72 protein-coding genes and 1 riboswitch (1 of these 73 cut by a window edge) are annotated in these 82,337 nt (G+C 71.9%); of the genes, 38 read left to right on the top strand and 34 right to left on the bottom strand.

Annotated features, from left to right (window positions below):
• Window positions 1-619 precede the first annotated feature (619 nt).
• The 4 genes from ACIBEF_RS18065 to ACIBEF_RS18050 all read left to right on the top strand — a co-directional run bounded on the left by ACIBEF_RS18065 (window position 620) and on the right by ACIBEF_RS18050 (window position 8,645).
• Window positions 620-3,646, top strand: coding sequence for a S8 family serine peptidase (locus ACIBEF_RS18065; protein ID WP_396794394.1), 3,027 nt, complete (start codon window positions 620-622; stop codon window positions 3,644-3,646).
• Window positions 3,647-3,742: 96 nt separating this feature from the next.
• Entirely contained in the window at window positions 3,743-6,283 is a 2,541-nt protein-coding gene (locus ACIBEF_RS18060) for an ATP-binding protein (protein WP_396794393.1), read from the top strand.
• Window positions 6,284-6,503: 220 nt separating this feature from the next.
• Window positions 6,504-7,385 (top strand): SMP-30/gluconolactonase/LRE family protein, encoded by an 882-nt coding sequence (locus tag ACIBEF_RS18055; RefSeq protein ID WP_396794392.1) that lies wholly within the window; start codon window positions 6,504-6,506, stop codon window positions 7,383-7,385.
• Between the two features lie 156 nt (window positions 7,386-7,541).
• The gene (locus ACIBEF_RS18050) at window positions 7,542-8,645 is read left to right on the top strand and encodes an L-dopachrome tautomerase-related protein (RefSeq protein WP_396794391.1); all 1,104 of its coding nucleotides are present in this window, start codon (window positions 7,542-7,544) and stop codon (window positions 8,643-8,645) included.
• A gap of 17 nt (window positions 8,646-8,662) precedes the next feature.
• On the opposite strand, the gene ACIBEF_RS18045 is transcribed toward ACIBEF_RS18050, so the two are convergent.
• Window positions 8,663-9,418 carry a dienelactone hydrolase family protein gene (locus tag ACIBEF_RS18045; RefSeq protein WP_396794390.1) on the bottom strand — a complete coding sequence of 252 codons (756 nt, stop codon included), beginning with the start codon at window positions 9,416-9,418 and terminating at the stop codon, window positions 8,663-8,665.
• Window positions 9,419-9,577: 159 nt separating this feature from the next.
• Here ACIBEF_RS18045 and ACIBEF_RS18040 point away from each other — a divergent pair, with 159 nt between their 5' ends.
• Genes ACIBEF_RS18040 through ACIBEF_RS18030 form a run of 3 tightly spaced genes read left to right on the top strand, consistent with a single transcriptional unit; the run spans window position 9,578 to window position 10,958 of the window.
• Entirely contained in the window at window positions 9,578-9,988 is a 411-nt protein-coding gene (locus ACIBEF_RS18040; RefSeq protein ID WP_396794388.1) for a hypothetical protein, read from the top strand.
• Window positions 9,985-10,488 carry a universal stress protein gene (locus ACIBEF_RS18035; RefSeq protein ID WP_396794387.1) on the top strand — a complete coding sequence of 168 codons (504 nt, stop codon included), beginning with the start codon at window positions 9,985-9,987 and terminating at the stop codon, window positions 10,486-10,488. The genes ACIBEF_RS18040 and ACIBEF_RS18035 overlap by 4 nt, the downstream gene beginning before the upstream one ends.
• Window positions 10,485-10,958 (top strand): SAV_915 family protein, encoded by a 474-nt coding sequence (locus ACIBEF_RS18030; protein WP_396794386.1) that lies wholly within the window; start codon window positions 10,485-10,487, stop codon window positions 10,956-10,958. The genes ACIBEF_RS18035 and ACIBEF_RS18030 overlap by 4 nt, the downstream gene beginning before the upstream one ends.
• Here ACIBEF_RS18030 and ACIBEF_RS18025 read toward each other — a convergent pair.
• The 8 genes from ACIBEF_RS18025 to ACIBEF_RS17990 form a co-directional block, all read right to left on the bottom strand.
• Window positions 10,859-12,874 (bottom strand): FAD-dependent oxidoreductase, encoded by a 2,016-nt coding sequence (locus tag ACIBEF_RS18025; protein WP_396794385.1) that lies wholly within the window; start codon window positions 12,872-12,874, stop codon window positions 10,859-10,861. The genes ACIBEF_RS18030 and ACIBEF_RS18025 overlap by 100 nt on opposite strands.
• Window positions 12,875-12,976: 102 nt before the next feature.
• Window positions 12,977-13,657 carry a response regulator gene (locus tag ACIBEF_RS18020; protein WP_210859434.1) on the bottom strand — a complete coding sequence of 227 codons (681 nt, stop codon included), beginning with the start codon at window positions 13,655-13,657 and terminating at the stop codon, window positions 12,977-12,979.
• Entirely contained in the window at window positions 13,654-16,203 is a 2,550-nt protein-coding gene (locus tag ACIBEF_RS18015; protein WP_396794384.1) for a DUF4118 domain-containing protein, read from the bottom strand. Before ACIBEF_RS18015 ends, ACIBEF_RS18020 begins: the two co-directional genes overlap by 4 nt.
• A gap of 72 nt (window positions 16,204-16,275) precedes the next feature.
• On the bottom strand, window positions 16,276-17,157 hold the full coding sequence (locus ACIBEF_RS18010) for a potassium-transporting ATPase subunit C (RefSeq protein WP_396794383.1): 882 nt from the start codon (window positions 17,155-17,157) through the stop codon (window positions 16,276-16,278).
• The gene (gene kdpB, locus ACIBEF_RS18005; RefSeq protein ID WP_396794382.1) at window positions 17,157-19,352 is read right to left on the bottom strand and encodes a potassium-transporting ATPase subunit KdpB; all 2,196 of its coding nucleotides are present in this window, start codon (window positions 19,350-19,352) and stop codon (window positions 17,157-17,159) included. The genes ACIBEF_RS18010 and kdpB overlap by 1 nt, the downstream gene beginning before the upstream one ends.
• 20 nt (window positions 19,353-19,372) lie before the next feature.
• Window positions 19,373-21,028, bottom strand: coding sequence for a potassium-transporting ATPase subunit KdpA (gene kdpA / locus ACIBEF_RS18000; protein ID WP_396794381.1), 1,656 nt, complete (start codon window positions 21,026-21,028; stop codon window positions 19,373-19,375).
• A complete protein-coding gene (kdpF, locus tag ACIBEF_RS17995) occupies window positions 21,028-21,117 on the bottom strand; it encodes a K(+)-transporting ATPase subunit F (protein ID WP_036410889.1) in 90 nt (29 codons plus the stop codon). Before kdpF ends, kdpA begins: the two co-directional genes overlap by 1 nt.
• 451 nt (window positions 21,118-21,568) lie before the next feature.
• Entirely contained in the window at window positions 21,569-22,609 is a 1,041-nt protein-coding gene (locus tag ACIBEF_RS17990) for a TRM11 family SAM-dependent methyltransferase (protein WP_396794380.1), read from the bottom strand.
• Between the two features lie 72 nt (window positions 22,610-22,681).
• Between ACIBEF_RS17990 and ACIBEF_RS17985 the strand changes: the two genes are divergently transcribed.
• Complete coding sequence (locus ACIBEF_RS17985) at window positions 22,682-23,566, top strand: zf-HC2 domain-containing protein (protein ID WP_396794379.1); 885 nt, start codon at window positions 22,682-22,684, stop codon at window positions 23,564-23,566.
• A gap of 16 nt (window positions 23,567-23,582) precedes the next feature.
• On the opposite strand, the gene ACIBEF_RS17980 is transcribed toward ACIBEF_RS17985, so the two are convergent.
• Window positions 23,583-24,227, bottom strand: coding sequence for a TetR/AcrR family transcriptional regulator (locus ACIBEF_RS17980; RefSeq protein WP_396794378.1), 645 nt, complete (start codon window positions 24,225-24,227; stop codon window positions 23,583-23,585).
• A gap of 159 nt (window positions 24,228-24,386) precedes the next feature.
• Between ACIBEF_RS17980 and ACIBEF_RS17975 the strand changes: the two genes are divergently transcribed.
• The 12 genes from ACIBEF_RS17975 (at window position 24,387) to ACIBEF_RS17920 (ending at window position 36,297) form a co-directional block, all read left to right on the top strand.
• Window positions 24,387-25,547 carry an acyl-CoA dehydrogenase family protein gene (locus tag ACIBEF_RS17975; protein WP_396794377.1) on the top strand — a complete coding sequence of 387 codons (1,161 nt, stop codon included), beginning with the start codon at window positions 24,387-24,389 and terminating at the stop codon, window positions 25,545-25,547.
• Window positions 25,537-26,751 carry an acetyl-CoA C-acetyltransferase gene (locus ACIBEF_RS17970; protein ID WP_396794376.1) on the top strand — a complete coding sequence of 405 codons (1,215 nt, stop codon included), beginning with the start codon at window positions 25,537-25,539 and terminating at the stop codon, window positions 26,749-26,751. The genes ACIBEF_RS17975 and ACIBEF_RS17970 overlap by 11 nt, the downstream gene beginning before the upstream one ends.
• A 14-nt stretch (window positions 26,752-26,765) precedes the next feature.
• Window positions 26,766-28,922: a 3-hydroxyacyl-CoA dehydrogenase NAD-binding domain-containing protein gene (locus ACIBEF_RS17965; protein WP_396794375.1), complete on the top strand. Its 2,157-nt coding sequence runs from the start codon at window positions 26,766-26,768 to the stop codon at window positions 28,920-28,922.
• Window positions 28,922-30,040, top strand: a complete 1,119-nt coding sequence (locus ACIBEF_RS17960) for a CaiB/BaiF CoA transferase family protein (protein WP_396794374.1) — start codon at window positions 28,922-28,924, stop codon at window positions 30,038-30,040. The genes ACIBEF_RS17965 and ACIBEF_RS17960 overlap by 1 nt, the downstream gene beginning before the upstream one ends.
• 113 nt (window positions 30,041-30,153) lie before the next feature.
• Window positions 30,154-30,612 (top strand): hypothetical protein, encoded by a 459-nt coding sequence (locus tag ACIBEF_RS17955; protein ID WP_396794373.1) that lies wholly within the window; start codon window positions 30,154-30,156, stop codon window positions 30,610-30,612.
• 3 nt (window positions 30,613-30,615) lie between these two features.
• Window positions 30,616-30,957, top strand: a complete 342-nt coding sequence (locus ACIBEF_RS17950; protein ID WP_396794372.1) for a WXG100 family type VII secretion target — start codon at window positions 30,616-30,618, stop codon at window positions 30,955-30,957.
• Entirely contained in the window at window positions 30,935-32,017 is a 1,083-nt protein-coding gene (locus ACIBEF_RS17945) for a hypothetical protein (RefSeq protein WP_396794371.1), read from the top strand. The genes ACIBEF_RS17950 and ACIBEF_RS17945 overlap by 23 nt, the downstream gene beginning before the upstream one ends.
• A gap of 14 nt (window positions 32,018-32,031) precedes the next feature.
• A complete protein-coding gene (locus tag ACIBEF_RS17940; RefSeq protein WP_396794370.1) occupies window positions 32,032-32,307 on the top strand; it encodes a hypothetical protein in 276 nt (91 codons plus the stop codon).
• 224 nt (window positions 32,308-32,531) lie between these two features.
• Window positions 32,532-33,794 (top strand): DUF2786 domain-containing protein, encoded by a 1,263-nt coding sequence (locus ACIBEF_RS17935; protein ID WP_396794369.1) that lies wholly within the window; start codon window positions 32,532-32,534, stop codon window positions 33,792-33,794.
• Window positions 33,795-33,942: 148 nt separating this feature from the next.
• Complete coding sequence (locus ACIBEF_RS17930) at window positions 33,943-34,299, top strand: YciI family protein (RefSeq protein WP_357264301.1); 357 nt, start codon at window positions 33,943-33,945, stop codon at window positions 34,297-34,299.
• Complete coding sequence (locus ACIBEF_RS17925; protein ID WP_396794368.1) at window positions 34,296-35,549, top strand: RNA polymerase sigma factor; 1,254 nt, start codon at window positions 34,296-34,298, stop codon at window positions 35,547-35,549. The genes ACIBEF_RS17930 and ACIBEF_RS17925 overlap by 4 nt, the downstream gene beginning before the upstream one ends.
• A 91-nt stretch (window positions 35,550-35,640) precedes the next feature.
• Complete coding sequence (locus ACIBEF_RS17920) at window positions 35,641-36,297, top strand: class I SAM-dependent methyltransferase (protein ID WP_396794367.1); 657 nt, start codon at window positions 35,641-35,643, stop codon at window positions 36,295-36,297.
• Between the two features lie 90 nt (window positions 36,298-36,387).
• Here ACIBEF_RS17920 and ACIBEF_RS17915 read toward each other — a convergent pair whose 3' ends face one another.
• The 4 genes from ACIBEF_RS17915 to ACIBEF_RS17900 form a co-directional block, all read right to left on the bottom strand.
• Entirely contained in the window at window positions 36,388-36,561 is a 174-nt protein-coding gene (locus tag ACIBEF_RS17915; protein WP_036410891.1) for a CsbD family protein, read from the bottom strand.
• Between the two features lie 74 nt (window positions 36,562-36,635).
• Window positions 36,636-38,882: a heavy metal translocating P-type ATPase gene (locus ACIBEF_RS17910; protein ID WP_396794366.1), complete on the bottom strand. Its 2,247-nt coding sequence runs from the start codon at window positions 38,880-38,882 to the stop codon at window positions 36,636-36,638.
• 10 nt (window positions 38,883-38,892) lie between these two features.
• Window positions 38,893-39,843 carry a hypothetical protein gene (locus ACIBEF_RS17905; protein WP_396794365.1) on the bottom strand — a complete coding sequence of 317 codons (951 nt, stop codon included), beginning with the start codon at window positions 39,841-39,843 and terminating at the stop codon, window positions 38,893-38,895.
• Window positions 39,844-39,856: 13 nt separating this feature from the next.
• Window positions 39,857-40,066 (bottom strand): heavy-metal-associated domain-containing protein, encoded by a 210-nt coding sequence (locus tag ACIBEF_RS17900; RefSeq protein WP_396794364.1) that lies wholly within the window; start codon window positions 40,064-40,066, stop codon window positions 39,857-39,859.
• 94 nt (window positions 40,067-40,160) lie between these two features.
• Here ACIBEF_RS17900 and ACIBEF_RS17895 point away from each other — a divergent pair, with 94 nt between their 5' ends.
• The gene (locus tag ACIBEF_RS17895; RefSeq protein ID WP_030329541.1) at window positions 40,161-40,457 is read left to right on the top strand and encodes a metal-sensitive transcriptional regulator; all 297 of its coding nucleotides are present in this window, start codon (window positions 40,161-40,163) and stop codon (window positions 40,455-40,457) included.
• A 6-nt stretch (window positions 40,458-40,463) separates the two neighbouring features.
• Here the strand turns inward: ACIBEF_RS17895 and ACIBEF_RS17890 are convergent, their stop codons facing one another.
• Window positions 40,464-42,428, bottom strand: coding sequence for a heavy metal translocating P-type ATPase (locus ACIBEF_RS17890; protein WP_396794363.1), 1,965 nt, complete (start codon window positions 42,426-42,428; stop codon window positions 40,464-40,466).
• Between the two features lie 415 nt (window positions 42,429-42,843).
• Between ACIBEF_RS17890 and ACIBEF_RS17885 the strand changes: the two genes are divergently transcribed.
• On the top strand, window positions 42,844-44,214 hold the full coding sequence (locus ACIBEF_RS17885) for a YibE/F family protein (RefSeq protein ID WP_396794362.1): 1,371 nt from the start codon (window positions 42,844-42,846) through the stop codon (window positions 44,212-44,214).
• 166 nt (window positions 44,215-44,380) lie between these two features.
• Window positions 44,381-44,511: riboswitch (cyclic di-AMP (ydaO/yuaA leader) on the top strand.
• 4 nt (window positions 44,512-44,515) lie between these two features.
• A complete protein-coding gene (locus ACIBEF_RS17880; protein ID WP_396794361.1) occupies window positions 44,516-45,535 on the top strand; it encodes a coiled-coil domain-containing protein in 1,020 nt (339 codons plus the stop codon).
• A 56-nt stretch (window positions 45,536-45,591) separates the two neighbouring features.
• Here the strand turns inward: ACIBEF_RS17880 and ACIBEF_RS17875 are convergent, their stop codons facing one another.
• Entirely contained in the window at window positions 45,592-46,311 is a 720-nt protein-coding gene (locus ACIBEF_RS17875) for a carbonic anhydrase (RefSeq protein WP_396794360.1), read from the bottom strand.
• A gap of 226 nt (window positions 46,312-46,537) precedes the next feature.
• Between ACIBEF_RS17875 and ACIBEF_RS17870 the strand changes: the two genes are divergently transcribed.
• Window positions 46,538-46,873 (top strand): helix-turn-helix transcriptional regulator, encoded by a 336-nt coding sequence (locus ACIBEF_RS17870; RefSeq protein WP_396794359.1) that lies wholly within the window; start codon window positions 46,538-46,540, stop codon window positions 46,871-46,873.
• Window positions 46,874-46,924: 51 nt separating this feature from the next.
• The gene (gene mycP / locus ACIBEF_RS17865) at window positions 46,925-48,154 is read left to right on the top strand and encodes a type VII secretion-associated serine protease mycosin (RefSeq protein ID WP_396794358.1); all 1,230 of its coding nucleotides are present in this window, start codon (window positions 46,925-46,927) and stop codon (window positions 48,152-48,154) included.
• A gap of 97 nt (window positions 48,155-48,251) precedes the next feature.
• Here the strand turns inward: mycP and ACIBEF_RS17860 are convergent, their stop codons facing one another.
• The 3 genes from ACIBEF_RS17860 to eccCa all read right to left on the bottom strand — a co-directional run bounded on the left by ACIBEF_RS17860 (window position 48,252) and on the right by eccCa (window position 53,035).
• Entirely contained in the window at window positions 48,252-48,530 is a 279-nt protein-coding gene (locus ACIBEF_RS17860; protein ID WP_030329555.1) for a WXG100 family type VII secretion target, read from the bottom strand.
• Between the two features lie 25 nt (window positions 48,531-48,555).
• Window positions 48,556-48,864: a WXG100 family type VII secretion target gene (locus ACIBEF_RS17855; protein ID WP_030329557.1), complete on the bottom strand. Its 309-nt coding sequence runs from the start codon at window positions 48,862-48,864 to the stop codon at window positions 48,556-48,558.
• A gap of 205 nt (window positions 48,865-49,069) precedes the next feature.
• On the bottom strand, window positions 49,070-53,035 hold the full coding sequence (eccCa, locus tag ACIBEF_RS17850; RefSeq protein WP_396794357.1) for a type VII secretion protein EccCa: 3,966 nt from the start codon (window positions 53,033-53,035) through the stop codon (window positions 49,070-49,072).
• 166 nt (window positions 53,036-53,201) lie between these two features.
• Here eccCa and eccD point away from each other — a divergent pair, with 166 nt between their 5' ends.
• Window positions 53,202-54,599: a type VII secretion integral membrane protein EccD gene (gene eccD, locus ACIBEF_RS17845; protein ID WP_396794356.1), complete on the top strand. Its 1,398-nt coding sequence runs from the start codon at window positions 53,202-53,204 to the stop codon at window positions 54,597-54,599.
• A 19-nt stretch (window positions 54,600-54,618) separates the two neighbouring features.
• Here the strand turns inward: eccD and ACIBEF_RS17840 are convergent, their stop codons facing one another.
• Window positions 54,619-55,806, bottom strand: a complete 1,188-nt coding sequence (locus ACIBEF_RS17840; RefSeq protein ID WP_396794355.1) for a type VII secretion protein EccE — start codon at window positions 55,804-55,806, stop codon at window positions 54,619-54,621.
• 163 nt (window positions 55,807-55,969) lie between these two features.
• On the opposite strand from ACIBEF_RS17840, the gene eccB reads away from it, so the two are divergent.
• The 8 genes from eccB (at window position 55,970) to ACIBEF_RS17800 (ending at window position 62,544) form a co-directional block, all read left to right on the top strand.
• Window positions 55,970-57,577: a type VII secretion protein EccB gene (eccB, locus tag ACIBEF_RS17835; protein WP_396794354.1), complete on the top strand. Its 1,608-nt coding sequence runs from the start codon at window positions 55,970-55,972 to the stop codon at window positions 57,575-57,577.
• Between the two features lie 46 nt (window positions 57,578-57,623).
• Window positions 57,624-58,034, top strand: coding sequence for a hypothetical protein (locus tag ACIBEF_RS17830; protein ID WP_355004994.1), 411 nt, complete (start codon window positions 57,624-57,626; stop codon window positions 58,032-58,034).
• A complete protein-coding gene (locus ACIBEF_RS17825) occupies window positions 58,027-59,322 on the top strand; it encodes a WXG100 family type VII secretion target (RefSeq protein ID WP_396794353.1) in 1,296 nt (431 codons plus the stop codon). Before ACIBEF_RS17830 ends, ACIBEF_RS17825 begins: the two co-directional genes overlap by 8 nt.
• Before the next feature lie 205 nt (window positions 59,323-59,527).
• Entirely contained in the window at window positions 59,528-59,887 is a 360-nt protein-coding gene (locus ACIBEF_RS17820) for a hypothetical protein (RefSeq protein WP_396794352.1), read from the top strand.
• A 157-nt stretch (window positions 59,888-60,044) separates the two neighbouring features.
• Entirely contained in the window at window positions 60,045-60,863 is an 819-nt protein-coding gene (locus ACIBEF_RS17815) for a hypothetical protein (RefSeq protein WP_396794351.1), read from the top strand.
• Window positions 60,864-60,896: 33 nt separating this feature from the next.
• Complete coding sequence (locus ACIBEF_RS17810; protein WP_357200030.1) at window positions 60,897-61,238, top strand: YkvA family protein; 342 nt, start codon at window positions 60,897-60,899, stop codon at window positions 61,236-61,238.
• A gap of 31 nt (window positions 61,239-61,269) precedes the next feature.
• The gene (locus ACIBEF_RS17805; protein ID WP_357200033.1) at window positions 61,270-61,677 is read left to right on the top strand and encodes a TIGR03618 family F420-dependent PPOX class oxidoreductase; all 408 of its coding nucleotides are present in this window, start codon (window positions 61,270-61,272) and stop codon (window positions 61,675-61,677) included.
• Window positions 61,678-61,899: 222 nt separating this feature from the next.
• Window positions 61,900-62,544, top strand: coding sequence for a C39 family peptidase (locus ACIBEF_RS17800; protein ID WP_357227586.1), 645 nt, complete (start codon window positions 61,900-61,902; stop codon window positions 62,542-62,544).
• A gap of 10 nt (window positions 62,545-62,554) precedes the next feature.
• Here ACIBEF_RS17800 and ACIBEF_RS17795 read toward each other — a convergent pair whose 3' ends face one another.
• Complete coding sequence (locus ACIBEF_RS17795; RefSeq protein ID WP_396794350.1) at window positions 62,555-63,976, bottom strand: aromatic acid exporter family protein; 1,422 nt, start codon at window positions 63,974-63,976, stop codon at window positions 62,555-62,557.
• A 97-nt stretch (window positions 63,977-64,073) separates the two neighbouring features.
• Here ACIBEF_RS17795 and ACIBEF_RS17790 point away from each other — a divergent pair, with 97 nt between their 5' ends.
• On the top strand, window positions 64,074-64,673 hold the full coding sequence (locus tag ACIBEF_RS17790) for a hemerythrin domain-containing protein (protein WP_396794349.1): 600 nt from the start codon (window positions 64,074-64,076) through the stop codon (window positions 64,671-64,673).
• A gap of 67 nt (window positions 64,674-64,740) precedes the next feature.
• Here ACIBEF_RS17790 and ACIBEF_RS17785 read toward each other — a convergent pair whose 3' ends face one another.
• On the bottom strand, window positions 64,741-64,923 hold the full coding sequence (locus tag ACIBEF_RS17785; protein ID WP_396794348.1) for an antitoxin: 183 nt from the start codon (window positions 64,921-64,923) through the stop codon (window positions 64,741-64,743).
• Window positions 64,924-65,123: 200 nt separating this feature from the next.
• Between ACIBEF_RS17785 and ACIBEF_RS17780 the strand changes: the two genes are divergently transcribed.
• Entirely contained in the window at window positions 65,124-66,224 is a 1,101-nt protein-coding gene (locus ACIBEF_RS17780; protein ID WP_396794347.1) for an AI-2E family transporter, read from the top strand.
• A gap of 3 nt (window positions 66,225-66,227) precedes the next feature.
• Here the strand turns inward: ACIBEF_RS17780 and ACIBEF_RS17775 are convergent, their stop codons facing one another.
• Window positions 66,228-66,878, bottom strand: a complete 651-nt coding sequence (locus tag ACIBEF_RS17775; protein ID WP_396794346.1) for a dienelactone hydrolase family protein — start codon at window positions 66,876-66,878, stop codon at window positions 66,228-66,230.
• Between the two features lie 191 nt (window positions 66,879-67,069).
• On the opposite strand from ACIBEF_RS17775, the gene ACIBEF_RS17770 reads away from it, so the two are divergent.
• A complete protein-coding gene (locus ACIBEF_RS17770) occupies window positions 67,070-67,264 on the top strand; it encodes a hypothetical protein (RefSeq protein WP_396794345.1) in 195 nt (64 codons plus the stop codon).
• A 72-nt stretch (window positions 67,265-67,336) separates the two neighbouring features.
• Here ACIBEF_RS17770 and ACIBEF_RS17765 read toward each other — a convergent pair whose 3' ends face one another.
• The 9 genes from ACIBEF_RS17765 to ACIBEF_RS17725 form a co-directional block, all read right to left on the bottom strand.
• Window positions 67,337-69,709 (bottom strand): glycoside hydrolase family 65 protein, encoded by a 2,373-nt coding sequence (locus ACIBEF_RS17765; RefSeq protein ID WP_396794344.1) that lies wholly within the window; start codon window positions 69,707-69,709, stop codon window positions 67,337-67,339.
• A complete protein-coding gene (locus ACIBEF_RS17760; RefSeq protein WP_396794343.1) occupies window positions 69,706-70,509 on the bottom strand; it encodes an HAD family hydrolase in 804 nt (267 codons plus the stop codon). The genes ACIBEF_RS17765 and ACIBEF_RS17760 overlap by 4 nt, the downstream gene beginning before the upstream one ends.
• Before the next feature lie 59 nt (window positions 70,510-70,568).
• On the bottom strand, window positions 70,569-71,033 hold the full coding sequence (locus tag ACIBEF_RS17755) for a DUF4442 domain-containing protein (protein WP_357232408.1): 465 nt from the start codon (window positions 71,031-71,033) through the stop codon (window positions 70,569-70,571).
• A 71-nt stretch (window positions 71,034-71,104) separates the two neighbouring features.
• Window positions 71,105-72,403, bottom strand: coding sequence for an ABC transporter ATP-binding protein (locus ACIBEF_RS17750; protein ID WP_396794342.1), 1,299 nt, complete (start codon window positions 72,401-72,403; stop codon window positions 71,105-71,107).
• A gap of 124 nt (window positions 72,404-72,527) precedes the next feature.
• A complete protein-coding gene (locus ACIBEF_RS17745; RefSeq protein WP_396794341.1) occupies window positions 72,528-74,738 on the bottom strand; it encodes a CDP-glycerol glycerophosphotransferase family protein in 2,211 nt (736 codons plus the stop codon).
• A 14-nt stretch (window positions 74,739-74,752) separates the two neighbouring features.
• The gene (locus ACIBEF_RS17740; protein WP_396794340.1) at window positions 74,753-76,813 is read right to left on the bottom strand and encodes a DUF5941 domain-containing protein; all 2,061 of its coding nucleotides are present in this window, start codon (window positions 76,811-76,813) and stop codon (window positions 74,753-74,755) included.
• Window positions 76,810-77,556, bottom strand: coding sequence for an ABC transporter ATP-binding protein (locus ACIBEF_RS17735; RefSeq protein WP_396794339.1), 747 nt, complete (start codon window positions 77,554-77,556; stop codon window positions 76,810-76,812). The genes ACIBEF_RS17740 and ACIBEF_RS17735 overlap by 4 nt, the downstream gene beginning before the upstream one ends.
• A gap of 1 nt (window position 77,557) precedes the next feature.
• Complete coding sequence (locus ACIBEF_RS17730) at window positions 77,558-78,385, bottom strand: ABC transporter permease (protein ID WP_366340310.1); 828 nt, start codon at window positions 78,383-78,385, stop codon at window positions 77,558-77,560.
• A gap of 71 nt (window positions 78,386-78,456) precedes the next feature.
• Window positions 78,457-79,827 carry an L-serine ammonia-lyase gene (locus ACIBEF_RS17725; RefSeq protein WP_396794338.1) on the bottom strand — a complete coding sequence of 457 codons (1,371 nt, stop codon included), beginning with the start codon at window positions 79,825-79,827 and terminating at the stop codon, window positions 78,457-78,459.
• A gap of 378 nt (window positions 79,828-80,205) precedes the next feature.
• On the opposite strand from ACIBEF_RS17725, the gene ACIBEF_RS17720 reads away from it, so the two are divergent.
• The gene (locus tag ACIBEF_RS17720; RefSeq protein WP_030486383.1) at window positions 80,206-80,415 is read left to right on the top strand and encodes a PspC domain-containing protein; all 210 of its coding nucleotides are present in this window, start codon (window positions 80,206-80,208) and stop codon (window positions 80,413-80,415) included.
• A gap of 207 nt (window positions 80,416-80,622) precedes the next feature.
• Here ACIBEF_RS17720 and ACIBEF_RS17715 read toward each other — a convergent pair whose 3' ends face one another.
• Together ACIBEF_RS17715 and ACIBEF_RS17710 are read right to left on the bottom strand one after the other, a co-directional pair.
• Window positions 80,623-81,450 (bottom strand): DUF4230 domain-containing protein, encoded by an 828-nt coding sequence (locus ACIBEF_RS17715; protein WP_396794337.1) that lies wholly within the window; start codon window positions 81,448-81,450, stop codon window positions 80,623-80,625.
• A 99-nt stretch (window positions 81,451-81,549) separates the two neighbouring features.
• A protein-coding gene (locus tag ACIBEF_RS17710) for an acyl-CoA dehydrogenase family protein (protein ID WP_396794336.1) crosses the window boundary here: on the bottom strand, window positions 81,550-82,337 show its 3' portion. Its footprint extends 376 nt past the window's final position; 788 of the gene's 1,164 nt are visible here — the last part of the coding sequence; its start codon lies beyond the right edge, outside the window; the stop codon is at window positions 81,550-81,552.

Raw genomic sequence — 82,337 nt, 5'->3', positions numbered from 1 at the left:
CTCGCCACCCATTTCCAGGCCACCCTCGACCTGGTCGAAACCCTTGACTGGCTACGCGCCGTCCCCGACCACCAAGATCTACGAGACAGAACCTAACCCCACACACCCCGTCACCCCACGTCGCCCCACCCCGCCCAGCCCAGCCCTGCCCCGCCCTGCCCCGCCCTGCCCCGCCCTCGTCGATCATGGAGTTGGGGTGGGAGACGAAAGACCCTTAAACCCCTAAACCAGGCACCACATCTCCATGATCGACGCGGTCCACCGCGATCTTGCACATACTGCCCCGACATCACGGGGTAATTCGCCTATCTCGGCGACAGCATGTGCAAGATCGGCGGGGTGATCGAGCTGGGGGCAGCGCCTCAGCCCGCTCCTGATGACGCGCGCCCGGCGGGCGGCACCGCCCAGCCGACGCGGTCCAAATGACGCGCAAAGTACCCGTTGTGTTACGAGCTTGTTTCCAAGATGACAGGCAGGTTACGGGTGCTTCTCGATGATCGGTGCCGATCCTAGGTTTCGGCCACCGTCATCAGTCGTGGCGGCCGGCACCGAACGTGGAGGCAACGACGTGCCACAACCGAACGCACATCGGACCGGACGGGCCAGGTACGGGGTCAGCATGCTGGCCGCCGTTGCGCTGACCGCGGCCGGCCTGACCGGCCTGCCCGCCAGCGCCAGCGCCGCGCCGGCCGGCAGTGGGCCGACCGCCCGCTACCTCGTCCAGCTCGCCGAGGAGCCGCTGGCCACTTACACCGGCGGGGTTCCCGGGATCGCGGCCACCAAGCCGGCCGACGGGGCCAAGCTGAACCGCACGTCCGGGAACGCCAACGCGTACCGGGATCACCTGCGCCAGCAGCGTAAGTCGGTGCTGGACCACGTCGGCGTGCCAGCCGACCGCACCCGCGTCACCATGGAGACCGCGTTCAACGGCTTCGCCGCCGACCTCACCGGGCCGCAGGCCGCCCGGCTGCGCGCCACAACCGGTGTCCGAGCGGTGTACAAGAGCCAGAAGGTGCACGCCGCCACCTCACACACCCCCGACTACCTGGGCCTGACCGGCAAGGGCGGGGTGTGGAAGAAGGAGTTCGGTGGAGACTCCCGCGCTGGTGAGGGCGTCATCATCGGGGTCATCGACAGCGGTTACTGGCCGGAGAGCGCGAGCTTCGCGCCGCTGCCCAGCCCGCGCCCCGACCAGGCCATCATCGACGCCAAGTGGAAGGGCACCTGCGACGTCGGCGTCGAAGCGCCGGTCACCTGCAACAACAAGGTGATCGGGGCGCGTTGGTACAACGACAGCGGCATCGCCGAGGCCTTCCCGGACGACTACTCCTCGCCGCGCGACCGCAACGGCCACGGCACCCACACCGCCAGCACCGCGGCCGGCATCCACGGCGTGCGGGCCACGTCGGGCACCCAGGACCTGGGCATGATCTCCGGCATGGCACCGGCTGCGCGGCTGGCGATCTACAAGGCTCTGTACGACAACGGTGCGGGCGGCGCGACCGGCACCGACATCGACATCGTTCACGCCATCGACGACGCGGTCGCGGACGGCGTCGACGTGATCAACTACTCGATCGGTGACGACACCGAGCGGTTCGGGGCGGTCGACGCGACGTTCTTCAACGCGGCAGCCGCCGGGGTTTTCGTCGCCGCCGCCGCCGGCAACTCCGGCCCGTTCGCCAACACTGTCGACAACTCGACGCCGTGGCTGACCACGGTGGCCGCGAGCACGACCGACCGGCAGAACACCCGGAAGCTCACCCTCGGCAACGGCACCACGATCGCCGGCGTGGGCATGGGCGAGACCGGCGTCGGGCCGGCCCGACTCGTCTTCGCGAAGGACAGTGCGATCGATCCGGACGGCGCCTACGGTGCCGGTCTCTGCGCCGACGACACGTTGGATCCGGCCAAGGTCAAGGGTGCGATCGTGCTCTGCCTGCGCGGTGAGATCCCGCGTACCGACAAGAGCATCGAGGTGGCGCGGGCCGGCGGCGTCGGCATGGTGCTGTACAACGACGAGCTGAACTCCCTCAACGCCGACGTGCAGACCGTGCCGACGGTGCACATCAACGAGGTCGACCTGGCCACCGTCACGGCGTACGTCGCCAAGGGCAACGCCACGGCGACCATCTCGCCGAGCAGGCTGGAGACGGTCGAGGCCCCATCGGTCGCCGCGTTCTCCTCGGCGGGCCCGTCGAACCTTAACGCCGGTGAGCTGCTCAAGCCGGACATCAGCGCTCCCGGTCAGGACATCGTCGCCGCGTTCTCCCCGTCCATCGGCGGCAACGACTTCGCCCTGGAGTCGGGCACCTCGATGGCGGCGCCGCACATCGCCGGTATCGCCGCCCTGCTGCTGGCCAAGCACCCCGGCTGGTCGCCGGCCGCGGTCCGCTCGGCGCTGATGACCAGCGCCGTGGACAAGACCGACATGGGCAACCCGATCAAGATCGGCACGTACGACGCGACTCCGTTGAACTACGGCGCCGGCCAGGTGGAGCCGGGCAGCGCCTTCGACCCGGGCCTGGTCTACGACTCCAACCAGCAGGACTGGATCCAGTACCTGTGCGGGGTTTCCGCCGACCGTGGCGGTGACTACGGGCTCGGCGACCTGGACGGCTGCGACACCGTCGGCGCGATCGACACGGCACAGCTCAACTACCCGTCCATCTCGCTGGGCCGGATGGTGGGCAAGCAGACCGTGACCCGCACTGTCACCAACGTCAGCGACAAGACCAGCACCTACACCTCCTCGGTGCAGGCCCCGCCGGGATACAAGGTCAAGGTCACCCCGAAGAAGCTGCAGATCCGCCCGGGCCACAGCGCCCGCTTCACAGTCGAGGTCACCAACAGCGGTGGTGCGTTCGACACCTGGGCCGACGGCTCGCTGACCTGGCGCGACCAGTTCAAGCACGCGGTACGCAGCCCGCTCGTCGTACACAATTCCGGTTTGGTCGCCCCCGACGCCATCACCGGCAAGGGCACCTTCGGCAGCGTCCGGATCGCCGCCGAGGTCGGCTTCAAGGGTCAGCTGGTCTCCCAGCTCTCCGGCCTCACCTCGGGCACCAGCAACGTGGTCACCCTGCAGGGCGACGGGCCGAGCTGGGACTGGAGCACGTCGAACAACCTGCCGGTGCCGCTGCCCGCGTCGATCAGCAGGACCACCCTGCACGTCCCGGCCGGCACCCGCAGTCCGGAGATCCACGTGACGTCGGCGCGGCCCACCTGCTCCCACATCGACTGGGACGACGAGGAGGGCGTGATGGAGTGCACCGAGTTCAGCCTCAACGTCTACGACAAGTCGGGGAAGTTCGTCACCGCCACGGCCAGCACCCGGATCGGCGCCAAGGTCACCCTGCCGGACGGTGCCGGTGACTACATCGTGGTCGTCGAGCAGGAGTTCACCGAGAACATCAAGGACGGCGCGAACGCGTACACAGTCACCAGCTACCTGCCGGGCGCGCCGGGCACCTCCACCGGCCGGTTCACCATCGACCCGAAGCAGCGCAGCGTGCAGCCGGGCGCGACGGCGAACCTGACCCTGCGCTGGTTCGGTCTCGCTCCGGGTCAGCGCTACGTCGGTGTGGTGGAGTTCCGCAATGGGGACGGGTCGCTGAAGACAGTGCCCGTCACCATCCAGTCCTGACTGCACCCCCACCCGGCGGATCGGCGTGTGACCCAGGTCACCGCCGGTCCGCCGGCCCACCGTCGCGCCGGGCAGAGGTGATCTGCTCGGCCCACGGTGATCGACAGTGGCGAGGACAAGAAACGGGGCGGCGGGAGCCCAACTCCCGTCCGCCCCGAACGTCTGCGCGGGCCCGTCGAGTTCGTCGGCCGAGCGGCGGAACTGGCGCAGCTACGCCGGCTCGTCGCCACCCCGCCCTGCCTGATCCTGCTGGAGGGTGAGCCCGGGATCGGCAAGAGTCGACTCGTCGCCGAACTGCTCGCCGAACTCCCCGGACGACACCTCGTCGGCGAGTGCGACGACGTGCCCGAGCCCTTCCCGCTCGGCGTGCTGCTGGACGCGATCCGGGGCGGCGCCGACCGACTCGGTCCGCTCAACCCGGTGGCCGGTGCCCTCGCGCCACTGCTACCCGAACTGACCGGCGTACTGCCGAACGCCCCGCCCCCGTTGACCGACCCAGCGGCCGAACGACATCGCCTGCTCCGCGCCGTCGCGGCGGTGCTCACCGCGCTGAGTCCGGCCACGCTGTTGCTGGAGGATCTGCACTGGGCGGACCCGGCGACCTGTGAACTCCTCGCCTACCTGAGCACCCACCCGGTGGAGGGGCTGGCAGTGGTGCTGACCGCGCGTACGGCGACGCCGGGTAGCAGTACGCCGATCCACGACGCCCTGGCGCGGACTCCCCCGTGGAGCGTCACGCGCGTTGCGCTCGGCCCGCTGGACGCCGCCGACGTACGCCGGTTGGCGGCCCGCACCCTGCGCCTCGATGATCCGCCTCAGCAGCTGACCGCCACCCTGCTCGACCGCACGGCAGGCATCCCGTTCGTGGTCGAGGAGGTGCTGCGGACGCTCGCCGAGCGGGGCGGCGACCCGCTGGCCGACGACAGTGTCCCTTTCGTCCTGCGTGACGTGCTGCTCTGGCGGCTGCGTCCGCTCGACGAGGCCACCCGGGAGGCGCTCGGCGCAGCAGCCGTACTGGGGATGGCGCCTGATCAGCGCATCCTCGCCTCGGTGCTCAGCCTGGACCGGGTGGCGATCGGCGCGGCGTTGACCGCGGCGCACCGGGCGGGCCTGCTGCACGACGCCGGGGACGGCCTGCGGTTCCGGCACGACCTGGCCCGACAGGTGGTGTACGACCTGGTGCCCCGGGAGAACCGGGAGTGGCTGCACCTGCGGGTGGCGCGGGTGCTGGAACAGGAGCTGCCGAGGCCGGTGGCCCAACTGGCGCACCACTACCGTCGCGCCGGCAGCGGGGCCGACTTCGTGCGCAACGCCGAGGCTGCCGCCGACCTCGCCACCGAGCGCGGCGACGACGCGACAGCGGCCGGCTTCCTGCTCCAGACGATGGACATCGCCGAACTGCCCCGACCGGTACGGGTTCGGCTCGCCGCCAAGTTGGGCCGTTCGGCCATCGACGGACTCAGCCAGGCCGAGGCGATCCCGGTGCTGGAACGGCTGCTCGCCGACCGGCGGCTGCCGCCGGGTGCCCGCGGTGAGCTGGGTCTGGTGCTCGGGCGGATGCTGCGACAGCAGGGCGAGGCGCTGCGCGGGTACACCGAGATCGAGCGTGCCGTGCCGTACCTGCGCGCGCCGCGCCGCAAGGCCCCGGCGCTCGCGGTGCTGGCGGCCCCTGACACCGTCGTCGGCCGGCACGTCGACGACCACCTGGCCCGCTGCGCGGAGGCGGAGACCGCCGCTGCCGCCAGCGGGGATCCGGCTGCGCACCTCGCGGTCCGCATCGCCCGAGCCTCGTTGCTGCTGGAGCTGGGCGACCCGGCGGCGTGGGCGATCATCTCCGAGCTGCGCGCGTCCGCCGACTTGGCCGAACGGCCCCGCGAGCACGCGCGAGCCTGCCTGAACTGGGCGCAGGGTGCGCTGCACGCCGGTCACCCGGAGCAGGCCGAAGCGTTGCTGGCGGCCGGTAGGGCGCTTGTCGACGAGACCGGGTACGAGCGGCTGGCGTCCCTGGTGGAGGCGACCGAACTGTCACTGGACCGGGCCGCCGGCCGACTGGACGGGCTCGCCGAACGGCTCGGTCGGTTGGTGGCCAACGCCGAGCGGATGCCGGTCACCCTGCTGGACGCGCGGGCCGAACTGGCCACGGTGCTGGCGCTCGTTGCCGGCACCGGACGCGGCAGCACCGCCCAGGAACCCACCGGACACGGCGGCACCGCCAAGAGACGCAACGAACACGGCGGCACCGCCGAGGGACGCAACGGCCTCCGCAGCACCGCCGGGCGCCGCGACGACGTGGAGGCCGCCGAACGGGCGCTGCGGGATGTGGTGGCCGACGCTCGGCGGGTCGGCGCGATCTGGCCACTGGTGCAGGCACTCTCGGCGCTTGCCCGGCTGCTGCTGGTCGACAGGCCGGACGAGGCGGTCCGGCACGCCTCCGAGGCGCTGTCGCTGGTACGCGGCAAGGGCGTCCTGGCATGGGCCGCCGAGGCCGTGCTGGTGTTGGCCGAAGCGGCAGCCGCGACTGGTGAACCGGCGCGGGCGGCGAGTGCGGTGGCCGAGTTGGAAGCCGGGATCGCCGGCCGCGAGGCTCCACTCGCCCTCGCCGCGCTACGTCGATGCCGGGAGTTCGTCCCGGCCTGAACCGGCGCGGAGCCGAGCCGAGCCGTGGCCGACTGGACCGGGCCGTCACCACCGGCGCGTTCGCGGTCGCCACCGGGGCGACTGGGAGGGCCTGCCCGACCGGGCGGAGCTGGCGCTGCTGGACCACGAGCCGGGCGGTACGGTCCGCTGACCGGGTGGTGGGCGGTCACCGCTGATCGGCAGGACCGCCCGCCGCCGCCCCGCAGTTTGGAGGAGCGAGATGGAGCTGACCGAGCCGACCGTCTGGAGCACCGACCGGTTGGAGTTGGGCGAAGGGCTGCGCTGGGTCGACGAGCGCCTGATCCTCGTCGATCTGCTGGCCGGACGACTGCTGGAAACCGACGGCGACGCCCCCGCAGCGCTACGGGAGGTGCGCCGTCTCGACGTTCCGCTCGGCGCGGTAGCCCCGGTGGCCGGCCGGCCCGGTGATTGGCTGGCCGCCGCCGGAACCGGTCTCACAGTGCTGCCCGCCACCGGCGACCCCCGACCGGTCGCCGACCTGGTCGCTGACGCACCCGTTCCCACCCGGATGAACGACGCGGTCGCCGACCCGCACGGCCACTTCTGGGCCGGCAGCATGACGTACGCGATGACGCCCGGCGGGGGCACGCTGTTCCGGCTCACCCCCGGCGCGGCACCGGTGCCCGCGGTCACCGGACTGACCATCCCGAACGGACCGGCGTTCGACGCCACCGGCACCACCATGTACCTCGCCGACACGCCGCGCGGCGAGATCGACCGGTTCACGGTCGACCCCGCGACCGGGGCCCTGAACGGGCGGGAGTCGTTCCTCCGGTTGCCCTCCGCGGACGGCGGCCCGGACGGCATGACCGTCGATGCCGCCGGTCACCTCTGGATCGCGCTGTGGGGCGGGTCGGCGGTCCGCCGCTACCGGCCGGACGGGACCCTGGAGCAGGAGATCCGGTTGCCGGCGAAACAGCCGGCCGGGATCTGCCTGGGCGGCCCCGACCTGCGGCGACTCTTCATCGGCACCGCCCGGGTGGGGCTGGACACGCCCGGCCCGGAAGACGGAGCGCTACTCGCGGTGGACGTCCCCGTCCCCGGCCTGCCCGCAGCCAGGGCCGCCGCGCCGGTGGCCTGACCGAAACCCGGACCGGCCCGCCCTCCGGCTCCGCCGTCCCTTCCGGCTCCGCTGACCGGCGACGCATACCGGACGTCCGGGCGGGAATAGCAGCGGTGGAGCGGGACATCCGGCAGGTCGGAAGGGGCGGGCGATGAGCACCGTGGGGCGGACGTCATGAACGGGCCGGTCGGCGACGAGCCGATGGGCGAGTTGGATCTGGTGCACACCTTCACCGGCCCGATGCCGACCGGGGTGAGCGTCTCGCACTCCGGCCGGATCTTCGTCAACTTCCCGAAATGGGGCGACGAGGTGCCGGCCACGGTCGTCGAGCTGCGCGACGGTCAGGAGGTGCCCTACCCCGACCAGGCCTGGAACGACCCGTCCGGCGACGACGACGCGGGCGCGTTCGTTTCGGTGCAGAGCATCGTGGTGGACCCGGCCGACCGGCTCTGGGTGCTGGACACCGGCAGCCCGATGTTCCAGCCCACCAAGCCGGGCGGCCCCAAGCTGGTCCGGATCGACCTGGACACGGACACCGTCGCCCAAGTGATCACCTTCCCGGCGGACGTGGCGCTGCCGACGACCTACCTCAACGACGTCCGCTTCGACCTGCGGCGGGGCGAGGCGGGGGTCGCGTACATCACCGACTCGGCGGACTCCGGGCCGAACGGGATCATCGTGGTGGACCTGGCCAGCGGGGCCTCCTGGCGGCGGCTGCACGACCACCCGTCCACAAAGGCGGAACCGCTCACGTCGTTCCGGCCGTTGGTGGAGGGCCGACCGTTCCTCGAACGGCCGGCCGACGGCCCGCCGAAGCCGGTGAGCATGGGCTCCGACGGCATCGCCATCTCCGCCGACGGCGAACGGCTCTACTACTGCCCGCTGGCGTCCCGACGCCTGCACAGCGTGTCCACCGAGGCGCTGGCCGACCCGGGCGTCACCCAGGAGGCGGCCGCCGCCACAGTGGTCGACGAGGGCGACCGGGGCACCGCCTCGGACGGGTTGGAGAGCGACGACGCGGGGCGGCTCTACCTCACCTCGTACGAGCACAACGCGGTGCTCCGTCGCCTGCCCGACGGCGAGTACGAGACCCTGGTGCACGACCCACGGCTGCTCTGGCCGGACACCATGTCGGTGGCCACCGACGGCTACCTCTACGTCACCGCCAACCAACTGCACCGGCAGCCGCAGTACCAGCGGGGCAAGGACCTGCGGCGCAAGCCGTACGCGCTGTTCCGCACCCGCATCGACGCCGGCCCGGTGCTGCTGCGCCGCTGATCGGGCCGCCGCGCCCGTCAGCTGACGGGCAGGGTGCGGTCCAGGAGGTCGAACAACGCGGCCCAGTGACGCTCGGTGGCCTGCTCGTCGTACATCGGGGTGTCGGCCATGGTGAAGCCGTGGTGCGCGCCCGCGTACACCTCGGAGCGGTAGCGCACCCCGGCGGCGTCGAGCGCCTTCTCCAGCGTGGCGATCTGCTCGGGTGTCGCCGACTGGTCGGCGTCGGCGTGCCCGAAGTACACCTCGCCGATGATCGAGGCAACGCCCAGGTGGGGGCTGTCCGGCGCGTCGGTGACGAGGTGCCCGCCGTGGAAGCTGGCGATGGCCGCGATGCGGTCCGGGTGCGCCTCGATGGCCCGTAGCGCGTTCGTGCCGCCCAGGCAGTAGCCGGTGATGGCGACCGGGCCCGGCCGGACGTCGTCGCGGGCGGCCAGGAAGTCGGTGTACGCGGCAGTGTCCCGGCTGATCGCCTCGGGAGTCAGCGCCTGGGCCAGCGGCGCGATCTTCGCGAAGAGCGCGCCGCGTTGGTCGGCCTCACCGAGGCGGGACAGGTCGAAGAGCGGTGCCCGGCCGCCCCGGTAGAACAGGTGGGGCGTCAGCACCAGGTAGCCCCGGGCGGCGATCCGCTCGGCCATCTCGACCAGGCGGGGGCGCGGCCCGAAGGCGTCCATGAAGAGCAGCACCGCCGGGAACGGGCCCTCGCCGTCCGGTCGGGTCAGACTCGCGTCCGCCACTCCGTCGCTGGTCGGGATGTCCACCGTCGTCGTCTGCACTGTGCCTCCTCGTACGCCGATCTTGGTTCGCCGGGAACGCTACTCCCCGTGTCGGCCCGGCCGGCAGCCGCGTGAACGCGGCGTCAAGATTTGGCGGTGGCCCGTCGAAACGGCGTATCGACTGGCGCACCGCCGTCGCCTCGTGGTGACGATGGGTCCATGAGTCCTTGGCGGATGACACGCTGGGAACGCGGCGAGCCGCCACCCGGCACCGACACGGCCAGCGACCCGGGCGTGCCCGCGAACAGAGCGGACGAGCCGGAGCGGCGGCACGAGGCGCTGGTCAGCGTCCGGCTCGGGCCATCCGCGCCCGGCAGTCACCTGGTGGAGTACCTGCGGCACGAGCCGTGCGCGGTCGCGGCGTGGTGGATCGCCGCCGACGTCGACGCCGTGATCCGACTCTCCGCCGAGAGCATGACGGTGCTGCACCGCGCCGTGGCCGACCTGCGCCTGCGCGCCGGGGTGGAGGTGGTCGAGGCCAACTACATCCTGCGCGCGCTCGACCTGATCACGCCGACCGACCCGCGTACCGCGACCGACGCCCCGGCCTGGGTGGTGTCCGCCGCATGAGCCGCCCAACCCATCCCCACCGGATCGTGGTCGGCGTCGACAGGTCGTTCGCCGGAATGCAGGCGTTGCGGCGCGCGACGCAGTTGGCCCGCCGCGACGGAGCGCAACTGGACGCCGTCCGCGCCTGGGTCTTCGCCCCGACGTGGCGGCCCGGCACGCTGACCTGGCGTTGGCAGGACGAGTGCGACCGGGCGGCGGTCGTCTACCTGCGCGGCGTCTTCGACGCGGCGCTCGGTGGTCTGCCCCGGGACGTGACAGTGCGGCTGGTGGCGACCCAGGGGTACGCCGGGCAGGTGCTCGTCGACCACGCGGATCGGGAGTCCGACCTGCTCGTCGTCGGCAGCCCGGATCGCGGCCGGTTCGGTAGGTCGCGCGGGAACGTCACCCGGTACTGCGTGACGCGCGCGTCCGTGCCGGTCGTCGCGGTTCCCGCGCCGACCTGGGCACGGGCCGCGACGATCCGCCGCTTCGCCCACGACCTCGAACGATTCAGCCGATGACCGCCGTAACCGCGGCACAGGCAACAACCGCCGCAACCGCGGCACGAACGGGAAGGACCAACCCGACAATGGACGAGGCCCCGATAATCTTCGCCGTTCCGGTGCGCGACCTGCCGGGACGGCTGGTGCGGACGGTACGGACCGGCCGCTCCCCCCAGGGGCAACGGGTCGGCATCGCCTTCACCCGCCCCGAGCTGCTGGTCGCCGCCATGGGCGCGGAGCAGCCCTGGGAGGAGCTGTGCGAGTCGGCACTGCGGGGCATGCTGCGCCCCCTCGGGATCGAGGTGATCCAGGTCGACCCGCTGCTGGTGGCACCGCCGCTCGATCCGAGGACCGCCGCCCGCCCGGAGACCGCCGCCGTTTCGAGCGGTCAGGCCCGGACGAAGCGCACCGCGTCGGCGATCACGTGGCCGTCGGTGTCCTCGGTGCGGATCAACACGCTCCCCTCGGTGCCCGCCGTGAACGGGTAGGTGCCCAGCGGTACCCACTGACCCCCGGACTGCCGCTGGTCGACGGTCCGGGTGACCAACCCCCCGGAGTACGCGATGTCGACCGGCACGTTGCTCGCCCGGTTGGGGTCAGCGGTCCAGCGCACCTGCACCGTCCACGACCCGGAGACCGGTAGCGTCGGGCGGAACCGCAGCCGGTTGACGCCCTTGGCGGTGTTGCCGTCGTGCTCGTAGTCCCCGCCGTAGTAACCACCGATGCTGGTGCTGCGCAGCCACGTTCCGGCCCGGGTGATCCCGCTGGTCGACGCGTTGTCCAGGATCACCTCGCTGGTGGAGCCCCACTCCAGCACCGCGCCGTCCTGGCGCAGCCGGGTCTGGAGGGCCGGCACGGAGACGGCCTGCACGGCGAGGTTCCCGGCGAGGGCCAGGGACGCCGCGGTGGCCGCGGCCTGCCCGAGGATCATGAACACGGGTTCCATCCGGATCGAGCCGTAGGCGATGTGACTCGCCGAGAGGCAGACCGGCACCAGCAGGTTGGCGCACTGTGCCTGGTGCGGCACGATCGCGCGGTAGCTCACCGGGTACGGCGCCGGCACACTGATCTGCACATCGCCCTCGTTGCGCACCTTGCCGTCGACCACCACCCGCTGACAGTTGTGCGAGTCCATCGTGTAGCTGGCCAGGCCCACCGAGTCGGTGGCGCGGACCCGGCCCCGACAGTCGGCCTCGGTCATCACGTACGCGGAGATCATCCGGCGGGCTTCGCGGATGTAGAGCAGCGGCGGCCAGCCGCCCGTGGCGGTGAACTCGTCCACCGGCAGCCCCCACCGGGCCGTCGAGTCGCGAACCGACGCCGGCAGCCGGCTGTCGTTGGCCAGGAACCACATCAACCCCTGCTGGTACGTGCGGTGCTCGGCGATGATGCTCTCGCGCGTCGCCCAGCTCGCCGTCGGGTACGCGTAGTTGAAGCCGATGTTGTCGGTCGACACGGCACCGTTGTTGTTGGAGTCGGTCTTCCCGCCACCGACCGAGTGGGTGGTGAAGTACGGTCCCGCGTAGCCGGCCTGGATGTGCCGCAGCAGCAGCTCGTACCGGATCGGGTCGTAGCCGGACGGCTTGCCGAACGGGATCCGGTTGGCGGCCTGGGTCAGGCACATCCGGAAGCAGTACGCCTGGATCCTGTCGTCGCCGCTGCCCTGCGGGGCGAGCGGGGTGGCGGAGATGCCCGGCAGCAGTCCACTGGCGGGCGAGCCGGCCGTCACGTACGGGTCGACGGGGTAGGCGAACTGGTGGGTGTTGCGCGACTGCACCCCGTTGATCGTCTCGCCGTAGGTGTCGTTGGACTCGCGCCCGACGGTGAACCCGACGCCGGCCATGGCCAGCAGATCACCCTCGTAGGTGGCGTCGACGAACACCCCGCCCCGGTAGATCGATCCGTCCTCGGTGCGCAGCTCGGTGATCCGGTTACCGGTTCGGCCCAGGCCGGCCAGCCGGGCGTCGACGACCACCGGCACGCCCGCTTCGGCCAGCATCTCGGCGAAGACGGCGGTGGCGACGTGCGGTTCGAAGGTCATCCGCAGCGGCGACGTCGGCGTGAGGGTTCCGCCGTGGTACTTCACGTACACCCGGCGGTAGAACTCGGCGGCGAGCCCGCCGATGGACGCCTGGACGCCGGTGTCGGTGGCGCCCAGCCCGGCGGTGCTCAACCCGCCGACGTGACCGGTGGGCTCCACCACCACTGCGGTGCGGCCGAGCCGACGCATGGTTATCGCGGCGGCCAGCCCGCCGGAGGTGGCGCCGTAGACGACAAGGTCGGCGGTGGTGACGGCGGCTCGGGCGGGGGCGGCCCGGAACGGGTCGGTGAGACCGGCCAGGACGAGGCCGGCACCGCCGGCGACCAGCAGCCGACGACGGGACAGGGGCAGAGGCACGGACACGGCGGGCTCCCGAGGGGTAACCGGTGGAGGGGACGGTTACAGAAGCACGCCGCTGCCGCTGCGAGCGAAATTCTTCAATCTCTTCGGGCGGGTGTCAACGGTTCACGGCCGGTAGCGGTAACCCATTCCCGGCTCGGTGATGAGGTGGCGGGGGCGGGCCGGGTCGTCCTCCAGCTTGCGTCGCAGCTGGGCCAGGTACTGCCGCAGGTAGTTGGTCTCGTTCTGGTATTCCGGCCCCCACACGTCCTGGAGGAGCTGACGCTGGCTGACCAGCTTGCCGGGGTGGCGCAGCAGCTTCTCCAGCACGCTCCACTGGGTGGGGGTCAGCTTGACCTCGGTGCCGTCGTCGCGCCGCACGCTGTGGTCGGCCAGGTCGACGGTGTGCTGGCCGATCCGCAGGGCCGGCACCGCCTCGCTGGGCGCGCCGAGACGGCGGGTCACCGCGCGGATGCGGGCCAGCAGTTCCTCCACCCCGAACGGCTTGGTGACGTAGTCGTCCGCGCCCGCGTCCAGCGCGGCAACCTTGTCCTCGCTGCCGGCCCGGCCGGAGAGCACGATGATCGGCACTGTGGTCCACCCGCGCAGGCCCCGGATCACCTCCACGCCGTCGATGTCGGGCAGGCCGAGGTCCAGCACCACCAGGTCGGGCGGGTGGCTGGCGGCGGCCTTCAACGCGGCGGCCCCGGTGCCGGCCACATCCACGTCGTACCGGCGGGCGCGCAGGTTGATCCGCAGGGCACGCAGGATCTGCGGTTCGTCGTCGACGACCAGGATGCGCGTCATTCCTGCGGCCCCTCCGAGCTGGTCGGCGCGGCGGGCAGCCGCAGCACCATGGTGAGCCCACCGCCGGGCGTGGTCTCCGGGGTGATGGTGCCACCCATCGCCTCGGCCAACCCCCGGGACAGGGCAAGACCGAGACCGACACCCGTCTGGTTGTCCCGGTCGCCGAGACGTTGGAACGGCAGGAAGACGTGCTCCCACTGGTCCTCCGGGATGCCCGGCCCCCGGTCGATCACCCGCAGCTCGACCTGGCCGGCGTGGGCGCTCGCGGTGATCGTGGGCGGCTGACCGGGCGGGCTGTACCGCAGCGCGTTGGCGACGATGTTGACAAGCACCCGTTCCAGCAGGCCCGGGTCGGCGGTGGCGGCCGGCAGGTCGGCCGGAATGTCCGTGCCGACCGTCGCGGCCACCGGGCCAAGTTCGTCAAGCGCCAGGGGTACGGCGTCCTCCAGGCCGATCGTGGTCGCCGAGATGCCCAGCACGCCCGCCTGGAGCCGGCTCATGTCCAGCAGGTTGCCGACCAGCCGGGCGAGCCGGTCCAGCGACTCCTCGGCGGTCTCCAGCAACTCCTCGCGGTCGGACTCGTCGAACTCGATGTCGTGGCTACGCAGGCTGGTCACGGCCGCCTTCGCGGACGCCAGCGGGGTACGCAGATCGTGGCTGACCGCCGCGAGCAGCGCGGTGCGCATCCGGTCGGCGGCGGCGAGGGGCCGGGCGGTGGCGGCCTCCTCGGCGAGCCGTTCCTGGCGCAGCGCGACGGCGGCCTGGGCGGCGAACGCCTCGACGATGCGCCGGTCGGCCGCCTCCAACCGCCGGCCGCAGAGCACGACGGTGATTCGGTCGTCGACCGGGACGGTCGTCTCACCGCCCTCCGGGGTGCAGGGCGCGTTCTCGCCGACGCTGGCCGCCACGTTCCAGGCGTGCTCCTCGCGGGCCCGCTCGGGGCGGCCTTCGGCCTCCTCGGCCAACTCCAGCACGCTCACGGCGCGCAGGCCGAAGGTCTCCCGGAGCTGTTCGAGCAGGGCGGGCAGCGGGCGGTCGCCGCGCAACACGCCACCGGCGATGGCAGCAAGGGTCTGCGCGTCGGCAGCGGCGCGGGCGGCCTCGCGGGTACGCCGGGCGGCCACGTCGACGACCCAGCTCACCGCCAGCGCCACGGCGACGAAGACGGCCAGGGCGAGCAGGTTGTCCGCCTCGGCGATGGTGAGCGTGCGGAAGGGCGGGGTGAAGAACCAGTTGAGCAGCAGCGAGCCGCCGAGCGCGGCGACCAGGGCCGGCCACACCCCGCCGACCAGCGCGACCCCGACCACCCCGGCGAGGAACAGCAGGATGTCGTTCGTCAACGTCAGGTCGGGCAGGGTCTTCAGCAGCACTGTGAGCAGCGGCATGCCCAGCACCGCCAGGCCGAAGCCGAGCAGCCGGCGGCGTCGGGACAGCGCCGCCGGTACGGCCGCCGCCCTCCGGCCCTTGCCGGCCTGCTTGTGGGTGACCAGGTGCACGTCGATCGAGCCGGAGAGCGCTGTGGTGGTCACCCCGACCCCCCTTGCGAAGATCTGCGCGAGGCGACCCCGCCGGCTGGCCCCCAGCACCAACTGGGTGGCGTTCACGCCCTGGGCGAAGTCCAGCAGCGCGGCCGGCACGTCGGTGCCGAGCACCTGGTGGTACGTGCCGCCCAGGCTCTCCACCAGCACCCGTTGCCGGGCCAACTGGGCCGGGTCTGCCCCGGCCAGGCCGTCGCTGCGGGCCACGTGCACGGCGAGCAGGTCGGCGCCCTTGCTGCGGGCCGCGACCCGGGCGGCGCGGCGGATCAGCGTCTCGCCCTCCGGGCCGCCGGTCAGCGCGACCACCACCCGCTCCCGGGCCTCCCAGGTCGCCGCGATGCCCTGCTGGCTGCGGTAGCGGTCGAGCTGCTCGTCGACCTTGTCGGCCAGCCAGAGCAGCGCCAGCTCGCGCAGCGCGGTGAGGTTGCCGACCCGGAAGTAGTTGCCCAACGCGGCGTCGATCTTGTCGGGTCGGTAGATGTTGCCGTGCGCCATCCGCCGGCGCAGCGCCTCCGGGGTCATGTCGACAAGCTCGACCTGTTCGGCGGCGCGGACGATCTCGTCCGGCACGGTCTCCCGCTGGGTGGTGCCGGTGATCTGCGCGACGACGTCGTTCACCGACTCCAGGTGCTGCACGTTGACAGTGGACAGCACGTCGATCCCCGCGTCGAGCAGCTCCTGGACGTCCTGCCAGCGCTTGTCGTGCTTGGAACCGGGCACGTTGCTGTGCGCCAGCTCGTCGACCACGGCGATCTGTGGTCGGCGGGCCAGCACCGCGTCCAGGTCCATCTCGGTGAACTCCGCGCCGCGGTAGTCGATGGTCCGGCGGGGCACCTGCTCCAGGTCACCGAGCATCGCCGCGGTGTGTTGACGGCCGTGGGTCTCCACGAAACCGATCACCACGTCGGTGCCGCGCGTGGCCCGCCGCTGGGCCTCCTCCAACATGGCGTACGTCTTACCGACGCCGGGGGCGGCCCCCAGATAGATGCGCAGTTCTCCGCGTGGCACGGGACCATCCTCCCTGGTCAGATCGGCGGGCGGGGCCGCGCCCGGTGGGCACGACCCCGCCCGCGAGGGTGCTCAGCGTGCGGCGAACTGCTTGTCGAGCGCGAGGTTGAGCTCCAGCACGTTCACGCCGGGCTCACCCATGAAGCCGAGCGCCCGCCCGTCGGTGTGCTCCTTGACCAGCTTGCGGACCACCGCCGGGTCCGCGCCGCGCTCCCGCGCGACCCGGTTCACCTGCAGCTCGGCGTACGCCGGGCTGATCTGCGGGTCGAGACCGCTGGCGCTGGCGGTGACCGCGTCGGCCGGCACCGCCGGGTCGGCGGGCGCGTCGCCCCGGATCGGGGTGACCACCCCGCCGGCGGCCACGTAGTCCTCGCCAGGCTGGGCCGGCTCCACCGTCACGCCCTGGTACTCGCTGACGAACGGCGTGGCCGGGGCGGCCTGGTTGACGCTGACCACCCGGGTGACCGGGCCGGTCAGACCGTCGGCGCGGAACACCGCGAGCACGGCGCCCACCCCGTCGTCGGTGCAGTACGGGCGCCGGCCGTCGACGCCGTTGAGCTCGCCGACCGACTTGCTGCGCCCACACACCTGGGTGAGCAGGCTCTCGCTGGATTCCTCCGGGTCGGTGGCGATGGTGTCGACAACGCTCTCCGGGCCCAGGTTGCTGGCCGAGGTGGAGGTCGGGTCGTAGCCGTCGCCGGCGGCGGAGGGGCGGGACTGGAAGTACCGGGCGATCGGGTTGCCGTCCGCGTCGGTGAAGGACTGGCCGATCAGGGCGCTGCCGACAATCGTCCCGCCCGAGGAGATCAGCGAACCGTCGGACTTGTGGTTGAGGCCGGGTAGCTGACCGAGCGCTACCAGGGCCAGCGGGTAGACCAGGCCGAGCAGCACCGTGAAGACGAGCACGGCGCGCAGCGCGGCGAGGTGTTGGGCGATCCAGGTGGGTAGGCGCATCACGAAATCCCCGGGAAGAACTGGACGAGCAGGTCGATGATCTTGATCCCGATGAACGGCACGATGATGCCGCCCAGCCCGTAGACCAGCAGGTTGCGGCTGAGCAGCTTCGACGCGGCGGCCGGCCGGTACCGCACGCCCCGCAGGGCGAGCGGGATCAGCGCGATGATCACCAGGGCGTTGAAGATGACAGCGGACAGGATCGCCGACTCCGGGCTGGCCAGCCGCATGATGTTCAGCGCGTCCAGGCTCGGGTAGAGGCCGGCGAACATGGCCGGGATGATCGCGAAGTACTTCGCGATGTCGTTCGAGATGCTGAACGTGGTCAGCGCGCCACGGGTGATCAGCAACTGCTTGCCGATCTCCACGATCTCGATCAGCTTGGTCGGGTCGGAGTCGAGGTCGACCATGTTGCCGGCCTCCTTGGCGGCCGACGTGCCGGTGTTCATGGCCACCCCGACGTCGGCCTGGGCGAGCGCCGGCGCGTCGTTGGTGCCGTCACCGGTCATCGCGACCAGCCGACCGCCCTCCTGCTCCCGCTTGATCAGCGCGAGCTTGTCCTCCGGCGTCGCCTCGGCCAGGAAGTCGTCCACCCCGGCCTCGTCGGCGATCGCCTTCGCGGTACGCGGGTTGTCACCGGTGATCATCACGGTCCGGATGCCCATCCGGCGCATCTCGTCGAACCGCTCACGCATGCCGGACTTGACGACGTCCTTGAGGTGGATGACGCCAAGGGCGCGGGCGGGCTGACCGTCGACGTGCTCGGCGACCACGAGCGGGGTGCCGCCGGTGCCACTGATCGCGTCCACGATCTCGCCGACCTGCTCGGTCGGGTGACCGCCGTTCTCGCGTACCCACTTCATGACCGCTGCGGCGGCGCCCTTGCGGACCCGGCGGGCCGTGCCCACCGCGCCGGCGTCCACGCTGGCGTCCGGGGTGAGGTCGACGCCGCTCATCCGGGTCTGCGCGGTGAACGGTACGAAGGTGGCGTGCGGCATCACGCCGGGCTCGCGCTCGCGCAGCCCGAACTCGTTCTTCGCCAGGACGACCACCGAGCGCCCCTCCGGGGTCTCGTCGGCCAGGCTGGACATCTGCGCGGCGTCGGCCAACGTCGCGGCGTCGACCCCCTCGACCGGGACGAACTCGGCGGCCTGCCGGTTGCCCAGCGTGATGGTGCCGGTCTTGTCCAGCAGCAGGGTGTTGACGTCGCCGGCCGCCTCGACGGCCCGGCCGCTCATGGCCAGGACGTTGCGCTGGACGAGGCGGTCCATGCCCGCGATGCCGATGGCGGAGAGCAGCGCCCCGATGGTGGTGGGGATCAGGCAGACCAGCAGCGAGACCAGCACGACCCCGGTGACACCGGAACCGGTGATCGCCCCGCTGTCCGGCGCGGCCGCCTGGTACGCCTTGGAGAAGATGGCCAGCGGCTGGAGGGTGACGACGGCCAGCAGGAAGATGACAGTGAGCGCGGCGAGCAGGATGTTCAGCGCGATCTCGTTCGGCGTCTTCTGCCGGTTGGCCCCCTCGACCAGGGCGATCATCCGGTCGATGAAGCTCTCCCCCGGCTTCTGGGTGATCTTCACGATGATCTGGTCGGAGAGCACCTTGGTGCCACCGGTGACCGCGCTGCGGTCGCCGCCGGACTCCCGGATGACCGGGGCCGACTCGCCGGTGATGGCCGACTCGTCGACGCTGGCGATGCCCTCGACGATGTCACCGTCACCGGGGATGATGCCGCCCGCCTCGACGAGCACCACGTCGCCCTGACGCAGGTCCGGCGCCGGCACCGCCTCGTCGCGGTAGGTGTTGGCCCGCGCGCCCGGCTTCCAGTCGATCAGCCGGGTGGCGATGGTGTCCTTCTTGGCCTGCCGCAGGGTCGCGGCCTGGGCCTTGCCCCGGCCCTCGGCGACCGCCTCGGCCAGGTTGGCGAAGACCACCGTCAGCCAGAGCCAGATGGTGATCGCCCAGGCGAACACCGACGGGTCGGCCACCGCCAGGACGGTGGTGAAGGCCGCACCGACCTCCACGATCAACATCACCGGGTTCCGCCACAGCGTGGCGGGGTTCAGCTTGCGTACCGCGTCCGGCAGGGACCGGATCAACTGCTTGGGGTCGAGCAGCCCTCCACCGATCCGGTTGCCCTGGGTGGCGGGCGTACCGGGGAGTTGCTCTGTTGGGGCGGACGTGACGGACATGTCCTCGTTCCTCATGATGGTCAGAGCCCCTCTGCCAGCGGACCGAGCGCGAGCGCGGGCAGGAAGGTCAGCGCGACGAGGACCACGGTGACGCCGACGACCATGCCGATGAACAGCGGTCGGTGGGTCGGCAGGGTGCCCTCGGACGCGGGGGTGGGTGCCTGGCGGGCCAGCGAGCCGGCCAGCGCGAGCACGAAGATCAGCGGCAGGAACCTGCCCAGCAGCATGCACAACCCGAGCGCGGTGTCCCACCAGGTGGTGTTGACCGTGATGCCGCCGAACGCCGAGCCGTTGTTGTTACTGGCCGAGGTGAACGCGTACAGCACCTCGGAGAGGCCGTGCGGGCCGACGTTGAGCGCCGTCGAGTTGTTGCCGGTGCCGAACGCCGCCGCCGTACCCACGAGCACCAGAACCGGCGTGATCAGGAAGTAGAGCGAGGCGAACTTGATCTCGCGCGACCCGATCTTCTTGCCCAGGTACTCGGGAGTGCGGCCCACCATCAGCCCGGCCACGAAGACCGTGATCACCGCGAGGATGAGCAGGCCGTAGAGCCCCGAACCGGTGCCGCCCGGCGCGACCTCGCCGAGCATCATGTTGACCATGGTCATCATGCCGCCGAGCGAGGTGAACGAGTCGTGGAACGAGTTCACCGCACCGGTCGAGGTGAGCGTGGTGGCGGCGGCGAAGGTGGCCGAGTTCGACACGTCGAACCGCACCTCCTTGCCCTCCATCGCCGCGCCGACCGCCTGCGGCACCGTGCCGTGGCCGGCCAGCTCGAAGATGTTGGTGATGGCCACGCTGAGGAACGCGAGGATGCCCATCACCGCGGCGATGGCGTAGCCCTGCCGGTTCTGTCCGACCATGCGGCCGAACACCCGGGGCAGGCTGAACGGGATCAGGAAGATCAGGAAGATCTGGAGCCAGTTCGTCCAGGTGGTGGGGTTCTCGAACGGGTGCGCGCTGTTGACGTTGTAGAAGCCGCCGCCGTTGGTGCCCAGTTCCTTGATCGCTTCCTGGCTGGCGACCGGACCGCCGGTGATGGTCTGGGTGCCGCCGGTCAGCGTGCTCACGTCGGTGCCGGCGGACAGGTTCTGCACCGCCCCGCCGATCATCAACGCGATGGCGCCGAGCACCGCGATCGGCAGCAGGATCCGCAGCGTGATCCGGGTCAGGTCGACCCAGAAGTTGCCGAGCTGCCCGGTACGACTGCGGGCGAAGCCGCGTACCAACGCGACAGCCACCGCGATGCCGACCGCCGCCGACACGAAGTTCTGCACGGCCAGACCGGCCATCTGCACCAGGTGGCCCATGGTCGACTCACCCGAGTACGACTGCCAGTTCGTGTTCGTCACGAACGACACGGCCGTGTTCCACGCGCCGTGCGGCACCACCGGGTCGAACCCGAGCGACAGCCACAGGTGGTTCTGCACCCGCTGGAACAGGTACAGGAACAGGATCGACACCGCGGAGAACGCCAGCACGCTGCGGGCGTACACGCCCCAGGTCTGCTCGGCTGCCGGGTTGACCCCGACCAGTCGGAAGATGCCCCGCTCGACCCGGGACTGCTTGGTGCCGGAGACCGCCCGGAACATGTAGTCGCCGAACGGCTTGTATACGGCGACCAGGGCCGCCACCAGCGTCAACACGAAGATGACGCCCGCTGTTGTCATGGTCATCAGAAGCGCTCCGGAAACAGCAGGGCGAACACCAGGAACGCCCCCAGGACGACCGCGAGCACCAGACCGACGGCGTTGACCGCGTTCACAGCTTCTCCACCGCCCGGACAACCAGGGCGAGCACTGCGAACAGCACCACCGTCAGGACCACGAACACCACGTCAGACACGCTGACTCCTCAGCCGGAAAGGTTCGTCGCGACCGCCTTCCGGTCGCGCCGGGCAATCAAAGCCCCACCACCCGCCGAACGGCAGGGGTCATAACGCGACCATGACGGGGGCGAACCTTTTCTTGACGTGGTTTTCACATCTGCCCACTGAACAGGTGAAATGCGGCACAGGCTCTCGGCGGTCCGAGGGGTCGAGACCAGCTGCCGACGCCTTTGCTCTGCACCCGCGGAGGCACCAGCTACGGACCGTGAGTGTCGCCTCCGCGGGTGCAGAGCAAAGGACGCACGAGACCGTGCGCGACCCCGATGGGGTGACGCACGGCGCGGCGCAGGGGCGGAGGGGCGCAGGGGCGGAGGGGCGAGGCCGGGGGTCAGGCCGGGCGGCGTGCCACCAGCACGTCGCGCATGATCGACTGGTCCACCCGGTGCCGCAGCGCGCGGTAGGGCTCGTCGTCGACCACTGTCAGACCGGCGTCGGCCAACGCCGCCGCCGCGTCGTCCCGACTGGCGACGTGGGTGTTCCAGGAGATTCCGAGCGCACCGCCGGGACGCAACAACCGGGCCCAGACCGGCGCGGCGTCCGCGAGCAACGCCAGCGGGTCGCGGGTCAACCCCTGCCCGGCGGTACGGCTACCGTGCTGCACGCCGTACGGCGCGTCGGCGACGACCAGGTCCACGGTCTCCGGGCGAAAGAACTCCGCCGAGCGGGCGGTGTCGGCGTTGACCACGTCCAGCAGCTGCGTCTGGCCGGCCTTGTGCTCCTCACGGGTCGGCGCCAACTCGATCCGCACCCGTCGGCCGACCACTTTGCGCTCCCGCCGCACCGGCCCCGACTCCAGCACCCGGTGCTTGACGCGCTTCTGCTTCAGCCAGGTGGTGACGAATGCCCGGTACGCCTCGACGTCCTTCTGGTCGCGCTCGATCCCGGCGGCGTCGAAGCCGTACATCAGCGCCTGGTTGAGGGTGGTGCCCCGACCACAGAGCGGATCGAGCACCCGGAACCGGCGGCTGGTCATCTCGGCGGCCCAGTCCGAGGCGAGCAGTGTGACGTTGAGCAGCAGCTTGGTGAACTGCTCGTTGGTCCTGCCCGGGTACTTCTGAATGGTGAGCAGATCGTCGTCGTAGCGGTCCAGACGGCTCCACTCGATCGGCCGCAACAGCTCACCGACGATCTCGAACAACGTGTACCCGGCGGAGAGGTTGCCCAGGACGGCCAGGTCACGCTCGGTCAGCCCGTCGCCGGTGAACGTGATGTAGGACGCCCCTCCGACGACCTCGGTGTCCAGCTCGCCGATCCGGCCGTCCAGCGCCGAGCGGCCGAAGATCTCCAGCTCGGCCCGGGTGAGGTCGACTGCGGCGCGGGCGTACACCCGGTTGGTGGCGGGCAGGATCAGCAGGCCGTAACGCGTCATGATCCGGCGAGTATTCCACAACGGGTCACGGTCGCCGGGAACCGGAGCGGCTGCCGGAGCGACTACCGGTACATGGGGTGTGAGCAGTGGCGGGAGGTCCTGTCCGCGCAGTTGGACGGGGAGGAGACCGCCGCCGAACTGGCGGCGGTGCAGGGGCACCTCGACGGGTGTGCCGATTGCCGGGCCTGGTTCACGGCGGCGGCCGCGGTGACCCGTCGGGTTCGTACCCGATTGGTGGTCGAGGTGCCCGACCGGACGGCGGCGATCCTTGCCGCCGCCAGCGCGGCCCCGGCCCGCCGGTCACGGTGGCGGCGTGGCCCGCTGGTCGCCGGCCTGCGAGAGGTGCCCGGACGGGGTCAGCTCGCCGCCGGGTTGCGCGCGGCGTTCGGACGTGGCCCGCTCGTCGCCGGCCTGCGGTCGGCGCTCGGGCTGCTCGGCGCGGTGCAGCTGGTGCTCGGCCTGGCCCAGGTGGGCCGGGGCGCGACCGCGGACCACCTGCACCCCACCGGCCAGCACCTGTGGCACGAGTCGGCGGCGTGGAACGTGGCAGTGGGCGCGGGCTTCCTCTTCGTGGCGTTGCGCCGCAGCCCGCCCGCCGGGCTGCTGCCGATGCTCAGCGCGTTCGTCGGCACGTTGCTGCTGCTGTCCGTGAACGACCTGGCCACCGGTTCGGTGGGCGGGGAACGGCTGATCAGCCACGGCTTCCTGGTGGTCGGCTACCTGATCACCGTGCTGCTGTCCCGGCCCGGGCTGCGCCCCGGTGGCCCGGCACCACAGCGGCAGCCGACGCCGTCCCGCTGGCGCTTCGGGGCCGACGAGGTGGACCGGCCGCTGCGGGTGGTGCGCCCCGAGTCCTATCCGGCGCAGGCGGCCGACCGGTTCGCCGCCCCGGCATCGCGGGCGGGGCACGCCGCTGGGGCATCACGGACGACCCGGGTCGGCCGTCGCGCGGCCTGAGCGTGTCCTGCTGCTCTCAGCCCGGTGGGCGGGCCGGTCCCCCGTCGGCGATGACCTGCGGGATGACCTGCTCGACGATGGTCAGCAGGGTGGTGGTGAGCAGCAGGTGCACCTGGGCGCGGGTCAGCGCGCCGCGCTGAAGCCACTCGCGGGCGGTCGACGTCGCCAGCCCGCCGTACGCGCGGACCATCCCACGCAGTTCCTCGCGGTGCTCCGCCTCGCCGGCCAGCCCGACGGCGACCAGCATCCGGTCGGCGGCGACCTCCTCGGCCTCGGCGAGCACCCGCTCCACGTCGGCGTCGCCGCCCATCCCCCGGGCGGTGACCGCAGCCAGCCACGAGGTGCTGTGCCGGGACACCACGTCGAGGAACCAGGTGACGCTGGCGTCGACCCGGGTCCGGAGATCACCCTTCGGCAGCCGCTCCAGGGCAACCTCGGGGATGGTCACCATGACCCGGACGACCTCCAGGTAGAGGTCCTTCTTCGCGCCGAAGTAATGGTTGACCAGGCCGCGAGCCACACCTGCCTCGCGGGCCACGTCGGTGGTCGACACGTCCGCGTACGGGCGATCGCCGAACAGCCGGACCGCGCAGGCCAGGATCTGCCCACGCCGGGCGTCCGGCTCCAAACGGCGGCGGCGCGGAGCCGTCTCGACACTCATCTGCCCGACCCTATCGACAGCTCACCGGTCAGCAGCCGCTCCTCACCTTGATCACCGCACGCCCCGACGCCGGCCGGGCTTGGGGACCTTGGCGACCGTGGTTCGGCAGATGATCTCGACTTATTGACACGGCGCCAACAGGACGCGAGGGTGGTGCACATGTCGACGCCCGACCATCCCCCCTCGCCCTGGCGCGAACCGGAGCACGACGACCTGGCCGAACTGGCCCGCACCTTCTTCACCAAGGAGGTGCTGCCGCACGCCGAACGCCTCCTCGCGCAGGGCCACCCGGACCGCGAGCACTACCGGCGCGCCGGTGAGCTGGGGCTGCTCGGCCTGTCGGTCCCGGAGGAGTACGGCGGTGGAGGCGGCGGGTTCACCCACGAGGCGGTGCTGCTGCACGAGCAGGCGTACGCCGGGGAGAGCAGTCTGGGTCTGGCCGTCCACAGTGGCATCGTCACCGGTTACCTGGTGGCGTACGGCAGCGAGGAGCAGAAGCGGCGCTGGCTGCCCGGCCTGTGCAGCGGCGAGTTGGTCGGTGCCATCGCGATGACCGAGCCGGACGGTGGCTCCGATCTTCAGGCGATGCGCACCCGGGCGGTGCGCGACGGCGACGACTACCTGGTGACCGGCGCGAAGACGTTCATCACCAACGGCGGCCTGGCCGACCTGGTCATCGTGGCCGTGAAGACCGACCCCGAGCAGCGGGCGGCCGGCGTCTCGCTGCTGGTCTGCGAGGTGGGCGGTGACCCGGAGGGCTTCCGGCGAGGCCGGCTGCTGTCCAAGATCGGCCTGCACGCCAACGACACGGCGGAGTTGTTCTTCGACGAGTTCCGGGTGCCGGCGGCCAACCTGCTCGGCGGCGCCGAAGGGCTGGGCTTCGTCCAGCTCATGCAACAGCTTCCGCAGGAACGGCTGGTCATCGGCGTGGGCGCGGTCGCCGCCATGGAACGGGCGGTCGCGCTGACCATCGCGTACGCCAAGGAGCGCACCGCCTTCGGCAAGACGCTGATGGGTCACCAGAACACCCGGATGGTGCTCGCCGAGTGCGCCACCCGCGCCCGGGTCAGCCGCGTCTTCCTGGACGACTGCATCGTCCGACACACCCGTGGCGACCTGGACGTCTCCACAGCGGCGATGGCGAAGTCATGGCTCACCGACGGTCAGTGTGAGGTCGTCGACAGGTGCCTTCAGCTCTTCGGCGGCTACGGCTACACGACGGAGTACCCGATCGCCCGGATGTACGCCGACGCCCGCGTCCAGAAGATCTACGGCGGCACCAACGAGATCATGAAGGAGTTGATCGCCCGTGCCCTCTGAGGCGTACGTCTATGACGCGGTCCGCACCCCGCGCGGACGCGGCCGGGACACCGGCGCGCTGCACGGGGTCAAGCCCATCTCCCTGGTGGTCGGCCTGATCGACGCGTTGCGGGAGCGCAACCCCGGCCTGGACGTGGGCCGGCTGGAGGACCTGCTGCTCGGCATCGTGACCCCGGTCGGCGAGCAGGGCGGCGACCTGGCCCGGGCGGCCGCGCTGCTGGCCGGGCTGCCGGACCAGGTCGGCGGGGTGCAGCTCAACAGGTTCTGCGCCTCCGGGTTGGAGGCGGTCAACTCCGCCGCCGCGCGAATCCGCTCCGGTTGGGAGCACCTGCTGCTCGCCGGCGGGGTCGAGTCGATGTCTCGGGTGCCGATGGGCTCCGACGGGGCGGCCTGGGCCACCGATCCGCAGACCGCGCTGGCCACGTCGTTCGTGCCGCAGGGCGTCAGCGCGGACCTGATCGCCACCCTGGAGGGCTTCACCCGCGACGACGTGGACGGCTACGCGCTGCGGTCGCAGGAGCGGGCCGCCAAGGCGTGGGCCGGCGGGTACTTCGCCCGCTCGGTGGTGCCGGTCCGCGACGGCAACGGGCTGGACATCCTCACCGTCGACGAGCACCCGCGCCCGGAGACGACCCGGGAGGCGCTGGCCAAGCTCACCCCGTCGTTCGCCACGATGGGTGAGGCGGCCGGCTTCGACGCGGTCGCGTTGCAGAAGTTCCACTGGCTGGAGGCCATCGAGCACGTCCACCACGCAGGCAACTCGTCCGGCATCGTGGACGGCGCGGCGCTGGCGCTGATCGGTTCGGAGCAGGTTGGTCGGGATCTCGGCCTCACCCCGCGCGCCCGGATCGTCGGCGCGGCGGTCACCGGAGCGGACCCGACGCTCATGTTGACCGGCCCGATCCCCGCCACCCACAAGGCGCTGGCCGTAGCCGGGCTGACAGTCGACGACATCGACCTGTTCGAGATCAACGAGGCGTTCGCCGCGGTGGTGCTCAAGTACGTCCGCGACCTGGGCCTCGACCCGGACCGGGTGAACGTCAACGGCGGCGCGATCGCGCTCGGCCACCCGCTCGGCGCGACCGGAGCGATGCTGCTCGGTACGGCGTTGGACGAGTTGGAGCGCCGCGACCTGCGCCGGGCCGTGGTGACCCTGTGCATCGGCGGCGGCATGGGCGTCGCCACAGTTCTCGAGCGCTGCTGACCCGGAGGACGACAATGACAGACACCATCCGGTACGACCGCGGCGCCGACGGCATCGTCACTCTCACCCTGGACGACCCCGACCAGTCCGCCAACACCATGAACCGGGCGTACGCCGCCTCGATGAGCGCGGTGCTGGACCGGCTGGAGGCCGAGCCCGATCTCGTCGGCGTCATCGTGACCAGCGCGAAGTCGACCTTCTTCGCCGGCGGTGACCTGCCCGAGATGATCCGGGCGACCCGTGCCGACGCGCCCGACCTGGCCGACCTGCTCGGCGTCATCAAACGGGACCTGCGCCGGCTGGAGACGCTGGGCCGACCGGTGGTCGCCGCTGTCAACGGCTCCGCGCTCGGCGGTGGCCTGGAGATCGCGCTCGCCTGCCACCACCGGATCGCGCTGGACACCCCCGGCAGCCGGCTCGGGCTGCCCGAGGTGACGCTGGGCCTGCTGCCCGGGGCGGGTGGCGTCACCCGGACCGTGCGGATGCTCGGCCTGGCCGGCGCGCTGACCACGGTGCTACTCACCGGCCGGCGGATGCGCCCGACCGAGGCGCTGTCGGTCGGGCTGGTCGACGAGGTGGTCGCCACGCCCACCGAACTGCTGGACCGGGCACGGGCCTGGATCGCGGCGAACCCGCACCCGGCGCAGCCGTGGGACCGGCCGGACTATCGGATGCCCGGCGGCACTCCGGCCAGCCGCTCGCTGGCCGCACAACTGCCCGCCTTCCCGGCGACGCTGCGCAAGCAGCTCAAGGGTGCCCGGCTGCCAGCGCCCGAGGCGATCCTCGCCGCCGCCGTCGAGGGCGCACAGGTCGACCTGGAGACCGCCCTGACCGTGGAGACCCGGCACCTGATCGGGCTGCTCACCGGGCAGGTCGCCAAGAACATGATCGGTGCGTTCTTCTTCGACCTGAAGGCCGTCAACGGTGGCGCGGCCCGACCTACCGGTGTGGACGCCGCACCGGTTCGCCGGGTGGCGGTGCTCGGGGCCGGCATGATGGGCGCGGGCATCGCGTACGCCTGCGCCACAGCCGGGCTGGACGTCGTGGTCAGGGACGTCACGCCGGAGGCCGCCGGCCGGGCCCGCGAACACGCCGAGCGCCTACTGGCCCGAGCGGTACGCAAGGGCCGCACGACCGAGGCGGAGGCCCGCGCCGTGCTGGACCGGATCAGCACGACCGACCAGGTGGACACCCTCGCCGGCTGCGACGCGGTCATCGAGGCGGTCTTCGAGGACCCGGCGCTGAAGCAGCAGGTCTTCGCCGAGGTGCTACCCGTCCTGGCACCCGACGCGCTGCTCGCCTCCAACACCTCGACCCTGCCGATCACCGGCCTGGCCGCCGGCGTGGACCGTCCTGCGGACTTCATCGGCATGCACTTCTTCTCGCCGGTGGACCGGATGCCGCTGCTGGAGATCGTGGTGGGCGAGCGGACCGGGGACGTGGCGCTGGCCCGGGCATTCGACCTCGGCCGGAGGATCGGCAAGACCCCGATCGTGGTCAACGACGGCCGGGGTTTCTTCACCAGCCGGGTGATCGGCAGGTTCATCGACGAGGCGGTCGGCATGGTCGCCGACGGTGTCCCCGCCGCATCGGTGGAGCAGGCCGCCCTCCAGGCCGGCTACCCGACCGGACCGCTGGCGCTGGCCGACGAGGTCAGTCTCACGCTGATCCAACGGATCCGCCGCCAGTTCGAGGCGGCCAGCGAGGAGTTCCGCCCACTGCCGGCGCACCGCCTGGTGGACGAGCTGGTCGACGCGTACGACCGGCCGGGGCGCGCCGCCGGACGCGGCTTCTACTCCTACGACGAAGGTGCCCGGGGCCGGCTGTGGTCCGGGCTCGCCGACCTGATCACCGACGCGGGTCGGGCGGTGCCGTTCACCGACCTCCAGGAGCGGATGCTCTTCGCCGAGGCGCTGGACGCGCTGCGCTGCCTCGACGAGGGGGTGCTGCGCACCGAGACCGACGCCAACATCGGCTCGATCTTCGGCATCGGCTTCCCGGCATGGACGGGCGGGGTGATCCGCTACGTCCGGCAGTACGCGGGCGGCCCGGCCGGCTTCGCGGCCCGTGCCACCGAGCTGGCCGCCAGCTACGGCGACCGGTTCACGCCCCCCGCCGACCTGGCCGACCGGCTCGCCGCCCTTCGGGCCGAACCGGCTGACGTCGCGTGATGGCGTCCCGCGGCGGGCCGCTGGCCGGGGTGCGCGTGGTCGAGCTGGCCAGCCTCGCCCCGGCACCGTTCGGCTGCATGGTGCTCGCCGACCTCGGCGCGGACGTGGTGCGGGTGGACCGGCCGGGCGCACCGGGAGCGGGCCGGCTGGCCGCGCCGACCAGCGGGCCGTTGCAACGCGGCCGGCAGGTCACCGCGCTGGACCTCAAGTCCCCGGCCGGGGTGGCGGACCTGCTGCGCCTCGCCGACCGCGCGGACGTGCTGGTCGAGGCGTACCGGCCGGGGGTGGCCGAGCGGCTGGGCATCGGGCCGGAGGTGTGCCAGGCCCGCAACCCCCGACTGGTGTACGCGCGGATGACCGGCTGGGGTCAGGACGGCCCGCTGGCAGCCCGAGCCGGGCACGACATCGACTACATCGCGGTGGCCGGGGCGTTGGAGCCGCTCGGACGGGCCGGAAAACGGCCCTACGCGCCGATGAACCTGCTCGGCGACTTCGGCGGCGGCGGAATGCTGCTCGCCGTCGGGGTGCTGGCCGCGCTGTTGGAGCGGGAGCGCTCCGGCCTCGGCCAGGTGGTCGACGCGGCGATGGTGGACGGCTCGGCGCTGCTCACCTCGTTCCTGCACGGGCTGCTCGGCGCCGGCCTGTGGGCCGCCCCACGCGGGGGCAACATGTTCGACGGCGGGGCCCCCTTCTACGACACGTACGCCACCGCCGACGGCGGATTCATGGCGGTCGGCGCGATGGAACCGGCCTTCTACGCCGTACTGCTCACCGGCCTCGGTCTCGCCGACGACCCGGACCTGCCCGCCCAGTACGACCCGAGCGGCTGGGACGAGCTGCGCCGCCGGTTCACCGAACGGTTCGCCGAGCGCACCCGGGACGAGTGGACGGCGGTCTTCGCCGACCTGGACGCCTGCGTCGCCCCGGTGCTCGCCCCTGTCGAGGCGCACGCGCACCCGCACAACGCGGCCCGGGGCACGTTCGTCGAGGTGGGCGGCGAGATCCAGCCGGCCCCCGCACCCCGCTTCGACCGCACGCCGACGGCGCGGCCGACCCCGGCACCCGATCCGGAGCAGGACGTCCTACCGGTCGAGGAGATCCTCGGCGCCTGGCGGTGAGCCCGGCGGTCGGCGGCACCGTCAATCCACAGAGGACTCTTCGGGGTACTTCCACGGGTGCCACGTTGATACCGTCGTCCTGATCCTGAACTGGCAGACCAAAGGGGACGAGCATGGTGAGCGGAATCGATCCGGCCGGCCTCAGCCGCTCACTCGAAGAGGCCATGCGCCTGCTGAGCCAGGTTCCGGGTTCAGCCACGGCGCAGCCGGACGACGCCGATGAGCAGGATGACGGTGCCGCACCCGCCGTGGATCAGCTGATGGGGCGGGGCACCGGCGGGGATGGTCTCGTCGAGGCGGAAGTCACCGCCTTCGGCGCCCTGAGGACCCTGGTGATCGACCCGAGCCTGTCCCGGAGCGGTACCGGTGCCATCGCCGGGTACGTCCTGGAGGCGGTCCAGGCAGCGCAGGCCGACGAGCGGGCCCGCAGAGCTGAGCTGACCACGGCCGCTCATGTCGACACCGTGGCCCTCGGCAAGCAGCTCGAACGTGTCTCGGAAGACGCGTTCCGGGGTTTCCAGCAGATGATCGACGAACTGGACGTAGTCACCCGCCGAACAGGCCAGCGCTGAGTCATGTCCGACGGGATCCAGGTCGACCTCGACGCTCTCCACGGCGCGGCGGCGTCGCTCGCGACAACCGGCCAGCAGCTCGGCGCGGAGATCGCCAGCCTCGAGTCGACTGTCAACGGGGCGGGTAACCCGTGGGGCGACGACGAGGCGGGTTCGCTCTTCGGCGCCGCGTACGTGGAAGTCCTGACCCATGCGCTCGACGTCTACCGGTCGATGGCCGACCAGTTGTTGGAGGCCGCCGGGAACCTCGACGCCAGTGCCGACGCCCACGAGGCGACCGACACCGCAAATGCTGAACTCTTCACGAGGATGGAGCTGCCCAATGGGTATGCAGCTCCCTCCTGAACTCGCCGAAGCCCTGGGCTGGGTCGGGTTCACCTGGCCGGCCGCCGACGAGGAACTGCTCTTCCAAGCATCCCAACTGTGGTTCGCGTTCGCCGGCCGGCTCCGCACAGCGGTCGGGGAGGCGGAGGCGGGCGCAGCGAAGGTCGGGATGACGAACAGCGGGGACGACGTCCGCGCGTTCGAGCAGGCATGGCAGGACGAGGAGGGCGCGCCGCGCCGGATGGAGGACGGCGCTCAGGCAGCCGAACTGATCGGCATGGCGTTGCTGGTGATGGCCATCATCACCCTGACCCAGAAGGTCCTCGTCATCGTCCAACTGACGATTCTGGTGGTTCAGGTAGCGATGGCTTTGGCGGCGGCGGCACCCAGCCTCGGCTCCTCGCTGGCCTCGATCCCCGTCTCGATCGGCCTGGCCCGGATGGCCATCCAGCGCATCATCAAGGAGATCATCGAGCGGGTCGTCAAGGAGATCATTCCGCGGTTGTTGAAGCGCGCGAAGACGCTGCTGCGCCGTTTCACCCGCAAGGGCACGAAGGGCGGCCCCGGACGACCCACAGTCCCCGGCCCGCACACCGTTCCGCGCTACCCCCATACGAAGCCGATGCTCGACAAGTACCGCAACGAGCACCTGCCCGGAGGACACTTCCCGACGGCCGTGCGTCGGCTCAGTCCGGCGGAACTCGAACAGCACCGGGTCTTCTTTGACAGCAACGGCATGTTGCGCAGCGCCAGGAGTGGCGAACCGTTCGACACGTCGAGCGCTCAGACCGTGTTCAGCGGGAACGGTCAGGCGATCTTCGTGATGGACCGGAACGGCAACCTCTACGCGTCCAACTACCAGAAGGTCGGCGATTTCCACCACTCCACACTGGGCAACGGGCAGCCGGTCGCCGCAGCGGGCGAGCTGGTCGTCAAGGACGGTAGGGTCCAGTACGCCACGGCGCGCAGCGGTCATTACCAGCCCGACGTGAGCCACATGGCCAATCTCGACGCCGAGTTCAAGCGCAACGGCGTGGGCGGGGTTCCGATCCTCGCCTGGGACGGCAGCCAGATCTTCTAGGGGAGTCGACGAGCATGGGTACGGACAGTTGGAAGGGCCACGTGAACGGGATCCTCTACGGGATCCAGTTCGACCGGGTGCTCGACGACTCGGTGGTGACCCGGGTCGTCGACGGGGTGACCGCCGGGCTCTACCCGGGAGACCGGGCTGAGACGCGGGACGCGCTGGACCAGGCTCTGCGCTATTCGGGCCCGCTGAACGACCAGGCGGAGACGCACCACGGTGAGGACGAGATCCGCTCGTTCTTCCGCCGACTCTCCGCCGCCCTGTCCACCCCGCCTTCGAGCTGATCAAGAGGTTTGCGTCAACACGAGGTCCGGAAAACCGGGGTGTCCGGCCCGGTGGGATGCCCCGATTTCAAGGAACTCGTGTTGATCGGGCCCGGCGGGCGGCCGAGGCGGACGGAGCCGGCAACATTCCCGTTTCGCGCCGCCGGCACCTGTCGCGGCATGATCATGGAGCTGGGGCGGGCCACAATTCCCCGCCGGCAGCGGAACCCGAGAAGGAGGTGCCCGTGCCGGACGCGGACGAACTCGTCGCCAACGCGCTCGCGGCGGTGCGCGGCACTGACGTACGGCAGGCCGAACGGCAGCTGGACCAACTGATGGTCGGCACCGGCGCCGCGGACGGCAGCACGGCGGTGGACGCCGCTCTGCTGCGTCGCCTGGTCCGCGGACTGGGTCGGCTCTGGCCGCGCGGTTGGCAGCCGGTCGACGTGGACCGGATCACCAGTCGACGGCTCGACGGCCGCGCGGCGCGGCTGGTCCGTGCCGCGATGGCCGCCCAGCGACGCGACCAGGCCGAGCCGGTCCCGGCCTGGTGGGACGACCAGTTACGCGAACTGGTGGCCGCCGAGGGCGGTGCCGACGGCAGCGTGGTGGCCGGTTGGGCCAGCCGGGAAGGGCTGGACCGGGCCGACGCGCTCCGCTCGGCAGTGGACGCTCTCGCGCTGGTGGAGAGCCTGCCGCCGATCGCGGTGCTGCGCCCGCCGCCGGGCACGAGCGGCGCGGCACTGCCCCGCACGGCGGGCACGGCTCGCAGCGGGTCGCCGATGCTGGATCGGGTGCGGGCGCTGCTGGCGAAGGCCGAGTCGACGACCTTCCCGGCGGAGGCGGAGGCACTGACGGGAAAGGCCCAGGAGCTGATCGCCCGGCACAGCATCGACGAGGCGTTGCTGGCGGCCGGGTCCGAGCGCGGAGACCAGCCCGGCGGGGTACGTCTGAGCACCGACACCCCGTACGCGGGCGCGAAGGCGCTGCTGGTGCAGGAGGTGGCGGCGGCGAACCGGTGCGAGGCGGTCTGGTCCGACGATCTGGGCTTCGCCACAGTGCTGGGCTGGCCGGCCGATCTGGTGGCGGTCGAGTTGCTCTACACGTCGTTGCTGGTCCAGGCCACGGCGGCGATGCTGCGCGGCCGCGCCGAGCGCAGGCCGGGGTCGGGGCGGCGGACGAAGGTCTGGGACGAGTCCTTCCTCAACGCGTTCGCGCTGCGGATCGGTGAGCGGCTGCGCACGGCCACCGAGGCGGCGACCACCGCGGCGGACGAGGCGGCGGCCGAGACGGCCGGGGCGGAACGGCTGTTGCCGGTGCTCGCGGCGCGGGGCGAGGCGGTCCGGGAGCGGTTGGACACCCTCTTCCCCGGCGTCACCCGGCACCGGCTGAGCGTGCGCGACGCCGAGGGCTGGTCGTCCGGCACCTCGGCCGCCGACCGGGCCTCGCTGGACGTCGGCGGCGCCCGGAAGCCCCGACAGGTGCCCGGCCGACCCGATCCGCGCTGAACCGTCCGGCGTGGGAACGCCCCCGGCGGATGTTTCTGCGATCTTCTTCGGTACGCGGTAGGGATCGGGGGATCGGCTCCGACCCTCCGGTGAGCCGCGCCCCGGTCGGGGTGCGACCAGAGCCTGAGGAGCAATCGCCGTGAAGTACATGCTGCTGATCTGGAACCGGCCCGGTTTCACCGAGAGTCTGAGCGAGCAGGAGCGCACCGCCCTCTTCGGTGAGGTCGACGAGATCATGAAGGAGCTGACCGAGACCGGCGAGCTGATCGGCGGCCAGGCGTTGGCGAATCCGTCGCAGACGTTGACGGTCCGGCTCGTGGACGGCAGCCCCGAGGTCCTCGACGGCCCGTTCATGGAGAGCAAGGAGCAGTTCGCCGGCTACCTGGCCGTCGACTGCGAAACCCCGCAACGGGCTGCCGAGATCGCGGCCCGCTGGCCGGACGTCCGGTACGGCGGCGCGATGGAGGTCCGCCCGATCATGGACGAGGCCGGGACGGAGATGTGACCGAGGACCGGACGGTCGAGGATCTGCTGCGCACGTTCGCGCCGCAGGTCCTCGGCCTGCTGGTCCGTCGGCACGGACAGTTCGACAGGTGCGAGGACGCGGTCCAGGAGGCGCTGCTCGCCGCCGCGACGCAGTGGCCGGGGCAGGGCGTACCGGACAACCCTCGCGCCTGGCTGCTCACCGTTGCCACCCGCCGGCTCGCCGACGAGTGGCGCAGCGAGAGCGCGCGCCGGGACCGCGAGGTGGCGGTGGCGCGGCGCGAGCCGGCGTACGCCGGGGTGGTGCCCGCGGCGGACGCGGAGCCCACCGTTGCGGCCGACGACGACACCCTCACGCTGCTGTTCCTCTGCTGCCACCCGGCGCTGCCCGGCTCGGCTCAGGTGGCGCTCACCCTGCGGGCGGTCGGCGGTCTCAGCACCGCCCAGATCGCCCGGGCGCACCTGGTGCCCGAGGCGACGATGAGTCAACGGATCCGACGGGCCAAGCAGCGGATCGAGGCTGCCGGGGCACGGTTCACGATGCCCGGGCCGGCCGAGCGGGGCGAGCGGCTGGGAACGGTGCTGCGGGTGCTCTACCTGATCTTCAACGAGGGCTACACCGCGTCCAGTGGCCCGGGCCTGCGCCGGGCCGAGCTGACCGGCGAGGCGATCCGGCTGGCTCGCATCCTGCGCGGGCTGCTACCCGACGACGGCGAGGTGACCGGGCTGCTGGCGCTGATGTTGCTGACCGATGCGCACCGGGCGGCCCGGGTGGGGCCGGACGGGGAGCTGGTGCCGCTGGCGGAGCAGGACCGTTCCCGGTGGGACGCCGCCGCCATCGCGGAGGGGGTAGCGCTGATCACCGAGGCGCTGACCTGGTCGCCTCCCGGCCCGTACCAGCTCCAGGCGGCCATCGCCGCTGTGCACGCCGAGGCGTCGACGGCGGCGGAGACGGACTGGCGGCAGATCGTCGCGCTCTACCGACTGCTGGCCCGGATCGCGCCGAACCCGATGGTCACCCTCAACCAGGCGGTGGCGGTGGCCATGGTCGACGGGCCCCGGGCGGGGCTCGCCCTGCTCACGCCGTTGGACTCCGACGAACGCACGGCCGGGCACCACCGGCTGGCCGCCGTCCGGGCTCACCTGCTGGAGCTGGCCGGGGAGGTCGGTGCGGCGCGGGAGGCGTACCTGGTGGCGGCGCGGGGCACCACGAGCCGGCCCGAGCAGCGCTACCTGGAGGTGCGGGCGGCCCGGCTGGCCGGGCAGGGCTGAGCGAGGTCGACTTGCCGTTTTGGCAACAATCTTTGCGCATCGGCCGGTCGCCGGTAACAGTCGTGGGCGACGCGCGAAGGAGCAGGCACAGATGACCGAGCAGCACGAGTTCGACAAGGACTACTGGGAACGGCACTGGCACCAGGCGCACCACGACCGTCCCGGCGCGATGAGCACGAGTCCCGCGCACCCGTACCTGGCCAGGGAGATCGGCGCTCTGGTGCCGGGCTCGGCGCTGGACGCCGGGTGCGGCGCGGGCGCCGAGGCGATCTCGCTCGCCGCCCACGGCTGGCAGGTCACCGCTGTCGACATCGCACCCGTCGCGCTCGCCCGAGCCGCCGAACGCGCAACGGAGAGCGGGGTGTCCGAGCGCGTGCGGTGGGTGGAGGCGGACCTGACGGCCTGGGCTCCGGAGGCACGGTTCGACCTGGTCACGACGCACTACGCGCATCCCGCGATGCCGCAGTTGGCCTTCTACGACCGCATCGCCGGATGGGTGGCACCCGGTGGGACCCTTCTGATCGTCGGGCACCTGCACACCTCGGAAGCCTCCGCGCACGGGCACGGGCACGGACACGGGCCGGGGCACCACCCGCCGGACGAGGCATCGGTCACCCTCGCGGACATCACCGCTGGCCTGGACGGCAGCACCTGGGAGATCGTCACCGCCGAGGAGCACCGCCGCACGGCGCCGGGCCGGGAGGCCCCGCTGTACGACGTGGTCGTCCGCGCCACCCGACGCCAGTGAGCAGCGTCGGCCCGCTGATCGAGGAGGCCGGACACACAGCACGCCGGGCCGGTGATGATCACCGGCCCGGCGTGCGGGTTACGTCGTACGTCAGCTCTTGAAGGCGTCCTTGATCTTCTCGCCCGCCTGCTTGAGCTTGGCGGTGGACTGGTCAGCGCGACCCTCCGCCTCCAGCTGCTCGTTGTCGGTGGCCCGACCGGCGCCTTCCTTCAGCTTGCCGGTCGCGTCCTCGGTGGCGTTGTTGATCTTATCGTCGAATCCCATTGCCAACCTCCATTGCAAGCGTCGCTACGACAACAGAGGTACCCCCGCCGTCGCCGGTCCAACCATTACCGTCGTCACAGATCGGCAGCGGCCGACCGGAAGCGACGCAGGCGCAGGCTGTTGGCCACCACGAAGACCGAGGACAGCGCCATCGTGGCACCGGCGATCATCGGGTTGAGCAGCCCGGCGGCGGCCAACGGCAGGGCCGCCACGTTGTAGCCGAACGCCCAGAACAGGTTGCCCCGGATGATGCCCAGCGTGCGGCGGGACAACCGGATGGCGTCCACCGCGGCGTCCAGGTCGCCCCGCACGAGGGTGAGGTCGGCCGCCTCGATCGCCACGTCGGCACCGGTGCCCATGGCCAGCCCCAGGTCGGCCTGGGCCAGCGCCGGGGCGTCGTTGACCCCGTCACCGACCATCGCCACCGACCGCCCCTCGGCCTGGAGCCGCTTGATCACGTCGACCTTCCCGGCCGGCAGCACCTCGGCGATCACCTCGTCGACGCCCACTTCGGTGGCGACCGCGCGAGCCACAGTGGCGTTGTCCCCGGTCAGCAGGACCGGAGTCAGCCCCAGCCCGCGCAGCCGGGCCACCGCCGCCCGGCTGGTCGGCCGGACCACGTCGGCGACAGTGAGCACGCCCCGGGCCCGGCCGTCCCAGCCGGCGACGACCGGCGTACGGCCGGCGGCCTCGGCGTCGCGCACCGTCCACTCGACCTCGGGGGGTACGTCGATCTCACGCTCGCGCAGCAGCCGGACCCGGCCGACCAGCACGGCCCGCCCGTCGACGGTGCCGCTCACCCCCAGCCCTTCGAGGTTGCCGAAGGCGCTCACCGGGGGCAACGCGCCCGCCTCGGTGGCAGCGGCCGCTACCGCACGGGCGATCGGGTGCTCGGACGCGGCCTCCACCGCCCCGGCGAGCCGGAGCAGCTCGGCCCGGTCCACGCCGCTCGCCGGCACCACGTCCACCAGTGTCATCCGGCCGGTCGTCACGGTGCCGGTCTTGTCGAGCACCACGGTGTCCACCCGACGGGTCGACTCCAGCACCTCCGGGCCCTTGATCAGCACGCCGAGCTGGGCGCCCCGACCGGTGCCGACCAGCAGCGCGGTCGGGGTGGCCAGGCCGAGCGCGCACGGACAGGCGATGATCAGCACGGCCACGGCGGCGGTGAACGCGGCGGTCGGGCCGGCCCCGGTGCCGAGCCACCAGCCGAGCGTGCCGACTGCGAGGGTGATGACGATCGGCACGAAGACCCCGGAGATCCGGTCCGCCAGCCGCTGCACCGCCGCCTTGCTGCTCTGCGCCTGCTCCACCAGGTCGGCCATCCGGGCGAGCTGGGTGTCCGCGCCGACACGGGTGGCGGTGACGATCAGCCGCCCACCCGCGTTGATCGTTGCGCCGACCACGCCGTCACCCGGGGCGACCTCGACCGGCACCGACTCACCGGTGAGCATGCTGGCGTCGACAGCGGAGGTGCCCTCGTCGACCACCCCGTCGGTGGCGATCTTCTCCCCGGGGCGGACCACGAACCGGTCACCCACGGCGAGCCGATCCACCGGGATCAGGGTCTCCACGCCGTCACGCAGCACCGTCACGTCCTTGGCGCCGAGATCGAGCAGGGCGCGGAGGGCGGCGCCGGCCGTTCGCTTGGACCTGGCCTCGAAGTAGCGACCGGCCAGGATGAAAACGGTGACCCCGGCGGCCGCCTCCAGGTAGATGTTGCCGGCACCGTCGCTCCGGACGATGTCGAAGCGGAACGGGTGCGTCATCCCGGGCATCCCCGCGTCGCCGAGGAAGAGCGCCCAGAGCGACCAGCCGAACGCGGCCACCGTGCCGAGCGACACCAATGTGTCCATGGTGGCCGCGCCGTGCCGCAGGTTGGTCCAGGCGGCCCGGTGGAACGGCAGCCCGCCCCAGACCACCACCGGGGCGGCCAGGGTCAGCGACAGCCACTGCCAGTAGTCGAACTGCCAGGCCGGGACCATGGCCAGCAGGACCACCGGCACGCTCAGGGCCACCGACACCCAGAGCCGGGTACGCGGCCCCCGCAACGGGTCCACCGGGGGTTCCGCGCTGGGCGGGGCTGGCAACGCCGCGGTGTAACCGGTCTTCTGCACGGTCCCGATCAGGTCGTCCGGCGTGACGCCGTCGGCGTACCGGACCGTCGCCTTCTCGGTGGCGTAGTTGACGGTGGCGCTCACCCCGTCCATCCGGTTGAGCTTCTTCTCGATGCGGGCGGCGCACGCGGCGCAGGTCATCCCGCCGATCGCCAGTTCGATCCGGTTCGGCGCCTCGGGCAGCGGTCTGCTGGTGGTGGTCATCGTGGTCCCGTCAGTCGTGTCCGTGCCCGGGGGTGCCGTGGTCGGCCCCGCCGGTCGGTGCGGGCCCGCTCGGTGTGGGGGCGTCTCCGGTCGGGGCGGCGCCGGCGACCACTGTGAACTCGGCGGTGTGCACCCTCCCGCCGTGTTGGAAGTCGAGGTAGAGCCGGTAGCTGCCGACCGAGGGCACCTCGGCGAGGAAGGTGACGGCCGGACCGGGCCGGGTGCGCCCGTCGCCGGGTGTCCCGTCCGGGTGCACGTGAAGGTAGGCCAGATCACCCCGACGCAGTGCCACCAGGTGCCCGTACGCGCCCAGGTAGGGCTCCAGGTCGGTGACCGGCTGCCCGTCCCGGCTGACGGTCAGGGTCAGCGACGACGTCCGACCGGGCTGCGGCGCACCGGTCAGGGTGACCGTGTAGCCGTCGACCGTGGTGCTGGTCGTCGGCGCGGGCAACGGCCGTTCGGTCAGCTCCCCGGGGACTGTCACGTCCACGCCCAGGGTCACCGGCTCGCCCCCGGTCGGGGTGAAGTCGGCGAATGCCCGCCACTGCCCGGGGCCGGCCAGCGGGGTGTCGACCCGCCAGGTGCCGTCCGCGGCCAGCTCGGGGTGGACGTGGCGGAAGCCGGAGAGGTCCCGACGGGCGACGATCAGGTGCATCTGCTTGTCGTGCGCCACGTCGTACCGGGTGACCGGGCGGCCGTCCGGGCCGGCGATCCGGAAGGCGAACTCGTCGGCCGGGGCGTCGACCGGTTCGAGGGTGTAGCCACGTTCGGAGACGAGCAACCCGCCGGGCGGCCGATCGCCCGTCCCGGCCCGCTCGTCCGCCGTCGGGGTGGTGGCGGCCTCGTCGTGCCGGCTCTCGGCGACCGGGGCGGGGTCGACGACCCTGCCGATCCCGTAGGCGGCGCCGAAGACCGCCGCCAGGCCGACGGCGAACCCGGCCAGTTTCGTCACGGTACGCACGCCGGCCCGCCGATCACGCGTCGACGAGGTCGTAACCGGCCTCGTCGACGGCGGCCCGGACGACGGCGGTGTCCAGCGGCTGGTCGCTGCTGACGTGGACCCGGCCGGCGGCGAGGTCGACCTGGACGTCACGCACACCCGTGATGGCGCCGACCTCGGCGCTCACCGCGCTGACGCAGTGCCCGCAGGTCATGCCCTGCACCTGGTACGTCGTGTCGACCATTGGATCGTCTCCTTCGTGGTACCGGTACCCGGTGGGGGTATCTCAACAGAATCGACCGTACCATACCCCCTGGGGGTACGCTATCCTGGTCGGCATGACCGCACCCACCCCGATCCGCGGATACACCGCCAGCAAGGACCAGCTGCTCGCGCGGCTCCGCCGCGTCGAGGGGCAGGTCCGGGGCATCGAGAAGATGGTCGACGACGACCGCTACTGCATCGACGTGCTCACCCAGATCTCCGCCATCCAGGCCGCCCTCGACAAGGTGGCCCTCGGGCTGCTCGACGGGCACGCCCGGCACTGCATGCACGAGGGCGCCGCCGAGGGTCGGGCCGACGAGATGGCCACCGAGATGATGGCGGCGGTCGGCCGGCTCATGAAGCGCGGCTGACCGCGCTCAGTCCGGCGCGGGATCGAGACGGACCCGGCGCAGCAACTGAGCGTTGAGCGCCACCACGATCGTCGACGCCGACATCAGCAGCGCGGCCACCGCCGGGCTCAACGCCACACCCGCCCACGCCAGCACGCCGGCGGCCAGCGGCAGCGCCACCACGTTGTAGCCGGCCGCCCAGGCCAGGTTCTGTCGCATCTTCCGGTACGACGCCCGGGACAGCCGGACCACGGCCCCCACCCCGCGCGGGTCCGAGGATGCCAGCACCACCCCGGCGGACTCGATGGCCACATCGGTGCCCGCGCCGATCGCGATGCCCACGTCCGCCCGGGCCAGCGCCGGCGCGTCGTTCACCCCGTCACCGACCATCGCCACCACCAACCCCCGCCGCTGGAGCTCGGCAACCCGATCGTCCTTCTCCGCCGGCAGCACCTCGGCGAAGACCTCGTCGACGCCGGGCCGGAAGCCGAGGTCGGCGGCGACCGCCTCGGCCACCGGCCGGGCGTCACCGGTGATCATGGCGATGGTCCGGACACCCTCGGCACGCAACTCGTCGACAGCGCGCCGGGCCTCCGGACGCACCTCGTCGGTCAACGCGAACGCGCCGAGCACGGCGTCGGGCAGCCGCACCAGGTGCAGCACGGCGGCACCCCGCGCCGACCACCGGCCGGTCGCGGCCTCCAGCTCCGCCGGGAGCGAAAGGCCCAGCTCGCGCAGCAGCGCCGGCCCGCCCACCGCGTACTCCGTACCGTCGATCGTCGCCTTCACACCGCGGCCCGGCAGCGACCGGAACCCGGCTGCCCGGGCCGGGCCGCCGCGGCCGGCCGCCGCCACTATCGCCCGGGCCAACGGATGTTCGCTCTCCGACTCGACACCGGCCGCGATGCGCAGCACCTCGGTCCGCTCGACGCCGGACGCCGTCGCCAGGTCGGTCACCCCGTGCTCGCCCCGGGTCAGCGTGCCGGTCTTGTCGAAGAGCACCGCGCCGACGGTCCGCATCCGCTCCAGGGCCAACCGGTCCTTGACCAGAATCCCGGACCGTGCGGCGAGCGCGGTGGAGAGCGCGACGACCAGCGGGATGGCGAGACCCAGCGCGTGCGGGCAGGCGATCACCAGGACGGTGACCGCACGGACCACCGCCTCGTCGGGCTGACCGAGCGCGGTCCAGACCAGCACGGTCAGCACGGCGGTGCCGGTGGCCAGGTAGAACAGCGCGGCGGCGAACCGGTCGGCCAACAGTTGGGCCCGTCCACCGGAAGCCTGTGCCTGCGCGACCATCCGCTGGATGCCGGCGAGGGCGGTCTGCTCACCCAACGCCTCGACGCGCACCCGGATCGCCGAGTCGGTGGCGACGGTGCCGGCCACCACCCGGTCGCCAGTCGTCCGGGCTACCGGCCGCGACTCCCCGGTGATCATCGACTCGTCCAGCTCGGCGCTGCCCTCGACGACCCGGCCGTCCGCCGGCACCCGACCCCCCGGCCGGACCAACACCACGTCGCCGATCCGCAGACCGGTCACCGGCACGGCCTCGACCCGCCCGTCCGCCGCCACCCGTTCGGCCTCGTCCGGCAACAGCGCGGCCAGCGCCGCCAGCGCTCCCCGGGCCTGCCCGATGGCCTTCATCTCCTGCCAGTGCCCAAGCAGCATGATGGTGACCAGCGCGGCCAACTCCCACCAGAAGTCCAGGTCGAAGACGCCGACGCTGGTCGCCAGGGAGGCGGCGTACGCGACGGTGATCGCCATCGCGACCAGCAGCATCATCCCGGGCGCCCGGTCCCGGACCTCCCGAACCGCACCGACCAGGAACGGCCAACCGCCCCACCAGAACACCACCGAGCCGAGCACCGGGCCCACCCAGCCCTGACCGGGGACGACGTCCCCGGTCAGGCCCAGCCGACCCGACACGAGATGACTCGTCAGCACCACCGGGATGGTCAACACCAGGCAGACCCAGAACCGGCGGCGAAACATCGCCGGATCGTGTCCGGCGTGCTTGTCGTGCCCGGAATGCTTGTCGTGCGGCACGGGTTCGGCGCGTCGCGATCGGTCGGGGTCGGGCGGTGACGGAGCGGGCATGGCTCCAACATGCCGCCCCGGAGACCGCCGCGCGAGCGGTTCGGCCGCCCGACACTCCGCCACGACCTGCAACCCCCGGAGGGGCTGGCTAGCATCTCCTCGATGGCCCTCCGAATGCCGCTGCACAGTCGGGCACCGGCGCCGCCACGTCGTGGCGGTGCCCCCGGCCGACCCGGCCGAGCACTGACCGTCCGTGATCAAGCGGTCGTCAGGCAGCGATCCGCCCCGCCGTCCGCCGCGTTTCCACCGCAACGGTGAACCGCCCGGCCCGCTGACCCGTATCCCGCACCGGATCGTTGGGAGTCTCACCTTGGCCGCCGACCACACTCACCCCGCTCCGTCCGCCCCGCCTCGGGTGCGACGGATCCTCGTCTTGACTGTGGTACCCCTCTTCGTCGCCACCGTGCTGGCCGCGATGCTGCTCTGGCCGCGCGGCGGGTCACCCCAGACCGATGGTGGTGCCGACGTGCCGCGTCACCCCGGCACTGTCACCCGGGTGGTGAGCGAGCCGTGCCCGCCGGTGCCGTCGGTCCCCGAGGGCACACCGCGGGTCGGCGATGGGCGGTGCGGCACTGTCGACGTGCGGGTGGACGACGGGCCGAACGCCGGCCAGCAGGTACGGACCCCGGTGCCCGACGGGCCCGGCGCACCCCGGGTCGAGGTCGGCGACAAGGTCGTCCTGGTCGAGTTGGCCGACCCGACCGATCCCGCCACCAGCAACTGGAACATCGCCGAGCACCAACGCGGCACCCCGATGGTGTGGCTGGCGGTGATCTTCGCGGCCGCGATCGTCGCGTTCGGTCGGTGGCGAGGTCTGGCCGCGCTCGCCGGGCTGGCCGCCAGCTTCGCCATCCTGCTCACCTTCGTGCTGCCGGGCATCAGCGCCGGCAGGTCACCGCTGCTGGTGGCGGTGGTCGGCGCGGCCCTGATCATGTTCGTGGTGCTCTATCTGACCCACGGGGTCACCGCACAGACCTCGGTCGCGGTGCTCGGCACCCTGGGCAGCCTGGTGCTGACCGGCGTGCTCGCCACCATCGCCACGGCCGCGACCCACCTCACCGGCTTCGGCAGCGAGGACGCCACCACCCTGTCGATGTTCCAGGGCGACGTGGACCTGCACGGTCTGCTGCTCGCCGGAATCATCATCGGGTCACTCGGGGTGCTCGACGACGTGACGGTCACCCAGGCGGCCACCGTCACCGAACTGGCGAACGCCAACCCCGGGCTGACCCGGTTGCAGCTCTACCGTGCCGCCACCCGGGTCGGCCGCGCGCACATCGCCTCCACTGTCAACACCATCGTGCTGGCGTACGCGGGCGCGTCACTGCCCCTGCTGCTCCTGCTCACCGCCGACTCGCGGCCGATCGGGCAGATCCTCACCAGTGAGTTCCTCGCGCAGGAGATCGTCCGCAGCGCGGTCGCCACCCTCGGTCTGATCGCCGCCGTGCCGCTGACCACCGGGCTGGCCGCAGTGGTCACCGCCGCCGGGCGCAGCGACGCCCCAGCGCCCACCGACGCTCCCGCGCCCCGGCCCCAACCGGACCGCAGCGAGGCACTGGCCGCACTCAGCTCACCGCGAACGGCCGGCTCCGACGAACCGGACCGGACGCGGACCGCACCCCCACCCGAGGCCACCGACCGGTGGCCGAAGTCGAACAGGAGCACGGATACGGCATGGTGACACTCCTCAGCGTGACCAGATCGGGCATCCACCCTGAGAACCCCGTCACTGGTCACTCAACGCTATGGCGAAATGACGCTTTTAGTCGGCATCCAGGCGTAGCTCTGCCGGTCGACTCTCGGGTAACCTCGCTGCCGGTTACCGATGAAGGCGCGAAGCGGCGCCTGCGGTGCCACCGCCCAATCGCCAACCGGCGAGCCGGGGACCCAGGTACCTGGGGTGAATCCGCATCAGCGGTAGGGGCCACTTCCGTCCCGAACCCGTCAGCTAACCCGGTCGGCGGTCGACGGAAGGGAACATTGTGACGGCACCCCTACGCCGCTGGTTGACACCCGTGGTGGCCGTGATCGCCGCACTGACTGTGTTCGCTGGGCCGTTCCCGGCGCACGCCGCCCCGACGAACCCCACACCGTCCGGGCACGAGGAGGACGGCGAGCCCAAGCTGCTCAACGACGTCATCGAGCAGGCCAACCGTGACTACTCCGCCGCGAAGTCCAAGCTGGACAAATCCAAGAAGCGGCAGAACGAGTTGGCGGCGGAGGTCAACCGGGCCAAGGCCGACCTGGACGCGTTGGCCCCGCAGGTCGGGCAGATCGCCGCCCAGGCGTACCGGACCGGCCGGATCGGCGCGGTCGCGATGCTGCTGGAAAGCGAAGCGCCCGACTCGTTCGTCCAACGCGCCGGGATGCTCGACGAGATCAACATGGTGAACGAGAAGAAGCTCTCCGAGGTCAACGAGGTGAAGGCCCGCGCCGAGCAGGCCAAGCTGGCCCTCGACACCGAGGTCCGCGAGCAGCAGAAGCAGACCGCCCTGATGGCGAAGCGCAAGAGCGAGGCCGACAAGGCGCTCTCCCTCGTCGGCGGCAAGGGTTTCACCGGCGGCCTGGTGGATGCCACCTCCAAGGTCGCGAAGATCGGCCCCGGTCGCACGGCCGACGGTGACTGGAAGGCCCAGTCGTGCAGCGAGAACGACCCCACCACCTCCGGCTGCATCACGCCGCGCACGCTGCACGCGTACAAGGAGGTCAAGGCGGCCGGCTTCAACCGGTTCGTCGGCTGCTACCGCCCCGGCGGGCCGTGGGAGCACCCGAAGGGCCGCGCCTGCGACTGGTCGCTGCAGAAGAGCGGGTTCTCCCCGTGGCACAACAACGACACCCGGACGTACGGCAACAACGTCGCCGCGTTCCTCATCCGTAACGCCGACCGGCTCGGCATCTACTACGTGATCTGGAACCGGCAGATCTGGTTCCCGGCCACCGGCTGGAGTTCGTACAGCGGGCCGTCGAACCACACCGACCACGTTCACATGTCGTTGCTCTGACCCGCACGATCCCCGTCGAGGGCCGTTCCGCGTGACGCGGAGCGGCCCTCGTCGCGTCAGACGGTGGCAGGCGCGGCCGGGTCGGTCGATTCGGCCGGGGTCGCGAAGCCGGCCGGCACGGCGGCCACCGGGCGGACCGCTCCGGCTGCCAGTCGGTACGACACGCCCACCACCGCGCACCGCCCCCGCGCCACCTCGTCTGCCAGCACGGGCGACTGCCCGAGCAATGTCTCGACGGTCTGTGCGATGTGGATGTCGACGATGCCGTCGATGTCGTCCACGCCCTCGGCCGCAGCCCGGTGCAGGCTGGGCAGCACGGCGTCGACCACGGCGCGCAGATGCCCACTCGGCGCGGTGCCGGTAGCGGCGGACTCCCGGGCCGCCTGCACCGCACCGCAGGAGTCGTGACCGAGCACCACCACCAGCGGGGTGCCGAGCACCGTCACCGCGTACTCGACGCTGCCGAGCACCTCGGGGCCGGCGGTGTGCCCGGCGGTGCGAACCACGAACAGGTCGCCCAGGCCCCGGTCGAAGATGATCTCGGCTGCCAGTCGCGAGTCGGAGCAGCCGACGATCACCGCGAACGGGTGTTGCCCGTCGGCCACCGCGGCGCGATGCCCGGCATCCTGGTTGGGGTGGCGTGGGGCGCCATCGACGAAGCGCCGGTTGCCGGCGACCAGTTCGGCGTACGCCCGGGTCGGCTCACTGAGCGCGGTGGCCCGGTCGGTGGTCCGCTGCGGACCCGGCTGACCGCCGGAGCTCCCGGTATGACTCATCCCGCACCTCGTCTCGACGCATCTGACCTGGTCAAACCGGCTCTCCGCCGGCCGGGCGGCGGGCGCTGGCTCGTGCTCCACCGTCACACGCACCGTAAGATGCGTCAAGGTATGCGTGATTTAGATTTCATATGTTCACTCCGGCCACCCCCTGGGCAACCTTCCCGGGGCGGGGCGGACCAGACTCTCGCGAGGGCAGACGGACATCCGGAAGGGCGGTCACACGATGGCGAGCACGGTGACGGGCGACACCGGCAGTGGGCGGAACTGGACGTTCCTCACCAATCACGGGCACGTCCTGCTGGCCATCGCCCGCGATCCCACCGCCCGGCTGCGTGACGTCGCAGCCGAGGTCGGGGTGACCGAACGGGCCGCCCAGGCGATCGTCGCCGACCTGGAGGCGGGCGGTTACCTGCACCGCACCCGGGTCGGGCGACGCAACGAATACACCCTCAACCCGGCCGGCCGGTTCCGGCACCCCGCCGAGGCCGACCGGCAGGTCGGCGACCTGCTGGCGCTGTTCGCCGACACGTCCACCGCGAAGGCGGAGCCCCGGGCCTGACCCCGGTCACCGGGGGCCGCTGACCAACGGTCACGGCGGTAACCTTTGCGGGTGCGCGAATGCCCGCCGTTGAGCGCGACCCCGTCCCGCCGTGCCCTTCGCGGCGTCCTCAGTGGAACGCTGGCGGTCCTGCTCGGCGCCGGCCTGGTGGCACCCTCCCCCGCGACCGCCGCGCCGCCCCTCTGCGGTCCCAAAGGCACCGACAGCCTGACCCAGATGCCGTGGGCGCTCCGCCGGCTGGAGCCGTCCTCGGCGTGGCCGCTGTCCCGGGGCGCCGGGATCACGGTGGCCGTGATCGACTCCGGAGTCTCCGCCGCCCACCCGCTCCTCAAGGGGCAGGTGCTCGAGGGTCGTGACTTCAACGGCCTGCCGGCCCGCCAGGGCCAGTGCGACGAGGCCGGGCACGGCACGCTGATCGCGGGCATCATCGCGGGCCGGGAGGGCACCGTCGTCCCCTTCAGCGGCATCGCCCCGGCCGCCCGCATCCTGCCGATCCGGGTGCTGCCGCAACTCGGCGCGGTCAACAACCCGCAACTCCCCGCGCAGATCGCCGCGGCCATCGACTGGGCGGTCGAGCAGGGCGCCGACGTGATCAACCTGTCTCTGACCACGGTTCCCCGCCCCGAACTGACGGCGGCCGTCGAGCGCGCGCTGGCCAAAGGGGTGGTCCTGGTCGCCGCCGCGGGCAACCGGTCGGAAGATTCGCAGAACCTGCCGGGTTACCCGGCCGCCTACCCCGGGGTGATAGCGGTCGGCGGGGTGGACGAGCAGGGCGGCCACGTCGGCACCTCGATCAGCGGCGACTACGTCGACATCGCCGCACCCGGGATGAACATCGTCGGGCCGGCACCCGGAAACAGCGGCTACCGCACCGTGCCGGAGGGCGGCACCAGCTACGCCGCCGCTTACGTGTCGGGAGCGGCCGCGCTGGTCCGAGCCGCCTACCCCGGTCTCGACCCGCAGCAGGTAGCGGATCGGCTGAAGCGCACCGCGGACAACCCACCCGAGGGTCAGAACGCCGACATCGGGCACGGGATGGTCAACCCGTACCGGGCGGTGTCGAGCCTGCTCGGCACCAGGGCGAACCCGCCGGCCGGCGCGCTCCCGGCGCCCGCCGTGCGGGACGACCCGCTGAGCTGGCAGCGCCCCACAGCGATCTGGGCCGCGGTCATCGGCGGGCTACTCGCCGGGCTGCTGCTGGTCGCGCGACCGATCATGGCCCTGGGCCGCCGACGCGACTGGCGCCCCGGCCGACGCAACGACGCACCAACCGCCGGCTGAGCTGCGCAGCCCGGCGCCGACGCCTACGCCCGCCAACGCCAGACACACAGCGGCTCCGGGCCGGGCGAACCGGACCGGAGCCGCTTGTGCGAATGCCTCAGCTCCACACCTTGGAGTTGCTCATCTCCGTGGTGAGGTAGTTTTCGCGGGCGATGCCCACGGCACCGCCGATCTCGTTCAGGATCCGGTTGATGTCCCGGACCGCCGCGTCCCACTTTGCCTGGTGCTGCTCGTAGGCGACCCGGTCCTCGCCGTCCCAGTGGAGCTTGGTCAGCATCGACCGCAGCGTGTCGAGCTTCTCCTCGAGGGTCTTCGAGATGGCCTGCATCTGCTGGTTGCTGCTCTCGAGGACCGCATAGTCAACTTTGATCGTCACGATTTCCTCCTCTGCCGGCTACGGATCACGGGTTGAGAGCAGAGTGGAACTTGTCCAGCATCTGCTGCTGCTCTTCGTCGTTGACCTGGTGCGTCGTACCCGACTTGTCGAGCAGGTCAGCGATGCTGTCCATCGCCGTCAGCAGTTTGACGGTGTCCTCGTTCCAGCGCGTCATCAGCGACTGGAAGCCAGTGGACGCCTGACCCTTCCACGCGATGGCCAGGTCATCGACCACGTTCCACAGCTTCTTCAGCTCGCCGTCGACCTCGCTGCGCGTGGACCGCACGTCACTCGCGGCGGTATGCAGAGTCGCAGCTTCGACCTCGAACGCCATGCTTCACACCCTTCCGTCTGTTGTGGTGGCGGCTTCGCCGCACCCCTCCCCCGCGGCAAGGCAGCAACACCCCACCGACGGACACTCCTGTGAAGACCGTAGCGGAACGTGTCCAGCCCTCGCAGCCCTGACCGGCGACGTTCGATGGATGGTGGTGAATCGGGCCGGAACGGCCCACCACCCCCTACCGAACGACCGACAGCGCTCAGACCGGCTCAGACCAGGCGGTCTGAATCAGCTGCTGGCCATCGCGACGGCGAACCAGGGTGCCCCGACCGGCCGGTTGCGGGCTCGGCCGCAACGTGCCGAAGACCGCGCCCTCCTCCCGGTTGCCGGACATCAGCAGGCCCGGCGAGTCCAACTCGCGCAGCCGTTGCAGCACCGGCTCGTACAGCGCCCTGGACACACCACCGACGCGGCGCGTGACGATCAGGTGCAGACCGATGTCGCGGGCCTGCGGCAACAACTCCTGGAGGGCGCTCAGTGGGTTGCTGCCACCCGATGCCACCAGGTCGTAGTCGTCCACCAGGATGTAGAGATCCGGACCCTTCCACCAGCTCCGATCACGCAGCTGGGCGGTGGTCACGTCCGGGCCGGGCAGCCGGTTGGACAACGCGCTGCGGATCGACCCCAGCCCCTGGGCGAATGCCTGGTTCGACGGGGCGTAGTCGAGCAGGTGGTCACCCTCCACCGCCCCCAGCAGGCCACGCCGGTAGTCGGCGATCACCAGCCGGGCCTGCGCCGGCGTGTACCGCTCGGTGATCCCCCGGGCGATCAGGCGCAGCAGGTTGGTCTTGCCGCACTCCGCGTCGCCGAAGACCGTCAGGTGCGGCTCGTTGACCAGGTCCAGGTAGACCGGCGCGAGTGCCGACTCGTTGACACCGATCGGGATACCGGGCGCCGAGCGGTCGATGATCCGGGCCAGCTCCGTCACCGGCAGCCGGCGCGGCAGCAACCGCACCTTCGGCGCCGGACGCCCCGGCCAGTTCGCCGCCACGTGCCCGGCCAGGGACAGCGAGGCCTCGCTCAGATCATCGATGTCGCGACGGCCGTCGATCCGCGAGATCGCGGTGAGGAAATGCAGCTTGTCCCGGGTCAGGCCACGGCCGGGCGACTTCTCCGGCACGTTGTTCGCCGCCCGACGGTCGATCTCGGACTCCGACGCGTCACCGAGGCGCAGCTCCAACTTGGTGCCGAGCAGATCCCGCATGTTGATCCGGATCTCCGCCCACCGCACGGCGGTGAGCACCACGTGCACACCGAAGCCGAGGCCCCGGTTGGCCAACGTGGTGATGGTCTGCTCCAGCTCCTCGTACTCCTGACGCAGGGTGTTCCACCCGTCCACCACCAGGAACACGTCGCCGAACGGATCGTCGGCGAACTCACCGGCGGCACGACGACGACGGTAACTCGCCACCGAGTCGATGCCGTGCTGGGCGAAACGACCCTCCCGATCGTCCAGGACGGCGACCACCTCGGCCACCGTCCGGCGGACCGCCTCGACGTCGCGCCGACCCGCCACCCCGGCCACGTGCGGCAACCGCTCCATGCTGCGCAGCGCGCCCCCACCGAAGTCCAGGCAGAAGAACTGCACCTCCCGCGGCGTGTGCGTGAGCGCCATCGAGGCGAGCAGCGTACGCAGCATCGTGCTCTTGCCACTCAGCGACCGACCGACGATGACCACGTTGCCGCCGGCCCCGGCCAGCTCGACCATCATCGGATCCCGACGCTGCTCGTAAGGGCGGTCCACCACCCCGACAGGCACTGTCAGTCGCCCGCGTCCGGGCCAGGAGGCGGTGCACAACCCGTAGGTCGGGTCCACCGCCAGCGGGCCGAGCAGCTCGCCCAGACCCGGCGGGTCGGCCAACGGCGGCAGCCACACCTGGTGCGCCGGGCGGCCCCGACCCTTGAGCTGGTCGATCAGCACGTCGAGCATCGCCACGGCCTTGCCGTCGGTTGGCTGCTCCGCCTCCGGAGCGGCGGCCACCGGCACCTGCGGGACCTGCACCGGCACGAAGTCGAGACCGTAGGGCACGATCCGGCGTTGCACCAGCGCCTGCGAGGCGGAGGCCTGCTGCCCCGGCGCCCGGTACGCCCCGGACACGTACGCGGCCCGGAACCGCAGCATGGTGCTGGTGTCCGTCTTCAGGTAGCCGTGGCCCGGCGCGTTCGGCAGCTCGTAGGCGTCCGGGACGCCGAGCACGATCCGGCTCTCCACAGCGGAGAAGGTCCGCAGACCGATCCGGTACGACAGGTGCGTGTCGAGGCCCCGCAGCTTGCCCTCTTCGAGGCGCTGGCTGGCCAGCAGCAGGTGCACGCCGAGGGATCGCCCCAGCCGGCCGATCATCACGAACAGGTCGATGAAGTCCGGTTTGGCGGCGAGCAGTTCACTGAACTCGTCACAGATGATCAACAAGCTGGGCATCGGCGCCAGCGGCTCACCGGCCGAGCGCGCCTTCTCGTACTCGAAGCGGGAGACGTAGTTGCCGGCCGCCCGCAGCAACTCCTGGCGGCGCACCATCTCGCCGGCGAGCGCGTCGCGCATCCGGTCGACGAGCGGCAGCTCGTCGGCCAGGTTGGTGATCACCGCGCTGGTGTGCGGCAGCGCCTCCAGCGAGGCGAAGGTCGCGCCGCCCTTGAAGTCCACCAGGACGAAGTTCAGTTCCTCCGACGAGTGGGTCACCGCCAACGCGGCCACCACCGTACGCAGCAGCTCGCTCTTGCCGGAGCCGGTCGCACCGATCACCAGACCGTGCGGGCCCATGCCCTCGTGCGCCGACTCCTTGAAGTCGAGCTCGACCACGTTGCCGTCCGGGCCGACACCGAGCGGGATGCGCAGCCGGTCGCGGTGCCCACGCGGGCGCCAGGTGTTCTGCACGTCCACCGCCGCGGCGTCACCGACGCCGAGCAGGTCCGGCAGCTCGGTGCTGCGGGCCAGCGGCTCGTCGCCGCCGGTCTGCTGCTGGGAGAGCCGGAAGGGGGCGATCTGTCGGGCCAACCCCTCGGCGGCCTCCGCGCTGAGCCGGTCGGGACGACCCAGCGTCGAGGACGACGTGCCCCGGACCAGGTCGAGTGAGCCTCCGTCGTTCACGTCAAGGCAGAGCAGCCAGCGGCCGGCGTCGCGCGGCACCGTCCCGGAGAGGTCGATCACGGTGGACCCGAGCAGACCCGGGCCGACCAGCTGGCAGGTCGGCGAGATCTCCCCGCCGTCGATCACCACGACCAGGTGCGGGGCGGTGGTCAGCGGCTTGGCCTCCGGCGCGAACCGGGGCCGCCCGGCCAGCTCGGCGGCGAGCGACGCCTCGGCCTCGGCCAGGCTGGCGAAGACCAGCCGCCGCGCGCCCGCGGCGTCCGTCCGACCGCCGTGGTGGGCGTGTGGCAGCCACTTCACCCAGTCCCAGGACGACTGCCGGTCGGGTGCGGCGACCACAGCGATCACCAGGTCGTCCGGTGCGTGGAAGGTGGTCAGCTGCCCCAGCGCCGCCCGGGTCAGGTCGAGCACCGGTTCGCGGTCGCCGCGCAGCACCACCCGACTGAAGGCGCGCACCGACAGCGCCGTCGGCAGTTCGGGCACAGTGGAGTGTGCCCGGACGAACCGGCGGAGCGCGATGGCGCTCATCGGCTCCAGGTCCTCCACCGGCTTCGTCTCCGGTGGGACGATCTCCACGGCGAGCCGCTGCGGGCCGAGGGCGATCCGGGTCTCGCCGAAGTCGTCCTCGGTGATCCGCCGCTCCCAGAGTCGCCGGGACGCGGCGATCGACCAGAGCGCGTCGGGCTCCGGGTGCCGCCAGGCCATCGCGGCCCGCTGCTGCTCGGCGGCACGCCGGGTGCGCTTGCGCATCTGCGCCAGGTAGCGCATGTAGTCACGGCGATCGGCGTTCAGCTCCGCCTTGTCCTTGCCGCCGCTGTTGGCCAACGAGCCGATCGCCATGCCGAGCATCGAGACACCGAACAGACCACCGGCGACGTAGGTCATCATGCCGCCGCCCTTGCCGGCGTAGAGGAACGCCATGGCGCCGACCCCGCAGAACATCGGCAGGATCATGAGCAGCTGCCCCATCCCGCGGGGTGTCGGCTCGGGCAGCTCAGGAGGCGACTCCAGCAGCACCTCGCCCCGCGGCAGGGCCGGCCCCGGCTGACGCGGGAGCCGGCGGAACACCACAGTGCTCACGGCTGTCTCCTCCCCAGAAGCGGCCCTGATGACGTGCGGCCCGCGGAACACCGCCCGCGGGTGGGCATCGTACGTGCCGTCATCGTAGGTAATCTGCCGTGTGCGCGGTGGACCCGGACCGCGGCATCCCAGCCAGCCGATCACAGACGCACACCTGGAGGCCACTGTGGCGACGAAGACGGCGACCGGCGGTCTCAGCCGGATCACCATCGTGGCCCCGCGTACCCGGATGGACCTGGCGCTGCCGTCGGACGTGCCGTTGGCCGACCTGCTTCCCACGCTGCTGCGCTATGCCGGTGAGGACATGGCCGACGAGGGTGCGCGGCGCGGGGGCTGGGCACTGTCCCGGTTGGGCGGTGCGCCCCTCGACGGTGGTCGTACCGCGGCGCAGCTCAGCGTCCGGGACGGTGAGGTGCTCTACTTCAATCCCCGGTCCGACGCCGCGCCGGAGATCGTCTTCGACGACGTGGTGGACGCGGTCGCGACCGCGACCAACCAGCGCCCAGGCGCCTGGCAGGTCGGCGCGACCCGCTCCTTCGCCGTGGTCTTCGCGGCGGCGGCGCTCGGCGCCGGCGCGCTCGCGGCCCTCTTCGCCGGTCCGCCGCACCTGCCCGGCGCGCTGGCCGCGCTGCTGGTCGCGGTGGCGCTGTTGGTGGGCGCGGCGGTGCTTTCCAGGGCCGCCGGTGACAGTGGCATCGGCGCGGTGCTGGCCCTGGTCGGCCTGGTGCACGCGGCCACCGGTGGCCTGCTGCTGCTGGCCGGTGATCGGGCACTGACCGACCTGGCCAGTCCGCATGTCCTGCTCGCGGCGACCGCCGCGGTGGTGGCCGGCGCGGTGGCGGTGCTGGCGGTCGGCGACCGGTACCCCCTCTTCTTCGCCGCGATCGGGGTCGCGGCCGCGACCGGCCTGGGCGCCGTGCTCTGCCTGGGCCTCGACCTCGACGCGGCGGCCTCCGCCGCGGTGGTCGCGGCGGTCGCGTTCGGCGTGGTGCCGGCGCTGCCGATGATGGCCTACCGGCTGGCCCGGCTGCCGGTGCCGTCGATCCCGACCGGTCCGGAGGACCTGAAGACCGACAGCGAGTCGGTGGACGGCCGGCAGGTGCTCCAGCAGAGTGAGCGCGCCGACGCGTTCCTGACCGGTCTGCTGTGGACGGTGTCGCTGCTGGTGCTGGGCGCGGAACTCGTGCTGGCCCTGGACGGGCGCCTGCCCGCGGTGCTGCTCGGCCTGGTGCTGGCACTGCTGGCACTGCTGCGGGCCCGTCCTCTCCTGGGCCGAGCGCAGCGCACCCCGGTGCTGCTGGCCGGCACCGTGGGTCTGGGCCTGGCCGCCGCGACCACCTTCGCCGGCGGGTCGCTGCCGGTCCGGCTCGGCCTGATCCTGGGCGGTCTGGTGCTCGCCGCGGTGATCAGCCTGATCTACGGTCTGACCGTCGCCGGCAAGCGCATCTCGCCGGTCTGGGGCCGCCTGCTCGACATCGCCGAGATCCTGCTCATCATCTCGCTGGTGCCGCTCGCCTTCTGGGTCTGCGGCCTCTACGGCTGGATCGTCAACCTCCGCCCCTGACCGTGCGCCCCCGCACTTCTCAGCGCGACCGCAGATACGCGGTGACGCCCAGCGCAGACGCGACCGGAGCGGTGGCGTAGACCCCCGGGCCGTGCTGACCGTCCATCGGCCGGGTGGACGCGCCCACCCGGCCGGCGACGTCGCGAACCACCTTGACCAGGGCCTCGACGTGGTTGTCCATCGCTGCGACCCGCAGCAGCGGTGCCGCCACCCGACCGTCCGACGAGACGGTCACGGCCACCGTGTGCGACGGCGCCGAGGTCGCGGTGATCGCGTCCACCAGCGGACCGAGCGGCGCGTCGAGTCGGCCCCGCAGAGCCATGCAGCGGTGCGTCCAGCCGCCGCCGCGCAACCCACGCCAACTCTCGGCCGGCGCCTCGGGCACCAGGTCGAGGCCGGCGGCCGACACGATGGCCGCACGCAGCTCCTCCCGGCCCAGTGGGCGATGTGCCAGCCCCGCCGAGGTCAGCGCCTTGCCGAGCCGGCCGATGCCGGCCGCCACCGTCCGGTGTACGCCGGTCAACCCGCCGCCCCGGCTCACCGCCTCGACCCGGGCGTCCCGGACGGTGAGTCGCACCGCCACCCAGACGGTCCGGTGCGCAGCCGGCGGCGCGCCGGGGGCCGGGTACCAGACCAACGTGTGCGCGACGACCTGGGCCCGGGAGATCGGGGCGCTGAAGTCCGCGAGCACCCGCAGTGCGCGATCCACGGCGGCGGCGTCGACCGAGCCGACCGCCGCACCGGTGGCGGACTGCAGGGCGACGGCGGCGAACCAGCCCTGGTCGTCGCGCCCGATGCCGAGCCGGGTGCCTCGGTCGGTCAACTCGATGACGCTCAGCTCGGGAGCGAGCGCAGCCAACCTCGGGTCGGTCGCCGTACCACTGGCCAGCGCTGCCGACGCCCGCTCACCACGTCGCCGCAGACGCCGGCGCAACAGCAGGTCCTCGAACCACCAACGGCCACCCCGACGGGCGAAGGCCGCCAGGACCACCAGCAGCGAAGCGACACCCGCCGCGGCGAGCACCCAGCTGGGTCCGGCCGTGGCGGCCCAGACGCCGAGGGCGCACAGCTCCAGGACGACGAGCTGCCCGACCAGCACGGGGCCGACCCGCCCACGTCCGGGCCGCTCGGCCGGGGGCGCCGGCCGGGTCGGAACGTCGACAGGGTCCGTGACCGCTCGGACGGGTGGCGCCTGAACCTGCGTCATCGCTGACTGTCCCTCCTGCACGGTACGACTCTGCGCCGGGTCTTCACCGGTGCCGGCCACGAGCGGTGGTCCCAAGGAACCACAGTCGGCCCCTTATCGTAGGGAAGCCCGCGACGGCACCCCGACCCTGATCGTCGCGGATCCACCCCGCCGGAGGTAAGTCATGCGGACCCGCCGCGATCAGGTGCAGGCGTACCGCTTCGTCACCCGCCGCATCGTCTCCGCCTTGCTGTCGGGCGATCCGGAGACCACCAACCTGCCGATGCGACGGCTCGGCATGGCCGTCTTCGGCAGTGTCCTCACCGCGGCCATCGTGCTGGGCGGGGTCGGCGCCTACGGCCAGTTGACCGGTGGCGCGGCACCGCTGGACGAGCAGACCCTGGTCATCGAACGGGAGACCGGCGCGACGTACGTGTTCATCCAGGGCAAGCTGCACCCGACGCTCAACTACACCTCGGCACGCCTCATCGTGAACGATGCGAGTGCGCAGGTGCGGACGATGTCCCAGGCGTCGCTGCGGGACCGGCCCCGCGGCGTCACCGTCGGCATCGTCGGGGCGCCGGACGCCCTGCCGGACCGCAAGTCGCTGACCGGCCTGCCCTGGTCGGTCTGCGACGTGCCCGACCCGGTCGACCGGCAGCGCTCCAGCACCCGGCTGGTGATCGACCGGGCGCTGCCCGGCGGCACGCCGCTGGGTGACCGGGCGGTGCTGGTCTCGGTGAACGACCAGCGGTACCTGGTCACCAACAACACCCGACTCCAGCTGCTCGATCCGTCCCGCACGATCACGGCGCTGCGGATGGCCGGCACCGAGCGACTCCAGGTCGGACAGCAACTGCTCAACGCCGTGCCGGCCGGGCCACCGCTGCGCCGGCCGTCACTACCCGGCGAGGGTCAGCCCAGCAGTCGCGCGGTGGCAGGGCAGACGTACAACGTCGGTTCGGTGTTCAAGGCCGCCGGGCGGCACTACGTGCTGACCCGGGACGCTCTCGTCTCGATCAGTGAGATCACCGCTCTGCTGCTCGTCAGCAATGGCGGCCGGATCACCGACATCACCCCGAACCAGGCCAGCGAGGCGTTCGAGGAGCGGCGGATCGAGGAGGAGGGGGTGCCGGCGACGATGCCCGCCCTCTACCCGGCCCAGCCCGGTCAGACCACGCTGTGCGCGACGTACCGCAAGGGCAGCGCGGGCGGCCCGCCGACCACCACCCTGGAGGTCTTCGACCGGGTGCCGACCGAGTTGACCGACAGCGACCCGGGCCTGGTGCCGGTGCGCCAGACCAGGCGCGACGCCGTACGCACCGCCGAGGCGGTGCTGCTGCCCGGCGGCAAGGGAGTCATCGCGCAGGCCTCGCCCGGTGCCGGGACCAGCGGTTCCGGTGCCGCCGGGTCGACGATCTACCTGATCAGCCCGCAGGGCATCCGGTATCCGCTCGGTTCGGCGGCGACTCTCGACGTGCTCGGTTACGGCGGGATCACCCCGCTGGCGGTGCCCGGCTCCCTGCTCGCACTGATCCCGACCGGGCCGACGCTGGACCGCGAGGACGCGTTCGCCGTCTTCGCTGCCGACGGGCCGGCGCAGACCGCACCGCCGTCGACCACACCGCCGTCGGCCGCGCCGAGGTCGGGCTCGCCGTCAGCGGCACCGCCGTCGGGCACGCCGTCCGCCGCGCCGCCGTCGGGGTCGACACCGTCGAGTCCGGCCAGTGGCACCCCGTCGAGCGGTGGGGCCGGCGGAGGGTCCACGGAATCGACCGACGCCGACGGCTGAGCAGCTTCGACGGGTCGCCCGGAGTCGCACTGGTGGACTAACCTGGATGCCGCTGACGGTTGTCAACCAGAACGACGGGGATGTTGCCATGGCCGGGCGTACGGAAGTCGACCTGTTGTCCCTTGAGGACTTCCACGAGCACCTGGCGTCGCGGTTGAGCCAGGCCGAGTCGGTGCTGCGCAAGCTCAACACGGAGATGCAGTGCCGTCCTCCGGCCCTTGGCTCGTTCTTCGACGCCACCGACAAGGCGCGTCGCTACAGCGAGGTCCACCAGTCCTATGTCGACCAGGCCGAACGGATCCGGCAGGCGGTGCTGGCGGCACAGCAGGCGACGAGCACGATCCTGAACAACTACCGCACCGCCGAGGCACGTAACGCGGCGAACGCCGACGATGTCACCGCCGCGCTGACCCCGGTCGACCGGGCGTTGCAGCCGAAGGAGGACGGGCGTGTCTGACTACACCCAGCGCTACCAGGGCAACAGCCACCAGCAGCTGTACGACGGCCTGATGGCGGGCAAGCCGGAGCAGATCGACGGCGTGGCCACCCAGTGGGCCGAACTCAAGGGCATCCTCGACGGTCTCGGCCGGGAGCTGAGCGGCGACCTCGACAAGCTCGCCAACACCTGGACGGGTTCGGCGGGTCAGGAGTTCCACCGACGACTCAGCTTCATCGTCGCCCACACCGACGCGCTGGGCGAAGGGATGGCCGGCATCAAGCAGGGGCTGACCATGATGGCCGACCATCTGCGCGACGCCCACAAGCAGGCTGAGAGCCCGGAGGAGACCGACGACAACGACAAGGCGATCGGCGGTGCGATCAAGGGTGGCGCGGTCTTCGGTCTGACCGGTCTGATCGTCGGAGGCATCGCGGGTCACCAGCAGGACAAGGCAGAGCAGGAGAAGGCCCACCAGCGGATGGTGAACCTGGTGGCCGGCCTGGCCAACAGTTACGAGATCTCCGCCTACGACCGGGTGGTCGAACCGCCCCCACCGGACCCGGACACGCCGACCACCGCCCGGAAGGACCCGACGACGCCACAGAGCGTCTCGGCGATCGCCCGGGTGAGCGGCGGCCCCCAGACCGGCGCCGACACCGGGCGCAAGGGTGACGCGACCATCTCGACGCCCGACCATGTCGCCCAACTGCCGGGCGACGGTTCGACGCCGGGCGAGGTCGGCGGGGTCACCGGCGGCGGGGCGGCTGTCGTCACCGTTCCGACCGGCGCTGGCAGCGACCTCGCTGGCGGCGGCACGTCCCTCGCCGGAGCCGACCCGATTCTCGGCGGCGCGCTGCTCGGCGGGGGTGCCGCCGGGCTGGTCGGGCTGTCCGGGCCGGCCGGCGCGCCCACTGCGGCGAGCACCGGTCCCGGCCTGCTCTACGGGGCGCAGGGCGGGGCACCGGCCGGCGGGGTGTTGCGCAGCGGCGCGCTCGCCGGCTCGGGCAGCGCGGCCCCCAACGCGGCTCGACCGACCGGCGGTGGCGCGGCCCCGGCGGAGACCCGCGCCGCCAACGGGGTCGGGCGCAGCATCGACGGCCAGCGTGGTGGAAGCGGCGGTCGTCCGGCCATGACCGGTGGCAACGCCCGGCCGGGGTCCGGCGGCGGTCGTCCCGGTGTGCTGGGCGGGCAGGGGCGTGCGCAGGACGACGACTCCGACGAGCGGCTGACCTGGCTGACCGAGGACGAGATGGTGTGGCAGGGCGACGAGAGGGCTGCGCCCCCGGTGCTCGGCACCGGCGACTGACCACGGCCCGCCGCCGGCCGGCACACGCCACCGGCGGTGCGCCCCGACGATTCACGGTGCCCCCGATCGGACCCGATCCGGTCGGGGGCGTCGCCGTTCCCGGGCCCTGATCGGCGGTGTCCACAGTGCGCATGGTGGTGGTAGTCACGCCCGCGCCGTCCATCGCCGTGCTGCGGTCGGCCGGAACGGGCGATAGGTTGGTCGGGTGTCGTCCGCAGCGTCCGTCCGCCCAGCCAGATGGGCTGTGCTGCGGTCACTGCGGGAACTGACCCGCCTGGCGGTCACCGCGCTGGTCCTCGCGGTCGGCCTCGGTGCCGCTCTCGCCGCGACCCCACCGCCCACCCCCACGCAGCTGCGGCCCAGCGCCGTGAGCAGCCGGGTGGCGAGTGTCAGCCCCGACGCCGGCCCGGCCGACGAGCGCGCCGGCCAGCCCGCTGAAGCCCCGCCGGCTGACACGCTCGACACCGCCACGGCGACCGGTCCGGTCGCGGCGGGCCCGGTGCACGTCCCGGCCGCCGATCCCGGCCGTGGCTCCCCCGCACGACGCGGCCCACCCACCCGCTGAGCCAGGCCCGGCGATCTCCGGGGCCCGATCCCGGCTGATCCTCCCGCACGGCACCTGAGTTCGCCGTCCACGGATCATCCCGCCACCGGGCCGACCGGTGCTGCCGCGCCTTCCTGCCGCCCGTCGATACCCGCCTTCGACCGCGAGGTGCTGTCACATGCAAACCATCCTCTCCGCCGCCCTGCCCGACCTCTCCCGGGCCGCCGTCATCTGGCTGAGCCTCCTCGGGGTGGTGGCCGTCGCTGTCTCCGCTCTCCTGCTGCGACCCGGCCGGCTCCGCTTCGACCCGGGTTCCCGGATCCGGCGCGCCGCAATGCCGAGCCAACTTGAGCAGGCCCAGGAGGAGCGGGAGCAGAGCCGCTACGCGCAGGAGGTCGCGGTGGCCGCCGAGCGGGCGACCACCACGGTGCGGCGCCGCCGGGCGGAGTGGGTGGCCGCGCAGGAGGCGGTCGAGGCGGCCTGGTTGGCGTACGAGGCGGCCGAGGCTGGCGTACGGCGGTTGGACGCGGCGGCCGCCATGCCGCTGCCGCACACCGTGCGGACCCCCGCCGAGTACGCGGACCGCGAGCGCTACCTGCACCGGGCGGCGCTGGACGCGTACTGGCGGCGGGAGCTGTCGGTGGAGCAGCTCAGCGACGTCTTCGCGCACCGCGACGGCTGGGACCCGCGACTGCACCCGGTCGAGCAGGAGCTGGTGCTCCAGCGGGCGATCCGGGACAACCTGGCGGCCCGGCACGCCGCAGCCCGCGAGCGGGAGCAGAGCGCGTGGCGGGCGGCGGAGTTGGCGGTTGCCGCGGCTCGCAGTCTGCGCGAGGAAGCGCACGCCGCGAGCGGGCGACGGGTCGCCGAGTCCGCGTCGGTGCTGCCGCTGAGCGAGGTCGCCCGACCGGTGGGCGCGCAGCCCCGGGAGAACGTCGAGCAGACCCGGGAGAACAAGGTGACCGCTCGCGGCCGTGCGACGGTGCCCGCGTTCTGAGCCGCGCGGGCTCTGGTGGGTTAGCGTGACGGCATGTCCCGACAGGCGTGGGTCCTCGTGGTGATCGCCAGCATCCTGGCACTCGCCACACTGGTCGGTGCCGTGGTGCTGGCGGTGCGGGTGGTGCGTACCCGGCGGATGCTGACCGGGCTGGGCGCGGGCGGCAAGGTCGCCTTCTACGGGGCGCTGATCTACACGGTCTTCCCGGTCGACGTGCTGCCGGACCCGATCTACCTGGATGACATGGGGGTCCTGGCCGCCGCGCTGATCTATCTGACCCGGCTGGTGCACCAGCGTCGGGCGGCAGGTCGCCAGCTGCCCGGTCAGCCGGACGCCCCGCCGGATCGGGGCCAGGTGCGCCGCCGCGTGCCATGATCGGGGTCGGTTCGGCGGACAGGGGACGGGCATGGCGGGCGATCATCGGTTGGATGTGCACGATGAGCGGGTTGTCGCCTTCTGCGCCGAACGACACCTGGCGACGCTGACCACCCTGCGGGCGGACGGCACTCCGCACGTCGTACCGGTCGGGGTGACTCTCGACCCGGCGGCCGGCCTGGCCCGGGTCATCACCTCCGGCGCCTCCCGCAAAGCCCGTCAGGTGGCGGCTGCCGGCGCGGCGGGCGCGGCGGTGGCGGTGTGCCACGTGGATGGCCGCCGCTGGTTGACCATCGAGGGCCGCGCGGTGCTGCGGTCGGATCCGGCCGCGGTGGCGGAGGCCGAGCGGCGGTACGCCGAGCGGTATCGGACACCACGCCCGAATCCGGAGCGGGTGGTCATCGAGATCACCGTGACCAGGTTGTTGGGCAGCCTCTGAGCTGACGTGTGTCCCCGATGACCGGTTCGGGTCGGGGCAGGGACGCCGTGCGGGTCCCGGTGCCCTCAGCCGCGGAATTCTCCGTGGAGCAGAGCCGTTACGCCCTCGGTACGCCCAGGGCCGAGACCACAGCTGGTCGGCCCCGTGTTGCGCCGAGCGCCATTCCCGGTGCTGCCGCCCTCCGCTTGTCGGAGCCGACAACCCCCGAACGGAGACTCGACCATGAACCCGATCGTCCAGAAGAGTGGCCTGTCCGTCGTCGGCCTGCTCGTCGCCGGTGGCTGCGCCCTCGGCCCGGCGGTGGCCGCGCAGGCCGCGCCGGCACCCGCCGCTCCGGCTTCGTCAAGCCAGACCGACAGGCACGCCGAGCGGGTCCTCGGCGTCGACTACCAGGCCCAGCCGAACTTCTACTACTGCGGCCCGGCCGCGACCAGGATCGCGTTGTCCGCCCAGGGCAAGGCGCTCTCGCAGGACGAGGTGGCCCGGCTGCTCGGCACCACCGAGGCGGGCACCCCCTCGGCCCTGGACACCACCCGCGTGCTCAACGAACTGACCGGCGGCAAGTACCGGACCACCGAGATCCGTGATTCGGTGGCCCGCCCCGACCAGGTCGAGCAGCTGCGTCGTGACGTGCTGGCCGCTGTGGACGCCGGCCGCCCGGTGGTGGCCAACATCAAGGGCACGACCGTGGACACCGACGGCAACCCGCACTCGTACGAGGGTGGCCACTACCTGACCCTCGTCGGCTACCGCGACGGTGGTGACACGATCCGGGTCGCCGACCCGGCCGACCCGGCGTTGGGCGAGTACTGGATGAGCCTGCCGAAGGTCGCCAACTGGATCGCCGAGCGCGGCTACTCCTCCTGATCCGGACGGTTCACCGGGCCGGCCTCTCCCGTGCGGGGCGGCCGGCCCGACCGTCGTCACGGGCCCGGGCGGCGAGGTGTGCGCGTCGACGGGCTCGGGCGGCGAGGTGTGCGCGTCGACGGGCTCGGGCGGCTCGCGTCGGTGGGGCCCGGTGCAGTTGTCGGCGGAGTGGCGGGTGGATCTCCGCCTCGCCGACTCCGGCCGCCCGGCGCACGATCCGGTTGGCGTCCTCCGGTTCGAAACCCGCTGCCCGGAGCAGATCGCTGGCCGCGGTACGCAGCCCGGTGACGAGGGATTCGCCGAACGACTTGACCCCGGTCGCCGATGCCCGCCCGGCCAACTCGGCGCACTGCTCGACCAGTCGACGGGTGCGCTGGGTGTCGTCACCGACCTTGCACTCCGCACGCATCTCCGCCACCGCCTGACCCAGTCGGCCCATCGCGTCCGGCAGCTCCGGTGGGATCGGCTCGTCGTACTGCAACGCGGTGGTCGACCAGCGGGCCATGGCGCGGGTGTCCAGCAGTAACCGCTCCAGGTGGCCCGCGCTGCGGGCGTAACGGTGGTACTGCTGCCGGCGGTGCCAGCGCACCGGGGCGATCGTCACCACCTCCTCGGCGCCGCTGAGCGCATCGTGCAACCGGCCCAGGTCGTCCTCGGTGCTGCGAAGCCGGTCGAGAACGCCCATGGTCCGGGCGACGTCGCGCCCGCGCATCGCCTGCGCCAACTCGTCGAGCTGCTCGCAGAGGATCGCGAAGATCGGTGCCGCGGCCCGGTCCAGCACCCGCATCGGGTTGATCGGCAACAACAGCGCGACCACCACCAGGCCGACCGCCCCACCGACGAGCGCGTCGAAGATGCGGGGCACCTCCAGGCCGCGTTGCATCGGGGCCAGCGTGGCGATCAGCACGGCGGTACCGCCGGCCTGCCCGACGAGCGGGCCGCCCTTGCCGGCCACCAGCAACGCGCTGGCGATGGCCAGCGCGACCACCACGCCGGTCTGCCACGGGCCCGAGCCGAGCAGGAATCGCAGCGTGTCGCCGATGATGATGCCCAGGGCCACGCCGCCCAACAGTTCGAAGGTCCGGCGGGCCCGCTGCCCGATGGCGGTGGCGATCGTACCGACGGCGGCGGCGGGGGCGAAGACGTGCGATCCCTGGCCGAGCAGATTCTTGGCGAGCAGGGCGGCGATGGCCGCGGCCAGCCCGGCCTGGATGGAGATCACCAGAGTGACCTCCCACTGCCGGGCCCGGATCCGGCCGGCCTGCCCGCCACGGTGCCGCACCCGCCGGACCGTCCGCTCGGCGGTCTCATCGAACCGCGACTGATCGCGGTCGGCGGGTGGGCGGTCGTCGGCCATGGCGGCGGTTACCCCGGCGGCGGCACGGCAATCGTGGCGGCCGGGCACCACCGCCACCGCAGGTACCACCGACACCGACGTACGCATCGTCAACCGTTGGTTTGTGCAGCCCCGTGGGGGTACCAGAGCCACACACCTCCCACCGATCCGCAACCGGTAAGGGGCCGTGACAATGACCAATCCACCGAACACCGACGACCACGACGCCGTCGACATCCTGGTCTCCGATCATCGTGCGATCGAGGCGGTGCTCGTCGAGTTGGCGACCCGGCAGGGCACTGCCGAGCACCGCCGACGCCTCGCCGACGTGGTGACCGCCGAACTCGTCCGCCACTCGGTGGCCGAGGAGGCGTACGTGTATCCGATCGCCCGAAAGGTGCTGCCCGACGGCAACGAGATCGCCGACCGGGAGATCGCGGAGCACGCCGACGCCGAGCGGACCATGAAGGAGCTGGAGTCAGCCGACCCGTCCGACCCCCGCTTCGACGAACTGCTCGCCCACCTCACCAGCACCGTCCGACACCACGTGGCGGACGAGGAGAAGGAACTCTTTCCGCGGCTGCGCGCGGCGACGGCCCGGGAGGAGTTGGTCGAGATCGCGGCCCGGGTGACGGTGATCAAGGAGATCGGGCCGACCCGGCCGCACCCGGGGAGCCCGGAGCACCCACCGGCGAACAAGCTGCTCGCCCCCGGCATCGGCCTGGTCGACCGGCTGCGCGACGCGTTGAGCGGCCGGCCGACCTCGATGGACGAGCTACGCGACAAGCGCTGACCCACACCATCCGGACCTGGCACTCCCGGGTCGCCGAGGTTCGGCGGCCCGGGAGAAACGCGGCTAGTCAGCGGACCTGATCGCCCTCACCGGTGCGCGCCTGGGCCTGGTCGACGCCCTTGTCGATCTGATCGCCGTACTTGCCGCCGGTGCGCCTGTCGGCCATGTCGCCGGCCTTCTCCGCACCCTGGTCGACCTGCTTGTCATGCTTGTCCGCGAAGTCCTTGGCCTTGTCCATGAAGTCACCCATGGCGTTCCTCCTCAGTCCGGTCCGTCCCCTTCGCGTTCCCTCGGCCGGACCACGCAAACGCCGCCGGTCCGGACGTGATCGGCGAACGCCCACCCGCGTCACTCCGGTCGACGTACGATCGCGCGGGCGTCGGCCAGCGATTCGGGTGTCGGGGCACGACCGACCGGGTACCGACCTCGTCGACATCGAGGAGGACCGACATGGCCGCAGAGGTACCCGGACCGACAGGCGGCCCCGGGCCGCGCCAGACCTGGGCGGCGTTGCCGTGGCTGGTCCGGACCGCCGTGTTGTGGAGCGCCTGCCTGGTGGTGATCGCCGCCGGGCTGTACCTGCTCGGCCGGATCGCCGTACTGTTGGCGCCGCTGGCCATCGCGCTGGCCGCCACCATCTTCCTCACCGCACTGCTGGATCCGGTCCTGCTGCTGCTGCGCCGGTTGCGCCTGCCGGCGGCGCTGGCCGCGCTCTGCACCGTACTGCTGCTGCTCGGCATCCTGGTCGGCGTCGGCGCCCTGGTGTGGAACCTGACCGCCAGCCAGTTCGATCAGCTCAGCCAGGAGTTGACGCAGGGGGTCGAACGCAGCCGGGACTTCGTGACGTCCACCCTGCCGGTCAGCGAGGCCCAGCTGAACCGGCTGGTCGACCAGGCCCGGGAGGGGCTCAGCGGCAGCTCACCGGATCCGGTGGCCGGCGCCCGGACCGCCACCGAGGTGTTCGGCTCCGCGCTGCTGGCTCTGGTGCTGCTCTTCTTCCTGCTCAAGGACGGCCGGTCCATGTGGCACTGGGTGCTGTCCCGGGTGTCCGGCCCGAACCAACCCGTGCTGGCCGAGGCCGGCCGCAACGGTTGGCAGACGTTGGGCGCGTACAGCCGGGGCACGATGTTCATCGCCGCGATCGACGCGCTGGGCATCGGGCTGGCTCTCGTGGTGCTGCGGGTGCCACTCGCCCTGCCGCTGGCGTTGATCACGTTCCTCGGTGGGTTCGTGCCGATCATCGGGGCGACGGTGGCCGGCGCGGTGGCGGTGCTGGTGGCGCTGGCCGCCAACGGGCCGGCCACAGCGCTGCTCACCCTCGCGGCGGTGATCGCCGTGCAGCAGATCGAGGGCAACCTGCTGGAGCCGCTGGTCATGAAGCGGCAGGTCCGACTGCATCCGGCGGTGATCCTGGTGGCGGTCACCGCCGGCACGCTGATCGCGGGCATCGCTGGCGCCTTCGTCAGCGTCCCGATCACCGCCGTCCTCTGGCGCGTCATCGACACCGTCCAACAGCGCCGCTCGGCCTCGGCTCTCCTGCCCTCGGAGTGATCATCACCGAACGAGGTGCGTGGTGAACCACATGCCAGCCTGATCGGCGACCTGCTCAAGGGTGCCGGGCTCCTCGAAGAGATGGGTGGCGCCGGGGATCACCCGCAACTCGCCGACCTCCCCCAACTCGGCCAGCGCCCGCTCGTTGAGCGTGACCACCTCTTCGTCCAGCCCGCCGACCAGCAGTAACGTCGGGGTACGCACCTGGGCCAGCGCGTTCCCGGCCAGGTCCGGCCGACCACCCCGGCTGACCACTGCGGCCACCCGGTCGGCGCGGGACGACGCCGCGACCAGGGCAGCGGCAGCACCCGTGCTGGCCCCGAACAGACCGATCGGCGCATCGCCGGCAGGACGCTCGACGGCCAGCCAGTCGACGATCCCGGCCAGCCGGCTGGCCAGCAGCCCGATGTCGAAGCGCAGTTCGGCTGTTCGCGCGTCCACCTCGTCCTCGGCCGGGGTGAGCAGGTCCGCCAGCACCGTGCCGAGCCCACTGTCGTTCAGCGTCCGGGCCACCGCCACGTTGCGCGGGCTGTGCCGGGAACTGCCGCTGCCATGCGCGAACAGCACCACGCCGACCGGCTGTGCGGGCAGCGTCAGGTCGGCGGGGAGTTGGGCGTCCCCGACCGGAATGGTCACGCTGCGCTGCTCGTCCATGCCCCACCTCCGCGTACTCGCCGGTGGCCCGGGTACCCCGCCCGCCGCCGGGCACGCGCGCCGCGACGGCGTTCACCCGGGGCCGTGCGCCCGCGGCCGGGCCGCGTTTGTCGGCTGGGGCGCCGGGTACGCGACGAGCGACCGCAGACCGTGTCGGCGCAGCCGCGCCCCGACGGATCGCGAGGATCGCCATGGCCAAGCAGCAGATTTCCCGGCAGCAGCAGCTGACCGAGCGAACCCAGCGTGAACAGGACGCCGACCGCAACCAGGACGTCGGGGACCAGGATTTCGGCGACCAGGCCGCTTCGGCCCGGCTGCCCGACGACCCGAAGGCGGCGGCGCCCCGGGACGCGATTGGGCGTCCGTCGACCGGTGAGCCGGTCTGATCAATTTCGGCCGGCAGGCCGGTTCGATCAACAGCGTGGGCGGGCGGGGCGGGAAGACTCCCACCCCGCCCGTCACTGTTCGCGTTCGGGCAACCGCAGCAGCGGGGACCGGCCCGGTGGCTGCTCGGGCGGCGGGCCGGACGGCTCGGCCGACGGCACCGGTACCGTCACCGGCTCGTCGCAGGTCACCCGCAGCACCTGGTCATGGTGGCGCAGCTCCACCACGTCGTCCGGGCCGCCGTGTCGCAGCGAGTACGTCGTCTGGTGCGGCCGGACATCCACCCGCAGCGACAACCCCCGCCACTGGAGCGAGAACTCCAACCGGCTGAGTCGGCTGGATAGCCGGGGGGCGAAGGACAGCTCGCCGTCGTGGTCGCGTAGACCGCCGAACCCGCTGACCAGGGCGAGCCACGCGCCGGCCAACGACGCCATGTGTACGCCGTCGCGGGTGTTCTCGTTGAGGTCGTGCAGGTCCATCAACGCGGCCTCACGCAGGTAGGTGTGCGCGAGTTCGGGGTGGCCCACCTCGGCGGCGAGCACCGACTGGGTGCACGCCGACAACGACGAGTCGCGTACGGTGCGGCGCTCGTAGTAGAGGAAGTTGCGCACCTTCTCCTCGGGCGTGAAGGCGTCTCCCCGCCAGTGCATGGCGAGGACCAGGTCGGCCTGCTTCACCACCTGCTTGCGGTACAGCTCGAAGTACGGGTAGTGCAGCAGCAACGGGTACTTCTCCGCCGGTGTGTGCGTGAAGTCCCATTCCTGGAGTCGGGTGAAGCCCTCCACCTGCTGGTGGACCTCGAGCTCACCGTCGTACGGGACGTGCATGGAGGTGGCGGCGTCGCGCCAGCTCGCGGCCTCCTCGTCGGTGACGCCGAGGTGGAACGCCTCGTCCCGGTGGCGCATGACCACGTCGGCGGCGGCCAGCAGGTTCCGCTGCGCCATCAGGTTGGTGTAGACGTTGTCGTTCTTCACCGCGGTGTACTCGTCCGGGCCGGTGACACCGTCGATGTGGAACTGCCCGTGCCGGTCGTGGTGGCCGATCGAGCGCCACAGCCGGGCGGTCTCCACCATCAGCTCCAGCCCGATCTCCCGTTCCAGCTGGGTGTCCCCGGTGACCATCACGTAGCGGCGCACGGCGTCGGCGATATCGGCGGCGATGTGGAAGGCTGCCGTTCCGGCCGGCCAGTACCCGGATGATTCCGGGCCTCCGATGGTGCGCCAGGGGAAGGCGGCGCCCTTGAGGTTGAGCGTCTCGGCGCGTTCCCGCGCCGAATCCAGCGTGCTGTGTCGCCACTGCAACGCGCTGCGCACCGCGCTCGGCTGGGTGTACGTGAGCACCGGAAGGACGAACATCTCGGTGTCCCAGAAGGCGTGACCGTCGTAGCCGGGGCCGGTCAGCCCCTTCGCCGAGATCGGCCGCTGCTCGGCCCGCGCGCCGGCCTGCAACACGTGGAAGAGCCCGAACCGAACCGCCTGCTGCACCTCCGGGTCGCCCTCGACCAGCACGTCGGAGGCGTCCCAGAACGCGTCGAGGTAGTTGCGCTGCTCCCGGTGCAGCCCGTCCCATCCGTCGAGCCGGGCACCGGCCAGTGCCGCGCCGACCTGGTCGCGCAGCCCCGGCAGGGACCGGCGACTCGACCAGCTGTACGTCAGATACTTGATCACCCGCAGCTTCTCGCCGGGCTGGAGCACGCAGGCGATAGTGGTCCGCACCCAGTCCTGGTAACCCTCGGACTCGATGGTGGTGTGGTCCGGGCCGTGCACCTCGTGCTCCATGGCGGCGGCGACCCGCAATCCGGAGACCTTCGTGCGGTGGATCAGCTGGCCGCCGTCGGGGGTGGTCAGCTCCTCCTCGGCCTGGAGTGGCGACTCCAGCACCGCCGCGACCCGAGGGTCCTTGCTCTGCGCGGGCAACGATTCGTTCGCCACCAACTCGGACTGCACGATCAGCCGCAGCGGGCCGTCGACGGCCTCCACCTCGTAGCTGATGGCGGCCACGGACCGCTGGGTGAAGGAGACGAGACGGGTGCTGCGGACCTTGACCTCCCGGCCGGCGGGCGAGCGCCAGTGCAGCTCCCGGTGCAGCGTGCCGGCCCGCAGGTCGAGGATCCGCTCGTGGGCGATCAGCTCGCCGTAACGCACGTCGAGCGGTTCGTCGTCGACCAGCAGCCGGATCAGTTTGCCGTTGGTGACGTTGACAATGGTCTGCCCGGACTCGGGGAAGCCGTAGCCCGCCTCCGCGTACGGCAGGGGACGCAGCTCGTAGAACGAGTTGAGGTAGGTGCCGGGCAGGCCGTGCGGTTCGCCCTCGTCGAGGTTGCCCCGCAGGCCGACGTGCCCGTTGGAGAGCGCGAAGACCGACTCGGACTGGGCCAGCACGTCCATGTCCAGCCGGGTCTCCCGGACGTGCCACGGCTCGACCGGGTAGGCGCGCTCCCGAATCATCCGGAGCCTCGTTCGGCGGCGAGCGGGTCGGTGGCGGTGCGGTTCGGCGCCGGGGGGTTCGCGCCGTCGAGCAGGTCGGCGAGGTCGGTCACCACGATGTCGGCACCGTGGGCCAGCAGCTCGTCGGCCTGCCCGACCCGGTCGACGCCGACCACGTAGCCGAAGCCACCGGCACGGCCGGCGGCCACCCCGGAGAGCGCGTCCTCGAAGACGGCGGCCTGCGTCGGGTCGACGCCGAGCAGCCTGGCTCCGGCGAGGAACGAGTCGGGGTGTGGTTTGCCGCGCAGCCCCTGCGTGCGGGCGACGATCCCGTCCACCCGGGCCTCCAGCAGCGGCTCCAGCCCGGCGGCGGCGACCACCTCGCCCCCGTTCGCGCTGGCGGTGACCACGGCTCGGCGGAGCCCGGCGGCGGTCGCCGCCTTCAGATACCGCACCGAGCCCGGGTAGACCTCGACGCCTGCGGTACGCAGACGGTGCAGCAGCAGGACGTTCTTGCGGTTGCCCAGGCCGTTGACGGTCTCCGCCTCCGGCGGGTCGTCCGGGCTGCCCTCGGGCAGCACGATCCCTCGGGAGGCGAGGAACGACCGCACGCCGTCGGCCCGGGGGCGGCCGTCGACGTAGCGGTTGTAGTCCGGGCCCGGATCGAACGGTTGGAACGGTTCGCCGGAGGTCGTGGCGCGCTGACGGAGGAACTCGTCGAACGTCTGCGTCCAGGCGGCGTTGTGTACGCGGGCGGTCTGCGTCAGCACACCGTCCAGGTCGAAGAGACAGGCGGTCACGTGAGCAGGTAGGCCCAGCACGGTACGAATCTATCCACCCTGCTGGGCACGCAAACCCGTTTCGGCCGCCCTGAGGCGTTTCAGTTCGGTCGCAGCGTCCAGATCACTGTCATCTCCGAGGTCGGCTTGCCGTCCTCGGTGGTGATCTGGACCGCGACGGGGAATTCCGGTCGTCGACCGGCGGCCAACTCCTCGGTCACCTCGGCCGCCGGCCGGCCGAGTCGCGCGGTGGCCAGCACCGGACCCATGGCGAGTTTCCGGTAGGCGATCTCGGCCCGGACGGCCAGTGGCACGGCCCGGTCGAGCAGTTGCCCGAAGGCAGCCAGCACGACCGCGCCGGAGGCCGTCTCGCCGAGGGTGAACATGGCACCGGCGTGCGGCCCGCCGATGTGGTTGTGGGTGGCCGCCGAGTCGGGCAGCCGGACGACTGCCCGCACGCCGCCCTCCGCCTCGGGTGCCACCTCGACGAACTCGATACCGAGCGTGCGAGCGAACGGCACCGCTTCCAGCATGCCGGCCGCCACCTGGCGGGAGTCGATAGTCATGGCATGACGTTACTCACCGGTAACCAGGCCGGCAACCAGCGATCTCGCCGCCAGGGCACGGTCGGACGTCGTCAGCGCCAACCCACGTCGATCCGGTCGCCACGCTCGTCGAAGAAGTGCAGCGCGTCCATCCGTACCGAGACGGCGAGCGGGTGACCGGCGCTGACCGCCGGGTACGGTGCCAGCCGCACCGCCAGCTCCGCCGGGCGGCGGTGGTGCCGGCCCGGATCGGGAAGCACGCTGGTCTGGACGCCACTGGGCGGAGCCTCCTGCGCGTCCACCGGCTTGCCGGTGAGCCGCTGCATCACCGAGCCGAAGCGGCGTAGGCCGCGTTGGCCGACCGGCGGCGGTTCGAGCGGGGCACCCATCTCGTCGACCACGATCGCGGTCGCGCCGATGTCGAGGAACGCCAGCGACTCGTGCCCGTGGTGCTCCAGGTAGCGGATCCGCCCGCGCAGCACGTCGCCGGGGCTGTCCGGTGCGACCGGGGTGAGCGCCTCGGCCCGCATGCCGACGACGATCCGCTCACCGTGGTAGTGCGCCACCGCCCGACTGCGGATGTCGTTCCAGGGCAGGTAGAGCGACTGGTCACCGAGGTTGAGCGTGACGTACCGGTCGAGATGGACGTAGACCGACGCCTCCAGCAGGTTCATCCGTGGGCTGCCCAGGAACGCCGCGACGTAGAGCGTCGCCGGCCGCCCGTACACCTGGGTTGGTGTGCCCACGTCCTGGAGCACGCCGCGGCGCATGATCGCCACCCGGTCGGCCATGGTGAGCGCCTCGGCCTGGTCGTGCGTGACGTAGACAGTGGTGACGCCCAGCTCGCGGGTCAGGCCGGAGATCTCCGCGCGCAACTCGGCGCGCAGGCCGCTGTCCAGGTTGGACAGCGGCTCGTCCATCAGGAACAGGCCGGGCCGGCGGACGATCGCACGGCCCATCGCCACCCGCTGCCGCTGCCCGCCGGAGAGCTGACCGGGCTTGCGGGCCAGCACGTCACCGATGCCCAGCGCGCTCGCCACGTCGCTGACCCGCTCGCCCCTCGGCTCTGGCTCGACCCCGGCCAGTCGCAGCGGAAAGGCAATGTTGTCGCCGACCGTCATGTGCGGGTAGAGGGCGAAGTCCTGGAAGACCATGGCGATCCTGCGGTCGCGTGGGGGGAGGTCGTTCGCCAACTCCCCGTCGAGCATCACCGCACCGGTGGTCGGCTCCTCCAGCCCGGCGATCATTCGCAGCACTGTCGACTTGCCGCACCCGGAAGGCCCGAGCAGCACCATGAACTCGCCGTCGTTCACATCGAGGTTGATGCTGTCGACGGCCAATGTGCCATCTCGGAAAACCTTGGTCACATCCTTGAGCGTGACGGTGCTCACCGTCTTCCCCCCCAGCGCGTAGGCCGAACCCCCCAAGACTGTGACCAGGATCATGGGTTTGTGACATCGGGTAAACGTCTCATGTTCGATCGATGACACTGCTATTACGCGACAGAAATCGCGATCAGCAGCGCGTGGGCCGCTCGTCCGGTTCCCCGAGGAACACCCGCCGCACCACGCGCTCCGCCGCCCGCCCGTCGTCCAACGTGCAGAACCGGGCCCGGAAATGCTCGCGGGCCTTGGTCGCCGCGTCCGAGCGCACACCGTCGGTGCGGAACACATCGAGCAGATCGGCGAAAGTGGAGGCCACCGCACCCGGCGGTTCGGCGGTGACGTCGAAGTAGACCCCGCGGGCCAGCCGGTACGCCTCCCAGTCCGGGGTGTAGAGCACGATCGGCCGGTCCAACACCGCATAGTCGAACATGGCCGACGAGTAGTCGGTGACCAGCACATCCGCCACCAGGTACAGATCCTCCACCCGTTGGTGGCCGCTGACGTCACGAACCCGCTCCCAGTCCCTCGGCTGGCCGGGGCGGCGATCACGGTCGTGGAAGTAGTGGCTGCGCATCAGCAACCGGCCCGAGTCACCCAGCGCCTTGACGAACCGGTCCGGGTCGAACGGCGGCCGGTAGCCGGGCAGGTGCTCGCGGTGCGTCGGGGCGTACAGGACGACCTGCTCATCGGGGTCGAGGCCGAACTCCGCGCGGAGTCGGCGCACCTCGTCCGGGCCCGCGGTGACCAGGCGGTCGTTGCGCGGGTACCCCACCTCCAGCGTGGTGTACGAGGCCGGGTACGCCCGGTCCCACATCTGGGTGGAGAAGCTGTTGGCGCTGACGCTGTAGTCCCACCGGTCCACCCGGCGCAGCAGCCCGGCGAAGTCCATCCGGCCCGCGCCGATCGGGTGGCGCTGCTGATCAAGCCCCATCACCTTGACCGGCGTGCCGTGGTGGGTCTGCACGTGCACCTGTTCCGGTCGCTTGCGGACGAAGTCCGGAAAGTTGACGTTGTTGACCAGCCACCGGGCGCGAGCGAGCACCCGGTAGTACGCCGGTGTGCCGGCCACCACGTACTCCACTCCGGCCGGCACGGCCTCCACCCGGTCCCGGCGCACCACCCACACCCCGCGCACCCCCGGCGCCAACCGGCGGGCGACCTCGTAGATGGCCGCCGGGTTGCAGGAGTAGCCCCGGTACCAGTACGCCGCGTACACCGCGAGCGTCGGGTCGACCGGCCGCCGCAACTCGGCCCGGTAGTACTCACGCAGCAGCCCGTCCCGGGTCAGCCGGGCACCGCGCCGGGCGACCGGGCCGACAGTGCGCCGCGCGGTGCGGGCCCGCCGACGGGCGGCGTCGCGGGCCCGGCTGGCGGCCCGCAACGCGCTGAAGGTGCGCCACCGGCCGGAGGCGACAAGCTTGTGCTTGATCCCCTCGACGCCGTCCGGCACCGGATAACCGCCGGGCGGCAGCCAGCGCTCGTAGTCGGCGGTGATCTGCGCGAAGAACGCCTCCCGAAGTTCCGGCGCGATCCGCTGACCGTTGCCGAGCACGGTCAGGTAGTGCCAGATCATCCGTTCGAAGACCGCCGGCCGCAGGGCCTCCGTCGCCGGCCCCCACGAATCCATCAGATGGAAGACCCGGTGCCACTGCGGGAACACCTCGAAGTGCCGGTCACCCCGGGTCCGGGTGATGGCGCCGGCGCGGCGCTGGCGGTAGTTGACGCAGACCCGATCGAGTACGCCGATCCGGTGCGCGGCCATCAGCACCGGGTAGCTGAAGGAGACGTCCTCGTACCAGCCGGGCGCGAAACGCAACCCCAGGTCGTCGAGGAACTCCCGCCGGACCAGCCGGTTCCACGCGGTGTGCAGCAGGTGCATCGCCTGCGGCCGGTCCCGCAGGCGGAAGGTGCCCGGCCCCGGGGACTCCGGAAACACCTCGGCCATCGCGCTGCGGGTGGCGGTGTCGTTCCAGTGGGTGCGGACGTGGTCGACCAGCAGGACGTCCGGGCGGGTCACCCGCAACCGTTCGGCGACCTCGGTCAGACACTCCGGGGCCAGCCAGTCGTCGCCGTCGAGGAACCACACGTACTCGCCGACGGCCCGGTCCAGCCCGATGTTCCGGGCCGGACCGAGGCCGACGTTCTCCGGCAGCCGGACCGAGTGGACCCGCTGGTCGCGGGCCGCGTACTCGTCGATGATGTCGCCGCTGGCGTCCGGCGAGCAGTCGTCGACGGCGATCACCTCGATGTCGGTCTCCGGCTGACCGAGGATGGAGTCCAGGCACTCCCGCAGGTATCCCTGCACCCGGAAGGCCGGCACCACGAAGCTGATCAGAGTCATCCGGCCGCCCTCCGTCAGCGCGGCGCGGCACCTCCAGCGCCCGCCGGCGCCACCGACGCCCGCGCGCTACGGGCCGGTCGCACGAACCAGGCCAGGACGACGCTCACCACGAAAACCACGAGAAGGTACGCACCGAGTGTAGCCAGTCCGATACCCGCAATACCGGCGATCGCCGCGAGGGCCAGCAGCACCGAACGCCCGTCCCAGCCCAGCGTCGCCGCGTGCAGGGGCGGTGCCGCCTGCCGCTTCTCCAGCCGGGCGGTCAGGTCGTAGTGGTGCACGGTCAGCACGAAGACGTACCCGAAGATCAGCCAGCCGGGTGCCGCACCGACCACCCCGACCGCGATGGCGAACAGGTACTCGGCGGCTCGCAACGCCGCGGGCACCAGCCAGTCCAACGGGCCGTTGTGCGCCGCACCGGCCCCGAGGCCACCGATGAGCAGCGCCAGCAGTGCCACCGGCACCGCCCAGCGCAGCCCGTCCGGGGCGTCGCTCAGCAGCGCCGTTACCAGAAGCACCGCCGGGCCGAGCGCCGCGATGACCGCCAGGGTCAGCGGTCCCATCGGGCGGACCACCGGCAGCCAACGGGCCAACGGCCCGTCGTCGCGGTGCAGGGTGGCGTCGACCGTGTCCAGCACCGGCACCCACATCCACCTGGCCCGCAGGGTCCGCAGCGCCCCGGTGTACGCGAATGCCAGCACCCCCCAGACCAGCACGGCGATCAAACTGACCAGTGGGTTGAACAGCGCCACGGTCAGCGCGATCAGCGCCCACCGCTCACCGATCGGGAAGACCACCGTCCGCTTCAGCCAGTACGACACCGACCCGGTGTCCGCCTGCACCCGGGTCGACGCGGCGTTGAGCCGGTCGCCGATCCCGCCGCTGGCGTTCGTGGCCGTACGCGGGCGGCGGGCCGCCTCGTCGTGCAGCACCCCGTACCAGGTGTCGGTCATGTGCCGGACGGTCTGCAACGTCATCGCGGCGATGGCGAGCGCCCACCCGTTGCCCAGCCCGGCGTGGCTCACACCGAAGCCCAACCCGGCGTAGACCAGGTACTCCTTGGCCCGGTCCGCCATGGTGTCCAGCCAGCCACCCCAGGCGCTGAAGTGCCGGGTGTAGCGGGCCAGCTGGCCATCGACGCAGTCGAGCACGAAGCCGAGGTAGAGCAGCACCGCGCCACCGACCAGCGCGGGCCGCCCACCGACCCCGAACAGCACCGCCGCGCCAAGCGCGAAGAGCACCGAGATCACCGTCACCCCGGTCGGGGTGAGCCGGAGCCGGGCCGAGAGCCGGACCAGGTACGGCGACCAGGTGCTGACGAAGTAGGTGGAGAAGAAGTCGTCCTTCTCCTTCACCGACAGCCGCAACTCGGCCCGGTCCTCGTCGACAGCGGTCACCGCCGCCTCGGCAGCGGTCAGCCCGGCCGGGTCCTCGACCCGGTGGGCGACGAGCAGGCGTACCCGCTGGGCGAAGACCAGGGTGCCGAGCGCCGTGAGGCCCGCGAAGAGCCGGTCCACGGCGGACCCGGGGCCACCGGCCGCCACCGACCCGCCGGCCCCGACCCCGCCGGTCGCCGGCAGCGGCGCCACGTCTCCGGCCGGGCCGATCGGCGCGGCGACGGGAAGCATCCCGGACGCGGCGGCCCGGGCGGCGGCCGCGAGGGTCGGCAGGTCGTCCACGCCGACCCGCAGCGCGCCGCCGAACACGCCGGTGGCGGCCCCGTCGAGGGCGTCCAACGCGCCGGCGTCGACCACCTGGCCGCGCTCCTCGCGCACCGCGGTCCGACCGGGCACCGGCGGGTCGCCGAGCACCAGCGCCACGGTGGGGCCCACCGGGCTGGTGGCCAGGTGCCGCAGTACGGCGGTGTGCGCGACCAGGTCGGTGCCGGTGACCAGCACCGGGGCGGTCGCGGTGGTGACCAGGTCGGACAACTCGTCGAGGGTGGCGGCGAAGCGCACCTGGTCCGCCCCTGCCAGCCGCAACTGGGCGGCCAGCCGGTCGGCCAGCGGCTCACCTGTCGCCGTGGTGAGGCCCGCCGCGGACGTTCCGGCGGCGAGCACGATCGCGAGCGTCACCGCGGAACCGCTGCGTGGTACGCGTCGAGCGCCTCGGCGATGGTGCCGTCGAGCGTCAACCGGCCCGCGTCGAGGTACAACCCCCGACGACAGAACCGGGTCAGGTCCTTTTCGTTGTGTGACACCAGCACCAGCGTGCGCCCCTCCCCGAGCAGACGATCAATCGTCGCGTAACACTTCTTGCGGAACTCCGCGTCCCCGACCGCGGTCACCTCGTCCATCAGCAGGATCGGGTGCGGCAGGTGCGAGATGATCGCGAAGCCCAGCCGCACCTTCATCCCCGACGAGTAGTGCCGCACCGACGTGTCGATGGCCCGTTCCACCTGCTCACCGGCGAACTCGACGATCTCGTCGAAGTGCCGCTTCAGGTAGCTCGTCGACAGTCCGTGCAGCCCACCGACCAGGTGCAGGTTCTCCCGCCCGGTCAGGTCGTTGGAGAAGCCGGCGGACAACTCCAGCAACGGCGCCACCGCGCCGTTCACCCGGATGCCGCCCTCGTCCGGGATGAGCACCCCGGCGATCAGCCGCAGCAGGGTGCTCTTGCCGGTGCCGTTGCGCCCGATCACCCCGACGGTCTCGCCGGGCTGCACTGTGAACGACACGTCCCGCAACGGCCAGAACTGGCCGGGCAGCGCGCCACGGGAGCCCCGGTGGATGAACAACTCCCGCAGGCGGAGCTGACGGCGACGGTTACGGACGAACCGTATGCCCAGGCCGTCGGCCTCGATGATCGGCGCGGCCACCTCACAGCTCCTTGAGCACGGCGGGCTCCAACCGGCGGAACGACCACCAACCGGCGGCCAGCACCAGAAGGCTGCCGACGATCGTGGTGGCGAGCAGCCGGGCGTCCGGGAACTCGTCCGGGTACCAGACCGCGTGGTGCAGCTGGAAGATCCCGACCAGCGGGTTCAGCTCGTACACCACCTTCAGCCAGCCGGGCAGCCCGGACTCCCGGACCAGGCTGAGCGGATAGATGATCGGCGTGGCGTAGAAGAGCACCCGGATGATCAGTCGCATCAGCCGTTCCACGTCGCGCATCAGCACGTTCCACGCGGACAGGAGCAGGGCGAGCCCGGTCAGCAGGACGGCCTGGACGGCCACCGCCAGCGGCAACGAGAGCAGCGACCAACCCGGGTGGATCCGGCCGTGCACCGCGTAGATCACCGCGATGGCGATCAGGATCGGCAGGCCGGCCGCGTACTCGGCGAACCGGCCGGTGACCCGGCCGATCGGAAACACCTGACGCGGCACGTTCATCGTGGTGATCAGCCGGGACTGGCCGGTCAACGCGTTCGTCGCCTCACTCAGCGCGGAGCTGGTCCACATCCAGGCGAAGATGCCGGTGATCAGGAACAACGGGTACGACCCGGCCGCCTCACCGAGGTGCCGACCGGTGTCCCGGGAGTAGAGCACCCCGAAGACGAACCAGTAGATGGCGCCCATGCCGAGCGGCTCGATCAACGACCAGAAGTAGCCCAGCACCGACTGCTGGTACTTGACCGCGAGATCCCGCCTGACCAGGATGCGCAGCGAGTTGCGGTGCGACCACAACGCCGCGACGCCAGAGGTCACCGCAGCCTCCCGCCTCCTGAAACGGACGACAGGTTAGCAGTCGGTGAACGATTGCCCCGAATCGACCGGACTCAGCACTCGATCACGTTGACGGCCAGACCGCCACGCGCCGTCTCCTTGTACTTGACCTTCATGTCGGCGCCGGTCTCCCGCATGGTCTTGATGACCTTGTCCAGCGACACCTTGTGCACCCCGTCGCCGCGCAACGCCAACCGGGCGGCCGTGATCGCCTTGATGCTAGCCACCGCGTTCCGCTCGATGCAGGGGATCTGCACCAGGCCACCCACCGGGTCACAGGTCAACCCGAGGTTGTGCTCCATCCCGATCTCGGCCGCGTTCTTCACCTGCTCCGGGGTGCCACCGAGCGCCTCGGCCAGCCCCGCCGCCGCCATCGAGCACGCCGAACCGACCTCACCCTGGCAGCCCACCTCGGCACCCGAGATCGAGGCGTTCTCCTTGAACAGCACACCGATCGCGCCCGCCGTCAGCAGGAACCGCACCACGCCCTCGTCATCGGCGGCCGGCACGAACCGGGTGTAGTAGTGCAGCACCGCCGGAATGATCCCGGCCGCGCCGTTGGTCGGCGCGGTGACCACCCGGCCACCCGCGGCGTTCTCCTCGTTGACCGCCAGCGCGAACAGGGTCACCCAGTCCATCGCGTGCAACGGGTCGGCCGACCCGGCCTCCGCCTCCAGGCCACGCCGCAGCTCCGCCGCGCGCCGCCGGACCTTCAACCCCCCGGGGAGTACGCCGTCGCGCTCACAGCCGTTGCGCACGCACTCCTGCATCACCCGCCAGATCTCCAGAAGACCGGCCCGGATGTCCGCCTCGCTGCGCCAGGAACGCTCGTTGGCGAGCATCACCTCGCTGATCGACAGCCCGGTGCGGGAGGTGACGTCGAGGAGTTGCGCCCCGGTCAGGAAGGGGTACCGCACCACGGTGCTGTCCGGCTTGATCCGGTCCGCCCCGGCAGCCGCCTCGTCCACCACGAACCCGCCACCCACCGAGTAGTAGGTGCGGCTGCGCAGCACGGCACCGGCCCGGTCGTACGCCGCGAAGGTCATCCCGTTCGGGTGGTACGGCAACGACCGGCGGCGGTGCAGCGTCAGATCCCGATCCGGGTCGAAGTCGATCTCGTGCGCGTCGAGGATGTTGATCCGCCGCTCGGCCCGGATCCGCTCGACCCGAGGACCGACGGTGTCCGTGTCGACGGTCTCCGGCGACTCGCCGGCCAACCCGAGCAGCACCGCCGGACCACTGCCGTGGCCGTGCCCGGTGGCACCCAGCGAGCCGAACAGCTCGGCCTGCACCCGCGCCGTGTCGCTGAGCAGCCCGTCGGCCTTCAGCCCTCCGACGAACGTCCGCGCGGCCCGCATCGGCCCCACCGTGTGTGAGCTGGACGGCCCGATACCGACGCTGAAGAGGTCGAAAACACTGATCATGGCTGCGCTTCCTCGCCGTCGTCCCGGCGTACGGGACCCGGCCGGGTCGTGACCGCCGGTCTGGCGGCCCCGCTCGTGACCGTCCGGGGTATGGGTGCCGGCCTCCCGGGGTGTGGAAGGCCGATCAGCCAGCCTACCCGCCCAGCTCACCCGCCACCCGGTCCGGGACGTGAACACCCGACCACCGTCTCCCGCCCCACGCCCCGCCCCGCCCGGCTGCGGCGGGCGGCCCGGGGAGGCGTCAGCGAGGGGTTGCCCGGGTAAAGCACCTACGGGTCCACGGGTCGCCGCTCATCCTCGGGACCGAGGGCGAGGTGGCCATCCCTTTCTACCGTGGATTGCAGACGCGGCGCACCGCCGCAGAGTGGGAGTACGACGATGAGTCGCAAACTGGTCCGGCCCCGCGAGGGGCGCATGATCGCTGGTGTCTGCGCCGGCCTCGGGCGGCGGTTCGGCATGTCGGCCGGAATGGTCCGGCTGCTGTTCCTGCTGTCGCTGCTGCTGCCCGGCACGCAGGTGATCGTCTACCTGATCCTGTGGGTGCTGATGCCGAACGAGGACCGCTACCTCGCGTCCACCGGACACTGATCCCGCGCCACACCCCCACGGAATCGTAGATCTTGGACAGTTTCCGTCATCTGATGACGGAAACTGTCCAAGATTGCTCGAATCGCGGCCACGCCGGCAGCGCGAGTGCGGCCGCCGGCCCTTCCGGGCCGTGAGCCAGGGGACACCAGGCGGAAGCGCCCGCTCCGACGGAGGTCGGGGCGGGCGCTTCGGCGTACGGAGGGCAGGTCAGGGGGCGACGTAGGTGACAGTGATCTGCTGGTAGCCGAGGGAGCGGAGCAGCCCCTCCAGCATCTTGCGGGTGTTCTCCTCGGCTCGGGCCGAGAGCCCGCTGTCCCGGGCGGCGGCGGTGATCCGGTCCTCGGCGAGCTTGTAGACCTGCTGCTGCCGGTTGGGGTCGTTGCCGACCAGGTCACCGAGTCGGTTGAGCAGACCGCGCTGCTCGGCGAAGACGTAGCTCTTCTCCATGTCGAGGTTGGTCTCACCGAGTTGCGGCGCGGGAAGCTTGATCTCGACGGACTTCCCGTCGGCGGACTGGACGACGGCGCCCTCACCGATCTTGGTGAAGTCGACGTACGCCTCGACACTGCCGGCCCCGACGAACAGGGTGCGCTCGTTGAGCAGGAAGTCCGGAACGTTGCGCCTGTCGTTCTGCGTGTCGACCACGACCTGGAAGTTGCCCTCCGCGGCCACGTAGCGGCTGAGGTCCTGGATCGACTTCAGCAGCGGTGGCTGACTGCGGTCGGTCTGCTCCTTGGCGAACGGGTTGCGGAACTCCGGCAGAATGCCGGTCGCCTGGATGCCGAGCAGCACGACCACGGCCAGCGCGGCGGCGCCGAGCAGCAGCAGCAGACCGCGGGCCGCCCCACCGCCACCGCCACCGACGGGGCCATCGCCACCGCTCGTCGGGCCACCGGGACCGGCCGGCTCGCCGGGGCCACCGGGCGTATCCGTGGTCCACCCGGGTGTCGCGGTCGACCGCGCCTTGAGATCGTCACCGGTCGCATAACCGGGGAACTCTCTCGTGGGCTCGTTGCTGCCAGCGTCGCGGGCCATCACGCTCACCGTCCTCGTCAGACACGTCGTCTGCCAATGACGGTACGGCCCCGATACGACAGTCGCGCGGCGAGCGCCAGGAAGTGACAAACGAGCAGGTCAGGCGAACGCGGAGAGCCCGGTCAGTCGCTGCCCGATGACCAGTTGGTGGATCTCGGAGGTGCCCTCGTAGGTCAGCACGCTCTCCAGGTTGTTGGCGTGCCGCATCACCGGGTACTCGCCGGAGACACCGTTGGCGCCGAGGATGGTGCGGCACTGCCGGGCGATGGCCAGCGCCTCCCGCACGTTGTTCAGCTTGCCCACGCTGACCTGCTCGGGCCGCAGTCGCCGGGCGTCGGCGAGCCGGCCCAGATGCAGCGCGAGCAGTTGCCCCTTCACCAACTCGACGGCCATGTCGGCGAGCTTCGCCTGGGTGAGTTGGAAGCCGGCCAGGGGGCGACCGAACTGGGTGCGGGTGGTCGCGTACGCCAGTGTGGTTTCGAGGCAGTCGCGGGCCGCGCCCACCGCTCCCCAGACGATGCCGTAGCGGGCCTCGGTGAGGCAGCTCAGCGGTGCCTTGAGCCCGACCGCTTCGGGTAGTTGAGTGTCGGCCGGGAGCCGGACGTCGTCGAGCACGATCTCGCCGGTCACCGACGCGCGCAGCGACATCTTGCGGCGGATCTCCCGGGCCGTGACGCCGGGGGTGTCCATGGGGACGGCGAAACCCCGTACGCCCCCGTCGGTGCGCGCCCAGATCACCGCGACGTCCGCGATCGGGGCGTTGGTGATCCACATCTTCCCGCCGGTGAGCACCCAGTCGTCGCCGTCGCGGCGGGCCCGGGTGGTCATCGAGGCGGGGTCGGAGCCGTGATCCGGCTCGGTCAGGCCGAAGCAGCCGATCGCCTCAC

Origin of the sequence: Micromonospora sp. NPDC050795, assembly GCF_044456785.1 — a bacterium.
Lineage (GTDB): Bacteria > Actinomycetota > Actinomycetes > Mycobacteriales > Micromonosporaceae > Micromonospora.
This window is presented reverse-complemented; position numbering and strand designations above follow the sequence as displayed.

Bases quoted from the DNA above. Each gene is read 5' to 3' on its own strand.
- ACIBEF_RS17755 (WP_357232408.1), bottom strand. From the start codon at position 71,033: ATGACTATCGACTCCCGCCAGGTGGCGGCCGGCATGCTGGAAGCGGTG.
- ACIBEF_RS18050 (WP_396794391.1), top strand. From the start codon at position 7,542: ATGAACGGGCCGGTCGGCGACGAGCCGATGGGCGAGTTGGATCTGGTG.
- ACIBEF_RS17815 (WP_396794351.1), top strand. From the start codon at position 60,045: ATGCAAACCATCCTCTCCGCCGCCCTGCCCGACCTCTCCCGGGCCGCC.
- ACIBEF_RS17940 (WP_396794370.1), top strand. From the start codon at position 32,032: ATGGGTACGGACAGTTGGAAGGGCCACGTGAACGGGATCCTCTACGGG.
- ACIBEF_RS17745 (WP_396794341.1), bottom strand. From the start codon at position 74,738: ATGACTCTGATCAGCTTCGTGGTGCCGGCCTTCCGGGTGCAGGGATAC.
- eccB (WP_396794354.1), top strand. From the start codon at position 55,970: ATGCGGACCCGCCGCGATCAGGTGCAGGCGTACCGCTTCGTCACCCGC.
- ACIBEF_RS17855 (WP_030329557.1), bottom strand. From the start codon at position 48,864: ATGGCGTTCGAGGTCGAAGCTGCGACTCTGCATACCGCCGCGAGTGAC.
- ACIBEF_RS18035 (WP_396794387.1), top strand. From the start codon at position 9,985: ATGAGCCGCCCAACCCATCCCCACCGGATCGTGGTCGGCGTCGACAGG.
- ACIBEF_RS17915 (WP_036410891.1), bottom strand. From the start codon at position 36,561: ATGGGATTCGACGATAAGATCAACAACGCCACCGAGGACGCGACCGGC.
- ACIBEF_RS18040 (WP_396794388.1), top strand. From the start codon at position 9,578: ATGAGTCCTTGGCGGATGACACGCTGGGAACGCGGCGAGCCGCCACCC.
- ACIBEF_RS17920 (WP_396794367.1), top strand. From the start codon at position 35,641: ATGACCGAGCAGCACGAGTTCGACAAGGACTACTGGGAACGGCACTGG.
- ACIBEF_RS17955 (WP_396794373.1), top strand. From the start codon at position 30,154: ATGGTGAGCGGAATCGATCCGGCCGGCCTCAGCCGCTCACTCGAAGAG.
- ACIBEF_RS17910 (WP_396794366.1), bottom strand. From the start codon at position 38,882: ATGACCACCACCAGCAGACCGCTGCCCGAGGCGCCGAACCGGATCGAA.
- ACIBEF_RS18030 (WP_396794386.1), top strand. From the start codon at position 10,485: ATGACCGCCGTAACCGCGGCACAGGCAACAACCGCCGCAACCGCGGCA.
- ACIBEF_RS17930 (WP_357264301.1), top strand. From the start codon at position 33,943: ATGCTGCTGATCTGGAACCGGCCCGGTTTCACCGAGAGTCTGAGCGAG.
- ACIBEF_RS17720 (WP_030486383.1), top strand. From the start codon at position 80,206: ATGAGTCGCAAACTGGTCCGGCCCCGCGAGGGGCGCATGATCGCTGGT.
- kdpB (WP_396794382.1), bottom strand. From the start codon at position 19,352: ATGTCCGTCACGTCCGCCCCAACAGAGCAACTCCCCGGTACGCCCGCC.
- ACIBEF_RS17830 (WP_355004994.1), top strand. From the start codon at position 57,624: ATGCCGCTGACGGTTGTCAACCAGAACGACGGGGATGTTGCCATGGCC.
- ACIBEF_RS17870 (WP_396794359.1), top strand. From the start codon at position 46,538: ATGGCGAGCACGGTGACGGGCGACACCGGCAGTGGGCGGAACTGGACG.
- ACIBEF_RS18020 (WP_210859434.1), bottom strand. From the start codon at position 13,657: ATGACGCGCATCCTGGTCGTCGACGACGAACCGCAGATCCTGCGTGCC.
- ACIBEF_RS17775 (WP_396794346.1), bottom strand. From the start codon at position 66,878: ATGGACGAGCAGCGCAGCGTGACCATTCCGGTCGGGGACGCCCAACTC.
- ACIBEF_RS17895 (WP_030329541.1), top strand. From the start codon at position 40,161: ATGACCGCACCCACCCCGATCCGCGGATACACCGCCAGCAAGGACCAG.
- ACIBEF_RS17950 (WP_396794372.1), top strand. From the start codon at position 30,616: ATGTCCGACGGGATCCAGGTCGACCTCGACGCTCTCCACGGCGCGGCG.
- ACIBEF_RS17980 (WP_396794378.1), bottom strand. From the start codon at position 24,227: ATGAGTGTCGAGACGGCTCCGCGCCGCCGCCGTTTGGAGCCGGACGCC.
- ACIBEF_RS17900 (WP_396794364.1), bottom strand. From the start codon at position 40,066: ATGGTCGACACGACGTACCAGGTGCAGGGCATGACCTGCGGGCACTGC.
- ACIBEF_RS17890 (WP_396794363.1), bottom strand. From the start codon at position 42,428: ATGTTTCGCCGCCGGTTCTGGGTCTGCCTGGTGTTGACCATCCCGGTG.
- ACIBEF_RS17725 (WP_396794338.1), bottom strand. From the start codon at position 79,827: ATGATCAGTGTTTTCGACCTCTTCAGCGTCGGTATCGGGCCGTCCAGC.
- ACIBEF_RS17765 (WP_396794344.1), bottom strand. From the start codon at position 69,709: ATGATTCGGGAGCGCGCCTACCCGGTCGAGCCGTGGCACGTCCGGGAG.
- kdpA (WP_396794381.1), bottom strand. From the start codon at position 21,028: ATGACCATGACAACAGCGGGCGTCATCTTCGTGTTGACGCTGGTGGCG.
- ACIBEF_RS17715 (WP_396794337.1), bottom strand. From the start codon at position 81,450: ATGGCCCGCGACGCTGGCAGCAACGAGCCCACGAGAGAGTTCCCCGGT.
- ACIBEF_RS17875 (WP_396794360.1), bottom strand. From the start codon at position 46,311: ATGAGTCATACCGGGAGCTCCGGCGGTCAGCCGGGTCCGCAGCGGACC.
- ACIBEF_RS17960 (WP_396794374.1), top strand. From the start codon at position 28,922: ATGGCGTCCCGCGGCGGGCCGCTGGCCGGGGTGCGCGTGGTCGAGCTG.
- ACIBEF_RS17975 (WP_396794377.1), top strand. From the start codon at position 24,387: ATGTCGACGCCCGACCATCCCCCCTCGCCCTGGCGCGAACCGGAGCAC.
- ACIBEF_RS17805 (WP_357200033.1), top strand. From the start codon at position 61,270: ATGGCGGGCGATCATCGGTTGGATGTGCACGATGAGCGGGTTGTCGCC.
- ACIBEF_RS18010 (WP_396794383.1), bottom strand. From the start codon at position 17,157: ATGCGCCTACCCACCTGGATCGCCCAACACCTCGCCGCGCTGCGCGCC.
- ACIBEF_RS17945 (WP_396794371.1), top strand. From the start codon at position 30,935: ATGGGTATGCAGCTCCCTCCTGAACTCGCCGAAGCCCTGGGCTGGGTC.
- ACIBEF_RS17770 (WP_396794345.1), top strand. From the start codon at position 67,070: ATGGCCAAGCAGCAGATTTCCCGGCAGCAGCAGCTGACCGAGCGAACC.
- ACIBEF_RS17990 (WP_396794380.1), bottom strand. From the start codon at position 22,609: ATGACGCGTTACGGCCTGCTGATCCTGCCCGCCACCAACCGGGTGTAC.
- ACIBEF_RS17985 (WP_396794379.1), top strand. From the start codon at position 22,682: ATGGGGTGTGAGCAGTGGCGGGAGGTCCTGTCCGCGCAGTTGGACGGG.
- ACIBEF_RS17800 (WP_357227586.1), top strand. From the start codon at position 61,900: ATGAACCCGATCGTCCAGAAGAGTGGCCTGTCCGTCGTCGGCCTGCTC.
- ACIBEF_RS18065 (WP_396794394.1), top strand. From the start codon at position 620: ATGCTGGCCGCCGTTGCGCTGACCGCGGCCGGCCTGACCGGCCTGCCC.
- ACIBEF_RS17810 (WP_357200030.1), top strand. From the start codon at position 60,897: ATGTCCCGACAGGCGTGGGTCCTCGTGGTGATCGCCAGCATCCTGGCA.
- ACIBEF_RS17780 (WP_396794347.1), top strand. From the start codon at position 65,124: ATGGCCGCAGAGGTACCCGGACCGACAGGCGGCCCCGGGCCGCGCCAG.
- ACIBEF_RS18055 (WP_396794392.1), top strand. From the start codon at position 6,504: ATGGAGCTGACCGAGCCGACCGTCTGGAGCACCGACCGGTTGGAGTTG.
- ACIBEF_RS17840 (WP_396794355.1), bottom strand. From the start codon at position 55,806: ATGACGCAGGTTCAGGCGCCACCCGTCCGAGCGGTCACGGACCCTGTC.
- ACIBEF_RS17965 (WP_396794375.1), top strand. From the start codon at position 26,766: ATGACAGACACCATCCGGTACGACCGCGGCGCCGACGGCATCGTCACT.
- ACIBEF_RS17790 (WP_396794349.1), top strand. From the start codon at position 64,074: ATGACCAATCCACCGAACACCGACGACCACGACGCCGTCGACATCCTG.
- ACIBEF_RS17785 (WP_396794348.1), bottom strand. From the start codon at position 64,923: ATGGGTGACTTCATGGACAAGGCCAAGGACTTCGCGGACAAGCATGAC.